Consider the following 115,343-nt stretch of genomic DNA (forward strand, 5'->3'; position numbering starts at 1 on the left):
ATCTGTAACGCCAGCAGAAGGTGACAGACTTGCATTATTGCTATCAACCGACCACGTGACTTTCATTCCGGACACCATGTTTCCATTTGCATCCTGAACCGTGATCTGTGCCATTTTGTTGACCAAGCTAATATCACTCGTTATGACTTTTACTACTGTTGCCGTACTTGCGTCAGCCACAAAGGATGAGGTCTGGCTCTTACCGGGGGTACTGCCTAAGGTCGCCGTAATCTGAGCCGTTTCTGCTTTCGTATCAGTGAAGGCCACGCTCGCATGCCCCTCCGCATCCGTGATACTTGGGGTAGTGTCAAAGACTACTGTTGTCTTATCCGCAGTCCAGTTCACTGTCGCATTCGCCACTGGGTTGTTGTTGACATCCAGTACCATGGCCGTTGCCACATTGGTTGCCGAACCGTTGGCTACGCTGCCGTCCGTATCAATAGTCACCACGGTGACCCTCGCCGTCGCGATATCCCCAATAAACACTGACGGTTCGGTCTGACTGCTACTACCCAGCTTCGCGGTAATCTGTGCCGTTTCTGCCACCGTGTCGGTGAAGGTCACGCTCACTTGTCCATTCGCATCCGTGGTATCTTGCGTGCCGAACCTTACCGTGCCTTTGTCTGCAGTCCAGGCCACCGCGGCTCCGGCGACCGGGTTATTGTTCGCGTCCAGCACCGTGGCTGTCGCCGTATTCGCCGCCGAACCGTTCGCCACGCTGCCATCCTGGTCGATGACCAGCGTACTGACCACTGCCGTTGCTGCATCCGCCACAAATTTCGACGGTTCAGTCTGACTGCTGCCGCCCAGCGTGGCGGTAATCTGTGCCGTTTCCGCTACCGTATCGGTGAAGTTCACACTCACATGACCATTTGCATCCGTGGTATCTTGCGTGCCGAAACTTACCGTGCCTTTGTCTGCACTCCAGGTGACCGCCGCTCCGGAGACCGGGTTATTGTTTGCATCCAGCACCGTGGCCGTTGCGACATTCGCGGTTGAACCATTCGCCGCGCTGCCGTCAGTATCGATGGTCAGCGTGCTAACGACTGCCGATGTGATGTCTCCGTTAAATCTCGACGGACTGGTCTGGCTGGAACCGCCCAGCGTGGCGGTAATCTGGGCCGTTTCCGCTACGGTGTCGGTGAAGGTCACGCTCACTTGTCCGTTCGCATCCGTGGTGCCTTGCGTGCCGAAATTTACCGTGCCTTTGTCTGCACTCCAGGTGACCGTCGCCCCGGCCACTGGATTATTGTGTGCATCCAGTACAGTCGCTGTAGCACTATTCGTCGCAACTCCGTTCGCCACACTGCCGTTCTTATCGATGGTCAACGAACTCACCGCCGCCGTTGCAGGATCTGCAACAAACTCTATTATTTCTGACAGATAATTACCGTTCACCCAGACCCCAATGTAAGTATTCCGGGACCTCGTATCAGTGATTCTGACTGTCATCTTTCCATCAATTCCGGTAGCCCCGGAGGTCGGACTGAAACGCATCGTTCCGTCGGAGTCAGGAGACCAGCTCACATTTATTCCTGAGACTGGGTTATTGTGCGCATCCAGCACTGTAACCGTTGCAACATTGGCGGTTACACCGTCCGCCACGCTGCCGTTCGGATCGATGACCAGCGAACTGGGCACCGCCGTTGCCGCATCCGCTATAAAGAGCGACGGTTCGGTCTGGCTGCTGCCGCCCAGCGTGGCGGTAATCTGTGCTGTTTCCGCGACGGTGTCGGTGAAGGTCACGCTCACATGCCCGTTCGCATCCGTGGTGCCTTGCGTGCCGAAATTTACCGTGCCTTTGTCTGTGCTCCAGACCACCGCTGCTCCGGCGACCGGGTTATTGTTCGCGTCCAGCACCGTGGCTGTCGCCGTGTTCGCCGTCGAACCGTTCGCCACACTATTGTTAGTATTGATGGTCAGCGTACTGACTACTGCCGTCGCAGCATCCCCCACAAAATGACTGTTCTGTGATTTAGCGCTACCATTATCCAAACCTGCGGTAACACTTATGGTTTCTGCCACTGTATCGGTGAAAGTGGCGCTCGCCACACCACTCTGATTAGTGCTGGTAAATTTCGAGGAGAATTCCACCGTATTACTACTCGCACTGAGAGCAACTCTTAATCCACCAACCGGATTACCGTTCGCATCCACTACCGTCACAGCAACACCATTTTTCGAAGCGCCATTAGCTGGACTATTATCGGGATCAATAACAATAGAGCCGATCCTGGCGGTACTTGCATCTGCAACAAATGTGCTGCCCTGCACCTTACTACTGCCGTTTTCCAGAGTAGCCGTGATCTCTACATGCTCCGCTACGGTGTCCGTATAGGTCAGGCTCGTCTTACCACTACTATCGGTCACTCCTGAAGAGACACTGAGTTTCGCCGTGCTCTTATCTACCGTCCACGTCACAATCGCCCCGGCAATTGGGTTATTGAGAGCATCGACGACCATTGCCGTTACACCATTAGTAGCAATGCCATCTGCAATACTACCGCTATGATCGGGTAGCAAAGTGAGTGTTGCCGTCGCCGCATCCCCCACAAATTTCGACAGTTCAGTCTGACTGCTGCCGCCCAGCGTAGCGGTGATTTGCGCCGTTTCCGCTACCGTGTCGGTGAAGGTCACACTCACATGCCCGTTCGCATCCGTGGTGCCCTGCGTGCCGAACCTTACTGTGCCTTTGTCTGCGCTCCAGACCACCTCTGCTCCGGCGACCGGGTTATTGTTCGCGTCCAGCACCGTGGCTGTCGCCGTATTCGCCGCCGAACCGTTCGCCACACTGCCGTCCTGGTTGATGACCAGCGTACTGACCACCGCCGTTGCCGCATCCGCCACAAATTTCGACGGTTCAGTCTGACTGCTGCTGCCCAGTGTGGCGGTAATCTGTGCCGTTTCCGCCACCGTGTCGGTGAAGGTCACACTCACATGACCATTTGCATCCGTGGTGTCCTGCGTGCCGAACCTTACTGTGCCTTTGTCTGCGCTCCAGACCACCGCAGCTCCGGCGACCGGGTTATTGTTCGCGTCCAGCACAGTGGCTGTCGCCGTGTTCGCCGCCGAACCGTTCGCCACGCTGCCGTCCTGGTTGATGACCAGCGTACTGACCACCGCTGTATCCGTATCGGCAACAAAGGTGGTGGTTTTTGTTTGCGTCGCACCACTGACACTTACCGTCACTGTTACGTTCACCGTTTCGGCTTTCGCATCCGTCAGCGTCATCACCGCCTGGCCCGAAGTATCCGTCGTGGATGTTGGCCCCGCCAGGGAGGCTGTTCCATCCACCGTCCAGTTCACTACAACATTCGCCTGCGGGGTATTTGCGGCATCTACGACAATAACCGTGGAGGTACTGACGGTACGCCCGTCGGCTTTTATCTGTTGCGCGACATCAAAACGGCTGATCTTCAAAGCGGTTAGATCAACAGAGAAATGACTGGGCTGCGACTGGCTGCTACCGTTCGCCAGTACCGCAGTGATGTTGGTACTTTCAGCCACAGTATCTGTAAATTGCACACTGACTTTGCCGTCTGCCCCGGTATTGCTCGAGCCGGAACTGAATTTCACCGTTCCTTTATCCGCCTGCCATGCCACAGCAATCCCCGGTACCGGATGCCCCTGCGCGTCCAGTACTGTCACCGTCGCCGTATTGGTTGTCTTACCATCTGCCGGGCTGCTGTCCTGGTCCACCGTCAGGCTACTGATAAACGCCGTCGCCACATCCGCTGTAAACGTTGTATTTACACTACGGGACACATTATTCGCCGTCGCGGTCACGACAGTCGTGCCCATAGAAAGATTCGTCAGCGTGGTCGACGCCAGCCCTTTGGCATCCGTTACTACCGAGGTATTTTCCAGCACCGCACCGTTCCCGGCACTGAATGCCACTGTGATGCCCGCTACCGCATTGCCCCGCGCATCGGTCACGCTGGCCTGTACCACGTTAGTCGCTTTCCCATCTGCCGCGGCATTGTCTTTCGTTATTTTTAGATCGCTGAGGGTGGCTGCCTCATCTGGCAAAAACGTCACGCTGACATCTGCCGCATTGCCGTTCTCCAGCGTCGCGGTGATTTTCGCTTCTCCGGCAACCACACTGGTGATCTCCGTGGTCGCCATTCCCTGTGCATCCGTCGTCGCACTTGCCGCCAACAGAGTTCCGGCACTGGTTGCAAATTTGACCGCCAACCCAGGTACCGGCTGGTTTGTCTGCGTATCAATTACCGTCAGACGTACCGTGTTTCGGGTATTACCGTCCGCCAGTGCGTTATCGTTTACCACCACAAATGACGAGATGTCGTTTCGCGCTTTGTGGACCATTACCACCGTTTCCGCGCTGTTTGATTTGTTATGGCGAGAGTCATACGCCACTGCGCTAATACGATAGGTATTCACACTGCCCTGCTCCGCTTTCCAGGCCGGCAGTGTGATAAGCAGTGATTCACGGGATTGTTGTGTAACGCTGCCTCCCGCATTGACAATACTGCTGTAGTCCCAGTCCACACTCTCTGTACCGTATTTTGCCCGCACGTCCGCGGTTAGCGACACGGTACTGTTCGCATCCGCAGATACTGTCGCTGGCAGCGACAAGGTAATAAGATCCTGTTTTTTATACTGCATAACGATGGTGTTATTACGTTCAACCATATCGTAACGACTGCCTGCCAGCGTCCGGGCCAACCCGACCATATCCGGATCGGTCTGATCGGCCATTGATACGCCCAGACGATAGTTGAAGTTCAAAAACACCCGTGAATCATTCGTATTGCTGCCGCTACGATGCTCCGCTCCTAACGTAACCAGCGGGATCGGCGTGTAGTTCAACCCAACCGTCACCGCCGAAGGTGAGTCCGCCAGATCCGTGTGGTCATCAAGAGCGACATTCTTGCCAAAATATTTCTCATACGTTGCGTTCATGCCAACATTTGGATATGAAGGCAACCAGCCGGCCAGACGCACGTCGTATCCGTTGGCTGGTCGCTCATCGTAATCTTCCATATCTTCAACGCCAGACTGGTGCCAGTCGGTAATGCGCTGGTAAAGGTTGGCGGACAGTTTGAGGTAATCCGTCCAGGCTTCAGTGCCAATACCGTAGCGACTGTTTTCTCCGGTGATGTCGTAGTCATAGAAACTGTTCACACCAAGCATCCAGTTACCCGTGAAGCCGCGCACTCCAAGGCCGATATTGGAGGTCGTGCGTTTATCATCCGTATCCCGGCGGATCCCACCCTGGGTAAAAATCAGGTAATCGGCGGTATCAAGCATCGGGAATAACAGATCGAGATCGCCACCGCCCGGAAAGGATAAATTTACCTGCGCATGCCCGTACTGATTCAGCCAGGTTTCCATACGCTGGTTGGCAATCCCGGCAGCAATTCCGGCGGCGGCACTACGTCCCTGAGCTGCAGGATCATCACTGCCCAAAACCTGCCACAGGCGCGTAGCTGCGGTCTTACCTGAATCAATCATCTGCAACTCAGGATCGGCGACAGAGGAGGTTTTCCCCGCTTCTGGTTCTGAAGCTAAGGCAGGCAATTCCGCAGATTTAGTCGGCTGTGAGGAGAAAAAACCGGATGATTCCTGAGACGTCTTTTTGACATTTAGCTCAACAGAAGAGGAAGACCATATTTTATCGTTCTCTTCCGGAGGGGAGTCGGGGACAGCAGAGAGAAGCGCTGAGTTACGCATGGTGGTCATGGACTGACTGAATTGCTGTTCTGACGGTGAAGCGGCCACAGCCACAGAAACCCATGAGAATGAAAGCAGGACAGGCATGACAATTTGCAGAAATATATTCAGTAACGCAATTGTCTGAATTAAACGTGCGCTAAAGCGCCTGTCCGGCCTGGCATGCATGTTATTAGATACTCGGTAGATTTAGCATTAATAATTCGCCCTATAATATTTTATTTTTAAGGCAAGAAAAATTACTGTGTTAGTCCAAAAATGGAATATTCTATTTATGCAATGGAAAACAGGTATCTATTATTATATTTACAGGGAATCGATAATAAAAATCATTTACTAAAATAAGGCCGCCATTATCTAAAACGGTTCATAGTTTATGCTGTTCACCTGCATTTTTATTAATTATTGCCTTCCTGATGCTCCTTAGGAGGTAATCGCTTCGTTTGTTCTGGCAAAACTTTGAGCGATATCCTCACCTTGCAAAGATGATCGAGTAAGCCAAATCTGGCAATGTAATAAGATGTAACATTGGTTTGCTATAACTATGGGCAATAAAATCCTATTCAGCAAGCATCTTTATAAAATTTTTCTGACTTTTTAATTCACACATAACTCATTGGAAAAAGACACTATTAGCCTGGACTTCACTCAGCGAGGGCGAAGTTTCAATAAAAAAGAAAGAAAGAAACGGTGCCGAGGTGATCACCTTATATTGGTAATTGACATTTTATGCATTTTAATCATCTTTACCGCGTTGAACAGCGCGAGAAAAACACGCCATGCCAGCCCTTCACTACTGTCAGTACATTTCTGGAGGAGTAAAAGAACAGTTCTGACTAAAAACCGCCCCTCCGGCTCTCTGGCAAACCAGCTCTCTTATCGATAAGGGAGCGATAAAAAAGTATTGCCCGAGTGGTTATTTTTCCATTCGAAACAAGAAAAAACCATCTTTTTTAAGTTGTTACCTCAGCAAAATCCAGCAGACAGTGTTCGTTTGGTGTGCCTACGGTGAGAACAATCAAATACATTAAGTACATTAACCACTTCCTGGCAAAAAACATCACTCATCTTTCGTGATTCGTTTAGTAATCCGAACACGACGTCCATTTTTGGTAAATGGCAACACTTCATTTACAATCAAGATATATAAAACAAACCAGGAGAAACAAATAAGGAGTATTTATTATAATAACATCACCACTTTTAATTTGCAGAATAATAATAACAAGAGTAACTAATTCGGTATATTTTTACCAACCCGGAGATGATGATCAATGTGACACCAGTAATATATCACTTCACAGAAACTTATTTCACGGCATTTATTAACGGTTAAAAATAAATACAAAAACCATACCAATCAATAGCTTATAATAACACTGCAAAAAATAAAGAAACCTCATTTAAATCACCAAAACTCCAATAATGGATTAAATAACAAAACAAATTGAACTCAAAATATAGAAATGATTATTCTATTTGCGAGATTTCGTGAGACTGCACAAGCACCATAAGAAGTATGTCGTATATCTGTGCACGCGGAATTTTAAATAACTACGGTGACTACATGATGTTTATCTGAAGAGATAGATAGGGGATTTTACTATCCGTCCTCTCTGCCCTCTGAATTATATCTCGAATATATAGTGTTGCCGAGAGCATTCTTTTTTGCATAACAGGAGTTTTAGATTGAAAAGTTGTGGCAAGTTCCATAAAACACGAATCGCCCTCGCGTGCTCTTTAGCTGTAGCATTTCAAGCTTCGGCAACAGACATTTCGAATGGCGTATGGGATACCTTCATTTACGATGGTACTTCAGGCGTAACTTATCAGGGATATGCGGACTGGAACGGCGCAGATGCCAATATTTACCCTGTCATCAATAACTCCGTCGTAAACGGTGTTATTTCGACAAATTACCTTGATGCAGATACAGCCAATCCAAATTCACTCTCCATCAGCAATACGACTGTACATGGAATGGTGACGTCTGCTTGCATGACGTCAGGTTGCACTGACGTCGAGCAGAACTATAACGATCCGCTGACATTGACCGTTAATAATTCAACTATTGATGACAGCTTTGAGCATTTTGATTATTACAACACCGATGGTACCTCTGCGGGTTCTTTACCAATCTATAATCTGGGTACAGCAATTACGCTTGATCAAGAAAGCAATATTGCCATTGAAAACAACTCTCACGTTGCTGGTATTACACTAGGCCAGGAAATTCAGGATTACGCCGACAGCGGTAGCACTGACAGCTTTGTAGACAATATTGTTGTCAATGATTCTTCCGTTACCTCTGGAGCCTGGACTGAGCTGGATACGTCAGGTTTCTACGGTCAGTCAGAAAAACCTTCTGATTACACCGGCGCACTGACAATGCAGGCTGATTTCGATGTGAATGGCGATGGTGTCATTAATAGCAATGATCAAACCATCAACATGAATGATGTTGCGATTGCGGCTATCGATAATCCGGATTCAACTGAATCCATGAAAACCAATGCAACATTCAACAATTCAACCTTAACGGGCGATGTGTTGTTCGTCAGTCGTTTCAATAACGGTTTTGCACCTGCAGGTGTTGATACCAATGCAGACGGCGTGATCGATTCTAACCTGGGTTATGCTGATGACAGCCTGAACCAGGACGAAATGAACCTGACGCTTGATAATGGAAGCAAGTGGGTCGGTGCGGCAATCTCTGACGTTGATGCAACAGCAACACTGTACGATATTGCAGCAAACAGCCTGATTCCTTCCTCAACTTATAACGCCGACACGGGATATGTTGATGGTGCAGCCGTCTTCCAGAGTGGGATCTTTAACGTAACGCTGGATCATGGTTCTGAGTGGGATACCCGTAAAGCTTCCGATGTAGATACCTTAACCGTATCTAATGGCTCGCAGGTGAACGTAGAAAGTTCTGCGCTGCTGGCCGATACCATCAACCTGAATAGCTCTTCATCCATGAACATCGGTGATGATGGTCAGGTAGATACTAATGCCATGAATATTGATGGTAATAGTACGGTGAATCTGACAGAGGAAACGGCAAATTTATATGCTAATACCATTACTGTCAGCAATGGCGCAGCACTAAATATTGGCACGGGTGAAGTCGACACGCATAACCTTGTCCTGACCTCAGGTGGTCAGCTTGATGTGGGTAGCCGCGAATATGTCCTGAACAGTGACATGAACACGGGTTATACCAATGGTAATACCGATAACGCATCTGACTATGGTGTAGTCGATGTGAATTCTGATGGTCATCTGGCAGTCAATGGCGATGTCGCAGGTAACTATAAAGTTAGCGTGAATAATGCCACCGGCAAAGGCTCTGTTGCTGATTATAAAGGTCATGAGCTGATTCGCGTTTATGATGATAACACCGATACGCAGGCTTCCTTTACCGCAGCAAACAAAGCCGATCTGGGCGCTTATCAGTATGAAGCTCAGCAGAGCGGTGATTCTGTTGTACTGAAACAGGATGGCTTAACCGATTATGCCAATATTGCGCTGAGCATCCCGTCTGCTAACACCAATATCTGGAATCTGGAACAAGATGCACTGGCAAATCGTTTGGATAATGGCCGTGTAAATCAAAACAGTCAGGATACTGGCGGTGCATGGGCTACTTACATCGGCGGTCACTTCCAGGGAGATACCGATACACTAAGCTATGATCAAGATACCAGCGGCATCATGGTTGGTTTTGATAAAGCGATTGAAGGTAATGGTGCGAACTGGATTGTCGGTGCCGCTGCCAGCTTCATGAAAGGTGATATCGATGATCAAACCGGCCATGTCGATCAGGATAGCCAGTCTGCTCGTGTTTATACCTCTACGCGCTTTAACAACAATGTCTTCGTTGATAGCACATTGAGCTACAGCCACTTTGATAATGACCTGTCTGCGAGCATGAGCAATGGTAATTCAGTAAGCGGCAACGGTATCTCTTCTGACGCCTGGGGTCTGAATCTGAAAGCTGGTTATGACTGGAAATACAATCAGAATGGCTACGTTACTCCATACGCAAGCATTTCTGGTCTGTTCCAGGATGGTGACGGATACCAGCTCAGCAACAATATGAATGTTGATAGCCAGTCTTATGACAGCATGCGTTATGAAGCAGGCGTCAATACCGGCTATACCTTTAGCTTCGGCGAACAGTCATTCGTTCCGTATGCAAAAATCGCATATGTGTATGATGATTCAGATAATAACAGCGCAGATGTTAATGGCGATGATATTGATAATGGTGTGGGTGGTTCAGCAGTACGCGCCGGGTTGGGTGGTCAATTCAACTTTACTAAAAACTTTAGTGCATATGCCGGCGGTGATTATCTTGGCGGAGCTGATGTCGATCAAGACTGGTCAGCAAATGCTGGTGTGAAATATACCTGGTAATAAGTTAATGCAAAGGCCTGCTATTGCAGGCCTTTAATTATTAGGGGGGCGCTATTCCAATTGCATTAGTAAGATATTAAAAATCTCTTCAAGTATATTTTTGCACATCCCAATAATGCACCAGAATGCCTCCCATCATTAACTTCCGCCAAAAAACCAAGATATTAAAATCAATTCCAGACCATTAAATATCATCATATCAATTAACATCATGGATATTTATTATGAACAAGCAGTGGATGTGCTATTTTGTTGCTCTTATTATTCTCAGTGGTTGTGTTGATGCAACGCATCCAACAAACGATGTGACTAAAAATAAAGCTTCAACGGATGACTCACTTTTCTCAGACAGCGAGTGTATTAATAACTTCAACGTACTACGAAAAGTTGATCCTGATAAGTTTATGCTTTATCAAAAGCAGTTCACTGAAATCAATAAAAGCTATGATTTTTATGATAAAAACTCAACCATTCTGGATAAAGACCATAAAGAATTGATCGCTATGGAGGCCAATTCAAAGCTGCATTTAATCTGCGCTCGAGTTAAAAATGCCGCCTATGCCGGTATCGAAAAAAAAATGTACGCAATCAGCCAATTGTGATTTGAGTATCGACTACCAGCAAGTTTACTGAGTATGTAATAAATGGCATTTACAGCTTCATTCTTCGCCGGATAACGCTTATACGTGTCCGGCCAACAAAGAACATGATGTCCAATCAACTTTCCAATACCACCCTTAATATTTCCAGTAGCCTGACATCTTTCATCGCAACCAACAGCATCTGTTATTTTTCGACACAATTATCGCCGTCAACTTACGCGACACACGTCACTGAATTTGTCGATGTGCCATTGCTATTCTTTCCCCCGAATCAGGAAACATCCTGAATACCTCGATATTCATTGCGTAATAATTGAGCGAAACGGGCACTTTATTTTGTCCAGAAGACTTCAACCTACCAATGGATATTAGGAGAAAACGTGGGCAGGGGCGTTTATCTCTCTGGCGAGCAATGTCTGAGCGTTCGGACGTTATCGCATTTCAGCAAACGGTGTGTTTCCGGTGTATTTATGGCGTACTTATGAGGGATATTTAATGTTTACGTTTAAAAAGTGCCTGATTGCACTTTCTATAAATTTGGCTGTTGTTTCATCAGGTTTTGCTTGTACGACCCTGCTGGTCGGCAATGAAGCGTCGGCGGACGGATCCATGTTGGTAGCCCGCAGTGCAGACAGCGATGCCCTGAAAGCACAGCATTTTGTCATTCATCCGGCAAAACAGAATCAGACCGGTGTGTACAGCACCAAAGCGCATAATGGCGCGAATGATTTTACCTGGCCGCTGCCAAAAAATTCCCTGCGTTACACCACCGTTCCAAACTGGAAAACGCAACTGCATGGCGCAACCGGTTTTAACGAACTGGGCGTCGGCGTGAGCGGTACAGAATCTATTTTTGCTTCGCCAAAAGCGCTGGCCGTCGACCCATATGTTGAAGACAAAGGCATCACCGAAGACGATATTCCGGATATCCTGCTGTCACAGAGCAAAACAGCCCGTGAAGCGGTGGCGTTGCTGGGACATATCGTTGAAACCGCCGGAGCTGGCGAAGGCTTTGGCGTTGCCGTGGTGGACGATAACGAAATCTGGTATCTGGAAACCGGTAGCGGCCACCAGTGGATGGCACAGCGTTTACCGAATAATCAATATTTTGCCACTGGTAATCAGGGACGCTTACAGGATTACGATCCTAAGAACCCTAATATGATGGCGTCAAAAAACCTGGTTGAGTTCGCGACCGAAAAAGGTCTTTACGATCAGGCAAAAGATGGCAAATTCAACTTTTCCAAAGTCTATACTCGTGACGATGAGCGTGACCGCACATATAACGATCCCCGCGTCTGGACTATTCAGAAAGAGTTCAATCCTTCCGTAAAACAGGATATGGCCGCAGGTCGTGAATTCCCGGTATTCATGACGCCAGAGAAGAAAATGACGCTGGACGATGTGAAATCTGTGTTGCGTAACCACTATGAAGGCACCAAACATGACCCTTACACCAACGGCCTGAACGGTAAAGAGCCGTGGCGTCCGGTCAGTGTCTTCCGTACCTACGAAGCGCACGTTATGCAGGTACGTCCGTGGTTGCCAAAAGAGATTGGTGAAACAACCTATATTGGTCTGGGTATGGCCGATCTTACCGCCTTTGTTCCCTACTATAGCGGCCTGAAAACGTATCCGGCCAACTATACGATGGGCACGAACAACGCTGACGATCAATCCATTTACTGGAAGTATCGCAAATTACAGACGCTGACCATGACGGACTATCCGAAGCTCGCCCCTATCGTCAAAAAAGCCTACAAAGCGTGGGAAGACAAAGTGGCGAAGGAGCAAAAAGAGGTTGAGGCAGAATATCTGAAGATGGCAAAAACCGATAAACCCGCCGCCGATAAGATGCTGAATGACTTCAACCTGCGCATCATGGCCGATGCCGAGAAGCTGACCGAAGACCTGACTAATCAGTTGTTCACCATCCGCACCAAAGACATTCAGTCTGATATTTTCTTTGCTAACGCCAGCAAAAAAGACTGAGTGACCGCAGAGTAGAAAGCCAGGTTAAAGACCTGATGATTCTGGTGCAGAGCAAGAACGTTAGCTCTGCGCCAGCATTTCACACCGCGCCTTCACGGCATCGTGCAATAACCGTACCGCCGTTGAAAGCTGTTTACGGTGTGGGCAAATCATATTTAACGGAACTTTTTCCCCCAGATACCCCGGCATCAGCAACTGCAAACGACCGTCACGCACATCTTCGCTCACATCCAGCCACGACTTATACGCAATCCCCTCACCGGCAATCGCCAGACGCCTTATCACTTCGGCATCATCGCTCATAATGGTGCTGTTGACCTGCACGCTACTGACTTCACCATTACGCGTAAACGTCCAGCGATCATGAAGCCGCCCGCGTAATACAAAGGTCATGGCGTTCAGCTGCGCTAAATCGCCAGGGTGTTGCGGCTCACCGTATTGCGCAATCCAGTCCGGAGAAGCCACCAGCACGCGGCGATTACCTGGCGCGACGGGCAACGCGATATAAGACGCGTCTTCGGTATTACCATACCGAAACGCGACATCGACGGGATCTTTAAATACATCGGTCACCTGGTCGGAGAAAAAGACCCGCAGGCGCAGCGCAGGATAGCGGCGACGAAACGACTGAAAGACCGGCAACAACAGATTCCGTCCGAGATCGGACGGCACCGCAATTTGCAGCATGCCTGAAATCTCATCTTCCGGCGTCTGGATTTTTTGCAATCCGGCGTGCATTACATCCAGCATCTGACGGGCATAGGGCAACCAGATCTCACCTTCCGGTGTGAGCCGCAGGCTACGTGTGGAGCGAGCGAACAGGCGAATCGTCAGCGTAGACTCCAGACGCTTGATGGCTGAACTGACCTGGGCGGGCTGGACGCCGACTTCGCGCGCCGCATCACTAAAACTGTTCAGCGCCGCGGCGCGGACAAACAACGTGAGATCTTCAAGCCGGAACATTTTCACTCCTCGAGTATAAGTCCTGTCGCCGTGAGGCTATTTTTCCCGTTCTGATGCCGGTTTACCATCGAATTATTCAACAGATATACCCTAAATAATTCGAGTTGCATGAAGGCGGCAAGGGAGTGAATCTCCTGGAACATAGCGAACTATGTGACTGGAGTGAGCGAGCGTAGCCAACGCACATGCAGCTTGAAGTATGACGGGTATAAATAGATTCCTGTAACCGGAGAGACTATGAAAGCTATCGCCATTACCCACGCCGCAACCAACGGCAGCAATATTGAATTTTTACAAGAAATTGACCTGCCGGTTCCGATCGCTACCGGACATGACCTTTTAGTTGAAGTGAAAGCTATTTCCGTCAACCCCGTCGATACCAAAGTACGCGAAGGTTTCAATGCCGACGTGCCGCGCGTGCTGGGCTGGGATGCGGTTGGCGTGGTGAAATCCGTGGGCGATGCGGTGACGCTGTTCGCGCCTGGCGACGAAGTCTGGTACGCCGGTGCGCTGGGTCGTGCTGGCAGTAACAGTGAATTTCAGCTGGTTGATGAACGCATTGTTGCGCTGAAGCCACAATCACTGGATAACGCTTCAGCGGCAGCCCTGCCGCTGACCGCCATCACTGCGTGGGAAATGCTGTTCGACCGCCTGGGCGTTGAGGAAAATGGCAATGAGAATGATGTTTTATTGATTGTCGGCGCTGCAGGCGGCGTTGGTTCTATCCTGACCCAACTAGCCAGTAAGCTGACCAAAATGACCGTTATCGGTACGGCATCGCGTCCGGAAAGCCAGAAATGGGTGCGTGAAGCGGGCGCTCATCATGTGATTGATCACAGTAAACCGCTGACAGAAGAGCTGGCACGAACAGGCATTAAACAGGTGACCCACGTCGCCAGCCTGAACAATACCGAGCAGCACTATCAGCAGATTATTGCCGCGCTGGCGCCACAGGGAAAACTGGCGCTAATTGACGATCCGCAATCCCTTGATGCGCGTCCGCTGAAAACTAAAAGCATTTCTCTGCACTGGGAATTTATGTTTACACGCTCGATGTTTGAAACACGCGACATCATTGCCCAGCATCAGCTACTGACCCGCGTGGCGCAACTGATCGACAGCAAGGTTATCCATACCACGCTGGGCGAACATTTTGGTGTCATCACCGCAGCTAATTTGCAAAAAGCCCATGCCCAAATTGAAACCGGTCGTTCAGTGGGCAAGATTGTTCTGGAGGGATTTTAAATGCCTGACTCTACAGTGATTTCAATCATAGCGGTGCTAAAAGCCAAACCTGGGAAAATCAACGCACTGAAACAAGCGCTGCAAGCCCTTTTGCTACCCACTCGCCGGGAGCCGGGCAATATTGAGTATGCGCTGTTTCAGTTACGCGATACGCCGGATGTATTTTACGTGCGTGAATCCTGGCGCGGCCAGGCAGGTCTGGACGAACATATCGCCTTACCGCATTTCCAGACGTTTATTCTGCAAATGAACGACCTGCTGGCCGAGCCGCTGCGTCTGGATTATCTGACACCGATAGACGCTTAACATTATCCCAGAGCTCCCTGCCTGGCGGGGGGAGCTAAAGACAGTGCATGAGGTATTCCTGCTGTCAGAGTCATCTCTGCTATGATGTCTGCACACAAATAAGACAATACATTATGCAGAGGGAAAGATGAGTTCCACCAGAAGAGGGATGATGAACGTCCTGATAGCCGCCGTATTATGGGGAAGTTCAGGCGTTTGCGCGCAGTACATCATGGAGCAAAGTCAGATGTCGTCGCAGTTTCTGACCATGACACGTCTGATTTTCGCCGGGCTCATTCTGCTGATGCTCTCTTTTGTGCACGGTGACAAAGTCTTCTCCGTTATCAAAAACCGCAAAGACGCCATCAGCCTGCTGATTTTTTCTGTGGTCGGGGCGCTCACCGTACAACTGACCTTTCTGCTTACCATTGAAAAATCCAATGCCGCCACCGCAACGGTACTGCAATTTTTGTCACCGACAATTATCGTGGCGTGGTTTTCGGTGGTACGCAAAGCGCGACCGGGAATATTAGTGCTGACGGCGATCTTCACCTCGCTAATCGGCACATTCCTGCTGGTCACCCACGGCAACCCGACGTCGTTATCCATCTCGCCTGCCGCGCTGTTCTGGGGGATCGCTTCGGCATTTGCTGCCGCGTTCTATACGACATATCCCTCTGTGCTTATCGCGCGTTACGGTACGCTACCGATTGTCGGCTGGAGCATGTTGATAGGCGGCCTGATCCTGCTCCCATTCTATGCCGGGCAGGGAACGAACTTTGTGGTCAATGGCAGTTTGATTCTGGCATTTTTCTATCTGGTGGTGATCGGTACATCACTGACGTTTAGCCTGTACCTGAAAGGTGCGCAGATGATTGGTGGGCCGAAAGCGAGCATTTTGAGCTGTGCAGAGCCACTGAGCAGTGCCTTACTGTCCCTGCTCCTGTTAGGCATTACGTTCACTTTACCGGACTGGCTCGGTACGCTGCTGATCCTCTCTTCAGTGGTGCTGATTTCAATGGATTCCCGCCGCCGCGCCAGAACGGCATAACGCCAACCGGCGCGGTGACGGGCGAATATTACCAGCCCGGTACCGCGCCGCCGTTAAAGATTGTCTCGGCTGCTTTCGCCACTTCCGGTGACTGATAAGATTGCAGGAACTCTTTTACGTTCTCTGCATCTTTGTTGTCTTCTCGCGCCACCAGAATATTCACGTACGGTGAGTTTTTGTCTTCAATAAATACGCTGTCATGTACCGGGGAAAGCCCGGTTTGCTGAATGTAGGTGGTACTGATAATTGCCACATCCACTTTCTGATCGTCCAGTACACGCGGCAATTGCGCGCCTTCCAGCTCCATAATATTCAGATGGTGTGGGTTATCAGTAATATCCAGCGCCGTCGGCAACAGACCAGTGCCCTCTTTCAAGGTAATCAGTTTTTCTTTTTGCAACAGCAATAGCGCACGTCCGAGATTAGTTGGATCGTTAGGAATCGCAATTGTCGCGCCGTCTTTCAGCTCGGCAACGGTTTTGATTTTTTTCGAATAACCCGCCATCGGGAAGACAAAGGTATTGCCCACCGCCACCAGCTTAAAGTTATGCGCTTTATTATCCTGCTCCAGGAAAGGACGATGCTGGAAGACATTGGCATCCAGTTCACCATGATTGGTTGCATCGTTGGGTAGTAACGAACCGCTGAACCCTACCAGCTCAACATCCAAACCGTACTTCTCTTTGGCCACTTTCTTCGCAACCTCCGCCACATCCTGCTCTGCGCCGTTAATCACGCCGACTTTGATATGTTTCGCATCACTGCTTTGCTGATCGCAACCTGCCAGTAATATTCCCGCCAGCAATAATGCCGCCCCGGCCCCGAAATGAGGTATGTTCAGTTTCACGTTTTTATCCTTTTGAAATAACCGCCTGATGAGTAATGAATTGACTATAGCGGGAAGGCTGCTGCGGTTTAAAAAACGAAAAAGTATCAGCAAGAAGAAAAAAGCATAACGAAGGAATATACAAAAAAATGCCCGGTGGCACGACGCTACCGGGCGACACGATTTCTCAACTCTCGGTGGATATTCAGCAAGCCATCCTTCCGGTCATCAAAATGATTTTGATAAATAATGGCGTGCTGCCCCTTTTTCCGGAAAGTCTTCGAGGGTCATTTGTAACTGGTAACCGTTCTTTTGATAAAACGGCAACGCCTGGAAACTCATGGTATCAACCAGCGCATGCAAACACCCTCTCTCGCGCGCAGTCTGTTCTGCCGCCTGCATCAGCTTTGTGCCATAACCGCCTTTACGCAGGGATTCATGCATCCATAAAAACTCAATACACAGCCACTCACCTTTGATTTTACCGATCAGCCCACCCAGTATCTCGTTACGCTCATCGCGCCAGTAGACCGCCATATCGCCAAAATTGGACGTTTTCAGGAACTGGAGATTGTAAGCACGCAGGCCAGTGAGCAGCGCATTCTGATCATCTTCTGTAACCGTATCCGTAATCTGTATCTGCATTCTATCCTCCTGAAAAACTACAACTTCTGGCTGATTAATTTTTCTACACTAACACAGGCTGATGAGTGAGCCGTATGCCGACTACACTTACTCTTGAAATTATGCGCGTCGACAACAAGGATTATTAACATGAAACGAGCCGTTTTTCCGATCATTGCCATTCTTTTCACGCTGCCGGGTCTGGCGCAGGCCGACTCGGCTTACGGTTCGCTACAGTCAGTTCACGAAAAAAACACTGTGCTGAAGGATTTACGTAAGATTTGTACCCCACAGGGGTCGCCATCGGATGAGGTGTGGGAAAAAACGATTATGGCTGATTCACGTAATCAGCAGCATATTCGCGAAGCCATTTTGGCAATACAAAGAAGTCATCAGGACAACTACTGGGAAGCACTTAGTAAGGTTGAATGTCCGGATATCTAGGCGCGAAGCAGAGTGCTTAACGCCTGATTGATACCGTTACCGCTGAGGAATAATTAAGTCTCCGCGCAGCACGTACGAACTCAGCACACTCTGCGTTTTTTCATTTAACCAGCTGACTATACGTGCGGCCATGGCATCCATTGAATATTCAATAGCCGGGATTGTCGGGATACCGGGCAGGTGCAGTGTACCGGCCAGGCTAAAGACCATAATGTCTTCCGGTACGGATTTATTAAATGCCTGCAACTGCGGGATCACACGCTGGGCCTGCTGTTCATCCGCCACCAGCAGCGCGTTAAAATTGAGCGTTGACGCGTTATTTAGCAATTCCTGCAAGGCCACTGATGATGACGTCGCTTCCATAAACACCAGATTGCGGTTAAAGGGCAGGAAATTTTTTTCCAATGCATGTTTGTAACCCAGGAGTACCTGGTCGGAGAAACCCATACCATCCGGGTGGATCAGCGCAATCTGGCGGCGATGCTGGCTAATCAGGTAGTTACATGCCGTTTCGGTAGCGAATGCGTGATCAAACTGGATGCTGTTGACGTCATCGCCAGACTCCAGGCAATCCACCAGAATGACATTATCCTGACTAATACTTAACGGGAAACGTGCGCCAATAATCAACACGTCATCGCACAAACCGCAGCTTAGCTCATCAAGGGCGCTCATCACTTCCGCTTTGGTATTGGCAAAGCGAAGGAGGAGGTGTTTTTGATGCTGGCTAAGATGCTTTTCCAGCGCGTAGAGATAGCCCGTTGTCTGATTGATGTTGTCCTGTGCGCATATCACGCCAATGCAGCCTGTAGACTGGCTCAGCAGCGACTGTGCAATCACATTCGGACGATAATTGAGTTCATCCACCGCCTTCAACACGGCGAGACGGCTGGCCTCTTTTACGCCACGCGATCCGCTCAACACGCGCGACACAGTAGCTTTAGATACGCCAGCCAAACGCGATACATCGTTGATAGTAGACATCATTCTCCCCTGACAGGACCCGCCTGGCCCTTTCCTTCCTGTATTTAACATTGGCTTAAATAATCGCCACTCGCAGTATATCTGTTTCCGTTTTTCATGGAAACCGATTTTCCATTTGCACTCAAAAAGAGTTCAAACCACCAAATTTCGTGAGCTGGATTCAAATAATCAGCCTTATACTCATCAGATCTTGATGGCCATCACAGTTCCGTTTGCTACGAATGGAAACCGGTTTCCGTATGATATCAAATTAAACTCGCAATATGTTTTTACATTTAAAGGATGGCTAACAATGTTCAGGATTATGCTGTGCTGCTCTGCAGGAATGTCCACCAGTTTACTGGTTCGCAAAATGGTTGAAGAGGCGGACATTCGTGGACTACCGGTGAAGATTGAGGCATACGGTGTTGCCGAATTTGACACACAGTTTCCAAATTACCAGGTGGTGCTACTTGGCCCCCAGGTAAAATATATGCTTAACACACTCTCAGAAAAGGCTGCCACCCAGGGTATACCCGTAAAAGCCATAGATATGATGGATTACGGTATGCAACGTGGTGACAAAGTGCTGGATTATGCTCTGTCGCTGATTGAAGCGGCACACTAGAAAGGTGTCAATATGAGTTCGTTATATCAGTCAATGGTTGCCGTCATTGAACAATCCATCACACCCCTCGCCGGAAAGCTGGGACAGCAAAAGTATGTGATTGCGATTCGTGACGGTTTTACGGCGGCGCTGCCGTTTATGATCATCGGCTCCTTCATGCTGGTGTTTATTTTTCCTCCGTTCTCTGCCGAAACCACCAACAGCTTTGCCCGTGGCTGGCTTGATTTCTCTGCCACCTATCGCGAACAGTTGATGCTGCCGTTTAACCTCAGCATGGGTGTTATGACGTTCTTCATCTCCGTCGGCATTGGCGCCAGTCTGGGCCGACAGTTTAACCTCGACCCGGTAATGTCCGGTCTGCTGGCCTTTATGGCGTTTTTACTGGTTGCAGCCCCCTATGCCGACGGGAAGATCTCTACGCAATATCTCTCCGGTCAGGGGATCTTTACCGCGCTGATCACTGCTATCTATTCCACCCGCATGTATGCGTGGCTGAAGCAGAATAACGTGACCATTCGCCTGCCTAAAGAGGTGCCGACCGGCGTCGCCCGCTCATTTGAAATCCTGATTCCGGTTCTGGTCGTGATTGCGACCCTGCATCCGCTAAACCTGTTTATCGAAGCACAAACCGGAATGATCATTCCGCAGGCAATAATGCACCTGCTGGAACCGCTGGTTTCCGCTTCTGATTCCCTGCCCGCAATCCTGCTTTCCGTCCTGCTGTGCCAGATTTTCTGGTTCGCCGGGATCCACGGTTCACTGATTGTCACTGGCATTATGAATCCATTCTGGATGGCCAACTTATCTGCCAACCAGGCGGCTCTTGCCGCTGGCGCTGCATTACCACATGTTTATCTACAAGGCTTCTGGGATCACTACCTGCTCATTGGCGGCGTGGGATCGACATTACCACTGGCATTCCTGCTGCTGCGCAGCCGCGTCGCACACCTGCGGACCATCGGCAAAATGGGAATTGTGCCTAGTTTCTTTAACATCAATGAGCCTATTCTGTTTGGCGCGCCGATCATCATGAACCCGATGCTATTCATTCCGTTCGTCTGCGTACCGCTGGTTAACGCCGTGCTGGCATATAGCGCCACAAAACTTGGCTGGCTGGCGCAGGTTGTTTCACTGACACCGTGGACCACACCAGCACCAATTGGTGCTTCCTGGGCCGCGAACTGGGCATTAAGCCCGGTGGTGATGTGCTTTATCTGTATGGCGATGTCAGCGCTGATGTACCTCCCTTTCCTGCGCGCATACGAACGCTCTTTGATGAAAACTGAAGAGCAAAAGGCCCAGGATGCCGTCTCCGTGGCGAACGCTGCCCGTAGCAACTCATAATCGATCAAGGAGTCAGAACAATGAGATACCGTTTTCCTGAAAACTTCTGGTGGGGCAGTGCCTGTTCAGCGCTGCAAACCGAAGGGGATAGCCTGAACGGTGGCAAAAGCCAGACCACATGGGACGTATGGTTCGACCGTCAGCCAGGCCGTTTCCATCAGGGGGTTGGCCCGGCGAACACCTCGACATTTTATCAGCACTGGAAGCAAGACATCGCGCTGCTGAAGCAACTGAAGCACAACAGCTTCCGAACTTCCCTGAGCTGGTCGCGCCTGATCCCTGACGGCACGGGTGAAGTAAATCCTGAAGCCGTCAATTTCTATAACAATGTGATCAATGAGCTGCTGGCACAGGGCATCACGCCATTTATCACCCTGTTCCACTTTGACATGCCAATGGTGATGCAGGAAAAAGGCGGCTGGGAAAACCGGGAAGTGGTCGAGGCATTTGGTCGCTACGCACAAACATGCTTCGACTTGTTCGGCAATCGGGTTAAGCACTGGTTCACCTTTAATGAGCCGATTGTCCCGGTCGAAGGCGGCTATCTGTATGACTTCCATTATCCAAACGTGGTGGATTTCAAACGTGCCGCGACCGTGGCGTACCACACTGTACTGGCACATTCGACGGCAGTTCGCGCGTATCGCGCCGGGAACTATGACGGTGAAATTGGCGTAGTGCTAAATTTAACGCCTTCCTATCCGCGCTCACAAAATCCGGCGGATGTGAAAGCCGCACACCATGCGGATCTGCTCTTCAACCGCAGTTTTCTCGACCCGGTACTGAAAGGTGAATATCCTGCGGACCTGGTGGAACTGCTGAAAGAGTACGATCAGCTGCCCACGTGTAAGCCTGGCGATAGCCAGCTGATATCCGATGGCAAAATCGACCTGTTGGGCATTAACTATTACCAGCCCCGACGGGTGAAATGTCGTGATAGCGCGGTCAATCCTGATGCACCGTTTATGCCTGAATGGTTGTTCGATTATTACGAAATGCCGGGACGCAAAATGAACCCTTACCGTGGCTGGGAAATTTATGAGCCAGGTATTTACGATATTATTACCAACCTGCGAGATAATTACGGTAACCCACGCTGTTTTATTTCTGAAAATGGAATGGGGGTAGAAAACGAACAGCGATTCATTCAGCAGGATCAAATCAACGATGACTACCGTATTGAATTCGTTTCTGCACATCTTAAATGGCTGCATAAGGGAATAAGCGAAGGCTGTAATTGTCTTGGCTACCACATGTGGACCTTTATTGATAACTGGTCATGGCTCAACGGATATAAAAACCGCTATGGCTTTGTTCAGTTAGATTTAGAAACGCAAAAACGTACGGTGAAAAAGAGTGGCGAGTGGTTTGCCGATACCGCCGAAAACAATGGTTTTAATTGAGAACAGAAGATCATGATTGCATTAGAAGAAGCAGTAATGGAAATCATCGTTAATGCCGGCCAGTCCCGAAGCCTGTGCTTCGAAGCACTCCACGCTGCACGCGCCGGGAACATTGATGAAGCGAAAAGCCTGCTTCGTGAGGCTGATGGCTACGCACGTCAAGCTCACCACATGCAAACAAAATTGATCGAACAGGACGCCGGGGAAGCCCGGCAGCCTATGACATTAATTATGGTGCATGCGCAGGACCACTTAATGACATCGCTATTAGCCCGCGAACTGTCAGAAGAAATTATTCAGCTGTATCAGCGCTAATATGAACTTACACTTTACGAACGGAGAGTTTATTACGATTAAATAAAATATTTCTGTACCCGTTAACAAAATAAACAGATCAACTTGTTTTGGTGATAGCAAATTAACCCAAGACGGGATGGTTATTATCTTAAAATAAATTAATACACACGCTTATTCGGAATGCCTATGGCAACCTGAAGGGTAAAGTGTAAATGAGATAACCATGAATTTAACTAAGAAACTTCCACTAGCCATGGCGGTCGTGGCCGCGCTTTGCCCAGTTTCTGTCCTCGCACAGGAATTTACTCAGGAACAAATCGACGCCATCGTCGCCAAAGCCGTAGATAAAGCACTTACGGAACGTCAGGCGAAAATGGACGCTGCTGTGGCGAAAAAAGCCGATGTGATTAATGAACCACAAAGTGCAGCACAATCCCCGGATATGGCGATTCCGTTCGGCGTGAAATTCAGCGGATATGCGCGCTACGGCGCACATTTCCAGAGCGGTGATCAGAAATACGTCGGCGTTGATGGTTCCTATAACGGTGCGTCGGCCATTGGCCGTCTGGGTAACGAAGGCAACGGCGGCGAATTCCAGCTCTCCAAAGCGTTCAAAAGCGACAACGGCGCCATCTGGGACATCAACGTGATGATCGACCACTGGGGCGACGAAGTTAACCTCAAAAAAGCCTACGCCGGCGTAACTAACGTGCTGGAATCCAATCCTAACGCTTATATCTGGGCGGGCCGCGACTTCCATCAGCGTCCACAACAAGGCATCAACGACTACTTCTGGATGAACCATGACGGTCAGGGAGCCGGGGTTAAAAACTTCGACATTGGCGGCGTGCAGTTTGATGTCGCCACTGTCGCCGCGGTTGAATCGTGCAGCCCGGAAGTGATGGAAGACGAAGCCAACCCATCACGCATTACCTGTACCGGCGGTTCTGGTACGGGCGATAAGGGTAACTACGCAGTAACGTCAAAAATCCACAATATGAAGATCGGTCCACTGGATCTGGAGATTTACGCCAACTATGGTTTTGACTCTAAAGCCGTCGAGAGCGATGACCGCCTGAAAGCCTGGCAGGGTGCATTTGTGCTGAGCCACACTAACGACAGTGGTGTGAACAAGGTTATCGCCCGTTATTCTGATAATTCAGATAACAGCGTCTATAACAAAACCGACGATCTGACAGCGATATACGCCAGTTTTGAGGGGAGCCATAAGTTCACCCAACAGGCGCAGGTCGAATACCTGCTGGCGTTCCATGATTACGACAACAGCACAGACACGAGCGACAACCGTAAGAACTACGGCGCGATTATACGTCCGATGTATTTCTGGAACGATGTTCACTCCACCTGGCTGGAAGCAGGCTATCAGCGGGTTGATTATGATAACGGCGGGGATAACAACGGCTGGAAGTTAACGCTGTCGCAGAACATGTCGATCGCTATGGGTCCAGAATTCCGCCCAATGCTGCGCTTCTATGTCACCGGCGGCAAAGTTGATAATGACCGCACTGCTCGCGTCAACGGTACGAAGGATGAAACGCTGGATGACTTTAACCTCGGCGCAATGTGGGAGGCGTGGTTCTGATTAGTGAAAGGTGTAATGCCTGATGGCACTGCGTTTATCCGGCCTGTATTGCGATTGTAGGCCGGATGACGCATTTACAACACCATACGGCAAATAGAACTGGCGATCACTGCATACCCTTTATGCGTACTTTCGCTGCCACCAGAAGCGCCGTCAGCAGCATCAGGCTGCCGGAGAGCATCAGGGGCGACAGCAGTCCGAGGTTATCGAGTGCATAGCCTCCAACCGCAGCCCCACAGGTATTGGCAAGCTGGATCACGGCGACCTGGACGGATCCGGCTTTTTCTGCCTGATCCGCAAGCGAGCGGGTGATCCACGTCGACCAGCCTACCGGTACCAGAGCGAACGCCAGTCCCCAGATAATCGCAATGCCTGCCGCCACAACTTTGTCACTCCCCCACAGGATCAATACCAGCGCACTGAGCGCCAGCACCAGCGGCGCACCTGCCAATGCCAGTTTGACCGAACGTTTCAGAATCACAGAAGAGAGCGACGTGCCAACAAAGCTGGCAATACCAAAACTCAGCAGTACCAGTGTCAGGCCATCAACATCAAATCCCGCCAGATTCATATACACCGGGCGAATATAGGTAAAGAAGGCGAACTGCCCGGCAAAAGACATAAAGATGGCGATCATGCCGGCCATCACACCAGGACGTTGCAACAGGCTGAACATATTTTGTTTTTGGTGCGATGGCTCGCCAGGTAACGAAGGCAGCGATTTAACAACCCAAATAATACACAGCACCCCCATTACCGCTGCCGCGTTAAAAACGTTGCGCCAGCCGATGATACCGCCAAGGAAGCTGCCCAACGGAGCGGCGATCACCAGCGCGATAGAAACTGCGCCAAAGATAACCGACAGTGCTTTCGGTACCGTGCGGGCGGGCACCAGACGCATGGTCAGCGAGGCCGACATCGCCCAGAAACCGCCGAGCGCCAGCCCAAGGCAGGCACGACCAATCAGCAGCAGCGTAAAAGAGTTAGCAAATGAAACCAGCAGGCAGGAGAGCGTCAGCAGCACGGAGAACAGGATGACGATATAGCGGCGGTCGGTCGCCTGAATAATTTGGGTAATAAACAGGCTGGCAAACATGGCGACAAATGCCGTCACGGTCACCGATTGTCCGGCCACACCTTCTGAAATCCCCAGGTCCTGCGCCATAGGCGTCAACAAACTGACGGGCAGAAACTCAACGGTTATCAGGCAGGCAACACAGAACGCCACGGCGAATACCGCCGACCAGTTTGGTCGGGCATTTACCTCAGCGCGGGATTTTTGTTCAATAACGTCACTCATTTTGTAACCTGCGTGGTATTTCTGTAGAAAAGTCACGCAGTGTAACATTAAAAATGTGACGGATTTAACGTTTAGGCAACTTTCCAGGATTTGCAATAGCGCTGCGCGGCAGATCGCATAATAAAAACGACGCATTGATACGCCAAACAGGATATGACCAACATTAACAACCATGAACCCGCTGGATTTCGCGAGTTAGCCAGGCATTATGCGCTTCTCAACGACGATAAGATTACTGCGCTTGTGAGGCAAAATTATCAGTCGAACCTGGCAGATAGGTTTCCGGCCAGATAATCGCACTGTGTTGAGTCGCTTGTTTCATGATGCACCTCGTCGTGTAAGTGTAACGAGGGCCCCTGTGCGGGAGATAGATATAAATATTATGACGATTAAAAATAATCGTCATAAACAAGCATGATATCAGTGCAGCCAGTGCACCCCATCTTCAGGTTGAAAAAAGGCGTTATAGCGCATCTGAAACGCATTTATTTCCTGCATATCTGGCTCCATTTCTCGCAGAAAACCCAGCGCCAGGCGCACCTGTGCATCGGTAACCGGCGCTGCCAGGCGGACTTTTTGCAACAATCGATGCCACTGCAGCAAGTTCTGTTCACTACCGTCAACAATGACGATTTGCCAGATCAACAGCACCTGGGCGGCATTTTGCAAATGCGATTCGTCAGGCCGATGAAGATACTGTAAAAACGCTTCTCCCTGCACTTTTCCCATCTGATCGATCATCGATTCTACCGGCACGACGTCAATGCTCAACCGTTCGCTCAGGCGACGAATCGCGCGTCGTGATCCAGACGTCAGCACCCGAAAACCCACTACAAAAACAACAACCAACGTGGCCAGCATTATCCAGATCATGAGTTCTCCTGCGTTATCCGCGCTCATGATATCTGGAAACAGACTGCGAATACTAATCCACCAGGATGATTTTCAACGCAAACAGCAATGCCACGGCGACCACACAAAGATTCAGCTCACGCCAGCGCCCGGTAAACACTTTCATGATGCAATACGACATGAAACCCAGCGCAATTCCTTCGGTAATAGAAAAACTAAAGGGCATCATCACCGTCGTGATAAAGGCAGGCACTGACTCGGTTAAATCGTCCCAGCTAACGCGCGCCAGGCTTGAGGTCATCAGCACACCCACAAAAATAAGCGCACCTGCTGTCGCATAGGCAGGCACCATACTGACCAGAGGTGAAAAAAACATCACCAGCAAGAATAGCGCACCAACCACCACGGCAGTCAGCCCCGAGCGTCCACCGACCGCCACACCGGCCGTACTTTCAATGTACGCCGTTACGGAAGATGTGCCGATAAATGCCCCTGCAACAGAGCTGACACTATCCACGTACAACGCCTTATTCATATTGGGAAATTTACCGTCACGATCGATTAATCCGGCTTTATCTGTTACGCCAATTAATGTTCCTGATGAGTCAAAGAGATTAATTAACATAAACGAGAAGATAATACCGGCCAGATTCAACGACAACGCACCGCGTAAATCAACCTCACCAATCACTGCACTGATGTTAGGTGGTGCAGAATATATACCGAGGAACTGAACATCACCAAAAAACAATCCACAACATGACGTCACAACAATAGAAATCAATACTGCCGCATGGAAATTACGCGATGACAGGACCGTAATAATAAAGAACCCAAGAATACCTAACAATACGCTATGTGAGCTTAAATCACCGATCGCTACCAGCGTATCTTTATTGGCAATAATAACGCCTGAATTTTTTAAACCCATCAACGCAATAAATAAACCGATACCGCTGGTAATGCCAATACGTAAGCTAGCGGGTATGTTTGAAATCATCCAGTAACGAATACGAAAAAGGGTAAGCAGAAATAATCCGACGGCACCCCAAAATATCGCCCCCATCCCCGTTTGCCAACTCACCCCCATCGCCCCCACGACGACAAAAGCAAAAAAGGCATTCAGCCCCATAGCAGGAGCCAGGGCTACCGGCAGATTGGCAATCAGTCCCATCGCAATACTGCCGATGCCCGCAATCAGGCAAGTGGTCACAAACACCACCTTCGGGTCCATTTGCGCAGCGCCCAGTATTTGCGGATTCACAAAAACGATATACACCATCGTTAAAAATGTCGTCATTCCCGCAATCATTTCTGTACGTACTGTGGTCTCGTGCTGTTGCAACTTAAATAATCTCGCAAGCCACCCTGAGCTCTCGTTTACATCATCACTGATTTCATTATTCATTTTTTTCATCCATTGATGAGAGTATAAATTCAGTCTCTTTTTAAAACAGATGGCATACTTAATTCAGTGATAGTTATCACATTGCAAACGCACGTTAATCGATAAACTTTAAATAATCACAGCTATTCTTAAATGATAAATAACAATCAAATTGATAAAATCAAAATGAGAAAAATATGAATAATACGATTAACGATAAATTTCATTACATTAGCCGTCAGCAAAGACAAAATTTGCTGGCTGTTTCTCGCGGTGACGCACCTGCCGATTATATTATTGATAATGTCAAAATTCTCGATCTGATCAACGGTGGAGAAATGCCAGGGCCAATCTTGATTAAAGAACGGCATATCGCCGGTATCGGTCCGGAATATTCTCATGCCAGTGCATTACGGCGTATTGATGCTCACGGCGCAACAGCAGTTCCCGGTTTTATCGACGCTCACCTGCATATTGAATCCAGCATGATGACACCTGTGGCCTTTGAAACCGCGACGCTTCCTCGCGGGCTCACTACCGTCATCTGCGACCCGCACGAAATCGTCAACGTGATGGGGGAAACTGGCCTTGCCTGGTTTATCCGCTGCGCCGAACAGGCAACACAAAATCAATATATTCAAATCAGTTCCTGCGTCCCGGCGCTGGCTGGCTGCGACATCAACGGTGCCAGCTTTACGCTTGAACAAATGCTCACCTGGCGGGATCATCCACACGTTGCCGGTCTGGCGGAGGTAATGGATTACCCTGGCGTCATTGCCGGGCAGGACGCACTTCTTGATAAAATGGATGCCTTTCGACATCTGACGCTGGACGGTCACAGCCCCGGCCTGCAAGGCAAAGCGTTGAACGCTTACATTGCCGCCGGAATTGAAAATTGCCATGAAAGCTACCTGCCAGAAGAAGGACGACGAAAGCTGCAGCTTGGAATGGCGTTGATGATTCGCGAAGGTTCTGCCGCCCGCAACCTCGACGCGCTGGCTCCGCTCATTAACGCGCTAAATAGCCCACAATGCATGCTGTGTACCGACGATCGTAACCCATGGGAGATCGCCCACGAAGGGCATATTGACGCACTGATTCGACGCCTCATTACACAGCACCACGTACCGCTTCACATCGCTTACCGCGTCGCCAGCTGGTCTGCTGCGCAACATTTTGGCCTGCGCCATCTCGGCCTGCTGGCTCCTGGAAAACAGGCGGATATTGTCCTGCTCAGCGATGCCCACAACGTCACGGTGCAACAGGTCTTTATTAAAGGTGAACCACTCAATGCCGATGCGCTGAAAGCTGACGAATCGTCCAGGCTGGCGCGTACAGCGCCTCCATACGGCAACACCGTGGCACGGCAACTGGTCCGTGCCACGGATTTTCGGTTTCATTTCACCCCAGGAAAATGCTATCGGGTGATTGAAGTCATCCCCAACGAATTAATCACCCCCGCCAGCAAATGCTGTTACACGGAAGACGGCTTTGATCGTGATGATATTTGTTTTATCGCTGTTCTTGAGCGCTATGGCTATCAGCACCCACCTGCCTGTGGTTTATTAGGCGGGTTTGGGCTGAAGGAGGGGGCGCTGGCAGCAACCGTCAGCCACGACAGCCATAACATCGTGGTCATCGGTCACAGCGCTGAAGAGATGACGGTGGCGGTTAATCAGGTGATCGCCGACGGCGGTGGCTTATGCGTGGTTCGTCATGGGGAAGTTCAATGCCATTTAGCGCTACCAGTCGCCGGACTGATGAGCACTGATACGGCAGAATCGCTGGCCGAACAAATCGATTCACTGAAAGCAGCAGGTCGGGCGTGCGGCACGCTCCCCGATGAGCCCTTTATTCAGATGGCATTTCTCTCTTTGCCGGTGATCCCCGCGCTAAAGCTCACCAGCCAGGGATTATTTGATGGCGAAGCATTTACGTTTACATCGCTGGAGATTGCTGACTCGCCGTAAGGAACAGCGAATCCGAAGCATAAAAAAAGCCCGCTATGAGAACTTTATTCATTGGGCGTTATCGGCGCAGACAGTTTGAACACGGACAGCGCGCAGAAACCGGAATGTACAGATAGTACCTGAGGATTTCGAGCACTGCCCTGGTTCAAAATGACAAGCAAGATAGCCCTGATGAATAAGATTCAGAGGCGGGCAAAAGTTACCAATACACACTTAAGCGGTTTTTAACTGCTGGATCTTTTTCTCACGGCGAATTTTACGTTCTTCAAATACGGCGACGATAGCCATCAGGCAGATACAGCCGATAGCGGCGGTATCCAGCGCGGCGAAAGTCCCCGCCCAGCCGGTCAGACCAAAGACTGGCGTACCATCGGCAATCATCCCCAGACCCAGCTTGGCAAAGCTGTCGCCAATCAGATAAGCGAAAGTACCTTTAATCCCATCGGCAGCACCGATCGCTTTTTTCGGTACGAAACCAACTGCCGCCACACCGATTAACAATTGTGGGCCAAACACCAGGAAGCCAAGGGCAAACAACGACGCCAGGTAAACGTACTGGTTGCTGGCGTGCTGGTAGACACCCAGCGTGGCAATGATTAATGCCAACGCGACACAGGCCACCAGCGCACGACGGCCGTTTGCCAGGTCAGAGAGCCAACCCCACAGCAGCGTACCGACCAGCGCCCCGACTTCAAACAGGGTAAAGCCCTGAATCGCGACTTCTTTGGAGAGTTTCAGCTCCTGGAAGGCGTAGACAGTGGACCACTGATCGATACCGATGCGCACCACGTACAGGAAGATGTTGGAGAAGCACAGCAGCCAGATCACTTTGTTTTTCAGCACGTACTCAACAAAGATCTGCCACTTGGTCATGTCATTTTCTTCAGTCTCTTTGTCCTCTTCGCTGATCTCTTCCCCAAACAACTCTTCGGCTTTACCCAGACCATAAGATTCCGGGGAGTCGCTGCCATAGCGCAAGCCAATAAAGCCCACAATCAGGGCGATAATCGACGGGAAGATAAACATGCCGATCACGTGACCATCGAACAGCACATTAGCACCAAACAACGCCACACCTGCCGCACCTGCACCACCGAGGTTGTGGGAGATATTCCACATCCCGAGATAAGAGCCACGTTTACGGCGCGGTGTCCATTTGGTGATCGTCGAATAGCTGCACGAGCCACCAGTACTCTGGAAGAAACCACTCAGCGCGTAGAAGGCAATCATCAGGAACAAGCTGGTTGAGCCTGCGCCCATGCTGGCGCTGAAGCCGAGCATACAGATAGCCGAGAGGATCAGCATAAACGGCAGGAACTGCTTGGTGTTTTTGCCATCCGCGTAATAGGAAACCAGCGTTTTACCTACACCGTAGGTGATGGAGAAGCCCAGGCCAATCATCCCCAGCTGCGTCATGCTCAGCCCGTAGGTGGAGATCATGTCGTTCTGCGCGATGTTAAAGTTTTTGCGGATCAGGTACATGGTCAGGTAGCCGATGAAAACCACCAGGTAGGACTGCATGAATGGTTTGAACCACATTTTACGCCGCACATCGAGCGGCAAATCCAGGGTCGGCTTGCGCACCTGGTTTAGAAAGGCCAGCATAGGACACTCCCGAGCTAATTTTTATACCTGCGAATGGCAGGCATTGTAAAAATCAGCCGGGAGGCACGCCTGAGACAGCGTCCAGGTGAAACCGGGAAAATTTCTTAGTTTTGCCCCACTCGGGGCAAAAAAGTGAGGTGCATCACGCTTCACTAACTTCGCGCGGAGCCTGAGCATTCAAAAACGGCAGCAACAGCAGAGCAGAAATCCCTGCGGCAATGGCGATCACCACGAAAAAACCGGTCCAGTGCCAGACCTCCATCACCTTCGCCAACGGCCAGCCGGAAAGCGACGCGCCCAGATAAGCGAACAGCCCAACAAACCCGGTTGCCGCGCCCGCAGCATCTTTATGCGAACACTCCGCCGCCGCCATACCGATCAGCATCTGCGGGCCGAAGACAAAGAATCCGGTAGTGAAGAAGCACGCCGCCTGCATCACGTAACTGGCAAACGGCATCAGCCACAATGAACCCACAGAGAGTAATATTCCGGCGGCAAAAATCAGGTTCATCGGGCCACGGTTCCCGTTAAACAGTTTGTCCGAGCCCCACCCCGCAACCAGTGCACCGATAAACCCGCCCAGCTCGAACATGGTCACTGCGGTATTAGCGGTGACCAGATCAACACCCAGCGTCTCGGACATATACAGATTGCCCCAGTCATTAATCGCAGCACGCACCACGTACACCAGCACATAACACAACGACAGCAGCCAGATATACGGATTCAGCAGCACATATTTGGTGAGGATCTCTTTTCGGCTAAGCCCCGCACCTTCCTGCTGTTGGTCTATTTCCAGCTCATCGTGCCGCCAGTCACCAATCGGCGGCAGACCAATCGCCTGTGGCCTGTCACGCAGTCGCCAGCAGAGGATCACGCCTACGACAATCGCCATCAGCCCGGCAATCATCATTCCCGCACGCCAACCATAGTGCAACGCGGTAGCCGCCATAACGATTGGGATCAGCGCCCCGCCGACGTTATGTGCGGTATTCCACAGCGCCCACCAGCCGCCGCGTTCGGTACGCGAATACCATGCGGTCAGTAATCGGGCGCATACGGGCGAACCCCATCCCTGAAAGAAGGCGTTCAGCGCCCACAGCACGGCAAACGCCCATAGCGAAGTAGAAAAACCAAACAGAATGTTCACTACTCCGGTGGCAATCAGCCCGATGCCCATAAAATAACGGGCATTAGAGCGGTCGCTGACGACACCGGAGACAAACTTTGACAACCCGTAGGTGATATAAAACAGCGTCGCCAGCAGGCCAATATCGCTGCGGGTCAGCACACCGCTGGCAAGGATTTCCGGCACGGCGGCGTTGAAGCTTTTGCGGGTGAAATAGAACAGCGCATAACCAAACCAGATGGTCAGCAGAATATGCCGCCGCCAGTAGCGGTAACGGGCATCGATCTCGTGTTTATCGGTAAGGCGCGGCGCGTTCGCCGGGGCTTTTAAAAACTGAAACATTGTCGCTCCTTACGCATAACGCTGAGGCAAAGACACGCTAACTCGCGTACCGTGCGTACAGGAAATAGCAAGCGAACCTCCGAGGGCAGTGATGCGCTCTCGCATCCCGGTCAGGCCAAATCCCTGCTGATTCACGCCCACCGGCAAGCCGCTGCCATCGTCCTCAATCACCAGCATTAATCGCTCGTCCTGAAGCCACCCCTGCAGCGTTACCGCGCTGGCGTTAGCGTGCTTCACTATGTTATTCAGACCTTCCTGACAGACGCGAAACAGCGTCACCCGCTGACTTTCGCTGAGCACGGCTTCATCTATCCGCCAGTCAAGATGACTGACGATACCGCGACTCTCCAGTTCCATTTCTCGCATCAAGGAGCGGATAGCCTGCTCCAGCGTCAAATCATCCAGTTGACGTGGACGTAAGCGCCCAAGCAGGCGGCGTACCGAATCATAGACACCCAGAGAGAGCTGCTCGATATGCGCCCCGCTCTGCTTAACGCCCGCATTTTCCGGGGCCAGTCGCTGTACGATGCCCGCCTGAGTGCGAATGGCGGTAATAGTCTGGCCGATGTCATCGTGTAGCTCACGCGCTACGTCGCGACGCACGCTCTCTTCGGTTTCCAGCAGGCGTTCTGCCAGGCGATGATTACGCGCCAGTTCGTTTTGCAACGACTGGTTTAATTCGCGCAAACGCTGAATGCCTGCACCGAGCAGCAGTCCGGTCAGACTTTGCGCCAACAGTGAGAGCAGCAAATCAACCGGATGATCGTGCCAGGTCTGGCTGGCAATGAGTGCGATAGCGTTCATCAGCGTCGCAATCAACGCCCCCTGCCAGCCGTAGTGCCAGGCGAGCGCTATAATCGGCAGCGCCAGGCAGAACGGCGTAAAGCGTGACAACTCATCCGGCAACCCCAACTGGAGCCACAGGCTGACGCTGAACAGCAGCAGATACCACACCAGGTGCCGCCCGCGCCAGTTCACCGGCTGGGAAATCACCGCCGGACCAAGCGGCAGCCAGGTGGTACTGGTGAGATAGTGCCAGAACACCAGGCAGACAGGAGCCAGCGTCAATCCACCGGTTAACGTCAGCAGCAGGGCGTTCCACGCCTCGCCACCTTGCCCCAGCCACGGAGCTGACTGCAGCAGCGCCGCCGCGGTCAGCGCCGCGCCCTGTAACAGCAGAGTGCGCCAGTCGCGCTGATGGCGATAGCGAGAGATCAGTGCCACAGGGAGCAGCGTCAACAGGCTACCGATCATCAAAAGGGGTAGATGTGCCAGCGCAACTTCCTGCGCCAGCCAGAACAGGAGCAGCCATTCCGCCCCCAACAACACAGGCCAGTAGCCACGCGGACATTGCAGCATCAGTCCCAGACGCAAGCCGAACGGAAATAACAGTACCGCCAACTCAGGACGCTCTACGAGATGCAGGCTGACACTCCACAAACAGAACCATGCGGCGGAGAAGATAAAGAAACAGGCGACAACAGTGATTAAGCGGGAGAAAAAGGTGTTCATTGCCAGCCGTCAAACATCCGTCTCGCCAGTTCAACATCGTTACTGACGCCCAGCTTTTCCATCAGGTTAGCGCGATGTACGTGTACCGTTTTTGGCGACAGGCCCAGTTCGGCGGCAATCTCTTTCACCGCCATGCCCTGCGCCAGTTTTTCCGCCACCTGTCGTTCACGTTTGGTCAGTGGATCCTGACGCCCGGCAGCCAGCTTAACCGCAATATCCGGCGTTAAATAACAACCGCCCGTTGCGACGGTATGTACCGCTGCAATCAACTCGTCGGGACTACAGCGTTTGGAGAGAAAACCTCGCGCACCAGCGTTCAGCGCCTGTTCCACCAGCGCCGGGCTGTCGTGAACGGAGAGCATGATGATCGCCATCCCTTTCGGCAACTGACTGAGTAACTCCAGCCCGGAAATATCCGGCATTGAGATATCACAGATGCACACCTGCACACCGCGTCCCGGCAACCCTGCCAGCGCCTCTCGCCCGGAGCCAAATTCGGCAACAACCTGCAAATCGGGTTCAAGCCCCAGCAACTGAGCAAAGCCGGAGCGGACGATAAGGTGATCGTCAATGAGGGCAACGGTGATCATGGTTTTGTCCTGGCGGGTATAAAAAACGCGCTTACCTTAACGATATACACTTCATCCTTCAAGCTGCGTCTTTTCACCCCAGGAGCTTACTGAAGAAAGCGCCTGGGGATTCTCAGTCTTACCGCCTTGATGCAACTTGAATAATTTTGTGTACCAGCGCGTTGCTATTCAAACCTTGAGCGCTCAGACGATACCAGTAGTGACCGTAAATGACCGGGTTTGCTGCGGTTGTACCTCAAGCAAAGTACCGTTTCGCCTGGCAGCCAGGAACCCTTCCGGCCGACAAGTCGCAGGCAGGGCGAATGCTGCCACCTGCTGATCGCCGTTATAAAGGATCCAGCGAGTCACGTAGTTGAGTTCGGAACTGGCAAAACAGGTAACAAACGTGGTGCCATCCGGGGCGATCATCCGGAATTCGGGTTTATCCGTGTATCTGTCCAGCTTGTCAGCAAAGAAGACGATTTCCGGATCGTAAAAGTCAGGTTCATTGAGCGTTGTCAGTGACGCTTCACCTTGTAAGATCCGTTGATTAAACGCCAGCCACTGTTCGGTGGGTTTCACATGTGCCGGAACAGATTCACGCAACTTCAGCGCTTCATCCGGGATATTCTGGCTAAAGGTAGCCTCCGGTACGTACGCATAATTCATGTGGCACATATACTGAAGTGGCATCGCGACAGATGCCAGGTTAGTGACGGCCATCTGAATGTCAAAAAGCGCACTTGCTTTACACATCACCACCGCAGGCTGCGCCTGATAATGATGACCGAATCCCATCACATACTCACAGCGTCCGGTCACACGCAGGCTATCGCCTTCCAGTTCCAGCCAGGCCTCGTCCATCGCGGCACAGGCCATTTCACCGTGCAACGGGTGAACATCTTCTGGTGACGGACAGCCATTCGCCAGTAACCCGGAATGGAAGGCAAAACAGCCATAAGTCGCGACCACTTCCGTTGCAGGTTTCGGCTGGCTGAACATGTTGTGCATGGTCAGATCGTGACCATCAAACTGAGCATCCCAGATCATCTGCCCCATCCAGGGCAGAATAACCAGGTATCCACGACTGTTCTGGACCTTCAGCCCTTCCATACCGCTGGCATAGCGAAATGCGGTGACAGTGAAATCGCTGTTCTGCATTAGGGTTCGCGGATGTTCGCTAAAGAGCTCCCGCCACAGCGTGATTCGTGTTGTCATGATCGTTCTCCTCAGGATGCAGTTGCTTCAGCCAGACTGCGCACTTTGCTTTCGCGCCAGAAGTAGATCCCCACGTAAACAAAGCACAGCATGGAGACAAGGAAAGAGAGTTGCAGCGAGTGGAACATATCCGCGACATAACCCTGGATCGCCGGTATCACGGCCGCGCCAACAATGGCCATCACAATCACCGCGCCAGCCATTTCAGTATGTTCGTTATCTACGGTATCCAGCGTGCCGGCATAGATAGTTGCCCAGCAGGGTCCAAACAGCACGCTCACCAGCACCGCAACGTAAACGGCACTAAAGCTCGGTGCCAGGGAGACATAGGCAAGGAACAATGCGCCGATGATAGAGTAAAGAATCAGCACCTTTTCCGGGTTAAAGCGGGTCATCAGAATATTGGCGATAAACTTGCCGATGAAGAAGCAGGCAAAACTGTAGACCATAAAGTTAGAGGCATCACGTTCGTTGATATCGCCCAACTCCAGCGCCAGACGAATAGTGAATGACCACACGGCTACCTGCATCCCCACATACAGGAACTGCGCCACAATGCCACGCCGGAAGCGGGCATTGCTCGCCAGATAGCGCAGCGTGTCCATCGCCGACGGGCGTTTATGGTTCGCGGTTTGCGCCACTTTGCAGGTCGGGAAACGGGTAAGTAGAAACAGCACCATCACGACCACAAGAACCATAATCATATACTTATACGGCTCAAGGGTGTTTTCCAGCATCAGCACTTTGAAGTTATGGATCTGCTCGGCATTCATCCCCGCCATCTGTTTTTCCAGACTATCGCCTTCGGAAAAGACCAGGTATTTACCCAACAAAATGCCGGATGCCGCACCAATCGGGTAAAAGGTCTGGCTGATATTCAGTCGCAACGTGGCATAGGCTTTTGGCCCAATCATCGAACTGTAGGTATTCGCTGCGGTTTCCAGGAAACTCAAACCGATCGCAATCGCGAAGATTGCCGCAAGGAACATGGTGTAGGTCGCCATGTGCGATGCCGGGAAAAAGAGCGTACAGCCAACAATGTATAGCGTCAGGCCAATTAATATCGCCACTTTATAGCTGGTCTTTTTAATCACCAGAGACGCTGGAATCGCAATTAAAAAATAGCCGCCATAAAAGGCGCTCTGAACTAATGCCGATGCAAAGTTACTGAGTGAAAATACGCTTTTAAATTGCGTAATCAGAATATCATTTAATGCGGCTGCGCATCCCCATAACGGGAATAAACAGGATAACAAAATAAACTGGAACAGAGGGGTCTTATTCAGATACCCATCGGGCATCTGAATGATGTTTTTATCGTTCATAGTGCTACCTTTTACAATGCAGAAGTATTATTCGTTTAGGGTAAGAAACTCATTAAATTGTTCGATACTCGGATAAGAAGATTGCGTACCTTTTCCGGTGACGCTAAACGCAGCAAAAAGGGCGGCTTTCTTCATGGCGGCTTCGACATCACCACTCTGGACATAATAATGGGCAAAACAACCAATAAAGGCGTCGCCTGCGCCGCTGGTATCGACGGCATTGACGCGAAACGCCGGGACATGTACTTCCTGGTCACGCGTCATCCATAGCGCGCCTTTTTCACCCATTGTCACAATAATATTGTTAAGTCCTTTATCCACCAGGGAACGGGCAGCTGCGCGAATATGGTCATAAGTATCAACCGGCATCCCCGTTAATATTTCAAGTTCGGTTTCATTCGGCACAAAGAAATCACATTTACAAGCGTAGGACATATCTAATTCACGTAATGCTGGTGCGGGATTTAATAACACTTCAATGCCATGCTTTTTACCAAATTCAATCGCGTGATAAACTGTTTCCAGTTGGACTTCCAGTTGCAGGACAATAAGCTGGCATTTTTTTAAATCTTCCGCTGCACGATCGATATCCTCCGGAGAGAGAAATTTGTTCGCCCCTTTAATAATAAGAATGCTGTTACTTGAGTTGGCATTCACAAAGATCGGTGCGACGCCGCTGCTGGTACACGGAACTTTTTCTACATAGGTGGTGTTAATACCCCAGGATTCGAGGTTACGAATGGTGTTATCGGCAAAAATATCATCACCGACTTTCGTCAGCATCAGCACTTTAGAATTGAGTTTCGCGGCCGCAACGGCCTGATTCGCCCCTTTGCCACCACAGCCGATTTTAAACGCCGGTGCTTCCAGGGTTTCCCCTTCTTTCGGCATCTGGTTGGTGTAGGTGATGAGATCCACCATGTTAGAGCCAATAACAGCGATATCCATTTTACTACCTCTCAGAAACAATCACACAACAATGATATTAAAATAACATTATCATGTTACTTTCGTATCATTTGTGATTACGATCGCGATTGGAGGATCATTTTTCTGTTTATTTATTAAACACGAGATTAGCGGTTGATTAATCACCCCCTTCTCACAACAATTACAATCTACTGAAATTAAACTGTTTATAATCAAAAAAACGCGAATAAACGCGCTTTTAATTCCCGCCCGTCGGACGTATAGTAATGCAGCAATGTGATGTTCCTTACGACACAAAAATGTTACTAACGGAACATGCACAATATGAATCGCGGAGAAGGTGAATGGAAACCAAGCAAAAAGAACGTATTCGACGCCTGATGGAACTGTTGAAGAAGACCGACCGCATCCATCTGAAAGACGCCGCGCGGATGCTGGAGGTTTCCGTGATGACCATTCGCCGGGATCTCAGCCAGGATGACGAACCGTTACCCCTGACGCTGCTCGGCGGCTATATTGTGATGGTGAACAAACCCGCCACCATCGTTAACGCTCCGCTCCCCGCGCAAAAACCTTATCATCGCGACGATCTACCGGTTGCCATTCTGGCCGCAGGACTGGTGAGTGAAAACGATCTGGTCTTTTTTGATAATGGTGTGGAAATGCCGTTGGTGGTCAGCATGATCCCTGACGATATAACCTTTACCGGGATTTGCTACTCGCACCGGGTGTTTGTGGCGCTGAATGAAAAGCCTAATGCCACAGCGATCCTCTGCGGGGGGACCTATCGGGCGAAAAGTGACGCCTTCTACGACACCAGTAATCCTTCGCCGCTGGACTCACTGAATCCTCGAAAAGTCTTTATCTCCGCCAGCGGTGTACACGAGCACTTCGGCGTCAGTTGGTTTAACCCGGACGACCTCGCCACCAAACGCAAAGCAATGGAGCGCGGGCTCCGTAAAATTTTGCTGACCCGTCACGCCCTTTTTGATGAGGTCGCACCTGCCAGCATTGGTCCGCTTTCCACCTTTGATGTGCTGATCAGCGACCGTCCGTTACCGGCAGATTACGCCACCCACTGCCGGAACGGTTCCGTCAAAGTGATCACCCCCGATTCAGACGGCGACTAAGCTACTCAAAAAAGACGGTAATTTTATTAAACATTGAGGGATCGGACTGGTTACGTGCAACTTTCACAACATCTTCCAGCTTATCTATCTGGCTTATCATCTGTTCCAGACGCTGGTCGTCGTTGACCAATAGCCAGATACGACTCTGATCGCTGCCCTGAATCGGTAGACAGAGAATACCTTCCACGTTAAATGCCCGACGGGCGAACAGGCCGCAAACGTGGGTCATTACGCCGGGGTGGTTACGTACGGTGAGTTCCAGAATTACGTTGTCATGAGTCTGCTGTTGCATGGCTTATTCCCCCACCATTTCTGTGTTTGCCGCACCCGGCGGCACCATCGGGTACACTTTTTCTTCGGCGTCAATGCGCACGTGGATCAGTGCAGGTCCTGGACGATTGATAATCTCCTGCAGCGCCGCCTGTGGGTCTGCTTCGTTGTTCAAATCGCAGGTGTCGAGACCAAAACCGGCGGCAATCTGCATAAAGTTAATCATTCCAGGATAGGTAGCGGCAAAAACCCCCTGTTTGTAGAACAGGCTTTGTTGCTGATACACCAGCCCCAGCGCTTCGTTGTTCATCAGGATAATTTTAATATCCAGCTGATTTTCACTGGCGGTGGCCATTTCCTGAATATTCATCATCAGGCTGCCATCACCAGAGAAACACAGCACTTTTTTATCCGGATTCGCCAGTGCAGCACCAATTGCCGCTGGCAGTCCAAAGCCCATAGTCCCCAGGCCACCGGATGTCAGCCACTGACGCGGACGATTCAGTGGGTAAGCCTGCGCCGCCCACATCTGATGCTGACCCACATCGGTGGTGATTATCGCGCTGTCGTCCACACAGGCAGCAACGGCGTTAATCAGCCCGTAATGGGTGAGTGGGTCGCTTTCCTGCGGAATAGAGCAAGGGAATTCGCGCTGTAAATCGGCCACCATTTGATGCCACTCTTCACGCGGCCGCGCCTCAATCAGAGGGATCAGCTGCGCCAGCACCTCATCGACATCAGCCTGAATCGCCACGTGCGGTTGTTTAATTTTACCCAATTCGGCACGGTCGATATCCACATGAATAATTTTGGCATTCGGACAGAACTGTTCGGTTTTGCCAATCGCCCGGTCATCAAAACGTGCACCAAGAACAATCAACAAATCCGCTTCTTGCAGAATAAAGTTGGTACTGCGCGCACCGTGCATCCCCAGCATACCTAACGACAACGGATGCGCTTTTGGCAGCATGCCGAGCGCCATTAAGGTCATGGTGGTTGGCAACGTCGCTTTTTCTGCCAGCTCGCGCACCCGCGCAGGCGCATTGATGACGCCGCCCCCGAGGTATAACACAGGCCGCTTCGCCGCATTAATCATTGCTGCGGCATCACGGATGCTGTCCGCGTTAAAAGTAGGCGTGGACATTTTTTCGGCCGGTTCAGGCATCTCGTCCAGCTCAATCGTTGCTGTTTGTATGTCCTTAGGAATGTCTATCCACACCGGCCCCGGTCGTCCTGACTGCGCAATGCGGAATGCATCGCTCATAACCTGCGGTAGTTCATTGATATGTCGGACCAGATAGTTGTGTTTAGTGATGGGGATAGAGATGCCGTAGGTGTCGACTTCCTGAAAGGCGTCGGTACCGATCATTGAGGCCGGAACCTGCCCGGTGATACACACCAGCGGGATGGAATCCAGACGCGCATCGGCAATAGCGGTCACCAGGTTGGTTGCGCCTGGCCCACTACAGGCCATACACACAGCGGGTTTACCATCGGTTCTCGCCATTCCCTGGGCGATAAACCCCGCACCCTGCTCGTGGCGCGCCAGGATATGACGGATTTGCGTGCTTTGGCTTAAGGCGTCGTAGACGGGGAGAATCGAACCGCCAGGAATACCGGTGACCACCTTGATACCCTGGCGCTCCAGAAAATGAACGATAAATTCTGCGCCCGTAAAACGCGTACGTTTGGATGTTATGCCCGAACTTGCCATGCTCCAGTCCTTTTTATTCTGGGCCGACTTTACGCGTCGTATTTCAAGTTGCTGGTGCGTTGGCTGCTCGCGTTCCCCTCAGTCACGTACCGATGTACGCTCCTGGAGATTCGCTCACTTGCCGCCTTCCTGCAACCCGAATTACTTAGCGTATCCGGGGAGGTCTCTTAAACGAAAAACCCCGCCCGGTTTGCGCCGGCGGGGTTTTGGAATCGTGTGTTGTTCCGGACCCTACGGCGCATTGCCGACGACCACCACCACACGCACGACGACCGCTGCGCGAGATGGCGCAGTTTTTAGTAGGGTCGCAGTCAGCATGGAAGGGTTCATTAGGGACCTTGTCTGTTTGTTGGTTAACAGGATTCATACAAACACAGCTTTTTCGGCGTGACAATGGAAAATTTTTCATCTGCACAAAAATGCGTCAAAGATCACACTTCACTATATGTGACGCAAAAAACAAAAAACCCCGCCGGAGCGAGGTTTTTTCAGCGTTGTGCGGTTGGTGGCCGCAAAGCACACTGTGTTATGTCAACGGTAAAAGTATACGCGTTCCGCGAAGAACACGCAATTTCGGCACGAATTTTGATGTTTTTGAGTATGGCTTAACGATGGCAGAACGTCCACATAATACTGTTAATTTATACAGTATTTATCTATAATGTCACCGTACGCAATGTGTTATGCGGGGGCCGCATCGTAAACCGGCGCAACAAAGTCCTGGCTGAAACGGGTGGTGCCGTCAGCGCCTGAACCCCGTGTGAGCACACTGTGTTATGTCAACAAAGGTGCTGGTAACAGGCAGCGGCAAGGTACGCCAGCACCGTGCTCCTTGTACCAAAAGGAGAGCGTATGAGCCTCGTGGATATCGCTATTCTTATCCTCAAACTCATTGTTGCAGCACTGCAACTACTTGATGCCGTTCTGAAATACATTAAGTGATTCAGATTCAAGTCGCACCTAAGAGGAGCGGGAAACCGCTCCTCTTTCACTTCTCCCTGGTGCTTGCACCGCGCCAATATGTTACGTTTTTATGACATTCTCAGGGAAGAATACCGCCATGACCCTTTCTGTTTTCTGCATTTTGCTGTTTGCCGCGCTGCTTCATGCCAGCTGGAATGCCATTGTAAAAGCAGGAAACGACAAACTTTACTCAGCCATCAGCGTCAGTGGCTCGGCGGCTGTTATGGCGCTGGTATGTTTACCTTTTGCACCACATCCCTCTGTCGCCAGCCTGCCATATTTAGCGATCTCAACCGCGTTACAGGTGGTGTATACCGTACTGGTTGCTAAAACTTATCAGGTCTCGGACATGAGCCAGACCTATCCCTTAATGCGCGGCACAGCCCCACTACTGGTCGCTATCATTAGCGTCCTGTTTCTCGGCGATAGCCTGTCGATGCTTGCGTGGGTAGGTATTGCTACGATCTGTCTGGCAATCCTCGGGATGGCATTTAACGGTCGCAGCAGTTCGCAGCGTGGAATTATCCTGGCATTAATCAATGCCTGCTTTATTGCCGGATATACACTGGTGGATGGCACCGGTGTGAGATTATCAGATACCGCGCTGGGCTATACGCTTTGGACGTTCTTTCTGAACGGCTCATGCCTGCTGAGCTGGGCGATGATTGCCCGACGCCGGGAAGCATCGCGCTATCTGGTACAACAGTGGAAAAAAGGGATTCTGGGCGGTATTGGCACCATGGGCTCTTACGGACTGGCGCTGTGGGCGATGACGCAGGCCCCGCTGGCGGTCGTCGCCGCGCTGCGCGAAACGTCTATTCTGTTTGGCGCCCTGCTCGCCTGGCTACTGCTTAAGGAAAAAGTCGCCGGAATACGTCTTATCGCCGCGGGGGGAATTGCTTTGGGGGCAATTTTATTGCGTTTATCCTGATTGCCGGATGGCGGCTACGCCTTACCTATCCTGTCATCGCCATCACCATTCATTCCGGCAACATTTATTGCCGCTTTTTGTTTACATTTCCTGCCGTTCACCTCCCGATCATTGCAGTTCTGAATATGGTCTTCTTTTTTTAATGTGGTAGATTCCACGCGCATTTACGGGAATTAGCAGCACCTTATTCTTATTTTTTCTATTTTTGAAAAGTAATCAGCGAAATGAAAAGGCATAGAAGCGTCAATTTGTTGTTGATGTTGGTACTACTGGTGGCGGTCGGACAAATGGCGCAAACCATTTATATCCCCGCTATTGCCGATATGGCGCGTGAACTGAACGTTCGTGAAGGGGCAGTGCAAAGCGTAATGGCCGCTTACCTGCTGACCTACGGCGTGTCACAACTGTTTTACGGCCCTCTTTCTGACCGCGTAGGGCGTCGCCCGGTTATCCTCACCGGGATGTCCATTTTTATGCTGGCAACGCTGGTAGCCATTACAACCCACAGCCTGACGATACTGATTATCGCCAGCGCTATACAGGGAATGGGAACAGGGGTCGGCGGTGTAATGGCGCGAACTTTACCGCGAGATCTGTATGAAGGCACTCAGTTGCGTCATGCCAACAGCTTATTAAATATGGGGATCCTCGTCAGCCCACTGTTGGCACCGCTTATTGGCGGCATGTTGGATACCCTGTGGAACTGGCGCGCCTGCTATATTTTCCTGTTGATTCTGTGCGCGGGCGTTACCTTTAGCATGGCACGCTGGATGCCTGAAACGCGACCTGCGGGTGCACCTCGCCCACGGCTTATCGCCAGCTACAAAACCTTGTTTGGCAACGGTGCATTCACTTGTTACGTGCTGATGCTGATTGGCGGTCTGGCGGGCGTTGCGGTCTTCGAAGCCTGCTCCGGGGTATTAATGGGCGCTGTTTTAGGCTTAAGCAGCATGGCGGTCAGTATTCTGTTTATTCTGCCTATTCCTGCGGCGTTTTTCGGCGCGTGGTTCGCCGGTCGCCCAAACAAGCGCTTCTCGACGCTGATGTGGCAGTCCGTTACCTGCTGTCTGGTAGCCGGGCTGATGATGTGGATCCCTGGCCTGTTTGACGTGATGAACGTCTGGACACTGCTGGTTCCCGCCGCATTGTTTTTCTTTGGTGCCGGAATGCTGTTCCCGCTGGCAACCAGCGGCGCAATGGAGCCTTTCCCGTTTCTGGCAGGTACAGCCGGAGCGCTGGTCGGCGGTTTACAAAACATTGGTTCCGGCGTGCTGGCATGGCTCTCCGCGATGCTGCCGCAAACCGGACAGGCCAGTCTTGGCCTGCTGATGACCCTTATGGGGCTACTGATTTTTGTGTGCTGGTTGCCGCTGGCATCACGTGTGTCTCATCAGGGGCAGGCGGTTTAAGCGAATGATGGCCCGGTTTATCGCCGGGCTTTTCACACTCCGGCATGATCATCATCTTCATTAACGGTTCCAGCGCCGGACGCCAGGCTCCTTCCTCGCCATCATAAAACTGTGTATTGGTATTGATGGCATAGGGAATTTTCGCTTTCTTCAATTCACATGCCATAAATCTGGCAAACGCGTACTGCGCAGCGGAAGGCGCGTTTTTGATCGTTTCACCGGGTGCCCAGCCACCGACCCAACTGACATGACCCGTTTTCTGCTGCCAGTGAATAGCACTGTTAATTCGGGCACGAATGGCAGCCTTTTCCGCCGTTGTACCCGATGTCCACGGGTATTTCCCGTTATTTTTTAGCGGCCCCCACGGAAAAATATGCCATTCAGCCAGAACGTAACTCTGACTTTGCGGCGGTAGCTTCAGGTTTGGTAAATCTTCCGGCGCGGCGCGCAGGCGTGGTGCGACAAAAATCATACGCTGCGGGTCGATGGCATGAATCATGCGAATCGTTTTGTCATACACCCGATTGAGGGATGCCTGATTATGATTTAATTTATCGGCAGGTTCATAGATCAGGTCAAAACCCAATAGCGGTGAGCTTTGACCAAAGTAATGCGCCACGGCCACCCACCAGTTAACGACCTCTTTTTCATTTCCGGTAGAAGGGTCTTTTTTGTACTCATCCGCCTGATAAGCAATTATCGGGATCACGCCATATTGCTCACAGGCTTCCACCAGCTTACGCAGATGGATAAGCCTGGCCTCTGTTGGCTCGCCCGCAACGCGAATCCGCACATGAGTTAGCCCCTGCGCCCGAAAATCCCGCACCACCAGCGGATCGAACTCACGGATCCCCCTTTCAGTGCGCGCCCAGTCGACGTCCATTCCTACTCCAAGCTGTTGCGCGTAGTGTTCAGCCGTTAACGGCGGTTCAGCCGCATACACAGCGGCACTGGACAGCAACATGAGAGAAATGAGCGGCTTTAACACGGTTGTCCTCAGGCATTAACCGGGAGTGATATCACGTATTTAGCACAATCTCTGGTATCAGGTGTAGAGCGAAAACGTAATAATTATCATCATACCTGTTCTTGCAGCCAGCCGATAAACGCCTCGATTTTTGGCCACTGTCTGCCTGGCAGCGTGGTGATGTAATAATGCTGATGACATTTCAGCGCCATATCACCAAAAGGGGCGATCAGCTCACCGCTGTCGAGACGTTTTTGCACCAGCCTCTTTCTCCCCATTGCCACACCAATGTGGTTCATTGCCGCAATCACCGCTAAATCAGAACGATCAAAGCCAATACCAGACGATGTCGGCAAATTCACTGAAAAATGCTGCGCCCAACTGTGCCACTCATCGGTACCCGAGTCGTTGCTCCACGCCTGCCTGTCGTGCAGCAGCGTGCAATGTGGCAGGTTCACCAAAGACCCTGCCAGCTCATAGCGGCGAGCATAGTCCGGGCTGCATACCGGTACTATCGCTTCATCCATTAGAAAATGGTGAGTGAGTTGCGCGGAAGGTGCATCGTCAAAATAGATGGCCAGATCGATCCCGGCTCGTTGCAAATTGACGTTGTCATTCCCGGTCAATATCGTCAGTGAAATCGATGGATAGCGGCGGGTAAAGTCACCGAGAGCCGGAACCAGCCAACACTGGGCAATGGAGGGGCGTGAATAAACGGTGAGCGTCCCTGACAGCTCCTGATTCTTGATATCGAGAATTTCCTGATTGAGTGTATCCAGCGATGATTTCAGCGCCCAGAACACTCGCTTACCTTCATGAGTGAGTTCCACTTTGCGATGTGAACGAACAAACAACTGGATACCCAACTCCTCTTCGAGCTGATTAATACGATGGCTGACGGCACTCGGGCTTAACGACAGTTCGTCTGCCGCCAGCGCAAAAGACTGATGTCTGGCCGCCACCTCAAAGGTATAGAGTTTTGATAGCTGCCAGCCATTGAGCAGACGATTTCTGACATCACGCAGGGGATCCATATTTACCTCCGTCATCCTGAATTTTTAGCCGGAGTGTAAAAAAACGCGCTGAAAAAATCAGCACAAAGATGATTCAAAGTGAAGCATGTCGCATAAACCAGCCATAATAAGACCTAAATCACCCTTTTGATTCAATTTGGCTCATGTGAAAGGCCAATTTTATCGTTTGTCAGCCCATGCCGTTTTTTTGTCCAATGTAACCTATGTTAATCACAGGGCAAGGTGAGATATGCACTCTCAAATCTGGGTTGTGAGCACGCTGCTGATAAGCATCGTGTTGATCGTTTTGACCATCGTGAAGTTTAAATTCCATCCGTTTCTGGCGCTGCTGTTAGCCAGTTTCTTCGTGGGTACGATGATGGGCATGGGGCCGCTGGATATGGTCAATGCCATTGAGAGTGGCATCGGTGGCACACTGGGATTCCTCGCCGCGGTTATCGGTCTGGGAACCATTCTTGGTAAAATGATGGAGGTTTCTGGCGCAGCGGAACGCATCGGCCTGACGCTTCAACGCTGCCGCTGGCTTTCTGCTGACGTCATTATGGTGCTGGTTGGGCTGATTTGCGGTATTACGCTGTTTGTTGAAGTCGGCGTGGTGCTTCTGATTCCCCTGGCATTTTCAATTGCCAAAAAAACGAATACCTCATTACTGAAGCTGGCTATTCCGCTGTGTACTGCACTGATGGCGGTGCATTGTGTAGTACCGCCACACCCGGCAGCCTTGTTTGTGGCGAATAAACTGGGCGCGGATCTAGGTACTGTTATCGTTTATGGTTTACTTGTTGGACTGATGGCATCCCTGATTGGTGGGCCGCTGTACCTCAAATTCCTCGGTAACCGCCTGCCGTTTAAACCAGTACCAGCCGAGTTTTCCGACCTCAAGGTACGAGACGAAAACACGCTGCCATCACTGAGTGCAACGCTGTTTACCGTACTGCTGCCAATTGGTCTGATGCTGGTGAAAACAGTCGCTGAACTGAACATGGCGAAAGGCAGTACGGTATATACGCTGCTGGAGTTTATCGGTAATCCGATCACAGCAATGTTTATCGCCGTCTTCGTGGCCTATTACATTCTCGGCCTGCGCCAGCATATCGGCATGAGCACACTCCTGACCCATACTGAGAACGGGTTTGGCTCAATTGCTAACATTCTGCTGATTATCGGTGCCGGTGGCGCATTCAACGCTATCCTCAAAAGCAGCGGCCTGGCGGATACCCTGGCACTGATCCTCTCCAACATGCATATGCACCCGATTCTGCTGGCCTGGCTGGTGGCATTGATCCTGCATGCCGCAGTGGGTTCAGCTACGGTAGCGATGATGGGCGCAACGGCGATTGTTGCTCCGATGCTACCGCTCTACCCCAACGTCAGCCCGGAGATCATCACTATTGCCATCGGTTCTGGCGCAATTGGCTGCACAATCGTCACAGATTCTCTCTTCTGGCTGGTGAAGCAGTACTGCGGCGCTACCCTGAATGAGACGTTTAAATACTATACGACCGCGACATTTATCGCGTCGGTGATTGCACTAGCGTGCACATTCCTGCTTTCCTTTATCATCTAAGCGCAAAGAGACGTACTATGGAAAACATGCAAAAACTCATCGCCCAGTATCCTTTAGTGGAGGATCTGGTCGCACTCAAAGAAACGACCTGGTTTAACCCGGGCACCACCTCTCTTGCGGAAGGTTTACCCTACGTGGGTCTGACGGAGCACGATGTGCAGGATGCTCACGCCCGTCTGGCTCGTTTTGCACCGTATTTGGCGAAAGCATTCCCGGAAACCGCTGCAACCGGCGGCATCATCGAGTCTGAGCTAGCCGCTATTCCTGCGATGCAAAAACGTCTGGAAAAAGAGTACGGCCAGAGTATTTGCGGCGAAATACTGCTGAAAAAAGACAGCCACCTGCCAATTTCCGGCTCGATTAAAGCCCGTGGCGGTATTTATGAAGTGCTGACTCACGCCGAAAAACTGGCGCTGGAAGCTGGTCTGCTAACCACCGACGATGATTACAGCATCCTGCTATCTCCTGAGTTCAAACAGTTTTTCAGCCAGTACAGCATCGCGGTAGGCTCAACCGGTAACCTGGGAATGTCGATCGGCATTATGAGCGCCTGCATTGGCTTTAAGGTAACTGTACATATGTCTGCTGACGCCCGTGCATGGAAAAAAGCCAAACTGCGCAGCCACGGAGTAACGGTAGTTGAGTACGAAGAAGATTACGGCGTGGCTGTTGAACAGGGTCGCAAGGCGGCAGAATCCGATCCCAACTGCTTCTTTATCGATGACGAAAACTCCCGCACATTGTTCCTGGGCTATGCGGTTGCCGGACAACGTCTGAAGGCACAGTTTGCACAGCAAGGTCGCGTGGTGGATGCCGAACATCCGTTATTTGTCTATCTACCGTGCGGTGTGGGCGGCGGACCTGGCGGCGTGGCGTTTGGCCTGAAATTAGCGTTCGGCGATAACGTGCACTGCTTCTTTGCTGAGCCAACCCATTCACCGTGCATGCTGCTGGGAGTTTACACCGGGTTGCACGATACGATTTCCGTTCAGGAGATTGGTATCGACAACCTGACCGCGGCAGATGGTCTGGCAGTCGGTCGCGCTTCGGGTTTTGTAGGCCGCGCAATGGAGCGTCTGCTTGATGGCCTGTACACTCTTGATGACCAGACTATGTACGATATGCTGGGCTGGCTGGCACAGGAGGAAGGTATTCGCCTGGAGCCTTCAGCTCTGGCGGGCATGGCCGGTCCTCAGCGCGTATGCAATTCTGCTGACTATCAGCAGATGCACGGACTCAGCGCAGAGCAGCTCAATAACGCCACCCATCTGGTCTGGGCCACCGGCGGCGGTATGGTGCCGGATGAAGAAATGGCGCAGTACCTCGCTAAAGGACGTTAAACGCCGTTGACCTTAACGCAGCATCGCCATCAGTTCCATCGGTGAGCGATGCTGTTTAAGCAAGTCGCGCATAACGCGCATATGCGGGGCGGTGTGGTCAAAGAACGCTTGATAACCTGCGCACAGTCCCCCCTTCCCATCATCACAATATGCCGGGCAATCGCCACGATAGAATTGCAGCAAGGAACATGACTGACAGCGCGTACTCAGCAGTGAAATCGTCTGTCGATCGGCTTGTCCCGTCCGACCACACCACCGATTCAGCGTGTTATCGAACAGTGGAATGGATATTCGAGTAATATCCTCACGAACCCAGATATCAAATACCGTATTTAAAAACCGTCCCCAGTCTTCTGAAGAAACAGATTCAGCTGTCAGGTTGCCTTTTTCATCACGTTCAACCAGGGGAATAAACTGCACAGAACGAACGCCGTCTTTCTGTAAGTTTCGATATAAATCAACAGGGTACTGACATTTCTGGTGATCCACCACCACCATCTTAATCCCCCCCTCACTAACATCCATGTCCTCACACCCCGTCATGCAAAATCCCCGATAAATACGATAAGTTGGCGAACGTGTGTTACAGCAAACAGTATTGCGAGAGATAACACCGCGAGAGAGATCATAAATTTGTCACGCACCGCACGAGATTCAGAAAAATCGTTATGTGCAACGTCCATCAGATTACGACTGCGGGTATAGCGCCAGAGAATTATCGCCACGATCGCCAGTACACCGAGAGAAACCCAGAAGAGAAATCCCACCTGATGCCAGTTATGCTTCAACGCCAGCGCCATTAATGCGCCGTAGCCAAGAAGAGTTCGAAGCCAGGCAAGCGATGTACGCTCCGGTTGCAGCCCGGGATCGGCAATACGCCGCGATTTACGGCTATCCGGCATACAATACCAGCCCCATCACAATCACCGCGACAAACATCAAAATCAGGCTGATTATCAAAAGGCTATGGGTGTACGGCAAGTCCTCTTTCAGACGCATTGCCTTTTCATTACGCAGCCAGCGCAAGTAACCATAAATCGCCAGACCGCCCGCAAACAAGCACAGCAGCAGAGCCAACAGTTCTCGAATGACCGGCGTGGCGAAATCCGGTGCCAGTTGGTCCAGGCCGACACCCGCGGCCAGAAACCCCAGCGCGGTACGGATCCACGCCAGAAAAGTACGCTCATTTGCCAGCGAGAAACGGTAATCCGGCGCTTCTCCGAGGAGGGAAATCTTCATCACAACTCCTTCAATGTTGTTATCTGGTCGTTATACCGGAACAGTAAAGGAGTATGAACCCGATTCTCAAACGTTAGGCTGCGTAATGTGATTCAGACAAAGGAAAGGCCTACAAAATAGATCTTGTAGGCCTGATAAGAGCAATATCTTCAGTGAGTTAAAAGACTTATCCCATTCCCCAGAAAATCACTGCCAGCAGCTGTGGAGTAATAATACGCAGGAACATCACCAGTGGATAAACCGTGGCATAAGAGAGCGCTGCCGCACCGCTGGTAGCATGGAGGTTGTTAGCAAACGCCAGCGCAGGTGGATCGGTCATGGAACCAGCCAGCATTCCGCACAGCGTCAGGTAGTTCATTTTGGCAAAGATACGCGCCAGTATCCCGACGGTAATCAGAGGAATAGCGGTGATAAAGATGCCATAGCCAACCCAACTCAGACCATCTCCCTGCATCAGCGTATCGACAAAATCACCACCTGACTTCAGGCCAACTACCGCCAGAAAGAGCACAATACCTAACTCACGCAGCGCCAGGTTGGCGCTCGGCGGCATAAACCAGTACAGCTTGCCGATGCTGCCAATACGTCCAAGTATCAGCGCCATAATCAGCGGACCACCGGCCAGACCTAGCTTTAACGCCACCGGGAAGCCTGGGATAAACAACGGAATGGACCCCAACAAAACCCCAAGCCCGATGCCGATAAACACTGGCAACATCTGCACCTGTTGCAGTTTTTGCTGCGCGTTGCCCACGACATTGGCAACGGCATCGATGGACGAGGGGCGTCCAACCAGATTGAGAATATCCCCAAACTGCAAACTGGCATCACTGCTGGCGACCAACTCAACGCCCGCACGGTTCAGTCGAGAGATCACCACGTCGTAGCGCTCTTTAAAGTGCAGGTCACGGATCCGTTTACCAAGTACCTGCTCGTTAGTCACCACCACGCGCTCAACGCGCAAATCCGTTCCCCGCGTCGACAGAGAGGTATCCACTTCCTGCCCAATCACGACCTGCGCGTTGTGCAGGTCGGCAGGCTGCCCAACCAGATGTAACAAGTCGCCCAATTGGATAATCGTCCCCGGCGACGGCACCATCAACGTCTCTTCACGTTTCAGGCGAGAGCAGATGATTTTATCGCTATTCAGAATAGGCACATCCTGAATCGCCATATTGTTGAGGTTCGGGTTCTCAACACGAATGTTCATCGTCTGAATCAGCGCATGTCCGTTAGTAAGCGTTGATTCATGCTGCTTAGCCTCTGCCTCAACATTGACGCGAAAAATAAGACGCATCAGCCACATAGTGAGCAAGATACCGCAAATACCGAAAGGATAAGCCATGGCATAGCTCATCCCCATCTGATCTACGATATCAACAGGTGTACCCAAATCGCGCAGAATTTGCTGCCCCGCGCCCAGCGCCGGGGTATTGGTGACCGCACCGGAGAATATTCCCAGCACGACAGGAAGAGGAATGGCAAAAATCTTATGCAGAAGAGCGGTGACCAGCCCCCCCATAATGACGATCAGGACGGCGAAAAGATTCAGGCGTAAGCCCGAAACCCGCAGAGAAGCAAAGAAGCCCGGCCCCACCTGAATTCCGATGGTATACACAAACAGTATCAGGCCAAACTCCTGAATAAAATGCAGCATGTCACCGCTCAGAGTCATCCCTGCCTGATCGACAAAATGCCCGACAATGATACCGCCGAACAGCACGCCCCCGATGCCAAAACCAACGCCGCGTATTTTGATGTTGCCGATCCATAACCCGACAACCGCCACCAATGCCAGAACGCTGACCGTCAATGCTATATCACTCATTATCCTGTTCCCTGTGAATAACATCATTAAGTAAATGGATTCTGGCAGAGTACAGGCGCAAAGTATGGGTGGTAAAGCACAAAAAAAGCCCCGTCATTTCTGGCGGGGCAAAGGCAAGGAGCTAATTAGCTATTTAATGCGGGACGTTCGCTAATGGCAATCCGCTGCGGCGGAATAGTTTCTGGCTCATTGCGAATTAAATCGATGTGCAGCAAACCATTAGTGAAGCTTGCGCCGGAGACTTCCATATTTTCTGCCAGAGTAAAACTCAGGCTAAAGGACTGAGTTACCAGCCCCTGGTGCAGCCATTTGGTCTCTTTATCCGGCTGCTGCGGCGTGCCTTTCACGGTCAGGCGAGTGCCTTCCAGTTGAATATCCAGATCTTCCTGGCGGAAACCAGCTAACGCAAGGGTAATGCGGTAGTGATTATCATCGCTCTTTTCGATGTTATAGGGTGGGAAGCTCTGGCTTTCACCGCTGTTTTGCAAAGCATTGGCCAGTTTGTCAAAACCAATCCATTGACGCAGCAGTGGGGATAAGTCGTAATTACGCATAGTCATTTCTCCTTCTAAGAAGCGAGTAAGTACCTGCGAATCCAAGGATTCGCATATGCTCCCTGACGGCGAGCATGGGATAGCAGGCCGCCTGACGCGGCCCAATAGAATTAGTTGATTTCGATACGGCGCGGTTTGTTCGCTTCCGGGATCACGCGCTCAAGCTCGATATACAGCAGACCGTTCACCAGGTTTGCACCACGAACATGAATGTTCTCAGCCAACTGGAACTTGCGTTCAAAGTTGCGCTCGGCAATACCCTGATACAGGTAAGTACGTTCTTTTTGCTCGTCCGCATGAGCGCCTTTTACCACCAGCAAATTATCCTGGGCGGTAATCTCCAGCTCGCTTTCAGCAAAGCCCGCAACGGCAATCGCAATGCGATAATGGTTTTCGTCTACCAGCTCAACGTTATACGGAGGGTAGCCACCATTGCTCTGGCTCTGATTGCTTTCCAGAAGGTTAAACAGACGATCAAAACCAATTGCAGAACGGTACAGTGGGGATAAGTCAAAGTTACGCATAATCAATAGCTCCTGAAATCAGCGAGAATGTTAGACCTTCCATCATGGACAGGTCAGGTAGCCAGGACACCCATCAGGCGAGCCCTTCATGTGTCTACATCCTAAAAATGGGTCTTAATACAAACTTTTCAAGCGTATTCATCTGACTTTTTTTGCAGTTTGTTGTCTATTGCATACACTGGGTGGACAGTCGTTGTCGTTAGAGTGCGATAGCCGCCGTAGTGCGACATGATGGTGACGTTATTTTTCGCAATGGATCGCGATAACTCATCAGGCAAATACCGATGATTAACAGATGAATAAATGATGATAAAAAAAATGTTGTTAACAGTGATAATGTACAGCGCGATGGTCTTAGTGAGTGGCTGCTCCAGCGTAATGTCGCATACCGGGGGCAAAGAGGGGACCTATCCTGGTACTCGCGCCAGCGCTACGATGATAAGCGAAAGCGATACAAACTGGGGAACAAAGTCGCTGGCCATTCTGGATATGCCATTTACCGCTGTCCTGGATACGATACTACTCCCGTGGGATCTTTTCCGTTCAGATAACTCAGTCAGATCCCGCGTAGAAAGGAGTGAGGAGAGAACGCAAGTCACCAACTCCGTTATCCCCCCGGCGAGTATGCCCGCCCCTTAAGTTACCGCCCGGTTTCCGCCACCCATAGCTGACGGAAACCCTCGACATCCTCCATCCACGCGACCTGTTGACCATCAGGTGAGAACACGATCGCATCTGCGGAAGGTGGATTACCGTGACGCTCGGTTAAATAATCAATTTTTCCGGTCTGCGCATCACAGCAGACAATTCGGTTTTCCAGCACAAATCCCAGCCATTTTCCCGACGGATGCCAGTTGAACGCTGACTGAATATCCGTAGTACATCGCGTAAGCTGACGAGGTACACCGCCCTGTGGTGAGATCAGCCACAGCTGCACAACACCGCTATCATCACGCATCAGAAACGCAATTTCAGACGCCTTTGGATTACTGCGCACCCAATGGCGGGGCTGATTCACCAGCCCAGGAAAGGCGCGGTTATGTGTAAACGTCAGGCGACGCTGAGCCACACCAGATGGCGGTGCTGGCATTGTCGATTCAGTCCCTTCCAGAGGCGCATAACCTGGCTGTTTCCAGCCGCCTTCATTCCTCGGTGTATCAACGATGAACAGCTCCGGAACTTTCTCGCCATTTACAGACAACGTGTCACCAATAAACGCCAGCGTATGATTTCCCACCCAACCTTCTTCGTAGGCGCGGTTTATCTCATCGCTGCCCGGCCGTGGCGCAAACGTAGTCTGGCTCACCAGTACGCACCAGTAGCTACCGCTGTACTCACGCGGGTGCTGTGCGGACACATTCACCGGCCCATAAGGTGCAGCCACCCCAACGTTACGTAAATCCAGCGCCGGATCGCGTTCATGCAATACATGGTCGTTGTAGGTGAAGCTGACAAACTCTCCGTTCGGGCTGAAGACATGGACATGACTACCGCCGCGCAACGCTCCTGGCGTGTACGGCGAGGTAATATCCATAGCATCCAGATTAACCACCCCACGCGGTCCAGCAATCACGCCACGGCGATGATGGAAATCGTAACGCCAGTGTTCATCTGGATTCTCAGGCCCATGAATAAAAACATATTTTTCCGATTTTGGATGAACGGTCACTACGCCGACATGCGCCCCCTGCGTAGCGTGATAAACCACCTCAAGCTCGCCGGTATGAATATTAACGCGTTCAATCGTCTCGCCGGTAAACGATGCGCCGGAAGGACGAACATCAAAAACCAGCCACTGGCTGTCCGGGGTCCAGGTGTTGATATTGGTAAGCTGATGATTACGCGGCGTAAAGGTGATTTGCTTCATGAAGAGCCCTGATACAAGACGATTTAAGCAATCATACTTCACAAGGACTTCACTTTCAGGCTTTAGCGTATCGCCATCTTAATTATTGCGGACAGAAAGATGGAACATTTTGACGTAGCGATTATCGGCTTAGGCCCGGCAGGTGCAGCGCTGGCGCGACAGTTGAGCGGAAAAATGCGTGTGATTGCACTGGATAAAAAACGCCAGTGTGGAAATGAAGGATTTACCAAACCCTGCGGTGGTTTGCTTGCTCCTGATGCCCAGAGATCGTTTATCCGCGACGGAATTACGCTACCCGTTGATGTCATCGCCAACCCGCAGATTTTTAGTGTTAAAACGATCGATACAGCGGCATCACTAACGCGCAATTACCAGCGTAGCTACATCAACATTAACCGACATGCTTTTGATTTATGGCTGAAATCTCTTATTCCTGATGATGTGAGAATTTACCACGACAGCCTGTGTCGAAAAATCTGGCACGAGGACGGTAAATGGCATGTGATATTCCGCGCAGACGGTTGGGAACAGCAGATTACAGCCCGTTATCTGGTCGGTGCCGACGGAGCGAATTCACTGGTGCGCCGTCATCTCTACCCACAACATCAAATCCGTAAATATGTCGCCATTCAGCAGTGGTTTGCTGAACAACATCCCGTACCGTTTTACTCGTGTATTTTTGATAACGATGCTACGGACTGTTACTCCTGGAGTATCAGCAAAGACGGATTTTTTATCTTCGGTGGCGCATACCCAATGAAGGATGGTCAGGCACGCTTTGAAGCGCTGAAAACAAAGATGGAGACGTTCCATTTTCAGTTCGGTAAACCGGTAAAAAGCGAGAAATGCACGGTGCTGTTCCCATCACGCTGGTCGGACTTTGTCTGCGGTGAAAAAAACGCATTTCTGATTGGTGAAGCTGCCGGATTTATCAGCGCCAGCTCGCTGGAGGGAATTAGCTATGCGCTGGACAGCGCGGAGATCCTGAAATGCGTACTCCTGCAGGGAGCGCCAGATATCAATAACGCTTACCGCAAAGCCACCCGCAAACTGCGTATCAAGCTGTATGGCAAGATCCTTAAGAGTCGGGCATTAACATCAGCACAAGCACGTAAATGGATAATGCAAAGCGGCGTTGCACATATCCCGTCAGGTCAGGAAGAGCAGCCCACCGTGACACCCGGCGGGCTGATTGAAGAGCATTAACCTACGCGTTTCACATCACCAACCAGCAGGATGTATGACATCGCGCCAATCAGGGCAACAGCGGAGATATAGACCAGCGCGGGCTGTAAATAAAAGTGGCTGACTTATTTCAGCGCAAACTTCTCAATGGCATACGCCACGCCGTCTTCAAGGTTGGATTTCGTCACGAAGTTGGCAATCTCTTTCACAGACGGAATGGCGTTGTCCATTGCAACACCCATACCTGCGTACTCGAGCATCGCGATGTCATTTTCCTGATCGCCTATCGCCATGACCTCTTCGGCTTTGATTCCCAGCGCATCCGCCAGTGATTTTACACCGGTGCCTTTATTGACACGTTTATCCAGAATTTCGAGGAAGTACGGCGCACTTTTCAGCACGGTATACTTTTCTTTCACTTCAGCCGGAATACGCGCTATCGCTTTATCGAGGATCTCTGGCTCGTCAATCATCATCACTTTCAGGAACTGGGTTGCCGGATCCATCTTCTCTGCTTCGCAGAACACCAGCGGAATGGTCGCGACAAAAGATTCATGCACCGTATAGTAACTAATATCGCGGTTAGCCGTATAAAGCGTGTTGCGATCGAGTGCGTGGAAGTGTGAACCCACTTCACGAGACAGCTGTTCCAGGTAACGATAATCATCATAGCTCAGCGCAGTTTGTGCAACGGTACTGCCATCCCCCGCTTTCTGCACCAGCGCACCGTTGTAGGTAATGCAGTAGTCACCGGGTTGTTCCATGTGAAGTTCTTTCAGGTAGCTATGGACGCCGGCATACGGGCGACCCGTGGTCAGCACCACGTTTATACCACGCGCGCGCGCCGCGGCAATCGCCGTTTTGACCGCAGGTGAAATGGTGTGATCGGGCAGCAGAAGTGTGCCATCCATATCGATAGCAATAAGTTTGATAGCCATGAGTTCCCCGGATTAAATGAGTCCATCCTCATGCTAACGCGATTCCGCTCAAAAAACAGCAACGAAAAAGGGATAGGAAGAGGAACCAGGATTCCCCTTTTGTGGGCAAAAAAATACCCGGTTGCACAACACAACCGGGTAGATTCATCCAGGATAACGATTAGATATCGATGTTTGCCGCTTTCAGGGCGTTCTCTTCGATAAACGCACGACGCGGTTCAACGGCGTCACCCATCAACGTAGTGAACAACTGGTCAGCAGCAATCGCGTCTTTCACCGTCACGCGCAGCATGCGGCGGCTTTCCGGATCCATGGTGGTTTCCCACAGCTGTTCCGGGTTCATTTCACCCAGACCTTTATAACGCTGAATAGACAAACCACGACGGGACTCTTTCACCAGCCAGTCCAGTGCCTGCTCGAAGCTGGCAACAGGCTGACGACGCTCACCACGTTCGATAAACGCATCGTCTTCGATCAGGCCGCGCAGTTTCTCACCCAACGTGCAAAGACGACGGTATTCACCACCAGTCACAAACTCATGCTCCAGCGGGTAATCGGTATCAACACCGTGAGTACGTACGCGGATCACCGGTTCGAACAGGTTCAGTTCAGCGTCCTTACGCACGATGCTATTCCAGGTGCTACCGTGCATTTCATTTTCATTCAGCACGTTAACCAGCTGAGAAACCCAGGCCGTTACTTTAGCTTCATCAGCCAGATCGGCTTCAGCCAGCGTCGGTTGGTACACCAGTTCCTTCAGCAGTGAGCGAGGATAGCGACGCTCCATGCGACCAATCATTTTCTGCGTAGCATTGTACTCAGAGACCAGTTTTTCCAGTGCTTCACCTGCCAGCGCCGGAGCGTGGGCATTTGTATGCAACGTAGCACCATCAAGGGCGATAGAGATCTGGTATTGATCCATCGCTTCATCATCTTTGATGTACTGTTCCTGCTTCCCTTTCTTCACTTTGTACAGCGGCGGCTGGGCAATGTAGACGTGGCCACGCTCTACGATTTCCGGCATCTGACGATAGAAGAAGGTCAACAGCAGCGTACGGATGTGCGAGCCGTCGACGTCCGCATCGGTCATGATGATAATGCTGTGGTAGCGCAGTTTATCCGGGTTGTACTCGTCGCGACCGATGCCGCAACCGAGCGCAGTAATCAGCGTCGCCACTTCCTGAGAAGAGAGCATCTTGTCGAAGCGTGCCTTCTCAACGTTGAGGATTTTACCTTTCAGCGGCAGAATCGCCTGGTTCTTACGGTTACGCCCCTGCTTCGCAGAGCCGCCCGCGGAGTCCCCTTCCACCAGGTACAGTTCAGAGTGGGCCGGGTCACGCTCCTGACAGTCTGCCAGTTTGCCCGGCAGACCCGCTAAGTCCAGCGCGCCTTTACGGCGAGTCATTTCACGAGCACGACGTGCAGCTTCGCGCGCGCGCGCAGCGTCGATGATTTTGCCAACGACGATTTTCGCGTCCGACGGATTTTCCAGCAGGTATTCGCTCAGCAGTTCGTTCATCTGCTGTTCTACCGCTGATTTAACCTCGGAGGAGACCAGCTTGTCTTTGGTCTGCGAAGAGAATTTCGGATCCGGCACTTTTACGGAAACAACGGCAATCAAACCTTCACGGGCATCGTCACCAGTGGCACTGACTTTCGCTTTTTTGCTGTAGCCTTCTTTGTCCATGTAGGCGTTCAGAGTACGGGTCATCGCCGCACGGAAGCCTGCAAGGTGAGTACCGCCATCACGCTGCGGAATGTTGTTGGTGAAGCAGTAGATGTTTTCCTGGAAACCATCATTCCACTGCAGCGCAACTTCAACGCCGATACCGTCTTTTTCAGTAGAGAAGTAGAAGATATTCGGGTGGATCGGCGTTTTATTTTTGTTGAGGTATTCAACAAACGCCTTAATGCCGCCTTCGTAGTGGAAATGGTCTTCTTTGCCGTCGCGCTTATCACGCAGGCGGATGGATACGCCGGAGTTCAGGAATGACAGCTCGCGCAGGCGTTTCGCCAGAATATCGTATTCAAATTCAACGACATTGGTGAAAGTTTCATGGCTTGGCCAGAAACGTACCTGGGTACCCGTAGCTTCGGTCTCACCGGTTACCGCCAGCGGCGCTTGCGGCACGCCGTGCACGTAAGTTTGCTGATGCACTTTGCCTTCACGACGAATCACCAGCTCCAGTTTCTGCGACAGGGCGTTAACCACGGAAACACCTACGCCGTGCAGACCGCCGGACACTTTATAAGAGTTATCATCGAATTTACCGCCTGCGTGCAGAACGGTCATGATAACTTCTGCCGCCGAAACGCCCTCTTCAGGGTGAATCCCGGTTGGGATACCACGGCCATCATCGGTAACGGACACGGAGTTGTCAGCGTGAATCGTCACGACGATATCTTTACAGTGACCCGCGAGCGCTTCGTCGATAGCGTTATCTACCACCTCGAATACCATGTGGTGCAGACCGGTGCCGTCATCCGTGTCGCCGATATACATACCCGGGCGCTTACGCACCGCATCCAGTCCTTTCAGGACTTTGATACTGGAGGAGTCATAAGAATTCGACATCAACGTTTCTCGCTCATTTTATCTTGGGTTAATCCGTTATTTTACCCTTTTCCACGGTGAACATCTTCGAATTTTTGTCCGACATGTCCAGAACGTGTTCAGCGCTAATTGCGCTGACAAAGACCTGAGATTGCGTGGCTTTTAAGCGACTGGCAAGCAGTCCGCGACGCGCATCATCCAGTTCAGAGGCAAAATCATCTATCAGGTACAGGCAGCGCCGTCCGCTTTCACGGGTCAGGAACTCCCCTTGCGCCAGACGCAAGGCGCACATCAGCAGCTTTAACTGTCCACGAGACAACGTATCTTCCACCGGCGCACCGTCAGCGCGTATACGGAAATCCGCTTTATGCGGACCGTGCGCGGTGTAAGTCAACATGCGGTCACGTTCAAAACTGCGTTCCAGCACCTCTGCGTAATCAGTCTCTTTCTCCCAGCCACGCTGGAAAGAGAAAGAGAGAGAGAACTCGGGAAGAAACTGCTGGCAGGTATCCGCCATATCCTGCGCGATACCGGCGCTGTACTCCGCGCGCCAGGTACTGATTTGTTCCGCCAGCGGGATCAGTTCTTTATCCCACGGACGTAGTTGCTCATAACGACTCACCTGGCGCAGCGCCGCATTGCGCTGCTTGAGCAGACGCTTCAGGTTGCTCCAGGCGGTGAAAAATCCGGCTTCATTGTGAAAGCACCCCCAGTCAAGGAATGCTCTCCTGTATTTGGGGCCGCCGTTGAGTAAAGTAAACCCCTCAGGCGTAATCAGCTGCATTGGCATCAGGTGTGCCAGTTCTGCAACCTTATGACCGTCGGTGCCGTCAATGCGCACTTTGCTGTCACCCAACTTATCTTTTGTCAGGCCAATCGACGTTTCACGCTCCGTACCCTGCAAACGCCCGTGTAATACAAACGACTCCTGCTCGTGACGAATGACACGACCAATCTGCAAACTGCGAAACGCCCGACCGTGGCCCAGCGTATAGATAGCTTCCAGCACGCTGGTTTTGCCGCTGCCGTTAGCTCCTACCAGGAAGTTAAAGCCAGGAGATAAAGCAAGATCCGCGCTTTCAATATTGCGGAAATCTTTAATGAGAAGGCGCGTTAGTGACATATCAGGGTTTCTTCAGGCCAGGGCGTCATCGGCGCAGCCAGCTTCAACGCGGCCTGCGCACAGCCCCTGGAGCGTACACGAAGTACGTGACAGGGGCGAGCACAGCCCAGGTTGAAAATGGCAAGTAAGATAGCCCGCTATTTTCCACTACAGTCTCATTGGCATAACAACATAGGCAGCCGACTGTGATGCGGCATCTTCAATCTGCACGCTGGAAACAGAATCAGTCAGCATAATACGGACGTTTTCGCACTTCAGTGCGTTCAGTACATCCAGCACGTAGCTAACATTGAAGCCGATTTCCATTTCAGTTCCTGGGTAGGTTACGTCGAGGATCTCTTCTGCTTCTTCCTGTTCCGGGTTGTTCGCCGTGATTTTGAGCTGATTCTCACTGACGTACAGACGCACGCCGCGGAACTTCTCATTAGAGAGGATCGCCGCACGGGCAAATGCCTGCTTGAGAATATCGCAGCCTGCTTCCAGGTGTTTGTCCGGGTTCTTCGGTAGCACGCGGCGATAATCCGGGAAACGACCGTCAACCAGCTTGGAAGTGAAAATAAAGTCACCGACGTGTGCTCGGATGTTGTTGCTGCCAATTTGCACTCGCAGCGGGTTGTCGCCGCCGTCAAGCATACGCATCAGCTCAATAACACCTTTACGCGGCACAATCACCGAATGGTTGGGCAGAGATTGTCCAACCGGCATAGAGCAGACTGCCAGACGGTGACCATCGGTCGCCACGGTACGCAACTCTTCACCTTCGGTTTCAAACAGCATGCCGTTTAAGTAATAGCGCACGTCCTGATGAGCCATTGAAAACTGCGTGGCCTCAATCAGGCGCTTCATTGTGGCCTGCGGTAGGGTGAATTCAACTTCGCTCTGCCAGTCATCCAGATTCGGAAAGTCGGCGGCAGGTAGCGTGGAAAGTGAGAAACGGCTGCGGCCAGAACGCACCAGCATGCGGTCGCCTTCCAGTTGAACGGCGATTTCAGCCCCTTCCGGCAGCCCACGACAAATGTCGAAAAATTTACGTGCCGGAACGGTAGTCGCACCTGGTTCATGAGGCTGAATCAGCGCAACGCGTGCCACCATTTCCATTTCAAGATCGGTACCGGTCAGAGAAAGCGTACCATCCGCAACCTGTAGCAACAGATTTCCGAGAATCGGCAGTGTAGGACGACCACCCAGCGGGCCGCTGACCTGCTGAAGCGGTTTTAATAAATGTTCACGTTCAACGGTAAATTTCATAGCGTCACGAAGATAATGTTCTGATTAAATTGGAGAAATCTTCTTTAATATCATGGCTTTCTTCACGCAACTGCTCAATCTTGCGGCAGGCATGAAGCACGGTAGTATGGTCACGCCCACCAAACGCGTCGCCAATTTCCGGCAGACTGTGGTTGGTGAGCTCTTTTGCCAGCGCCATCGCCATCTGACGCGGGCGAGCTACCGAGCGAGATCGACGCTTAGAAAGCAGATCCGCAATTTTGATTTTGTAGTACTCCGCCACCGTCTTTTGGATATTGTCGATGGTGACCAGTTTTTCCTGCAATGCCAGCAGATCGCGCAGCGCTTCACGCACAAAGTCGATAGTGATCGCCCGGCCGGTAAAGTTGGCGTTGGCAATCACTCGGTTCAGTGCGCCTTCCAGTTCACGCACGTTAGAGCGTAGACGCTTAGCAATAAAGAACGCCACCTCGCCCGGCAGACGAATGTCGTTTTCGTCCGCTTTCTTCATCAGGATCGCCACTCGCGTTTCCAGCTCTGGCGGTTCGATCGCGACAGTCAGTCCCCAGCCGAAGCGGGATTTCAGACGATCTTCAACACCGTTGATCTCTTTCGGATAGCGATCCGATGTCAGGATGATCTGCTGATTACCTTCCAGTAGGGCATTGAAGGTGTGGAAAAACTCTTCCTGAGATCGTTCTTTGTTGGCAAAGAATTGAATATCGTCAATCAGCAACGCATCAACAGAACGGTAGTAGCGTTTAAACTCTTCGATCGCATTGTTTTGCAGGGCCTTAACCATGTCCTGGACAAAACGCTCGGAGTGCATATACACCACTTTCGCATTCGGCTTGCGTGCCATGATCCCGTTACCGACGGCATGCAACAGGTGGGTTTTACCCAGGCCCGTACCGCCATACAGGAATAAAGGATTGTAGGCACCGCCAGGATTGTCCGCCACCTGACGTGCCGCCGCGCGCGCCAGTTGGTTAGATTTACCTTCAACGAAGTTATCAAACGTGTGTTTGACGTTAACGTTAGAGCGATAGGTGTGTTCTGCCGGAGCGGGGACGTTATCCCAGCCCGGGCGCGCCGCCGGTGCGGCACGTTGCGGCTGTACTTGTTGCGCGACATACGCAGGCGCCACAACGTTATTAACCGGCGTCTTCAGCGTTTGCGTGACGGGTTTTGTACCGACTTCAAAACGCAGCTGCGGGGCATCCGCACCACAGAAGCTATTCAGTAATCCATTGATGTTGTTAAGGTATTTATCCCTTACCCAATCGAGCACAAAACGGTTTGGCGCATACAAAGCCAGCGTGTTATCGCTCAGTTCCGCCTGCAACGGGCGTATCCACATACTGAATTCTGTGGCTGGTAACTCATCCTGCAATCGGGCAAGACACTGCTGCCAAAGCGAAAGTGACACGGCGGACTCCACTCGAACAAAAGTCGATAAATGACAAAGGCTGAAACATTCATGATTGTTGGCGCACGTCGAAAAGACCCTGCAAGAGGGTGACGCACGAACCGCTGTCTGCGGTTATATGCCCGATCAGGATCCAATGAAACGATCAGGACCGCGGATCATAGCCTAAACTGCGCGAGAGATCTTCTGTTTCTCACAGATTCTTCCCGATTTATCCACAGGATGATCCAGAATCGGCTAAGTGTAAACGATCCTGGAGAAGTGCTGCAGGTTTTCGCGCGCATATTGAAAAAATTAATGAGCAAAGCGGCTTTTTTGCTTAAACGATCTAATAAAGATCCCGGGCGATCCTTGCGCTTTATCCGCCAGCCCGTATAATTCTTACCCCCAGCGAGTAACGGTCGCCTCACGGCGTCAACGCTGCCTGTTTTTTACGCGAAACCATGCGGAAAAAAGCGGGAAATAAGGAAAGAGAATTGACTCCGGAGTGTACAATTATTACAATCCGGCCTCTTTAATCACCCACACTGTGGCGTAAGTCGTTCGATATTCGTTCGGGTATACGCAAAAGTCAGTGAATTTATTCAAGTTTAGGTAGAAATCGCCATGAAACGCACTTTTCAACCGTCTGTACTGAAGCGCAACCGTTCTCACGGCTTCCGTGCTCGTATGGCTAATAAAAATGGTCGTCAGGTTCTGGCACGTCGTCGTGCTAAAGGCCGTTCTCGTCTGACCGTTTCTAAGTAATAAAAGCTAGCCCCTGAGTGGTTAAGCTCGCATTTCCCAGGGAGTTACGTTTGTTAACTCCCACTCATTTCACATTCGTCTTCCAGCAGCCACAACGGGCTGGCACGCCGCAAATCACCATCCTCGGCCGCCTGAATTCGCTGGGGCATCCCCGTATCGGTCTTACAGTCGCCAAGAAAAACGTTCGACGCGCACATGAACGCAATCGGATTAAACGTCTGACGCGTGAAAGTTTTCGTCTTCGTCAGCACGAACTTCCAGCGATGGATTTCGTGGTGGTGGCTAAAAAAGGGGTTGCTGACCTCGATAACCGTGCTCTCTCGGAAGCGTTGGAAAAATTATGGCGTCGCCATTGTCGCCTGGCTCGCGGGTCCTGATAGCCCTCATTCGGGTCTATCAACGCCTTATCAGTCCGCTGCTTGGGCCGCATTGCCGTTTCACTCCAACCTGTTCGAGCTACGGAATTGAGGCATTGCGCAGGTTTGGAGTGATAAAAGGCAGTTGGTTGACGGTGAAACGCGTATTAAAATGCCACCCTTTACACCCTGGTGGTGACGATCCCGTCCCGCCCGGACCATTTGATACCAGAGAACACTAACGATGGATTCGCAACGCAATCTTTTAGTCATCGCTTTGCTGTTCGTGTCTTTCATGATCTGGCAAGCCTGGGAGCAGGATAAAAATCCTCAACCTCAAGCTCAACAGACCACGCAGACAACGACCACCGCAGCGGGTAGCGCCGCCGACCAGGGCGTACCGGCCAGTGGCCAGGGGAAACTGATTACGGTTAAGACTGACGTGCTTGATCTGACCATCAACACCCGTGGTGGTGATGTGGAACAGGCCTCGCTGCCAGCTTACCCGAAAGAACTCGGTTCTACCGAGCCGTTCCAGTTACTGGAAACCACGCCACAGTTCATCTATCAGGCGCAAAGTGGCCTGACAGGTCGCGATGGCCCGGATAACCCGGCTAACGGCCCGCGTCCGCTGTACAACGTCGAAAAAGACGCCTTTGTACTGGCTGACGGTCAGAACGAACTGCAGATCCCGATGACCTATACTGACGCAGCGGGCAACACATTCACTAAAACGTTTGTCCTCAAGCGTGGTGAATATGCTGTCAACGTTAACTACAGCGTGCAGAACGCCAGCGAGAAACCGCTGGAAGTCTCCACCTTTGGTCAGCTGAAGCAATCCATCAATCTGCCATCTCATCGTGACACTGGTAGCAGCAACTTTGCGCTGCACACCTTCCGTGGCGCAGCGTACTCCACGCCTGATGAGAAGTATGAAAAATACAAGTTCGACACCATTGCTGAAAACGAAAACCTGAACGTCAATGCTAAAGACGGCTGGGTAGCAATGCTGCAACAGTATTTTGCAACGGCATGGGTTCCGCGTAACGACGGCACCAATAACTTCTACACCGCTAATCTGGGTAACGGCATTGCCGCTATCGGCTATAAATCTCAGCCGGTACTGGTACAGCCTGGCCAGACTGGTGCGATGACCAGCACCCTGTGGGTTGGTCCGGAAATTCAGGATAAAATGGCGGCAGTTGCTCCGCACCTGGATCTGACCGTGGATTACGGCTGGCTGTGGTTCATCTCCCAACCTCTGTTCAAACTGCTGAAGTTCATCCACAGCTTCCTGGGTAACTGGGGCTTCTCCATCATCGTTATCACCTTTATCGTTCGTGGCATCATGTACCCGCTGACCAAAGCGCAGTACACCTCCATGGCGAAGATGCGTATGCTGCAGCCGAAGATTCAGGCAATGCGTGAGCGTCTGGGCGATGACAAACAGCGTCAGAGCCAGGAAATGATGGCACTGTACAAAGCTGAGAAGGTTAACCCACTGGGTGGCTGTTTCCCTCTGATCATCCAGATGCCAATCTTCCTGGCGTTGTACTACATGCTGATGGGATCCATTGAACTGCGTCATGCGCCGTTCGCTCTGTGGATCCATGACCTGTCTGCACAGGACCCGTACTACATCCTGCCGATCCTGATGGGCGTGACGATGTTCTTCATTCAGAAGATGTCTCCGACCACAGTGACCGACCCGATGCAGCAGAAGATCATGACCTTTATGCCGGTCATCTTCACCGTGTTCTTCCTGTGGTTCCCGTCAGGTCTGGTGCTGTACTATATCGTCAGCAACCTGGTAACCATTATTCAGCAGCAGTTGATTTACCGTGGTCTGGAGAAGCGTGGCCTGCATAGCCGCGAGAAGAAAAACTCCTGATTCGGTGAGTTAACGCTAAAATAAGGGCGGTCAGATGACCGCCTTTTTTATTTGTATTCAGCGAGACATATCATGAGCCATAACGACACCATCGTCGCTCAGGCAACCCCACCGGGACGTGGTGGTGTGGGTATTCTGCGTATCTCCGGCCTTAAAGCGCGCGAAGTCGCCGAAACCGTACTGGGCAAACTGCCAAAACCGCGTTATGCAGACTATCTGCCATTTAAAGACGCAGATGGCAGTGCGCTGGATCAGGGGATTGCCCTGTGGTTTCCCGGACCGAACTCCTTTACTGGTGAAGATGTTTTAGAGCTTCAGGGTCACGGCGGACCGGTCATTCTCGATCTGCTGTTAAAACGCATTCTGACGATTCCAGGCCTGCGCATTGCCAGACCCGGCGAGTTCTCTGAGCGTGCATTTCTTAACGATAAGCTCGATTTAGCTCAGGCAGAGGCCATTGCCGACCTGATTGATGCCAGCTCGGAACAAGCTGCACGCTCGGCGCTAAACTCGTTGCAAGGTGCATTTTCTTCCCGCGTGAACCACCTTGTGGAAGCACTCACTCACCTGCGCATCTATGTGGAAGCAGCGATTGATTTCCCGGACGAGGAAATAGACTTTCTTTCCGACGGCAAAATTGAAGCGCAGCTCAATAGCGTCATCAGTGATCTTGATGCTGTTCGTGCCGAAGCGCGTCAGGGCAGCCTGTTGCGTGAAGGGATGAAAGTAGTCATTGCCGGACGTCCTAACGCAGGCAAATCAAGCCTGTTGAACGCACTGGCGGGTCGTGAAGCAGCGATCGTGACCGATATTGCCGGAACCACCCGCGACGTACTGCGCGAGCACATTCATATCGACGGTATGCCGCTGCATATCATCGATACCGCCGGTCTGCGCGATGCAAACGATGAAGTTGAGCGTATTGGTATCGAACGCGCCTGGCAGGAAATAGAACAAGCCGACCGCGTGCTGTTTATGGTTGATGGCACCACCACGAACGCAGTAGATCCAGCAGAAATATGGCCTGACTTTATTGCACGTCTGCCTGCGAAGCTACCGATTACGGTCGTGCGTAACAAAGCGGATATCACTGGCGAAACACTGGGTCTTAGCGAAGTAAATGGCCACTCACTGGTTCGCCTCTCTGCGCGTACCGGCGAAGGCGTGGACGTACTGCGCAACCATCTCAAGCAGAGCATGGGTTTTGAAACAAATATGGAAGGCGGCTTCCTGGCGCGTCGTCGTCATCTGCAAGCCCTGGCTGAAGCGGCAGAGCATCTCCAGCAAGGGAAAGCTCAGTTGCTGGGTGCGTGGGCTGGAGAGTTGCTGGCGGAAGAACTGCGACTGGCGCAACAAAACCTCAGTGAGATAACCGGAGAGTTTACTTCCGACGATCTGCTGGGCAGGATTTTCTCCAGTTTCTGTATTGGCAAGTAAGTTTTAGTCCATCCTCGTCCGTGAACGTTCACTAACCCGCATTAACTGTCTGTTAATGCGGGTTTTTACTTTCCATACTCGTCCATAGTCGTGCGGGTTCATCCGCGATTTTTGTGCCCATCGTTGTGCCCATAGCAAAAAAACCGCCGTGCCATTGTTCATTTTTTGCGCTAAAAATCACACCTCATGGGCACAAAAAACGGTATAAAAAAACATCAAAACCGATATCCCATGGGCACACTAAAAATAAAAACGAGAATAAATAACTATAAAACAATGAATTACTGATGACGTTCATGGGCACAGCAAAGAGGTGAAAAATGGCGCTTTCAGATACCAAACTACGCACACTTGCTCCCAGAAACCGCCCCTGGCAACTTGCCGATCATGACGGGTTGGTGATTTAAGTTCTTCCCACCGGACGAAAAATCTGGCGTTTCCGCTACCGCTTTGACAACAAATCGCAAAAGATCACGCTGGGCGAATACCCTGCTTTCTCACTTGCAGAAGCGCGGCTTTGGCGTGAAAAGTGCCGCTCAATGGTGGCCCATGGCATCAATCCCGCGCAGAAAAAGCAGGAAGAAAAGCTTAAACAGAAAGACCCAACGACAGTCAAAACATTCGCCAAACGCTGGCTGACTGATATCGTTGAAAAAAGTAACCGCGATCCGCGCAACATCACTCGCGTTATCGAGAAGGACATCATTCCCATCATCGGGAAGCTGGAACTCGAAGAACTCACAACAGCCCATATTCAGGTCGTGCTCGACCGCATCAAGCAACGAGGTTCGGATCACGTCGCGCTGCTGACGCGAAACGTGCTTAAACGCATGCTGGCCTATGCGATTTCCAGGGGAATCATCTTCAACAACCCGGCAGCCGCTATCGAGGCTCGTTATATCGCACAAGCAACAAGCCGAGACGTGGCGCTAACAGCAGAAGAGATCGGCATCCTGCTACGGGGGATCTACACCTCTAACATGAATCGACGCCACAAGCTGGCCCTGCACCTGCTGATCATCTGCATGGTGCGTAAATCGGAGATGATTGAAGCGACATGGAGTGAAGTTAACTTCAACGCGCTGGAATGGCGTATCCCCGGCGAAAGAATGAAGATGGATAACCCGCATATTGTTCCGCTGTCAAAGCAGGCGCTGGCGATGTTCGAAGAGCTAAAATTTCTGGCCGGAGATTCCCCTTACGTCTTCCCCAGCCGAAACGACCACCGACGCCCGATCTCCAAAACAACGCTGAACTGCGCGGTGCGTACGTTGGATCTGAACGTCAGGGATTTTGTTATTCATGACTTCCGGCGTACTGCCAGCACATTGCTACATGAGCAAGGCTACAACTCCGACTGGGTGGAGAAATGCCTGGCGCATAAGATCGGCGGCGTTCGCGGTGTCTACAACCGTGCGGAGTACCTGAATCAGCGCCGGGAGATGCTTCAGTCTTGGGCGGATTTTGTTGATGCGCAGATTGAGGAGGGGCGGAAGGTGGTTATCGGGAAGTTTGGGAAGGCTTATGAGGTCAAATAAGAAAAATGGGGCATTATTACAAATTGATTTAAATAGTTAAGTACCCTACATTTGCTACTTCAACAAGCTGCATAAAGCCACAAAAACTGGAATAAACTATATAATTCAATTAATTACAATAAGTTAGTTACAAATAAAAAGGAACAATAATGTGACAAAAGTTAGCTAATAAGTTATCATCATAATTGTTATATAACTCACTGAAAGTAACTAATAATATGAGAGATAGTTACCATTAAGTATAAACATTGTGAGGATAGATGTGCTAAATCCTACGCAACTCTCAGCGCTATCAAGGATGTTTTCTTCGTCAGTGATTTCCGAGATAGCAAAAAAAGGTCAGTCACCTCTTTTTTCAAGGTTACTGTCTGAGGCATCTGTTTTCGAATTTGATGACGCAGATAATGTAACTATTGGTGATGCCTTTGATACAGCATTTTCTTTGCTCAGACGCTCAGGTTTGAGAAACGAGTATGTCTATCGTTCTGCGTTAATTCGAAATGTATTATTAGGCCGTCATTCTTTGCGTACCGCCAGTATGCTTACTGAATTTAGAATTGGCTCTAGCAAAGCAGACATGGTTATTCTTAACGGTTGTGGAACTGTATACGAAATAAAATCAGATAGAGATTCGCTTGCCAGACTTGAGAGCCAAATTGAGAATTATAGAAAAGCATTCAGTAAGATCTACGTCATTGCAGGAACTGCACATATCCAAGATATCTTAGAAAAAACATCAGAAGACGTAGGGGTGATGAGTTTGGTTCGATGGAATAGAATTAGTATTGTACGAGAAGCAAAAGAGAATACTGATTATATTTGCACTGCAACTATTTTTGATTCACTAAGACTTAGCGAAGCTATTGATATCCTAAATGAGTTAAATATTGACATTCCCGATCTACCCAACACATTGATACGTAATGCAATAAGAGGTATTTTTACCAAACTAAATCCAATTGATGTACAGAGCTGCATGATAAAAACTTTAAAAAGGACGCGTAATCTTGCTCCATTAAGTACTTTAATTGCAAACTTACCAAGTGCATTGCAAAGTATAGCCCTAATGGTTCAGTTACGTAGTAAGGATCGAGATCGCTTAGTTGAGACGTTGAATAAACCTCTTAATGAAGCATTTAAATGGGTTTAAAAACTTATGTACTATCCATATTTTAGAGGTAAGCAGTTTGAGTTAATAGCAATTCGTGAGACAGCAGAGACGATGGCTCAGGCTGGTTTCATTCCAATTATTGAACCAGTTAAAGAAACCCTGAATGGATTAGAAAAAACACTAAAAGCTATCTGTGAAGCTAAAGGTAAAGCTATTGTAATAGTAAATCCTTCATATGGTGACCATTCAACAAATGGGCATAATATCTCGCAATTATTGAAAGATAGTTTTCATGGACATGAAAACATTTTTGCAGGGATACTATTAAATGAAGGGATGGATGAAGAAGATATCATAGAGTTGCTTGATGAACATGCCGAACATCAACCTTGTTTCATCCACTCTGGATTTTCTGAGCCCCGCTCTTTATCAGAAAAAACAAATGGTCGAGTATCCAAACATATCTTCTTAGAACTTTACTGCGGTAAACTCTATAGGAAACATTTTAACGGCTGCGAAAGAATATTAATTCGCGATGGTTTTAAAAAGAGAAAAAATGCTGATTATCCTCCTATTGAAGAGTTTTCAGACCTTCATATAACCTTCGGGGAAGAAGGAATGGATGGATTTGGCGATTTTTTAATCGTTGGGGATGACTATACTGAAGGTGGTGGTCCGGCATATGCGGTAGCAATACATCTCACGTTCTTAGAATCTAAAAAAGAAAATGTTATGTATATTTATCACTTTGTTTCAACAACAAGAGATACACCAACAGACCCTGCGGGGAAATTCGGTCAGGCACTTGAAAAACTCATTACAACAATAAATGAGAATAATTCTCCTGTATTGGAGACCTCAGCTATTTTAGAATTTCGAGCGTTGCATGCAAAAGGCCATTTCCCTGGATTGGGAACCGTCAAAAAACTCTCAATGAGGCACCATGTTGAAACATTAGCTAATTATTTTAGGGGCTAGAAATGATTAGAATGTGTTGTGCTGAATGTTTCAATGATATCGGATTGCGAAATAATATAATCCCTACATTGATGCCGCAAAAAGGAAACTGTTCTTTTTGTAATAGTCAAGATGTTGATATTATTGATCCTAAACTCTTGTTGGATTATTTTGAACTGCTGATAAATATCTATGAAATAAATCCTGAAGGGAAAAATCTTGTTGAATGGCTAAAAGAAGATTGGTGTTTATTTTCCCATTCAACAATGGACAATGCTCATGCTAAAGATTTATTGGGAGAAATTCTCGATGACGGAGATATAGTACGAAAGAACTTCTCTCCCTCCGAAAATTATAAAAGCACTGGCCTTGCGCAATGGGATACATTACGAGATGAGATCCTTCACAAAAACAGATACTTCCTCGATGAGAAAATTGATACTCAAAGACTACAAGAATTACTTAACCATTTAAAAGCATTTAATATCCCACGAATATGGTTCAGAGCAAGGATAAACCAAACAGATACTCCATATAAAATTGAAGATATGGGAGCACCTCCAAGTCGGTATGCTAGTCATGGACGAGCGAACCCCACAGGCATTCCATATTTATATTTAGGATCTATGCCAGATACTGCGATCTCTGAGATTAGACCACACACAGGTGAAATAGCAACAGTAGCTGAGTTTGAAATACCAGAAGAACTAATTATTGTTGATTTAAGAGAGCCGAGAAAACATGTTTCTCCTTTTGTCCTATCCGATGCACAAGAAATAGGAAAAATGCGGGCAGACATACCTTTTCTAGAAAAGTTAGGAGAGGAGTTAACTCGTCCTGTGTTACCTCGAAGTGCTGCCATTGATTATATCCCCAGTCAATATTTATGCGAATTCATTAAAAAAATTGGTTTTCATGGCGTAATTTACAGGAGTTCTGTAAGCGAGGGAATAAACTTAGCCTTATTCGATCCAACATTAGCAACCCCTATTTCAACATCACAATATGACGTTTCTCGCGTAAGTGTTGAAGTACAAGCAAAGCAGTTATAATGGATTTTCAAAAAATGATGCCAGTAATATTAATTTAAATTTATTATTGGCATTATAATTTTTGCTGCCATTGTAACGATTAACTTTGTTGTAATTTAGAATTTTCAATTCCCAGAAACAGTTTCCCACAGCTTTCCCCCTCCCCCAGATCTACCCTATCCCCAACTCATAGCAGTACCCCTAAAAGCTTCCTGTTCTAAGACGAACTGCGACCTGTAAGAAGCGCCTTTGGTGGTCAGCCCCCCGGTCAACCAGGGAACGAAGCGTGGTCTGAAACTGACCTCCTGTCTCGATACAGGTGACCACACCCTTTATCGCTACCCTGTTGCAAGCGTAGCGACAGACAGAACGCTGTAGAGAAGTCGGACGGCATTGCCAAAGGCTTTGCGTCCGTACTTCCTGCTGAATTTGCAAAACGCGGCGTCACTTTTAAGAGCGTAAGCGAGTGAAAGTGACGCCAGCGCGCAGATCAGCTTCAACCCAGCTACTGCCTGCAAATTCACTACAACAAACAGGCTGACACTCAAACAGATGTCAGAAATTCACTTACCAGGAGGAGAAACCAGCACTACCGAACCGATACCGGAGGACAGGTTATTTTACCTGTGGGGATATACCTGCCTGAGCAGGCGGCTGCATTCGTGCATCACCGTACCCCGTCATACCTCATCCGCGCATTCTCCGGCGCACCGGTATCGTTCAGCACAGCACGCTGTGTCCAACCGCGCGTCGGAGAATTGAGTGGAGAATAGCTATGTCGAAACTTACAAAACGCATGGAAAAACTCGCCCTGCTGGCTGGCGGCAGTTTTAAAACAGTCCATGATCGCCTCCGTATCGCCGGGCGTTTAAGCCAGCATCTGCATAAGCTGAATATCCAGATTCAGGATCTCCAGCATCTGAAATCGTCACATATCGAAAGCTACGTGATGGCACGACGGGAAGCAGGAATTACGCCACGCACGCTACAAAACGAGATGGCCGCCCTACGCACCATCCTTGCTCAGTCTGGACGTCAAAAATTTGCCCAATCAGAGCGCATCAGCAATAAAGCGCTCGGACTAGGTAACGCCAGCCGGGCAGGAACGCATCTGCCATTAACCTCAGAACGCTGGTTGTCGGCGCTGTCTACTTTTCATGAAAAGGATGAAGGGCTGGCTCTGACGCTGGAGCTTGCCAGAGCAATGGGTTTGCGTTCACAGGAAGCGGTGCAGTGTTGTCAGTCTCTGAAGACATGGGCCGCTGCGTTAGAGCGTGGAGAAAATCGATTGCAGGTGGTTTTTGGCACCAAAGGATCACGTTCCCGTCAGACGGTGGTGCTCGAACCTGAAAGGCTACGCAGCATCCTGAACCAGGCTATCCCCCTGATGACACAACGCGGGGGACGTTTGCTCAATAAGCCCGATCTGCGCGCCGCAATGAATTACTGGCGTGCCAGCGCAGTTCGCGCAGGGCTGACTGGCCCCTATGCACCACACAGTCTGCGCTATTCATGGGCGCAGGAGGCGATGGCGCACTACCAGGGACTGGGGCTGAGTATAAAGGAAGCCAGGGCGATGGTTGCGATGGATCTTGGTCATGGCGATGGTCGAGGGCGCTACATCCAGCAGGTGTATGGGAGGCAATCATGAGCTATTACGTTTCTGCCGTCTCCGATCGGGCACGCAATAACTGGCCGAAAATATTTGAACAACTTGGCATTTTCATTCCACCAAATCATCGGCATGGCCCGTGTCCCTGTTGTGGGGGTAAGGATCGCTTCAGGATGGATGATCTGGAGGGGCGCGGCACATGGTTTTGTAATCAGTGCGGCGCAGGTGACGGACTGGATCTGGTTTCCCGCTTCTTCGGTTGCGCACTGGTTGCGGCCGCCGGAATGGTGCAGGACATGGATCCTGTACCGCTGGTTCCGCCAGCCAGGGAAAAATCACAGGCTTTGAATATGGAATCACGTATTAAGACACTGCTTCGCCATTGTGAATCCGGAGAAGCGCCGTATCTGACAACGCGAGGCTGGCGACGAGCCCAGTGGCTTCTGACTGAACGTAGTAGCCGGACAATCTGCGGCGTGCATTTCGGGGCGGGTACGCTGGTATTGCCAATTCGAAATACAGGCGCGCAGCTAACAGGTGCGCAATTCATTCATCCTGGAGGGAAAAAGTACCTGCTGCCCGGTAGCCATCTGAAGGATTGTTTTTGCCCGGTACATCAGGCGAGCCGCAACGGTAGACCGGAACCCTGGGCACCGGACAACAAACCACCAGAAGGCATCATCATTACCGAAGGATATGCAACCGCGCTTGCGGTCTCATGCCTTCATCATTTTCCGGTCGTTGCTGCCCTGTCGGCACACAACCTGAAAAATGTGGCCATCGCTTTCCGGGCGCAGTGGCCTGAATGCCACCTTATCCTGGCTGGCGATAATGATTGCAGTCAGGAGAAAAATACCGGGTTGCTGAATGCAACCGCCGCAGCAGAAATAGTGAAGGGCTGTGTGGTTCTCCCTGCAGACACCACATTGAGCGACTGGGATGAATTTTACCGTCACTACGGTGAATCCATTTCCCGGATTGTGTTCAACCAGCAGCTTCCTGCAAATCTCAGGTCGTAGTCATGACAGCATCAGACCGTACTCTTACCACCTCCCTTCCGCTGCGCCGGGGCTCGGAAGGGTTTAACACCAGTCAGGATTATCTGGTGAAAGGACTTATTCCCGCCGGGGCGCTGTGCAGTATTTACGGCCCCGGCGGCTCTTTTAAATCCTTTCTGGCGGTATCGCTGGCGTGCCATATTGCCAGCGGTACGTCATGGGGCGGAAGACGAGTCAATCAAGGGGCCGTGCTGTTTATCGCCGGAGAGGGAGGAACCGGTGTATCGCGGCGGATCCGCGCCTGGGAGCTCAGCGTTAATGATGAGATGGCGCTCGATAACCTGTTTCGCGTCGACTGCCCGATCTTTCCAGCCGCTCCGGGAAGCATCGAGCAGGTTATCCTGGCGGCAAAGGACATTCAGAACATGACCGGAATGCCGGTACGGCTGATCATCCTCGATACGCTGGCCCGCTGTTTTGGTAACTCAGATGAAAACACCGCGCGGGATATGGGCGCATTCATCCAGGGTTGCGACGCCATTCGGTATCATACGCGCGCAGCGATGATGATCGTTCATCACTCGGGTAAGGATCAGGAACGAGGCGCTCGCGGTTCAAGTGCTTTTCAGGCCGCGCTGGATGCCGAGTTTAACGTCAGGCGCGAGGGACGTCGCAACGCTATCACCCTGAGTTGTACAAAGATGAAAGATGCTGAGATGCCGGAGGTCACCGCCTACGATCTTGAGGAAGTTGTTATCTATACCGATAGCGATGGCGAACCAGTAACCTCACTGGTGCTGAATGACGAGCCCCGGCAACCTGACGATGACTTACTGAGTAGCGGCATTCCATCCGGCGTTCCTCATATCACCCGCAACCATACGGCGTTATGGCGCTGTATTAACCAACGCATCAGCCAGAATAAGCCTTGTACCCGCGCGCTCTTGCGCGACGATCTACGGGCTAAGGGAATTAACGTCGAGAAGAAATTTTCGCGCTGGCTGGAGAAGCTGCTGCGCGAGCAACTGATTGTGCTCGATGGAGAACAGATCCGGCTCCCGGATACGGGGGAATGATGGTAGAACTCGGAATATGTGGGGGGATACACTGCCAAGTACTCGACTCCCCCCACATTATTCACCTTTAACAGCGAAAGATGGGGGATGCCCTGTCAACCCGCGCCATTGCTGTGACCATGGAATTCACCTCAGAGAATATGGGGGAGCCAGCCAGGAAAAAGCTGGTGGGGGAATCAACCACAACATCTGTCCCTGATGCTGTGGTCGCTGTAAGAATTACTGAGGTAATTTCTCGTCTCTAAGCCGTCTGATCTCATCCTCTTCAAAAGCATCCCTTAATAGTTGTAGCTGGTCGGCAAGGATGAGAAGCAACGCATAATTCGGGCCGATATCGTCAGGATGCTCGAGCATCACATGCACCAGGACTCGCGAGCGATCGACCAGTTCTCTGGCTGAGGGTTGTTCTACGGTGATTTTCATAGATACCTCCGGCGGAGGCTGGTGCAACGGAAGATACAAGGACAGGACACATATGCAGCGCTCCGCTTCGTGATAAGCAGGTTAACGCCACCACCGGAGACGCCAGGCTCACTGGTGGTGACCCAGACAGGGTTGGCGTACCGGTTATCACGACCCGGCGCTTCTTTCGAAGCCCCTGCCTGAGCCACCATTGAAGGGGCGAGCGCAGGCCGCGCCAGTAGCACTGCAAACATCGCTACCGACACTCGTGATAATTCGGAACGCCAATTCCGGTTGCGGTTTTACCGCAACACTTGCACTATAAAGAAATATCAATAGAAAAACTATAGATATTAACTGTTGATTCTCTATATAATCGTCTCAGAAAAATCACTGATAATAAATTATACGCATACGATTCCGGAGACCATAATGGAAGAATTAAAAGAAAATGACATCACTGATGCTGAATTAGATAGTTTTGCATTTAAATTTTTCAAACTATTTGCTCAATATGAATATTTTTTGAAAAAAGAAAATTTTTTCCAAACCATTAGAAATAAAATTATCGTTGATTGGGATAGTTATGCAAATAAAGTTGTAGGGAAAAACTTCATGGATTTACTAGGCGAAAGTAGTGCATCTGCTGATTATATTTTAAAAAATCCACCTAAAGCACAAGTGGTTGTAAATGGAGTTATAGTATGGAAAGATGTCAATAATAATGAAATTAATGTCCAAGCCTTATTTGGCCATATAGGGCGTGTTAGAAACAATCTATTTCATGGGGGAAAATTTAATGGAACTTGGTTTGACCCTGCAAGGAGTGCATTATTACTTAGGCATAGTTTAATTGTTCTTGAATGCCTAAGGGATAAAGGAATGATACGAATAGAAAAATAATATAAAAATCAGCTATAAAAAGCATCTCAACAGCCATACACCATGCCTGTTGAGATATAGAATCAAATATTTTTTGACCATTTAGACAAAGCCATCTCAAAAGGCCTTTTCACCGTAACTCGCTGGAGAAAGTACTTCTTCTCATCTTTTGCAAGTCCTGAAACAGCATATATCATTGCTCTTTGCTGCCATGGGTCCATCGAGGGATAATGCTCTTTCAATTCCCTCACCCAATCATATGCTCTATTGGTCTTAGCTGCCAATATTATCTCTCTCCTAATGAACGGGTCAGATTTCTGATAAAGTTCACGTAATTTTGAGAAGTGGTTTATATAACTATTCTTACTAAAAACACTAAGAATTAGCAATCTGAAATATTCATTTGATTGCACCTCTGGTAGTTTATACAGCTTCAGAAGTTTCGTACCAATCTTCTTCCATTCATTTGGCGCTATTGTTTGTATTGAACCTAAGTAAAAACATATATTAGCAAAACATGGTTCTAGTTTCTCTAAATTTTCTAAAGACACATTTATTGCTCCAGGATGCCCAATCTGGGCAATCCGGCGATAAAACCAGCGTAACCTTATATAATCAACAGGCGTAGAATTAATATATTCATTAACTATTTCCTCTATAGCAATATTTGATATTAAAGACCAATCATCTGTAGAAATTTCTGCATATGAAATAGTTTTATATGGATTACCACCAGAGTATTTCTTGATTATACTCAGTAAACTTGCTTCATGATTATTTATAGGGCGATCTTCAATCATCTCTCTACAGATAGAGAAAAATTCAACAGGTTTTAATATTTTTGTCTTGTGCCGCTGTAATGTTAATCTTTGCTGCCGATCTAAAATAGTTGCCAAATTTGATAAGGCGAATTTTGCTTTCTTCTCTGACTTACAGAAAATCAATATATCATCTGCATATCGAATGAATTTATAACCTGCACTATTCAGGCTATTATCAACTGGTATTAATGTGGCCTCAGCTATAAGATGAATTGGATGTGGGCCTACAGGAACACCTCGTGAAACTCCAGCTGTGGTCGATTCCAATAGCGATATTAACCACTTAATGGCTTGATTTGGCCACCCAGCAGAGATTAACTGGTTTTCAACGGTGTGATGATAGATTTGATTGTAGAAATCAGCTATATCGCAATATAAAATATGCGTTGAACTTCTTGCTAGAATTTCAGCCTTTGTCCAAAAATCATTCCATCCTTTTTTATTGCTATACAACCCATCATTAATATTAGGGCTAAACCTATAACTAAACACTACGTCATCTGACAATCTTAACTTTTCAATCTCATTTCCATATTCATAAACTAATGCAGAAAGGATTATTGAATCTTGTGGATCTAATTGAGTTGCCTGTCTATATGACACTTCATCTTTTGGCACAATGAATCGCCTACAACTTCCAGGCAAAAAATCATTAAGGTTATGGTTAGCAATCATTGACGTAAAGTCGTCTTTGTTATTCACAATAGACTCTATTTCTATGCTTTTAGGGAAAAGATCACCATCAGAGTGATGGTTGACAAAATCAATAGCCCATTCAAGAGATATTTTATTTACTGTCATTTATTTTTCACTATTATCAAGTAGCCTCCAGAGATAACTTAATGATACTCATGCTTAATTTGAGATCCAGATATGTCGTTTTTTTTTGATTATTCTGTGAGTAACCTCTCTAAAGTTTAAAAGTATCAACGACATTTCCCCCAGCATCACTAATGTCATATTCACATGAAGTGCTTAAAAACTACCCGAAGTAGTTTCCAACGTGGTGTCGTCTCTTGCTGTTTTATGCGCACCGCATAAAACAAAGCAGTATCCTGCTTTTGTGTCCTTGAATGTGCCCATAGCCATGTTTTCAAGGCAATGTATCGCTGATAGATTAACGAGTTAGCACGACTTTCCAGCTTCTGTATCGAGCGCAATAGTGCCGGATAGCGGCTCACGCCTTATCCGGCCTGGTGGTCTTTGTATGCCAGCCGCTATACAGTGCTTTCCTATCAGGAAATCACTGTTGTCCAAATGGCAACTCGCACTACTGAGTCTCTCCCCGTATTCTTAGCGCCACATTCCTCATGAGGTCGCTATGACACGCTTTCTAATCTGCAGCTTTGCCCTTGTTTTACTCTATCCGGCCGGAATTGATATGTATCTGGTGGGATTACCGCGAATTGCCGCCGATCTGAATGCCAGCGAGGCGCAACTGCACATCGCATTCTCCGTTTATCTTGCCGGGATGGCGACAGCAATGTTATTCGCGGGTAAGGTAGCGGACCAGTCAGGGCGAAAACCAGTGGCTATAGTCGGTGCCCTGATATTCATTTTCGCCTCTGCCCTGTGCTCCTTTGCCGAAAGTGGCACGCCATTCCTGGTAGGGCGTTTCATTCAGGGCGTTGGTGCGGGCTGCTGCTATGTAGTGGCGTTTGCGATACTGCGCGATACGCTGGACGATCGCCGTCGGGCGAAGGTGCTGTCATTGTTGAACGGTATCACCTGTATCGTGCCAGTTCTGGCTCCGGTGATGGGGCACCTGATCATGCTCAAATACCCCTGGCAGAGCCTGTTCTATACGATGATGGGCATGGGCGTAGTCGTTTGTCTGCTCTCAGTGTTTATCCTGCGGGAATCGCGCCCGGCAACGCATTCAACATCTGCGGAAACCAACCAAATCGCAGAGTCGCTAGTGAACCGCTTTTTCCTCAGCCGACTGGCTATTACCACCCTCAGCGTATCTGTGATCCTGACCTTCGTGAATACTTCTCCGGTGCTACTGATGGAAGTAATGGGCTTCGACCGTGGTGAATACGCCACCACGATGGCAATGACTGCGGGTATCAGTATGGCAGTATCGTTCTCCACACCGTTCGCCCTGAGCCTGTTTAAACCTCGAACTCTGATGCTAACCTCGCAAGGGCTCTTTCTCGCTGCAGGCATCGTGTTAACGCTCGCCAATACGCATGCGCTCACTCTGTTTGGGCTGACTTTAATCTGTGCGGGATTCTCGGTGGGCTTCGGTGTCGCCATGAGCCAGGCGCTGGGGCCATTCTCGCTGCGTGCAGGCGTGGCCAGCTCGACATTAGGCATTGCCCAGGTTTGTGGTTCATCAGTGTGGATTTGGCTGGCCGCTATCCTCGGCCTCGATGCGCTGAATATGCTGATCGGGATTCTGATTGGTTGTAGCATAGTAAGTATCATGCTGATTATCACTGTTGCTCCAGACCGGTCCGCGCCAACTCATGAAGAAATCCCTCAGCAGTCTCGATCTTAATTTACTGCTCTGTCTGCAGCTCCTGATGCAGGAGCGCAGCGTTACCAAAACCGCTAAGCGGATGAGCGTCACGCCCTCGGCGGTCAGTAAATCGTTGTCGAAACTGAGAGCCTGGTTTGACGATCCGTTGTTTGTAAACACCCCACTGGGGCTGACGCCAACGCCGCTGATGGTCAGCATGGAGCAAAACCTGGCGGAGTGGATGCAGATGAGTAACCAACTGCTTGATAAGCCAAACCACGAATCGCCGCGCGGATTGAAGTTTGATCTGGTGGCCGAAACACCGCTGGTGATGATCATGTTCAACACGCTCTCACAGCAGATCTATCAGCGTTATCCACAGGCCACGATCAAAGTGCGCAACTGGGACTACGATTCGCTGGACGCGATTATTCGTGGCGAGGTAGATATCGGTTTTACCGGCCGCGAAAGCCATCCGCGATCGCGCGAACTACTCAGCCTGCTTCCTTTGTCGATCGATTATGAGGTGTTGTTTTCCGATCTCCCGTGCGTCTGGTTGCGCGAGGATCATCCGGCATTGCGGGAAGAGTGGAATCTGGAAACTTTTCTGCGCTATCCCCATATCAGCATTAGCTGGGAGCAGAGCGATACCTGGGCGCTGGACGATGTGCTCCAGGAGATGGGACGCGAACGAAATATCGCATTGTGTCTGCCTGGTTTTGAGCAGTCACTGTTTATGGCCGCGCAACCGGATCACGCGTTGATAGCTACGGCCCCAGTCTACTGTAAGCGCTATAACCAACTTCACCAGCTGCCGCTTGTGGCGCGTCCGATGCCTTTTGATGCTGCGCAGCTTGAGAAGATGCGCGTACCGTTCACCCTCCTTTGGCATAAACGCAACAGCCACAACCCTAAGATCGTCTGGTTAAAAGAGACGATCAAGGCTCTTTATCGCGATATGACCTAACGATCCGCCCCCGATGTTGTTGCAAAATTAACCACGCTGGCTACAGAAATGTAAATGTCGCGTAATGTATTTCGTTTCCGTCTACTTTTTGGGCAGCAAAGCCTGCCTATAAGCCGTGTAAATGTTACTCTGGTAATAATCACGGACCATTAATCACGGAGCGAAAAATGGCGACACATTTTGCCAGAGGGATTCTTACGGAGGGACACCTGGTTTCAGTTCGTCTCCCTTCTCCATGCCACATCGAAGCAAGCAATTTACCGACTCACCGCCGGACACGCTTTCTGGCCTCCAGAAGCCTACTCGCCGAACTGATGTTTATGCTTTACGGCACAAGCACACTGCCCGACATTGTTATTGAAGCCAAAGGTAAGCCCGTCTTTCGCGATAAAAATCTGCCTGGCTTTTCAATTTCTTATGCCGGAAATATGGTTGGTGTCGCACTGACAACTGAAGGTGCATGTGGTCTGGATATGGAGCTTCAGCGGACGAACAGAGGGTTTAATAATCCACATTCAACCGAAACCTACCATTTCTCCAGTAACGAAAACCTGTGGATCAACAACCAAAGCGATCCGAATGAAGCACGCGCACAACTTATTACTCTGCGCCAGAGCGTACTCAAACTCACCGGTGATGTGTGCAATGACGACCCGCGTGAGCTCCAGCTATTACCCGGTGCCGGGCGTCTGAAATGTGCCCATGCTGCGCAGATCGAAGCCATCTGCGATGCGGAAGATGTATTGGTATGGTCAGTCGCGGTCACGCCGGCTATTGAAAAACTCAAGGTTTGGGAGTTTGATGGTAAACAGGATTGGAAATGTTTGCCTGATATCCAGACTCGCGCTAATGAGCCGACGGGTCGCCTGATCCGGTTTTCACAATTATCCGCAGCAAAGAGCTATACGCTTAACTGATTTAACCTTCATGATGAAACAGGAGTAACCATGTCTGAAACATTGAATGTTGTTACGTTACTGGGGAGCCTGCGCAAAGGTTCATTTAATGGAATGGTTGCCCGTACGCTGCCAAAAATTGCTCCTGCGGGGATGGAAATCAACGCATTACCCTCTATCGGTGATTTTCCTCTGTATGACGCCGATCTGCAGCAAGAAGAGGGTTTTCCAGCAAGCGTAGAAGCACTGGCAGAACAAATCAGGAAAGCCGATGGCGTGGTTATTGTTACGCCGGAATATAACTATTCTGTTCCGGGCGGACTGAAAAATGCCATCGACTGGCTGTCTCGCCTGCCCGATCAACCTCTGGCGGGGAAACCGGTTCTGATTCAGACCAGTTCAATGGGCGGAATCGGCGGTGCACGCTGTCAGTACCATCTGCGCCAGATTCTGGTATTTCTCGACGCCATGGTTATGAACAAGCCGGAATTTATGGGTGGCGTCATTCAGAACAAAGTTGATCCACAAACCGGAGAAGTGGTTGATCAAAGTACGTTGGATCATCTCACCGGCCAGCTGACTGCTTTTAGCGAATATATTCAGAGAGTTAAAGCATAAAAGAGTTCGCATAATATTCGCAGATGATTGTAGATAATCCAGAAAGAGCCTAATCTTTCTGGATTATCTTATTTCCTGTTATTTATGACTCTGCTCCAGAATTATCCCCTCCTCTGTTTTCTCTCCTGGCAATTTATGGCATAGTTATACCAACTGTTACGGTTGTAATAATATTATTTATAAATATATCTACTCTTTTTTTCCCGACATCTTGTCACTCGTGAACAATGGATATGCCATGGACAGGACTTTGTCACATTTGCGGACAGCAGTATGTAGCAGTACACAGCTGGAGAAATCCATGTATGCCTGCCTGCAGGCGATACCAGATTCTATAGAATGTGATGGTATTTTTTTTAACTACTATCGTAGTGACATCCGCTGTATTCAGTTTTTAGCACTGGCGACACATAAAACGGCACGACTGAAACGGGATGTCATCCCTATTCCTGAAAACATTGCCCGACAATTCGATTATTCGGATAATTTCTCCACTCAACTTATTGATAATCTGAGTCAGTGCCCGCTGACTCAATATGTTGTAAATACCTGCTTTCGTAATATCAAATCCCTTATACTGATGCGCATGCATCTGGACGGCGTGCGTTTGGGTGCAATGGGGGTGTTTAGTTACCATACAAATGCCTTTACACCGCAGCATACGGCGTTGTTTGAATCAGTACGAGGAGAGCTCTCCTTGCTTGCCTTCATTGCCCTGTCACGGCATAACCTCTTACTGAAAAATATCCCCCCTCTTATACCAGGACTTCCTGCATCAGAAGAAGATGAGCAATTCGTTGTCAGCCCGTCCAATATCCCACTGTACCAGCTTTATAATTCGTTAGATGAACTGGCAAATAGTAAACAACCCATTCTGATGTTGGGTGAAGAGGGCGTCGGAAAAAAAACCTTTGTAGCTGCTTTACGACAGCGCAATTCTAACGGCATTCATTATTATGGAATACTTGATGCCTCCGCCCGGCAATTGATAATCATAAAAAATGGAAAAGTGGACAAAACGGTGGTTATCGATTTTGCTCTGCCACCGAACATTGCTTTATTTCTGGAATTGCATCAGGGGTCTTTGCAGATAAATGAAATAAGGTTATTACCCGAGCGCTGGCAAAATTTTCTGCTGGGGTTGCATTCAAACTACCGAGAATATTGCCAGATACAGGTTATAGCCATTCAGACCCTACCATTTTCAGCTACTCAAATACCCAGTAACAGTGAAAATCACAGCATTCATCAGCATAATATAACAAGCCAACGGTACGCTAACATTCTCTGTCAGGTTATTACGCTACCTCCGCTCCGTTATCGACATAACGATATTCCGCTTCTATTGATACACTATCTGAGATACCTGTCGAAACAGCATAAACAGACCTCCTTACCTGTTTTAGGCGAAGACTCCCTCCGCCTGCTTTGGGAGTACAACTGGCCAGGCAATATTACTGAATTAATTGGTTTGTTAGAAAACGCCTTTTTTCGCGGCACTCTCAATGAGCTCAACATCATGCTGCCTGGCGAGATGAATACCAATGCCATTGCGCCACTTGATGAAGCGATGCGTCAACATATTCAACTGGCGCTGCGCCAGACGCGGGGGAAAATTTCAGGGAAAGGTGGGGCTGCGGAACTGCTTGGTGTGAATAGCAATACCCTGTACAGCAAAATAAAGAAACTCGGTATTGCAGTGAAAGAAAAATAGTAGCACTCCCCTTTCCTTATGAGGGAAAGGGGAGCAATGCCTTTATTTACGCGTCCTGGTACGATGAAAACCGTCAATCATTCCTTTAATCAGCGCACCTGGCGTATCACCAGTACTGCACAAATACAGATGCATGATGATAAATGCCACCATCGTGACAGCAAGACCATAGTGGAGATATGCAACGACTTGCTTACCCGGCAATGTGAAGAGGGTTTCCGGGGTATAACCGGGGTACATCATCAATAACCCGGTGATAATCAGTAGCGGTAACAACAGAAACATCACGACGATATAACCCAGTTGTTGCAGGATATTAAATTTAGCCGCAGACGAAGCATGTTCCGGGTGAGGTTCTCCGCGAAAAATACCATACAAATAATAACGAGTCTGACATACCAGGCGCCCAATAATTCCCTGCCAACGAACCCGATAGTGATGTCCGTTACCGCAGCAGGCCAGCAGAATAAAGCCCAACCAGATAACACACAAAAGCACGCCAGTAATATTATGTACATCGACCCAAAGAGAGAATCGAGAACTTACCCAGTGCAATGCGCAACCACTGATAATAAGTACGGCAAAACAAAGTGCATTTAGCCAGTGCCAGCAGCGAACGGGCAACGTATAGAGATAACGTTTTTCTATCTTTCCGCCTGTTGCCTGATGAGATATCACAAGTCGCCCCAAACCATGGCAAATAAGCAGAATAACGAATCCACACAGAACGTATGCAAACAAACGATCGACTCGCCCACTCCCGTTATTGCCGATCATATAGGTATCGGTAAACAGGGCACCATCAACCTGACGAACAACAGGGGCTGAGACCGCGACCGCCGCCAGTTTATTTCTGAGCGCAAGGTCGTCAAATAATCCTTTCCCCAACTTACTGCCAGCAATGGTGTTTTCATCAGGGGCAAACGTTTTGTGGCGAGCACTAAGCAGCGATCCGTCACCATGACACTGCTCACATCCAATCGTTTGTGAGGCCGGTAATATCCGGTGCAACGTTGTATCCGTGGCATCAGCATGACAATCAATACACCGCAGGCTACTGAGGTGTTGTGTGGCATAAGGTAGCGCTGAATGCGCCATATCCTGAGATTTAGAAGCCTTTCCCCCGGATAACTGCGAAAATACACCTGCCCGCGAATGGCAATTGGTGCACATCAGATTACCATCTGCGATTTGTTTTTTATCTGGATGATTAATCTCCCCGGCCGTCATCGTGTGCGCATTATGGCAGGAGGTACAGGAAAACAGCCCTTTCGCAATCTTTTGATTATGTACGCTTTGCTGCATGGCATGCACGGTATCGCGCATCACAACGCCGTGGCAGCTCTCACAAACCTTATCGCCAATGGGTTTTAGCACATGCGGGGTGGCTGAAAACCCCTCACTTTCCGGCTGACTCTGATGGCAAGCGATACATGGCACATTGCCATGTACGCTGTCGTGATATTTATCCATTGAGACGAATAAATTAGCCTGCACTTTATCGGTTGATATTCCCTGAATGTCACTGTCAGCATGGCATTCCTGACAGGGTTGATTGAGCTGCGCTGTCAGGATCGGAGCGGAATACCCCGACAGCGATATCAATCCTGATACCAGACAAAACAAACCTCTCTTTAAGAGCCCACACATAATATCCCTCATGGCTTCATATCCGGATATTTAAAGAGGTGGCAGTTGTTGCAGTAGATAACCGAAGGTTTGTGCTCGTTATGGCAGGCAGTGCAGGGAACATCTTTGCCGTAATGCATCGAATCATGCGGATTAGGCTCGGCATTCTTTTTATGTGGATCTGGCTGCGTTAATCCCGCAATCTGATCCCGCGTTCCATGACAACTCAGGCATGCTTTATCATTTGGAGCGGCGACTGGCGTGCTGGCGCCATGACACAATTGGCATGATGTATCGCGCCCGGTGGCTTCCAGAGAATGATGATAAGGCTTAACAGCCATCGTATTCAGTTGCTGGTGAAAGGCGGCTTCGTTATCTGCTGCAACACCAAGTTGAGAAAAACTGCCAGTCAACAGCAGTAACAAGGCCATGCAAAATTTCGCCATGTTAAATTCCCCCAACATCAAATGAATCATCCGCCGCGGTTGCAGAGGCGGCGCTGAGACCGGCTATACGACCAAAGACCAGACAGTCTGCAACGGCGCAACTACCGAGGCGGCTACCACCATGTGACCCCGCGGTTGCTTCTCCGGCAGCATATAACCCAGCGATCGGTTGACTATCCGCCGCATTGAGTACCTCCGCGCGCATGCTGATTTGTACCCCACCCATGACATAGTGCACTTTGGGCCACACGCGCACCGCGACAAACGGCCCCTTCTCCAGCGGCACAGCACGACTGACATCTTTCTTCATCCGATCACCGCCTTTACGTGCAACAGCGGCATTGTAGGCATCTACCTCATCCTGCAGCGTGGCGTAAGGGATACCAAAATGAGCCGCAAGTTGTTCCAGCGAGTCAAACTGCCAGGCTACGCCATAGTGCAATGCATGCCCCAGACTCTGGGCCAGTTTTGCACCTTCCAGCGTCGTGAAGCAGATGGGATAAAGTGGATTACCTTTTTCATCTACCTGCGCCAGAATGCCCTCTTCACGCTCTTTGCGATCGGCAAGTTCGTTTGTGAAACGGTGACCTGTACGCGGGTTGACCATGATCCCGTTGGGAAAACCGGAGATAGTATTGAACTGCGACACATAGCCGAAGCCTCGTTCGTCCGGCGATGACCAGGGACCTAGCTGGATTAGATCTAGCTGTACGGGTGTTGCGCCAATACGCAGCATGTGTACCAGGCATTCCGCCGTGGCACCAGGATGGTTGGTGGAGTCTACTCGCTCATCCAGCATGGGGTTTTGCAGTTTGCGGAAACGCAAATCATTAGAAAAACCACCAGAACACATCACTACGCCATAACGTGCGCCGTAATGACGAATCTGCCCGGTTTGTTCGTCAGGGAATCGATAGCCATCGCGAACCGTCAGACCAATCACACGCCCTTGCGCGTTTTGCAGGAAAGATTCCAGCTTGCATTGAGAACGGAAAACCACGCCCATTTTCGCGGCGGATTCTTTCAATGGACGGGTGATCCCCGCACCGGAACTCTCCACGGTTTGCAGCGTACGAGGGACTGAATGGCCGCCAAAGTGTTGTACAAACGGTTTGTACTTTACGCCGTGTTTAAGCGTGAATTCATACGCCGCGTTCGTATTCTCAACCAGAATTTTCAGCTGCTCTTTATCATTCAGGCCGCGTCCGGCCTTAAGCATGTCCTTGTACATCAGCTCAGGTGAATCGACGATCCCCTCTTTTCGCTGCGGGGGAGAATCGGCAACGGCGACCGCACCGCCGTTAATCGCCGAGTTACCGCCAAAAACAGGCATTTTATCAATAACCAGAACACTGCGACCGGCCTGCACCGCTTCAAGTGCGGCGGCCAAACCGGCAAAACCACTCCCGACCACGATCACATCGTAAATTTTATGGTAGCGAACACCCTGAACCTGGGAGCAGCTCTCCTGCGCCCATGCCGTTCCCGTTAGCGTCGCCAGTGCGCCGCCTGTCGCCAGGATTGTGCTTTGGGTTAGAAAAGCTCGCCGCGACACATCGCTGTTTTTTTTCATTGCCGTCATTTGCTCCCTGTCTTCATGCTGACCAGTGAGCTGGCAGGGAATGACGCCACCATCGCAGAAGAGTCCGCAATGTTGTCACTGAAAATCCGATCCTGGGTAACAAACGGAACCTTTTCACGATAAGTAGCAAAGAGTTTTCCTGTCAGTTCGCCCAGCTTCAGATCTGGGTTTTTCTGCTTGCGTAAATCGATAGCCTGACTGGCGTGCAACAGCTCCAGACCATAGATATTGCATATATCATCGGCAATTTGACTCAGTCGTTTGGAGGCTCGCAGGTTATTGGTATAAGTATCCTCAATGGTTCCAGCCATCGGTTGACCATCGAGAGAGACCGGGTTAACCAAATCGCGAATATCCGCCAGCAACGCTACCTGAGGTTTCTGGATAGCACCGAAAGCGTGTCCTTTCTGATTGGTATCAGACGCGAGAAAGCGGCTTAGACCGGTGAAATGGTCATCAGACAGGTGTAACGTGCGTTGAACGCTGTTATGCGCCAGATGCCCCATTGCTAAAGACAAGTTCTGAATCGCCAGCGCCAGCGGGAGGGGTTCAAAATTAGAGGTAGGGAAAATCGCGCCGCTTATGGTTTCACCGTTAGCATCTTTCGCACTAACAAAGTACTGCTCAACCTGACTGTTCTCCGCCAACGAGTGGTCTGCATCCACAATCACCGCAGGATTATCGTCGGAGCTGTTTAGTTGAATTTCCAGCATCTGCCAGGCTTCGTTCCATTCACGACGCGCTTCATTCAGCACAAATACCGTCGTACGGAAAGAAAGGGGATCCTGCAAAGGGCGCCCGTCCTGATGCTGCCAGAGATAAGATCCGCTTAGCGCATTACGAATGCTTCCCCCGGTATCCTGCACACCGGGGAAAGGTCGCACACTTAAGCTTTGGTACAAGAATGGTGCAACGTTGCCATCCAGCGCTTCCAGAGACAAACCAAACACCGCTGGCGTAATGTTGATAATCTGCCTGGACTCCAGCAACGCTTTGGCTGAATACGCGGCGGAAATTGCATTTGAAGAGAGGATAGAGAGCGCGTCCTTACCGAGCGGTTCGAGTTTCGCGATGCCGGCTTGTTGTAGCGCTTTTGCGGAAGCCATCTCGGTGCCGTTCACACGCACACGCCATTCACCAATCATTACATCGCCAATATGGGACGCGAGGGTAATATCAGCTTCACCAACAGAACCGCGCGACGGTATCACAGGGGTGATATGTTTGTTGAGTAGCTGCTGGTACATCCTGGCAACCTGCGGTTGAGCGCCAGTATTCCCCGTCAGCATCGTGTTAAGACGGATCACCATCGCCAGACGCACCAGTTCGTCAGGCATATCAGGACCAACACCTGCAGCATGTGCATGCAGTGCATTGATATTAAATTCACGCGACGCCTGGATAACTTCCGGAGTTAATTTCCCGTGCGCATCAAACAGTGATTTGTCTTTGTTCAAACCAACACCAACGGTTAGCCCATAAACCGGGACACCTTTTCCCGCAGCGATCATCAATAGTTTGTTGGCTTTATCGACGCGATTCATGGCGGTTGACGCAATATCGACTTGTTTTTGTCCCTGTGCGATAGCCCAGGCTTCATCCAGCGTTAACGAGTGCCCATCCAGCGTTACGCTGGATGCCGACGCGAATAATGGAAAAAGCAGAGAAACACAAAGTATCCCAGTGGTCGTCTTTTTCATTTCTGAATTCCTTTTTATAGAGATAAGAAACAGTAACGAAAAAAACGCATGCGAAACTTGAAATGCACCCTGCATTTATCAAGGCTATTTTTGATATTTCAAAAATAATGAAATTTAAACATTTCAATTTATTAACAGAGTGTTTAACTAATTGAAACCGCAACCGAGGCCAGCACCACTGCGTCATAGGATGAACCGTGACGATTTCCAGGAAACGGTTGTGCAATTTTGCTATTTACCTTGTTATGACCAAACAGATATTTAGCCTTGGTTATTATTCATAATTATTTTTAATCAATTACAGTCTGTTTTTATTCAGAAAAAGATAATTAGCAGGGGGAGGAATAATGCAGGATAACCAGAGGAGCCGCTTCAGCTTCATAATGTGAAGCTGAAGCGGCTGGTAAATCAATGTGCGTCAATAAACACAATCTTTAGTACAAACAGCAGCGCGACAACAATGACGCACGGGCTGAGGTCACGGAAGCGCCCGGTACCGATTTTCATTACGCAGTAGGAAATAAAGCCCAGCGCAATACCTTCGGTAATGGAGAAGCTAAACGGCATCATTACCGCAGTAATAAACGCCGGAACGGCTTCTGTCAGGTCATCCCACTTCACACGTGACAGGCTGGACGTCATCAGTACACCAACGTAAATCAGCGCACCGGCTGCCGCATATCCCGGAACCATTCCCGCCAACGGCGAAAGGAAGATAACCAGCAGGAACAGCAAACCAACAACAACCGCTGTCAGGCCAGTACGCCCGCCGACCGAAACCCCGGAAGAGGATTCAATATACGCGGTTACAGAAGATGTACCGATAAACGCACCGGTAACAGACGAAACGCTATCCACAAACAGCGCCTGCTTCATGCGCGGGAACTTGCCCTTTGCGTCCGCCAGGCCGGCTTTATCCGTGACGCCAATCAGCGTACCAGAGGAGTCAAACAGGTTGACCAGCATGAAAGAGAAAATAACGCCCGCCAGACCAATGTTAAATGAACCGGCCAGATCAACATGCCCGATGACGGACATAACGCTCGGCGGCGCAGATACAATACCGTTGTAGTGGACATCGCCCAGCAACCAGCCCAACAGAGTGGTAACAATGATCGAGACCAGTACCGCCGCATGAATGTTGCGTGATGCCAGAATCGCGATAATAAAGAAGCCCAGAACGCCCAGCAGCACGCTGTGGGAAGTCAGGTTGCCGATAGAAACCAGCGTATCTTTATTCGCCACGATAACGCCGGCATTTTTCAGCCCCATCATGCCGATAAACAGGCCGATACCGCTGGTGATCCCCACGCGCAGGCTGACCGGAATATTGGCGATCATCCAGTAACGCACCCGGAAAATTGTCAGCAGCAGCAGACCAACCGCGCCCCAGAAGATAGCGCCCATACCAATCTGCCATGACAACCCCATCGCACCGACGACTACAAAGGCAAAAAATGCGTTCAGCCCCATCGCAGGTGCAAGCGCTACCGGCAGGTTGGCAAACAGTCCCATCAGGATGCTACCAAATGCAGCAATCAGACAGGTGGTGACAAAGACTGCACTGGTATCCATACCCGCAACGCCAAGAATTTGCGGGTTAACAAAAACGATATACACCATCGTCAGGAAAGTAGTGAAACCGGCGATCACTTCGGTCCGCGCCGTCGTGCCATGTTCGCGCAGCTTGAACACGCGTTCCAGCATCCCCTGGCCAGAAGCCTGGGTTGTGTGTTGTTGACTCATTATCAATTTCCGAACAAGGAGGGAAAATTCGTCGCTATCCTATACCAAAATGCGACAATAGGGTTGGGTTATGAGCAACTTTTTTCATTGAATTTGCTTATACGGCAACGATTGCGTCACCCCATTATGCATTACGTAAACGTTAAACTTGTTAAAATGGAAATGACATGTCCCAGATAGAAGCCGTATTTTTTGACTGTGACGGTACCCTTGTCGACAGTGAAGTAATTTGTTCTCGCGCGTATGTCAGCATGTTCCAGGCGTTCGGCATTACGCTCGATCTTGAAGAGATTTTTAAGCGCTTCAAGGGGGTAAAGCTCTACGAGATCATCGACATTATCAACGAAGAACACGGTGTCGAACTGGCGAAAGCCGATTTAGAACCCGTTTACCGCGCTGAGGTCGCACGCCTGTTCGATACCGAACTGGAGGTGATTGCAGGGGCTAATTCATTGCTGGACAGCATGGCTGTGCCCATATGCGTGGTGTCTAACGGTCCGGTCAGCAAAATGCAGCATTCTCTGGGTAAGCTGGGTATGTTGCATCATTTCCCTGATTTATTGTTCAGTGGCTATGATATTCAGCGCTGGAAGCCCGATCCGGCCCTGATGTTTCATGCGGCAAAAGCAATGAACGTCAACGCAGAAAACTGCATTCTGGTGGATGATTCCAGTGCAGGTGCACAGTCGGGAATCGATGCGGGAATGGAGGTTTTCTACTTCTGTGCCGATCCGCACAACAAGCCGATCGATCATCCAAAAGTAACGACCTTTACCGATCTGGCGCAGTTACCTGAGTTGTGGAAGGCTCGTGGGTGGAATTTGACGCGCTAATGATGTCGAAATGGTCATTATATTGTAGGCCGGATAAGCATTAGCGCCATCCGGCGAACTGCCCGGAGGCGCAAGCTTACCGGGCCTGCGGATCACACAACTATTACTCTTTCGGATCTTTACCCGCCAGCAGCTTATCCAGCTCATCGCCGCCCACGTGACGGAAATCCTGCCCCTTCACGAAGTAGAAGATGTATTCGCAAATATTCTGGCAACGGTCACCGATACGCTCGATAGAGCGCGCACAGAACAGCGCAGTAAGTACGCTTGGAATAGTGCGCGGGTCTTCCATCATGTAAGTCATCAGTTGACGCACGATACCTTCATATTCCTGGTCAACTTTCTTGTCTTCACGGTAGATACGTACCGCTTCGTCCAGATCCATACGCGCAAAGGCATCCAGCACATCATGCAGCATTTGCACGGTGTGGCGACCCAGTGATTCCAGGCTTACCAGCAGCGGCTGATGCTGCTGAGAGAATTTTTCCAGCGCGGTGCGGCAAATTTTGTCGGCCACATCACCAATACGTTCCAGTTCAGCGATGGTTTTGATAATCGCCATAACCAGTCGCAGGTCGCTCGCTGTCGGCTGACGCTTGGCGATGATACGCACACAAGCTTCATCAATCGCCACCTCCATCATGTTGACGTTCTTGTCGCCTTCAATGACGCGCTTCGCCAGCTCGCTGTCTTGATTATGCATGGCGGTAATCGCATCAGAAAGCTGCTGCTCTACCATGCCGCCCATGGTCATCACCTGGGTGCGAATACTCTCCAGTTCTGCATTGAACTGGCCGGAAATATGTTTATTAAGATTTAAATTGTCCATCATTTCTCCAGATGCCCAAAAGATTTCGAGCGAGAACAAGGCGGCAACTGCGCGAGTCCCCGGGAGCGTAGCCTACTACGTGACTGGGGTGAGCAAAGGCAGCCAACGCGGTTATCGCTTGAAAGCTGAAGGGCATATCAACCATAGCGGCCGGTAATGTAGTCTTCAGTTTGTTTCTTCGCGGGCTTGGTGAACAGATCGTCCGTATTGCTGAACTCAATCAATTCGCCCAGGTACATAAACGCCGTGTGGTCTGAACAACGTGCAGCCTGCTGCATGTTGTGGGTGACGATAACAACGGTGTAATCCTCTTTAAGCTCGGTGATCAGCTCTTCGATACGCCCGGTGGAGATCGGGTCGAGCGCTGAGCATGGCTCATCCAGCAGCAGTACTTCCGGGCGAATGGCGATACCACGCGCAATACATAAACGCTGCTGCTGACCACCGGAGAGAGAGTACCCGCTCTGGTGCAGTTTATCTTTGGTTTCGTTCCATAATGCGGCCTTGGTCAACGCCCACTGCACACGCTCATCCATATCCGCACGGGAGAGCTTTTCAAACAGGCGTACACCAAATGCGATGTTGTCATAAATGGACATCGGGAACGGCGTCGGTTTCTGGAACACCATCCCCACTTTGGCACGAAGCAGTGCGATATCCTGGGTATTGGTAAGTATATTGTCGCCATCCAGCAGGATTTCACCTTCTGCACGCTGCTCCGGGTACAATTCAAACATTTTGTTAAAAGTACGCAGCAACGTTGATTTACCGCAACCTGACGGGCCGATAAACGCAGTTACCTGGTTTTTAGCAATATCCAGGTTGATGTTCTTCAGGGCATGGAATTTGCCGTAGTAGAAGTTCAGGTCACGTACTGAAATTTTACCCGGAGTCGTGTTAACCATACTCATCTCAATCTCTTCCTCATTCAGCGCCGCCGTCGTTGGCCGCGCCGTAAATAATTAACCGTGTTTCTTCTTCGCGAAAATCACGCGCGCCAGAATATTCAGCAACAGTACGCACAGGGTAATAATCAACACCCCGGCCCAGGCCAGTTGCTGCCATTCAGCAAATGGGCTCATCGCAAACTTAAATATCGTTACCGGCAGGTTGGCAATGGGTTGCATCATGTCGGTGCTCCAGAACTGATTGGAGAGCGACGTAAACAACAGCGGGGCGGTTTCACCCGCAATACGCGCAATCGCCAGCAGAACGCCTGTAATAATGCCGGAGACAGACGCTTTCAGGGTGATAGCAGAAATCATCTTCCACTTCGGCGTACCCAGCGCATATGCCGCTTCACGCAGGCTGTCCGGCACCAGTTTGAGCATGTTCTCGGTGGTGCGGATAACGATAGGCACCTGCAGCAGTGCCAGCGCGATAACACCCGCCCAGCCGGAGAAGTGCTCCATCTTCGCCACCACAATGGTGTAAACAAACAGACCAACAACAATTGATGGTGCAGAAAGCAGAATATCGTTGATAAAACGGATCACCTCAGCCAGCCAGGACTTACGCCCGTACTCGGCCAGATAGATGCCCGCCATAATACCGAGCGGTGTACCAAACACGGTCGCCCACAGAATCAACAGTCCGCTACCGGCCAGAGCGTTCGCCAGACCACCACCAGCGGTATTTGGCGGAGGCGTCATTTCGGTGAACAGTGCCAGCGACATGCCATCAATACCACGGGTAACTGTGGACATCAGGATCCAGATAAGCCAGAACAGACCGAATGCCATCGTCGCCATAGAGAGCGTCAGCGCGATGCGGTTTTTCATACGGCGACGCGCCTGCATCTTACGGCGAGATTCCGCCAGCGCGGCTGTGTTTTGCATTTCAAGCGTAGCCATTAGCGTGCCCCCTCGTTTTTCGCAAGGCGCATGATCATGAACTTAGATGCCGCCAGCACGATGAAGGTGATCACAAACAGGATCAGCCCCAGTTCCATCAGCGCAGCAACATGCAAGCCAGATTCCGCTTCGGCAAACTCATTCGCCAGCGCAGAGGTAATGCTGTTGCCCGGCATGTACAGCGACGCACTGTCGAGCTGGTAGGTGTTACCGATAATAAAGGTTACCGCCATGGTTTCACCCAACGCGCGCCCAAGGCCCAGCATCACGCCACCAATCACACCATTTTTGGTGAACGGCAGGACGATACGCCAGATAACTTCCCAGGTAGTGCAACCGATACCATAGGCTGACTCTTTCATCAGCACCGGCGTTTGTTCGAACACATCGCGCATAACGGCTGCAATGTACGGGATGATCATGATGGCAAGGATCACGCCAGCGGCCAGAATACCAATGCCAAATGCCGGACCGGAGAACAGGGCACCAACAAACGGGATATTGGAAAGAATGTTACCGACTGGCTCCTGGAAGTAGGTTGCGAACAGCGGAGCAAAGATAAACAAGCCCCACATGCCGTAAACGATACTCGGGATCGCCGCCAGCAGTTCGATAGCGATACCCAGCGGGCGACGCAGCCAGCCTGGCGCTAATTCCGTCAGAAACAACGCAATGCCGAAGCTCACCGGAACGGCAATCAGCAGTGCAATAAGAGAGGTGACCAACGTACCGTAAATTGGTACCAGCGCACCGTAAATATCGTTTGGCGCATCCCATTCTTTGGTCCACAGGAACGAGAAACCAAATTTCTGGATGCTTGGCCAGGAGGAGATGACCAGAGAGACAATAATGCCACCCAACATCAATAGCACAATCAGCGCAGCCAGTTTTACCAGCGCACTGAATATCATGTCACCCTTTTTACCCGGAGGGTTAAAAGCAGGCTTGGTTGCAGCCATAAATTACTCTTTCCATTAAACACGTTTTACGAAGTTGCCCAAACCGGATGGCGCTACGCTTATCCGGTCTATACATTGGGCCTACAGTCTGAACCGTAGGGCGGATAAGCGTAGCGCCATCCGCCAATTCGTCAATTCGTCAAAGATATTCTGTTAATACAGCGCTTTACCACTGCTGTCTTTCACGTTGGTCTTCCATGCAGCACGAATCTGCTCAACCACGCTGTCCGGCAGGCTGGCGTAATCCAGGTCATTGGCCTGCTTGCCGCCATTTTTGTATGCCCAGTCAAAGAATTTCAGCACCTCAGCGCCTTGCTCAGGTTTCTTCTGCTCTTTATGAACCAGAATGAAGGTTGTAGACGTGATTGGCCACGCCTCGTCACCTTTCTGGTTAGTCAGATCCTGGGCAAAAGTTTTGCTCCAGTCAGCGCCTTTAGCCGCATTAGCGAAACTTTCTTCGGTCGGACTTACCGGTTTGCCGTCAGCAGTAACCAGTTTGGTATAGGCCAGGTTGTTCTGCTTAGCATAAGCATATTCAACGTAGCCGATAGAGCCTGGCAGACGCTGTACGAACGCGGCGATACCGTCGTTGCCTTTACCACCCAGACCGGTTGGCCAGTTAACGGTAGAGCCTGAACCAATTTTAGATTTCCACTCTTCATTCACTTTTGCCAGATAGCTGGTGAATACGAAGGAAGTACCGGAACCATCAGCACGACGAACAACGGCGATATTCTGAGAAGGTAGTTTCAGACCCGGGTTCAGTTTGGTGATGGCTTCATCATCCCACTTCTTAATTTTGCCGAGATAGATGTCACCCAGCGTTTTACCGTCAAGCACCAGCTCACCGGATTTCAGGCCTGGGATATTCACCGCCAGCACCACACCGCCGATCACTGTTGGGAACTGGAAAAGACCTTCCTGTGCCAGTTTCTCATCAGACAATGGTGCATCAGATGCACCGAAATCAACGGTATTTGCAGTAATTTGTTTTACACCACCGGAGGAGCCGATACCCTGGTAGTTTACTTTGCTACCGGTCTCTTTCTGATAGGTATCAGCCCATTTGGCATACACCGGCGCAGGAAAAGTTGCACCTGCACCTGTCAGGCTTGCTGCTGCGAATACAGAGAAAGCACTCATCGATAAGGTCGCGGCGACAACAGTTGCGACAGTGGTACGCATAACTTTCATAATGTCTCCTGCACGATTTTCGTAAATCATTGTTAAGTGGCTACGATGAGCAAAATAGGATAAACAGGTGACAGTTAAATGTACGAAATATGACATTTTTATGACAACGAAATAAATCAGACAAAACAAATAAAAAAAACCAATAAAAATAATCAGTTGAAATGAAACGTGACGGTAATATTTCGCAAAAAATTTCTTTTTATGACACTGAAAACAGTAGCTGAAGATGACGGTTTGTCACATAAAAAAAGCGGGATAGTTGATTAAAAACAGAACAACGAATAAAAAATGCCCCGCCAAAAGCGGGGCATTTTCACTATAACCGACTTACTCTACAGTAACCGATTTAGCCAGGTTACGCGGCTGATCCACATCGGTGCCTTTAATCAGCGCCACGTGATAAGCCAGCAACTGCAGCGGAACAGTGTAGAAGATCGGTGCAATGACCTCTTCCACATGCGGCATCTCAATGATGTGCATGTTTTCGCTGCTAGTGAACCCAGCATCCTGATCGGCGAAGACGTATAACTGGCCGCCGCGGGCACGAACTTCTTCAATGTTGGATTTCAGTTTTTCCAACAGTTCGTTGTTCGGTGCAACCACGATAACCGGCATATCGGCATCAATCAGCGCCAGCGGGCCGTGTTTCAGTTCGCCAGCGGCATAAGCTTCAGCGTGAATATAAGAGATCTCTTTTAACTTCAGCGCGCCTTCCAGCGCAATCGGATACTGATCGCCACGGCCAAGGAACAGCGCATGATGTTTGTCAGAGAAATCTTCCGCCAGAGCTGCGATACGTTTGTCCTGAGACAGCATCTGTTCAATGCGGCTCGGCAATGCCTGCAGACCGTGAACGATCTCCTGTTCGATTGACGCATCCAGGCCTTTCAGACGAGACAGTTTCGCCACCAGCATCAACAGAACTGTCAACTGAGTGGTAAATGCTTTCGTCGAAGCCACGCCTATTTCAGTCCCGGCATTGGTCATTATCGCCAGGTCTGATTCACGCACCAGAGAAGATCCCGGTACGTTACAGATAGCCAGCGATCCCAGATAGCCCAGATCTTTAGACAAGCGCAGACCCGCCAGGGTATCCGCCGTTTCACCAGACTGGGAAAGAGTGATCATCAGGCTGTTACGACGCACAGCTGATTTGCGATAGCGGAACTCGGAAGCGATTTCCACATCACAGGAAATACCTGCCAGCGACTCGAACCAGTAGCGGGATACCATACCTGAGTTGTACGAGGTACCACAGGCGATAATCTGGATATGCTCCACCTGAGACAGCAGCTCATTGGCATTCGGACCCAGCTCGCTTAAATCCACTTCACCATGGCTGATACGCCCGGTAAGGGTGTTTTTAATCGCGTTCGGCTGTTCGTAAATCTCTTTCTGCATGTAGTGGCGGTAAATACCTTTTTCGCCAGCATCATATTGCAGACTGGATTCGATATCCTGACGTTTCACTTCTTCGCCAGACTTATCGAAAATAGAGACCGAACGGCGGGTCACTTCCGCAATATCGCCTTCTTCAAGGAAGATAAAGCGACGGGTAACCGGCAGCAACGCCAGCTGATCGGAAGCGATAAAATTCTCACCCATCCCCAAGCCAATAACCAGCGGGCTACCAGAACGTGCCGCCAGCAGGACTTCCGGGTTACGGGTATCCATGATCACCGTGCCGTATGCACCGCGCAGTTGCGGGATAGTCCGCAGTACAGCTTCACGTAGGGTTCCGCCCTGTTCCAGCTCCCAATGCACCAGGTGAGCAATCACTTCGGTGTCGGTTTCAGAAACAAAGGTGTAACCACGCGCTTTCAGCATTTCGCGTAGTGGTTCATGGTTTTCGATGATGCCGTTATGCACCACCACAATATGTTCAGAAACATGCGGATGCGCGTTCGCTTCTGAAGGTTCACCATGGGTCGCCCAACGGGTATGAGCAATACCAGTGCCGCCATGCAACGGATGCTCTTCCGCAGCAGCGGTAAGCATCTGTACTTTACCCAGACGACGCAGACGGGTCATGTTGCCTTCAGCATCGACAACTGCCAGACCGGCAGAGTCATAGCCACGATATTCCAGACGACGTAAACCTTCGAGAAGGATTTCAGCTACATCACGCTGCGCGATAGCGCCAACAATTCCACACATATTTTATGATTCCGAATTTAGGCATTATGCCTGTCGTTGTCGGTCAACCTGTTTACCCTTCGTCTTTCACGCCGTTGCTGCGTTGGCTGCACTTGTTCACTCCGGTCACTTACCTCAGTAAGCTCCCGAAGATTCCCAGGTTTGCCGCCTTGCTAAGGCGCGAAATACTTTGGGCAATGCCCGTATTCCGGGCTCCCCGAGCCTTGTAGAGAGTGGGGGTATTTTTATAGTTACTGCTATTGGGAGGGAGATATATATTTACCTCCTCATCCCTCTGTCTGCCTGATGATGGCTACGCCTTATCAGGCCTACAAAACTAAAATTATTTTTTCTTCACCGGACGTTTCCAGTCCTGCTTATGGACCTGCGGCACGCGGCTTAAAACCAGTTCATTATCGGCGATATTTCGAGTAACGGTAGTTCCGGCTGCGATAGTCGCGCCCTTACCCACGGTAACAGGAGCCACCAGCTGAGTGTCTGAACCAACAAAAACATCGTCGCCAATAATGGTTTTAAACTTATTGGCACCATCGTAGTTACAGGTGATCGTACCCGCACCGATATTCACATTATCGCCAATTTCCGCATCGCCCAGATAAGTCAAATGACCGGCTTTAGAGCCTTTACCCAGACGCGCTTTTTTCATTTCGACGAAGTTCCCTACGTGCGCGCCTTCCTGCAGTTCGGCTCCCGGGCGCAGACGTGCGAAAGGTCCGATAGTGCAAGCAGCGTCCAAGCGTGCATCTTCAACCACACTGTACGGACTAAGCTCACAGTCATCACCAATCACGCTGTTTTTGATGATGCACCCTGCGCCTATCTTCACGCGGTTCCCGAGCGTTACGTTACCTTCAATGATAACGTTAGTATCAATTTCAACATCGCGCCCGTGAATAAGCGTACCGCGCAGATCAAAACGAGCCGGATCGCGCAGCATAACCCCCGCCAACAGCAGTTTTTCAGCCTGTTCAGACTGGTACACGCGCTCCAGACGGGATAGTTGTAAGCGGTTATTCACGCCTTCCACTTCACTGAGTCTGTCCGGATGAACGGCAGTGATCTCACGACCTTCCTGCCAGGCAAGCGCTATGATATCGGTGATGTAGTATTCACCCTGCGCATTGTTGTTAGTCAATTTTGACAGCCAGCGCTTCATGTCCGCGCCGTTGGCAATCAGAATACCGGTGTTGATTTCCTGGATCTGACGCTGCTCGTCGGTAGCATCTTTATGCTCTACGATACCGGTGACTTTACCGTCATCACGCGTAATGCGCCCATAACCGGTTGGGTCGTCCAGTTTTACCGTTAATAAGCCGATACCACCCTGCGGTTTTGCATCACGCAAGCGTTGTAACGTAGTAGTGGAGATTAGCGGGACATCGCCATAGAGCATTAAAATGTCTTCGTCATCACCAAAGAATGGCGCTGCCTGCTGCATCGCATGGCCGGTTCCCAACTGCTCTGCCTGCAAAACCCAGTTAAGGTTGCCTTCTTTCAGTGTCTGCTTAAGCAAATCACCACCGTGTCCATAGACCAGGTGTACATGAGTTGCCCCTAATTCATTAGCAGCATCAATGACATGCTGGACCATCGCCTTTCCCGCGAGAGTGTGCAGCACTTTAGGGAGATCGGAATACATGCGTGTACCTTTGCCAGCGGCAAGGATCACGACGCTCATAGCACTATTCAACATACACGTCCTGACTTAAATTTGAGAACGAATTTATACCGTTTCACATTGAAATTACTACATTTTTTTCATCGTGAAATGGGCCGAAGATAAAACGTTCAATAGGAGAAAATACCTACCTGTTAATCAACTATTTTCATCTATATCGGCGTCTTTTGTCTCCCCGAAACCAGGAGTCTGTACCTATTAAAGCCTTAGGTTAATGTTTTTGCTATTTTTTTGCCTAATGAATAAAGAATTTAGTACATAGCACGCGATTTTATCGCTCAAATTCAGCCGGCAGCAGCAAAATACCTGCGAGTCATGATTTCAGACTATGCAGACAAAAATAGATAAGACAACTTGCTGTATTTAAGGGGAAAAGTACGAGAACAGGGAGTGAGACGACTGACGGCGCTTGCTTACAAACCACATTAAGCACAGCGCCACATTGCAGGAAGGGTATTACAGATTGAACATGCCGAAAGAAACGTTCATGTTGCTGAAAAGGGCGATGATTTTGTTGATCAATTTCATGTTGGTATCCTGTTTTTATCTGAGTTAATTATGTGACACTCATCACAAAAACAAGTCTACGCTTCATTTTTTAATCGATCAATATTTACGTGATACAGATCACATAAATATTAAAATAGCTTTTCAGCTTATATAGCTTAAACCACAGGCATAAAAAAACCAGCCTGAAATCAGACTGGTTTTTGTGTTTTCAAGCCGGTGTTACATCGCTTTTTTGGTCAACTCGATAACGCGCAATTTCGCGATCGCTTTGGCCAGTTCCGCAGATGCCTGAGCGTAATCCACGTCACCGTGAGAGCTCTTAATGTGCTCTTCAGCCTTACGTTTCGCTTCCAGGGCTCTCGCTTCATCGAGATCCTGCCCGCGAATCGCGGTATCAGCCAGTACGGTCACGTTGCCAGGCTGCACTTCAAGAATGCCGCCGGACAGGTAGATAAACTCTTCATGACCGAACTGTTTAACGATGCGGATCATACCAGGCTTAATGGCGGTGAGCAGCGGGGCATGCCCTGGGAAAATACCCAGTTCACCTTCACTACCCGTTACCTGGATTTTTTCGACCAGACCAGAGAACATTTGTTGCTCTGCGCTGACGACGTCCAGGTGGTAAGTCATTGCCATATCACCCTCCGATTAAGGCGTTAAAGTTTTTTGGCTTTTTCCACGGCTTCGTCGATAGAACCAACCATGTAGAACGCCTGCTCTGGCAGGTGATCGTATTCGCCTTCCATGATGCCTTTAAAGCCACGGATGGTGTCTTTCAGGGAAACATATTTACCTGGGGAACCGGTAAATACTTCCGCGACGAAGAACGGCTGGGACAGGAAGCGCTGGATCTTACGCGCACGTGCTACCACCAGTTTATCTTCTTCAGACAATTCATCCATACCCAGGATGGCGATGATGTCTTTCAGTTCCTGATAACGCTGCAGCAGGGACTGTACGCCACGCGCAGTGTCGTAGTGTTCCTGACCAACAACCAGCGGATCCAACTGACGGCTGGTGGAATCCAGCGGGTCAACTGCCGGGTAGATACCCAGAGATGCGATCTGACGGCTCAGTACCACGGTTGCATCCAGGTGAGCAAAGGTGGTTGCTGGGGATGGGTCAGTCAAGTCATCCGCAGGTACGTATACCGCCTGAACGGAGGTGATAGAACCGGTTTTAGTAGAGGTGATACGTTCCTGAAGAACACCCATCTCTTCCGCCAGGGTCGGCTGGTAGCCTACCGCTGAAGGCATACGACCCAGCAGAGCAGATACTTCCGTACCGGCCAGGGTGTAACGATAGATGTTATCAACGAACAACAGAACGTCACGACCTTCGTCACGGAACTTCTCAGCCATAGTCAGACCGGTCAGAGCAACGCGCAGACGGTTTCCCGGCGGCTCGTTCATCTGGCCATAAACCAGGGATACTTTATCCAGAACGTTAGAGTCGGTCATTTCGTGGTAGAAGTCGTTACCCTCACGAGTACGCTCACCAACACCTGCAAACACGGAGTAACCGGAGTGTTCGATCGCGATGTTACGGATCAGCTCCATCATGTTTACGGTTTTACCTACACCCGCACCACCGAACAGACCAACTTTACCGCCCTTCGCGAACGGACACATCAGGTCGATAACTTTGATACCGGTTTCCAGCAGTTCCTGAGAGCTGGACAGCTCTTCATAGGACGGTGCTGCGCGGTGGATAGCCCAACGCTCTTCTTCACCGATATCGCCTTTCATGTCGATCGGGTGACCCAGAACGTTCATGATACGACCCAGGGTTGCTTTACCTACCGGGACTTCGATCGGGTGTTCGAGGTCTTTAACTTCCAGACCACGACGCAGACCGTCGGAAGAACCCATGGCGATGGTACGCACGATACCGCCACCGAGCTGCTGCTGAACTTCCAGCACCAGGCTCTCATTACCATTCATAACCTCAAGAGCATCGTACACGCGCGGTACGGCATCCTGAGGGAATTCGACGTCAACCACGGCGCCGATTACCTGGACAATTTTTCCAGTAGCCATCTTGAATCCTCTACGAATTAACCTGGTTATACCGCGGATGCACCACCGACGATTTCGGTGAGTTCCTGAGTAATGCTGGCCTGACGAGCTTTGTTGTATACCAACTGCAGCTCTTTAATCAGGCTGCCGCCATTGTCGGTCGCGGCTTTCATCGCCACCATACGTGCGGCCTGCTCGCTGGCCAGGTTTTCTACCACACCCTGATAAACCTGAGATTCAACGTAACGACGCAGCAGAGTATCCAGCAGCGGTTTCGGGTCTGGTTCATACAGGTAATCCCAAGCTTTTTGTTTTAACTCTTCATCTTCTGATGCCGGTAACGGCAACAGTTGGGTAAGAGTTGGCACCTGAGACATGGTGTTAATAAATTTGTTGCTGACAACGTACAGTCTGTCCAGACGGCCTTCATCGTAGGCCTGCAGCATCACTTTAACCGGACCGATCAGTTCGGACAGGGAAGGGTTATCCCCCATACCGGTTACCTGAGCAACCACGTTACCGCCAACGGAGTTAAAGAAAGACACGCCCTTAGAGCCGATCATTGCGATGTCGCACTGAACGCCTTTATCGGACCATGTTTTCATATCTGCCAGCAGTTTTTTGAACAGGTTAATGTTCAAGCCGCCACACAGACCACGATCGGTCGACACCACCAGGTAGCCCACGCGTTTAACGTCGCGTTCTTCCAGGTAAGGGTGCTTATATTCCAGATTACCATTCGCAAGGTGACCAATCACTTTGCGCATGGTCTCTGCATAAGGACGGCTGGCCGCCATGCGATCCTGCGATTTACGCATTTTGGAAGCGGCGACCATCTCCATCGCTTTAGTGATCTTCTGCGTGTTCTGGACGCTTGCGATCTTACTACGTATCTCTTTTGCGCCGGCCATGAGCTTCTCCTCAATGCCTTGCGGTCCGTCCTAGGACAGACCGCCAGACGTTACCAGGACTGGGTTGCTTTGAAGGAATCGAGGATAGCTTTCAGCTTGCCTTCGATTTCATCGTTATAGCCACCGGACTGGTTAATCTCTTGCATCAGCGGAGCGTGGTCACGGTCGACGTAAGCCAGCAGAGCAGCTTCGAAACTACCGATTTTCGCCAGTTCCACATCTTCGAGGTAACCGCGTTCAGCCGCAAACAGCACCACACCCTGCTGTGCTACAGACATTGGGGCATACTGTTTCTGCTTCAGCAGTTCAGTTACTTTCTGACCGTGGCTCAGCTGCTTACGCGTAGCTTCATCCAGGTCGGAAGCGAACTGAGAAAACGCTGCCAGTTCACGATACTGTGCCAGTGCGGTACGAATACCACCGGACAGTTTCTTAATGATCTTGGTCTGCGCTGCGCCACCTACACGAGATACGGAGATACCTGGGTTAACTGCCGGACGAATACCGGAGTTAAACAGGTTGGTTTCCAGGAAGATCTGACCATCGGTAATGGAAATTACGTTGGTCGGAACGAACGCAGAAACGTCACCCGCCTGGGTTTCGATAATCGGCAGAGCGGTCAGGGAGCCGGTTTTACCTTTAACTTCACCATTGGTGAACTTCTCAACGTATTCCGCGTTAACGCGGGATGCGCGTTCCAGCAGACGGGAGTGGAGGTAAAATACGTCGCCCGGGAATGCTTCACGTCCTGGCGGACGACGGAGCAGCAGGGAAACCTGACGGTAAGCAACGGCCTGTTTGGACAGGTCATCATAAACGATCAGTGCATCTTCGCCGCGGTCACGGAAGTATTCGCCCATTGCGCAACCGGCATATGGCGCCAGGTATTGCAGTGCAGCGGATTCAGACGCGGTTGCCACAACAACGATGGTGTTGGACAGTGCGCCGTGTTCTTCCAGTTTACGAACCACGTTAGAAATAGTGGACGCTTTCTGGCCAATAGCCACGTACACACATTTGATGCCGGAATCGCGCTGGTTGATGATCGCATCGATTGCCATCGCGGTTTTACCGGTCTGACGGTCACCGATGATCAATTCACGCTGACCACGACCGATTGGGATCATAGCATCAACGGATTTATAACCGGTCTGTACCGGCTGATCGACGGACTGACGTTCGATTACGCCCGGAGCGATAACTTCGATTGGCGAGAAGCCATCGTTATCAACCGGACCTTTACCGTCGATTGGGGAACCCAGAGTGTTCACCACACGACCCAGCAGGCCACGGCCAACCGGAACTTCCAGAATACGACCCGTACACTTAACCTTCATGCCTTCGGCGAGGTCAGCGTATGGACCCATCACAACTGCACCTACGGAGTCGCGCTCCAGGTTCAGTGCGATTGCGTAACGGTTACCCGGCAGGGAAATCATCTCACCCTGCATACAGTCGGCAAGGCCGTGGATGCGGATAACACCGTCACTTACAGAAACAATAGTACCTTCGTTGTGAGCTTCGCTCACAACACTGAACTGAGCAATGCGCTGCTTGATCAGTTCGCTGATTTCGGTGGAATTCAGTTGCATGCTCCAGTCCCCTTAAGACTGCAAGACGTCTGCAAGGCGTTCAAGACGGCCGCGTACGCTGCCATCAATGACCATATCACCCGCACGGATGATTACGCCTGCCATTACAGACTTATCGATTTTGCAATTCAGCTTAACTTTGCGTGACAGACGTTTTTCCATCGCTGCACTAATCTTCGTAAGCTGTTCATCACTCAGTGCATTGGCAGAAGTAACTTCTACCTCAGAGATCGCCTCACTGGCTGCACGCAGGTGAATAAACTGCTCAAGAACATCCGGGAGCGCATTCAGACGGTTATTTTCAGCCATCACCTTAATCAGGTTTTGGCCGTTTTCGTCCAGCTGCTCACCGCAGACTGCGATAAACGACTCAGCGAGCGTTTCCGGCGCCAGCGCGCCAGAGAGAAGCTCTGCCATTTGTTCGTTTTTCGTCACCTCAGCGGCAAACATCAGCATATCTTGCCAACGGTCAACGCTTTGGTGCTCAACGGCAAAGTCAAAAGCTGCTTTGGCGTAGGGGCGAGCTACCGTAATAAATTCAGACATCAGCCCCTCCCTCCTTACAGTTCAGCGACAAGTTTGTCCACGATGTCGCTGTTAGCAGCTTCATCCACGGAACGTTCGATGATCTTCTCGGCGCCAGCAACAGCCAGGATAGCAACTTGCTTACGCAGCTCTTCGCGAGCACGTTTACGCTCGGCTTCAATTTCCGCCTGCGCTTGTGCCACGATTTTAGTACGTTCCTGCTCTGCTTCAGTTTTGGCTTCGTCCAGGATCTGAGCGCGACGTTTGTTCGCCTGCTCGATGATTACCTGAGCTTCCGCTTTAGCCTTTTTCAGCTGGTCGGTCGCGCTGGCCTTTGCAAGGTCAAGATCCTTATGTGCTCGTTCCGCAGAAGCAAGACCGTCAGCAATTTCTTTTTGACGTTTTTCGATGGCAGCCATTAACGGCGGCCATACGTACTTCATGCAGAACAGAACGAACAGGACAAACGCGATGGCCTGGCCGAGGATTGTTGCGTTAAGATTCACAGCACAATGCCTCTATCTAGTTAACGTTCTGATATTGCTTTTAATTCAAGCAACGCTTACTACGCGACAGCGAACATCACGTACAGACCCAGACCTACAGCGATCATCGGGATAGCATCCACCAGACCCATAACGATAAAGAACTGAGTACGCAGCAGAGGAATCAGATCAGGTTGACGCGCTGCGCCTTCCAGGAATTTACCCCCGAGGATGCCGATACCGATCGCAGCACCGATTGCCGCCAGACCCATCATCACAGCGGCAGCCATGTACAGCAGATCCATATTCAGGTTTTCCATGACAGTCTCCAGTTTGTTTCAGTTAAAACGTAGTAGTGTTGGTAAATTAATGCTCTTCAGACGCCATCGACAGATAGACAATCGTCAGAACCATGAAGATGAAGGCTTGCAGCGTGATAATCAGTATGTGGAAAATGGCCCATGGCACATTCAGGATCCACTGTGACCACCACGGCAACAGACCAGCAATCAGAATGAAAATCAGCTCACCAGCGTACATGTTGCCGAACAGTCGCAGACCAAGAGAAACTGGTTTGGACAGCAGGCTTACCCCTTCAAGGATTAAGTTGACAGGAATGAACGCCCAGTGATTGAACGGCTGCAGCGTCAACTCTTTCGTGAAGCCACCGATGCCTTTCATTTTGATGCTGTAGAACAGAATGAGGATAAATACGCCCAGCGCCATAGACAGGGTGATGTTCACGTCAGCAGACGGAACCACACGCAGAGCTGGCAGACCAAAGATATGCTCACCGATGTACGGCAGCAGGTCGATAGGCAGTAAGTCCATCATGTTCATCAGGAATACCCAGACGAAAATCGTCAGGGCCAGCGGAGCAATCAGCTTGCTTTTGCCATGGTACATGTCTTTCACGCTACCATTTACAAAGCCGATTACCAGCTCAATCGCGGTCTGAAATTTACCTGGTACGCCGCTGGTCGCCTTTTTGGCAACGCTACGGAACATAAGCAGGAACAACAGACCCAGAACCACCGAGAAAAACATGGAGTCAATATTGAGCGTCCAGAAGGTGGCTGGGGGGTTGTACGGATCCACCAGCGAGAATGTACGCAGGTCCAACTGAAGGTTGTTCAGATGGTGTCCTATGTAATCCTGCGGCGTCATATTTTCTGAAGCCATGATGCCTTTACCCTTTGTTGTTAATTACAGCCGGCGCCAGTATCTGAACCACCAGCACCAAAACCCACGTAACGATCAGCGGTAAGAATACCGCCTTCAAAACCGCCAACGCCACCACCAGCAAAACCAGCATCGCTAACACCTTGAAGGCTTCGCCGAAGGCGAACGACCAGGCAACTCGGCCCTTTGCTGGTGTATGCGCCTGGTGACGCCAGGCAAATATCATAAACAACATATTCGGCAGTAACACTGCCAAACCCCCGCATAATGCGGAGATGCCCCAGAAAGGGTCTTTGAGGCTAAACAGCAATCCACTTGCTATTACCGCCAGAAGCTGTGTGAGCAAAAGCTTACGAGCAACGTTTCGACTCAAGAGCGACATAGACATCACGTTTTTACTCCTGCTCCCTTCGAGGTATGCCGCGTGTCGTATAAAACGTTCTTTATGGCTTAGAGTCAAGCATCAAAAAGCGGTCAAATTATACGGTGCGCCTTCGTGATTTCAAACAATAAGTAGCTAAAAAGTGAATAAATGTTTAAATATTTTTCTCTGGGCCTCATTTATTACTTTTCAGCAAACTGTGAACGATCATGCAAAACTGCAAATACCGCGTAAACACTGGCGATAAAGCGTGCACCAGATCACATATCGAACATATTCACCTTCGCATAATTTATTTACGTGGCAAATGATGCCTTTTCATCTTTTTGATATTTAAGCGTAAAAATCGTCACTGTTTTAGAAATAGCGCCTAACAACAAAAAAACCACTCATTGACATTTATAATAAAAAATTAACACAAAACGGTAATTCTTACGTTCTATTTTTAGCAGACTGATATTTTCACAGTTGACTTGTTTCGCATTTAACAAAAAACGGTACGTTATAGTTATGATGCAAAACAGTAAGGCACAGGTGAAATGTAACAACATTTAACCCCACTACACCCTCCAATTTTTAACACCTGAAGCACCGCTTTTTTTCTATTTTTTTTGACAAATATTAAATTTTGTTTGGCTTAATAACCACCAGATGGCGTTCACCGTCCAACTGTGGAACCCGTAATTTTTCAACAGACTCGACGCTAAATTCAGCAGGTAAAGAGGCTATCTCATCTTCAGGCAACTGTCCCTTTAACGCGTAAAAACGCCCGTTTTGACCGGGTAAATGATGACACCAACTCACCATGTCGTTAAGCGACGCAAAAGCACGACTTATCACCCCATCAAATGGAGGTTCAGAAGGAAACTCTTCAACCCGGCTCTGTACAGGGGTGATGTTAGTAAGCGCAAGCTCATGTTGCACCTGGCGCAGGAAGCGAACACGTTTCCCCAGGCTATCCAGCAGCGTAAAATGGGCGTCAGGACGAACTATGGAGAGCGGAATGCCCGGCAGACCAGGGCCAGTACCAACGTCAATAAAGCGCTCCCCCTGCAAATGAGGTGCGACTACGATGCTGTCCAGAATATGGCGCACCAGCATTTCATTGGGATCCCGCACCGATGTCAGATTGTACGCTTTGTTCCATTTGTGCAGCATATCGACATACGCAATCAACTGATTTTTCTGGTGATCGGTAAGCGAAATACCAGCATCAGCCAGCAGACGAGAGAGTTTGTTGAGCACGGCAGTTACCTGTCTATAAAATTTGCCCGGTGGTGTTTTGCTTACCAGGCTAACGAATCGGTAGGGCGGGTAAACAAAACGCACCCGCCAAAATTGGCTTTACGCGCTGCGGCGCAGCATACCTTGTTTTTTCAGCCATACCAGCAGAATGGAGATGGCCGCAGGTGTCACACCAGAAATACGTGATGCCTGACCAATCGACACAGGTTTGTGATCATTAAGCTTGGCAATAACTTCATTCGATAAACCGGAAACCTGGCGATAGTCCAGAGTCGCAGGCAACAAAGTGTTTTCATTACGTTGCTGCCGGTCTATTTCATCCTGCTGACGGGCAATATACCCTTCGTATTTAACCTGAATCTCAACCTGTTCTGCGGCCTGTGCATCGTCAAGACCCGGGGCGAACGCAGACAAAGATGTCAGCTGTGCGTAGGTCATATCCGGGCGACGCAGAAGATCTTCACCACTGGCTTCACGTGACAGAGGAGTCGCAAGGTGAGCGTTCACTTCAGCGGCAGACTCAGCTAACGGGTTCACCCAGGTCGATTTAAGACGTTGACGTTCTTGTTCGATGCGCTCCAGTTTTTCATTGAAACGCGCCCAGCGTTCGTCATCCACCAGACCCAGCTCGCGGCCCATTTCTGTCAGACGGAGATCGGCGTTATCTTCACGCAACATCAAACGATATTCCGCACGTGAGGTAAACATACGGTACGGTTCTTTGGTACCCAGTGTACAAAGATCATCGACTAATACGCCAAGGTATGCCTGAGAACGTGCAGGAGCCCAGCCTTCTTTGTCAGCTGACAGACGGGCAGCGTTCAGGCCAGCAAGCAGACCCTGCGCCGCGGCTTCTTCATAACCTGTCGTGCCGTTGATTTGTCCGGCAAAGAACAATCCCTGGATAAATTTGCTTTCCAGAGTGGGTTTCAGATCGCGTGGGTCGAAGAAGTCATACTCAATAGCATAGCCGGGGCGAACGATTCTCGCGTTTTCCATCCCCTGCATAGAGCGAACAATCTGCATCTGTACATCGAATGGCAGGCTGGTGGAGATGCCGTTCGGGTAAATTTCGTTGGAAGTCAGTCCTTCTGGTTCGAGGAAGATCTGATGTTGGTTACGATCAGCAAAACGCATTACTTTGTCTTCGATCGATGGGCAGTAACGTGGACCAATGCCTTCGATCACACCAGCATACATTGGACTACGATCGAGGTTATTTCGGATCACGTCATGGGTTTTTTCGTTGGTATGCGTGATGTAGCAAGGTACCTGATTGGGATGCTGCGAGGCTCTACCCATAAACGAGAAAACCGGCATTGGGTTATCGCCGTGCTGCTGCGCCAGTACGCTGAAATCGATAGTACGGGCATCAATGCGCGGTGGTGTTCCGGTTTTGAGGCGGCTCACACGCAGCGGGAGTTCACGCAAGCGACGTGACAATGGAATAGACGGCGGATCGCCAGCACGGCCACCGCTGTAGTTGTCCAGACCGATATGTATTTTACCATCGAGGAAGGTACCGACGGTCAGAACCACCGCTTTGGCACGGAACTTCAAACCCATTTGAGTCACAGCACCAACAACACGATCGTTTTCAACAATCAGATCTTCAACCGCCTGCTGGAAGATCATCAGGTTTGGCTGATTCTCCAGCGCAGTGCGTACAGCCTGCCGATAGAGCACACGATCCGCCTGAGCACGGGTCGCTCGGACGGCAGGTCCTTTGCTCGCGTTTAGTATCCTAAACTGAATACCGGCATGGTCGATCGCTTTGGCCATCAGCCCACCAAGCGCATCCACTTCTTTTACCAGGTGTCCCTTCCCAATGCCGCCAATGGCCGGGTTGCAGCTCATCTGCCCCAGCGTGTCGATATTGTGTGTCAAAAGCAGAGTCTGCTGACCCATCCGCGCCGCTGCCATTGCGGCCTCGGTGCCTGCATGACCCCCGCCAATGATGATGACGTCAAAAGGATCCTGATAAAACATGGTAATTGCCTCGCATAACGCGGTGTGAAAATGGATTGAAGCCCGGGCCGTGGATTCTACTCAACTTTAGTCGATGGAGAAAGACCTGGGATCCTGGGTATTAAAAAGAAGATCTTTTTATTTAGAGATCTGTTTTATTGTGATCTCTTATTAGGATCGCGACTTTCTGTGGATAAGGGCGATCCTTTGAATAAGATCAACAGGTTGTTGAGGATCATTAGCTGTGAATGATCGGTGATCCTGGTCCGTATAAGCTGGGATCAGAATGAAGGGTTATACACAACTCAAAAACTGAACAACGGTTGTTCTTTGGATAACTACTGGTTAATCCAAGCTTACTACCAGAGTTATCCACACTCGATCGCACGATCTTTACACATTTTTGAGTAAATTAATCCAGGATCCCAGCCAAACTTCCGCTGGATCCTCCGGAATATCGTGTTCAAGGACATTGATCCTGAGTGTTTCGCCGATCTGTTTTGCACCAGACGATGTCAGTTCAGCCTGTAATTTGTCGATCGCGCCACAGAAGGTGTCATATTCGCGGCTGCCAATACCAATTGCACCGAAACGAACCTGAGAAAGGTCTGTTTTCTGAGACTGAAGATCTTTATAGAAAGGAAGCAGGTTATCCGGGATGTCTCCAGCTCCGTGTGTTGAGCTGATCACCAACCAAATACCAGAGGTAGGGAGCTCCTCTACTTGCGGTCCGTGCAGTGTTTCGGTTGAAAAACCTGCATCTTCCAGCTTTTCAGCCAGATGTTCCGCAACGTATTCGGCACCACCAAGGGTACTACCGCTGATAAGAGTAATGTCCGCCATATGAGCCCATCCTGATAAAGAGGGGCTATTGTACGCTGTGAGTGAGCTGGGATCTACCTGTGGAAAAGCAGGGAATTAAAAAAAACGATCATGGGCGGATTGTACGCATAATCGGGTTCTGCAGGACGATCAAGGTTTCAGTGGACTGAATTTCGTCAATTGTTTGGATCTTGTTGATAAGTACCTGCTGTAAGGCGTCAATGGAGCGGCACATTACCTTAATAAAGATACTGTAGTGGCCGGTGGTGTAATACGCCTCCGTCACTTCATCGAGACTTTCCAGTCTGGCCAGCGCTGACGGGTAGTCTTTCGCACTTTTCAGGATGATGCCGATAAAGCAGCCGACGTCATAACCCAACTGCTTGGGACTGACATCAATACGCGCGCCGGTAATTATCCCGGCTTGCTTCATCTTCTCTACGCGCACATGGATCGTTCCGGGGCTGACGCCAAATTGTTTGGCCAGTTCTGCGTATGCGGTGCGGGCGTTTTCCATCAGGGCGTCAAGAATGCCGCGGTCCAGATTGTCGATCTGATAATTTTCCATAGGTTTTTCTTATGTAGATTAATGATTCCATCTATTTTAGCGGTTATTTTTAACGAATCAAAATCGAACATGGCTTTTTGTTTGTTGATTATTGAATATTGCCCTCATTCTGTTGCTTAATCATAGGCAACAGGACACAGGAGTAAAAATAATGAAAACCGCTTACATTGCCAAACAACGTCAAATTAGCTTCGTGAAATCTCATTTTTCTCGTCAGCTGGAGGAGCGTTTAGGTCTGATCGAAGTACAGGCCCCGATCCTCAGTCGTGTAGGAGATGGCACGCAGGATAACTTGTCGGGCTGTGAAAAAGCGGTGCAGGTAAAAGTAAAAGCATTGCCTGACGCCCAGTTCGAAGTGGTTCATTCACTGGCGAAGTGGAAACGTCAAACACTGGGACAACACGACTTCAGCGCGGGCGAAGGGCTGTACACGCACATGAAAGCCCTGCGCCCCGATGAAGATCGCCTCTCTCCGCTCCACTCTGTTTACGTCGATCAGTGGGACTGGGAGCGCGTAATGGGCGACGGTGAGCGTCAATTCTCCACCCTGAAAAGCACGGTAGAGGCTATTTGGGCGGGAATTAAGGCAACTGAAGCTGCGGTGAGCAAAGAATTTGGTCTGGCACCGTTCCTGCCAGAGCAGATCCACTTTGTTCACAGCCAGGAGCTGTTATCCCGTTATCCGGGGCT

General features: G+C 50.2%; 102 protein-coding genes, 3 pseudogenes and 1 other annotated feature (2 of these 106 cut by a window edge). Of the genes and pseudogenes, 44 read left to right on the forward strand and 61 right to left on the reverse strand.

The window, feature by feature from the left end; genetic code table 11:
• Positions 1-5,862 carry the 5' portion of an Ig-like domain-containing protein gene (locus OGX98_RS03045; protein ID WP_286594808.1) on the reverse strand. Its footprint begins 471 nt before the window's first position, so only the first 5,862 of its 6,333 coding nucleotides appear in the window; the start codon lies at positions 5,860-5,862; its stop codon lies beyond the left edge, outside the window.
• A gap of 1,521 nt (positions 5,863-7,383) precedes the next feature.
• Between OGX98_RS03045 and OGX98_RS03050 the strand changes: the two genes are divergently transcribed.
• The 3 genes from OGX98_RS03050 (at position 7,384) to OGX98_RS03060 (ending at position 12,710) form a co-directional block, all read left to right on the forward strand.
• Positions 7,384-10,116, forward strand: coding sequence for an autotransporter YaiT-related protein (locus OGX98_RS03050; RefSeq protein ID WP_048223145.1), 2,733 nt, complete (start codon positions 7,384-7,386; stop codon positions 10,114-10,116).
• A 224-nt stretch (positions 10,117-10,340) separates the two neighbouring features.
• Positions 10,341-10,718, forward strand: coding sequence for a YuaE family lipoprotein (locus OGX98_RS03055; RefSeq protein WP_052369297.1), 378 nt, complete (start codon positions 10,341-10,343; stop codon positions 10,716-10,718).
• Positions 10,719-11,213: 495 nt separating this feature from the next.
• The gene (locus OGX98_RS03060) at positions 11,214-12,710 is read left to right on the forward strand and encodes a C69 family dipeptidase (RefSeq protein WP_286594809.1); all 1,497 of its coding nucleotides are present in this window, start codon (positions 11,214-11,216) and stop codon (positions 12,708-12,710) included.
• A gap of 60 nt (positions 12,711-12,770) precedes the next feature.
• On the opposite strand, the gene OGX98_RS03065 is transcribed toward OGX98_RS03060, so the two are convergent.
• The gene (locus OGX98_RS03065; protein WP_045448868.1) at positions 12,771-13,673 is read right to left on the reverse strand and encodes a LysR family transcriptional regulator; all 903 of its coding nucleotides are present in this window, start codon (positions 13,671-13,673) and stop codon (positions 12,771-12,773) included.
• Between the two features lie 237 nt (positions 13,674-13,910).
• On the opposite strand from OGX98_RS03065, the gene OGX98_RS03070 reads away from it, so the two are divergent.
• The 3 genes from OGX98_RS03070 to OGX98_RS03080 all read left to right on the forward strand — a co-directional run bounded on the left by OGX98_RS03070 (position 13,911) and on the right by OGX98_RS03080 (position 16,254).
• Positions 13,911-14,918 (forward strand): zinc-binding alcohol dehydrogenase family protein, encoded by a 1,008-nt coding sequence (locus tag OGX98_RS03070; RefSeq protein ID WP_048223147.1) that lies wholly within the window; start codon positions 13,911-13,913, stop codon positions 14,916-14,918.
• On the forward strand, positions 14,919-15,224 hold the full coding sequence (locus tag OGX98_RS03075) for a putative quinol monooxygenase (RefSeq protein ID WP_045448872.1): 306 nt from the start codon (positions 14,919-14,921) through the stop codon (positions 15,222-15,224).
• 127 nt (positions 15,225-15,351) lie between these two features.
• Complete coding sequence (locus OGX98_RS03080; protein ID WP_045448874.1) at positions 15,352-16,254, forward strand: carboxylate/amino acid/amine transporter; 903 nt, start codon at positions 15,352-15,354, stop codon at positions 16,252-16,254.
• A 28-nt stretch (positions 16,255-16,282) separates the two neighbouring features.
• Here OGX98_RS03080 and nlpA read toward each other — a convergent pair whose 3' ends face one another.
• On the reverse strand, positions 16,283-17,101 hold the full coding sequence (nlpA, locus tag OGX98_RS03085; protein ID WP_286594810.1) for a lipoprotein NlpA: 819 nt from the start codon (positions 17,099-17,101) through the stop codon (positions 16,283-16,285).
• Positions 17,102-17,308: 207 nt separating this feature from the next.
• Positions 17,309-17,725 carry a GNAT family N-acetyltransferase gene (locus OGX98_RS03090; protein WP_286594811.1) on the reverse strand — a complete coding sequence of 139 codons (417 nt, stop codon included), beginning with the start codon at positions 17,723-17,725 and terminating at the stop codon, positions 17,309-17,311.
• A gap of 129 nt (positions 17,726-17,854) precedes the next feature.
• Between OGX98_RS03090 and OGX98_RS03095 the strand changes: the two genes are divergently transcribed.
• Positions 17,855-18,148 (forward strand): YicS family protein, encoded by a 294-nt coding sequence (locus tag OGX98_RS03095; RefSeq protein WP_045448878.1) that lies wholly within the window; start codon positions 17,855-17,857, stop codon positions 18,146-18,148.
• Between the two features lie 36 nt (positions 18,149-18,184).
• On the opposite strand, the gene OGX98_RS03100 is transcribed toward OGX98_RS03095, so the two are convergent.
• Entirely contained in the window at positions 18,185-19,132 is a 948-nt protein-coding gene (locus OGX98_RS03100) for a LacI family DNA-binding transcriptional regulator (protein WP_045448881.1), read from the reverse strand.
• A gap of 292 nt (positions 19,133-19,424) precedes the next feature.
• On the opposite strand from OGX98_RS03100, the gene OGX98_RS03105 reads away from it, so the two are divergent.
• The 5 genes from OGX98_RS03105 to OGX98_RS03125 all read left to right on the forward strand — a co-directional run bounded on the left by OGX98_RS03105 (position 19,425) and on the right by OGX98_RS03125 (position 24,386).
• The gene (locus tag OGX98_RS03105) at positions 19,425-19,739 is read left to right on the forward strand and encodes a PTS sugar transporter subunit IIB (protein WP_045448882.1); all 315 of its coding nucleotides are present in this window, start codon (positions 19,425-19,427) and stop codon (positions 19,737-19,739) included.
• A gap of 12 nt (positions 19,740-19,751) precedes the next feature.
• The gene (locus tag OGX98_RS03110; protein ID WP_045448884.1) at positions 19,752-21,083 is read left to right on the forward strand and encodes a PTS sugar transporter subunit IIC; all 1,332 of its coding nucleotides are present in this window, start codon (positions 19,752-19,754) and stop codon (positions 21,081-21,083) included.
• A gap of 20 nt (positions 21,084-21,103) precedes the next feature.
• Positions 21,104-22,486, forward strand: coding sequence for a 6-phospho-beta-glucosidase GmuD (gene gmuD / locus OGX98_RS03115; RefSeq protein WP_286594812.1), 1,383 nt, complete (start codon positions 21,104-21,106; stop codon positions 22,484-22,486).
• Between the two features lie 12 nt (positions 22,487-22,498).
• A complete protein-coding gene (locus tag OGX98_RS03120) occupies positions 22,499-22,801 on the forward strand; it encodes a PTS lactose/cellobiose transporter subunit IIA (protein ID WP_286594813.1) in 303 nt (100 codons plus the stop codon).
• Positions 22,802-23,006: 205 nt separating this feature from the next.
• Positions 23,007-24,386 carry a carbohydrate porin gene (locus tag OGX98_RS03125; RefSeq protein ID WP_286594814.1) on the forward strand — a complete coding sequence of 460 codons (1,380 nt, stop codon included), beginning with the start codon at positions 23,007-23,009 and terminating at the stop codon, positions 24,384-24,386.
• Between the two features lie 106 nt (positions 24,387-24,492).
• Here OGX98_RS03125 and nepI read toward each other — a convergent pair whose 3' ends face one another.
• Positions 24,493-25,686 carry a purine ribonucleoside efflux pump NepI gene (gene nepI / locus OGX98_RS03130; protein WP_048223494.1) on the reverse strand — a complete coding sequence of 398 codons (1,194 nt, stop codon included), beginning with the start codon at positions 25,684-25,686 and terminating at the stop codon, positions 24,493-24,495.
• 138 nt (positions 25,687-25,824) lie between these two features.
• On the opposite strand from nepI, the pseudogene OGX98_RS03135 reads away from it, so the two are divergent.
• A pseudogene (locus tag OGX98_RS03135) lies at positions 25,825-25,980 on the forward strand (type II toxin-antitoxin system RelE/ParE family toxin); the annotation flags it as partial.
• 126 nt (positions 25,981-26,106) lie between these two features.
• Here OGX98_RS03135 and OGX98_RS03140 read toward each other — a convergent pair.
• Complete coding sequence (locus OGX98_RS03140) at positions 26,107-26,559, reverse strand: DUF1198 family protein (RefSeq protein ID WP_045448890.1); 453 nt, start codon at positions 26,557-26,559, stop codon at positions 26,107-26,109.
• Positions 26,560-26,611: 52 nt separating this feature from the next.
• Complete coding sequence (locus OGX98_RS03145) at positions 26,612-27,946, reverse strand: NCS2 family permease (protein ID WP_045448892.1); 1,335 nt, start codon at positions 27,944-27,946, stop codon at positions 26,612-26,614.
• 176 nt (positions 27,947-28,122) lie between these two features.
• Here OGX98_RS03145 and adeD point away from each other — a divergent pair, with 176 nt between their 5' ends.
• Positions 28,123-29,895 carry an adenine deaminase gene (gene adeD / locus OGX98_RS03150; protein WP_045448894.1) on the forward strand — a complete coding sequence of 591 codons (1,773 nt, stop codon included), beginning with the start codon at positions 28,123-28,125 and terminating at the stop codon, positions 29,893-29,895.
• Positions 29,896-30,108: 213 nt separating this feature from the next.
• Here the strand turns inward: adeD and uhpT are convergent, their stop codons facing one another.
• The 7 genes from uhpT to rbsK all read right to left on the reverse strand — a co-directional run bounded on the left by uhpT (position 30,109) and on the right by rbsK (position 38,543).
• Complete coding sequence (uhpT, locus tag OGX98_RS03155) at positions 30,109-31,500, reverse strand: hexose-6-phosphate:phosphate antiporter UhpT (RefSeq protein ID WP_045448895.1); 1,392 nt, start codon at positions 31,498-31,500, stop codon at positions 30,109-30,111.
• Between the two features lie 142 nt (positions 31,501-31,642).
• Positions 31,643-32,971: an MFS transporter gene (locus OGX98_RS03160; RefSeq protein ID WP_048223172.1), complete on the reverse strand. Its 1,329-nt coding sequence runs from the start codon at positions 32,969-32,971 to the stop codon at positions 31,643-31,645.
• A gap of 9 nt (positions 32,972-32,980) precedes the next feature.
• Positions 32,981-34,483, reverse strand: coding sequence for a signal transduction histidine-protein kinase/phosphatase UhpB (gene uhpB, locus OGX98_RS03165; RefSeq protein WP_286492938.1), 1,503 nt, complete (start codon positions 34,481-34,483; stop codon positions 32,981-32,983).
• A complete protein-coding gene (uhpA, locus tag OGX98_RS03170; protein ID WP_045448904.1) occupies positions 34,480-35,073 on the reverse strand; it encodes a response regulator transcription factor UhpA in 594 nt (197 codons plus the stop codon). Before uhpA ends, uhpB begins: the two co-directional genes overlap by 4 nt.
• Before the next feature lie 183 nt (positions 35,074-35,256).
• Positions 35,257-36,270, reverse strand: coding sequence for an aldose 1-epimerase family protein (locus OGX98_RS03175; protein WP_286594815.1), 1,014 nt, complete (start codon positions 36,268-36,270; stop codon positions 35,257-35,259).
• An 11-nt stretch (positions 36,271-36,281) separates the two neighbouring features.
• Positions 36,282-37,595 (reverse strand): L-fucose:H+ symporter permease, encoded by a 1,314-nt coding sequence (gene fucP / locus OGX98_RS03180; RefSeq protein ID WP_045448907.1) that lies wholly within the window; start codon positions 37,593-37,595, stop codon positions 36,282-36,284.
• A 27-nt stretch (positions 37,596-37,622) separates the two neighbouring features.
• The gene (gene rbsK, locus OGX98_RS03185; protein WP_045448909.1) at positions 37,623-38,543 is read right to left on the reverse strand and encodes a ribokinase; all 921 of its coding nucleotides are present in this window, start codon (positions 38,541-38,543) and stop codon (positions 37,623-37,625) included.
• Between the two features lie 326 nt (positions 38,544-38,869).
• Between rbsK and OGX98_RS03190 the strand changes: the two genes are divergently transcribed.
• Positions 38,870-39,655 carry a DeoR family transcriptional regulator gene (locus OGX98_RS03190; RefSeq protein ID WP_200042392.1) on the forward strand — a complete coding sequence of 262 codons (786 nt, stop codon included), beginning with the start codon at positions 38,870-38,872 and terminating at the stop codon, positions 39,653-39,655.
• 1 nt (position 39,656) lies between these two features.
• Here OGX98_RS03190 and ilvN read toward each other — a convergent pair whose 3' ends face one another.
• From ilvN to ivbL, 3 genes are all read right to left on the reverse strand, one after another.
• On the reverse strand, positions 39,657-39,947 hold the full coding sequence (ilvN, locus tag OGX98_RS03195) for an acetolactate synthase small subunit (RefSeq protein WP_045448917.1): 291 nt from the start codon (positions 39,945-39,947) through the stop codon (positions 39,657-39,659).
• A 3-nt stretch (positions 39,948-39,950) separates the two neighbouring features.
• Positions 39,951-41,639: an acetolactate synthase large subunit gene (gene ilvB / locus OGX98_RS03200; RefSeq protein WP_286594816.1), complete on the reverse strand. Its 1,689-nt coding sequence runs from the start codon at positions 41,637-41,639 to the stop codon at positions 39,951-39,953.
• A gap of 231 nt (positions 41,640-41,870) precedes the next feature.
• Positions 41,871-41,969 (reverse strand): ilvB operon leader peptide IvbL, encoded by a 99-nt coding sequence (ivbL, locus tag OGX98_RS03205; protein ID WP_003827118.1) that lies wholly within the window; start codon positions 41,967-41,969, stop codon positions 41,871-41,873.
• A gap of 522 nt (positions 41,970-42,491) precedes the next feature.
• Here ivbL and tisB point away from each other — a divergent pair.
• From tisB to emrD, 3 genes are all read left to right on the forward strand, one after another.
• Entirely contained in the window at positions 42,492-42,581 is a 90-nt protein-coding gene (gene tisB / locus OGX98_RS03210) for a type I toxin-antitoxin system toxin TisB (RefSeq protein WP_003840643.1), read from the forward strand.
• A gap of 118 nt (positions 42,582-42,699) precedes the next feature.
• Positions 42,700-43,533: an EamA family transporter gene (locus OGX98_RS03215; protein WP_048223184.1), complete on the forward strand. Its 834-nt coding sequence runs from the start codon at positions 42,700-42,702 to the stop codon at positions 43,531-43,533.
• Positions 43,534-43,757: 224 nt separating this feature from the next.
• A complete protein-coding gene (emrD, locus tag OGX98_RS03220) occupies positions 43,758-44,942 on the forward strand; it encodes a multidrug efflux MFS transporter EmrD (RefSeq protein ID WP_045448926.1) in 1,185 nt (394 codons plus the stop codon).
• On the opposite strand, the gene OGX98_RS03225 is transcribed toward emrD, so the two are convergent.
• Together OGX98_RS03225 and dsdC are read right to left on the reverse strand one after the other, a co-directional pair.
• Entirely contained in the window at positions 44,869-45,930 is a 1,062-nt protein-coding gene (locus OGX98_RS03225) for a cellulase family glycosylhydrolase (RefSeq protein ID WP_225761328.1), read from the reverse strand. The two genes, emrD and OGX98_RS03225, sit on opposite strands and share 74 nt — an antisense overlap.
• Before the next feature lie 89 nt (positions 45,931-46,019).
• A complete protein-coding gene (gene dsdC, locus OGX98_RS03230; protein WP_045448930.1) occupies positions 46,020-46,943 on the reverse strand; it encodes a DNA-binding transcriptional regulator DsdC in 924 nt (307 codons plus the stop codon).
• Between the two features lie 229 nt (positions 46,944-47,172).
• On the opposite strand from dsdC, the gene dsdX reads away from it, so the two are divergent.
• Entirely contained in the window at positions 47,173-48,510 is a 1,338-nt protein-coding gene (gene dsdX, locus OGX98_RS03235) for a D-serine transporter DsdX (protein ID WP_286492937.1), read from the forward strand.
• 17 nt (positions 48,511-48,527) lie between these two features.
• Positions 48,528-49,850 carry a D-serine ammonia-lyase gene (gene dsdA, locus OGX98_RS03240; protein ID WP_200011133.1) on the forward strand — a complete coding sequence of 441 codons (1,323 nt, stop codon included), beginning with the start codon at positions 48,528-48,530 and terminating at the stop codon, positions 49,848-49,850.
• Positions 49,851-49,862: 12 nt separating this feature from the next.
• Here the strand turns inward: dsdA and OGX98_RS03245 are convergent, their stop codons facing one another.
• From OGX98_RS03245 to ibpA, 6 genes are all read right to left on the reverse strand, one after another.
• Positions 49,863-50,393, reverse strand: coding sequence for a radical SAM protein (locus OGX98_RS03245; RefSeq protein ID WP_045448936.1), 531 nt, complete (start codon positions 50,391-50,393; stop codon positions 49,863-49,865).
• A complete protein-coding gene (locus OGX98_RS03250) occupies positions 50,390-50,752 on the reverse strand; it encodes a DUF202 domain-containing protein (protein WP_045448937.1) in 363 nt (120 codons plus the stop codon). The genes OGX98_RS03245 and OGX98_RS03250 overlap by 4 nt, the downstream gene beginning before the upstream one ends.
• Complete coding sequence (locus OGX98_RS03255; protein ID WP_045448938.1) at positions 50,742-51,089, reverse strand: YidH family protein; 348 nt, start codon at positions 51,087-51,089, stop codon at positions 50,742-50,744. Before OGX98_RS03255 ends, OGX98_RS03250 begins: the two co-directional genes overlap by 11 nt.
• Before the next feature lie 166 nt (positions 51,090-51,255).
• Positions 51,256-52,917, reverse strand: a complete 1,662-nt coding sequence (locus OGX98_RS03260; RefSeq protein ID WP_045448941.1) for a putative transporter — start codon at positions 52,915-52,917, stop codon at positions 51,256-51,258.
• A 125-nt stretch (positions 52,918-53,042) separates the two neighbouring features.
• Positions 53,043-53,471: a small heat shock chaperone IbpB gene (ibpB, locus tag OGX98_RS03265; RefSeq protein WP_045448943.1), complete on the reverse strand. Its 429-nt coding sequence runs from the start codon at positions 53,469-53,471 to the stop codon at positions 53,043-53,045.
• 110 nt (positions 53,472-53,581) lie between these two features.
• Entirely contained in the window at positions 53,582-53,995 is a 414-nt protein-coding gene (ibpA, locus tag OGX98_RS03270) for a small heat shock chaperone IbpA (RefSeq protein WP_045448945.1), read from the reverse strand.
• Positions 53,989-54,061 (reverse strand) — a sequence feature (ROSE (Repression Of Heat Shock gene Expression) occurs in the 5'-region of heat shock genes and acts as an RNA thermometer to modulate expression.). It overlaps the preceding gene by 7 nt.
• 240 nt (positions 54,062-54,301) lie before the next feature.
• Between ibpA and OGX98_RS03275 the strand changes: the two genes are divergently transcribed.
• Positions 54,302-54,634, forward strand: a complete 333-nt coding sequence (locus OGX98_RS03275; RefSeq protein ID WP_190284582.1) for a YceK/YidQ family lipoprotein — start codon at positions 54,302-54,304, stop codon at positions 54,632-54,634.
• Between the two features lies 1 nt (position 54,635).
• Here OGX98_RS03275 and OGX98_RS03280 read toward each other — a convergent pair whose 3' ends face one another.
• Positions 54,636-55,862, reverse strand: coding sequence for a YidR family protein (locus tag OGX98_RS03280; RefSeq protein WP_286594817.1), 1,227 nt, complete (start codon positions 55,860-55,862; stop codon positions 54,636-54,638).
• A gap of 99 nt (positions 55,863-55,961) precedes the next feature.
• On the opposite strand from OGX98_RS03280, the gene cbrA reads away from it, so the two are divergent.
• Positions 55,962-57,068 (forward strand): colicin M resistance lipid reductase CbrA, encoded by a 1,107-nt coding sequence (gene cbrA, locus OGX98_RS03285; protein WP_045448951.1) that lies wholly within the window; start codon positions 55,962-55,964, stop codon positions 57,066-57,068.
• Here the strand turns inward: cbrA and OGX98_RS03290 are convergent.
• From OGX98_RS03290 to dnaA, 6 genes and pseudogenes are all read right to left on the reverse strand, one after another.
• Positions 57,065-57,151: pseudogene (locus OGX98_RS03290) on the reverse strand (hypothetical protein); the annotation flags it as partial. The gene cbrA and the pseudogene OGX98_RS03290 sit on opposite strands and share 4 nt — an antisense overlap.
• A 21-nt stretch (positions 57,152-57,172) precedes the next feature.
• Positions 57,173-57,985, reverse strand: a complete 813-nt coding sequence (yidA, locus tag OGX98_RS03295; protein WP_045448953.1) for a sugar-phosphatase — start codon at positions 57,983-57,985, stop codon at positions 57,173-57,175.
• A gap of 160 nt (positions 57,986-58,145) precedes the next feature.
• On the reverse strand, positions 58,146-60,560 hold the full coding sequence (gene gyrB / locus OGX98_RS03300) for a DNA topoisomerase (ATP-hydrolyzing) subunit B (protein ID WP_045448955.1): 2,415 nt from the start codon (positions 60,558-60,560) through the stop codon (positions 58,146-58,148).
• Between the two features lie 28 nt (positions 60,561-60,588).
• Positions 60,589-61,662, reverse strand: coding sequence for a DNA replication/repair protein RecF (gene recF / locus OGX98_RS03305; protein WP_045448956.1), 1,074 nt, complete (start codon positions 61,660-61,662; stop codon positions 60,589-60,591).
• 147 nt (positions 61,663-61,809) lie between these two features.
• Positions 61,810-62,910, reverse strand: a complete 1,101-nt coding sequence (dnaN, locus tag OGX98_RS03310) for a DNA polymerase III subunit beta (RefSeq protein ID WP_045448958.1) — start codon at positions 62,908-62,910, stop codon at positions 61,810-61,812.
• A gap of 4 nt (positions 62,911-62,914) precedes the next feature.
• Positions 62,915-64,318 carry a chromosomal replication initiator protein DnaA gene (gene dnaA / locus OGX98_RS03315; protein WP_045448960.1) on the reverse strand — a complete coding sequence of 468 codons (1,404 nt, stop codon included), beginning with the start codon at positions 64,316-64,318 and terminating at the stop codon, positions 62,915-62,917.
• A 297-nt stretch (positions 64,319-64,615) separates the two neighbouring features.
• Between dnaA and OGX98_RS24030 the strand changes: the two genes are divergently transcribed.
• The 14 genes and pseudogenes from OGX98_RS24030 to OGX98_RS03380 all read left to right on the forward strand — a co-directional run bounded on the left by OGX98_RS24030 (position 64,616) and on the right by OGX98_RS03380 (position 77,072).
• Positions 64,616-64,696, forward strand: a complete 81-nt coding sequence (locus OGX98_RS24030; protein ID WP_442854990.1) for a hypothetical protein — start codon at positions 64,616-64,618, stop codon at positions 64,694-64,696.
• A gap of 228 nt (positions 64,697-64,924) precedes the next feature.
• The gene (rpmH, locus tag OGX98_RS03320) at positions 64,925-65,065 is read left to right on the forward strand and encodes a 50S ribosomal protein L34 (protein WP_003023858.1); all 141 of its coding nucleotides are present in this window, start codon (positions 64,925-64,927) and stop codon (positions 65,063-65,065) included.
• A 17-nt stretch (positions 65,066-65,082) separates the two neighbouring features.
• A complete protein-coding gene (gene rnpA, locus OGX98_RS03325) occupies positions 65,083-65,442 on the forward strand; it encodes a ribonuclease P protein component (protein ID WP_045448963.1) in 360 nt (119 codons plus the stop codon).
• Positions 65,406-65,663: a membrane protein insertion efficiency factor YidD gene (gene yidD / locus OGX98_RS03330; protein WP_003023846.1), complete on the forward strand. Its 258-nt coding sequence runs from the start codon at positions 65,406-65,408 to the stop codon at positions 65,661-65,663. The genes rnpA and yidD overlap by 37 nt, the downstream gene beginning before the upstream one ends.
• Before the next feature lie 2 nt (positions 65,664-65,665).
• Positions 65,666-67,312, forward strand: coding sequence for a membrane protein insertase YidC (gene yidC, locus OGX98_RS03335; RefSeq protein WP_045448966.1), 1,647 nt, complete (start codon positions 65,666-65,668; stop codon positions 67,310-67,312).
• A 72-nt stretch (positions 67,313-67,384) separates the two neighbouring features.
• Positions 67,385-68,749, forward strand: a complete 1,365-nt coding sequence (gene mnmE, locus OGX98_RS03340) for a tRNA uridine-5-carboxymethylaminomethyl(34) synthesis GTPase MnmE (protein ID WP_045448968.1) — start codon at positions 67,385-67,387, stop codon at positions 68,747-68,749.
• Positions 68,750-69,069: 320 nt separating this feature from the next.
• A pseudogene (locus tag OGX98_RS03345) lies at positions 69,070-70,287 on the forward strand (tyrosine-type recombinase/integrase).
• Between the two features lie 262 nt (positions 70,288-70,549).
• Positions 70,550-71,437 carry a sce7726 family protein gene (locus OGX98_RS03350; protein ID WP_286594818.1) on the forward strand — a complete coding sequence of 296 codons (888 nt, stop codon included), beginning with the start codon at positions 70,550-70,552 and terminating at the stop codon, positions 71,435-71,437.
• Between the two features lie 6 nt (positions 71,438-71,443).
• A complete protein-coding gene (locus OGX98_RS03355) occupies positions 71,444-72,376 on the forward strand; it encodes a sce7725 family protein (protein WP_047050320.1) in 933 nt (310 codons plus the stop codon).
• A 2-nt stretch (positions 72,377-72,378) separates the two neighbouring features.
• Positions 72,379-73,407, forward strand: a complete 1,029-nt coding sequence (locus OGX98_RS03360; RefSeq protein ID WP_286594819.1) for an RES family NAD+ phosphorylase — start codon at positions 72,379-72,381, stop codon at positions 73,405-73,407.
• Positions 73,408-73,635: 228 nt separating this feature from the next.
• Positions 73,636-73,764 (forward strand): hypothetical protein, encoded by a 129-nt coding sequence (locus tag OGX98_RS03365; RefSeq protein WP_286594820.1) that lies wholly within the window; start codon positions 73,636-73,638, stop codon positions 73,762-73,764.
• A gap of 397 nt (positions 73,765-74,161) precedes the next feature.
• The gene (locus OGX98_RS03370) at positions 74,162-75,037 is read left to right on the forward strand and encodes an integrase domain-containing protein (protein ID WP_286594822.1); all 876 of its coding nucleotides are present in this window, start codon (positions 74,162-74,164) and stop codon (positions 75,035-75,037) included.
• Positions 75,034-76,017, forward strand: coding sequence for a primase-helicase zinc-binding domain-containing protein (locus OGX98_RS03375; protein WP_286594823.1), 984 nt, complete (start codon positions 75,034-75,036; stop codon positions 76,015-76,017). The genes OGX98_RS03370 and OGX98_RS03375 overlap by 4 nt, the downstream gene beginning before the upstream one ends.
• A 2-nt stretch (positions 76,018-76,019) precedes the next feature.
• Positions 76,020-77,072: a helicase RepA family protein gene (locus OGX98_RS03380; RefSeq protein WP_286594824.1), complete on the forward strand. Its 1,053-nt coding sequence runs from the start codon at positions 76,020-76,022 to the stop codon at positions 77,070-77,072.
• Between the two features lie 219 nt (positions 77,073-77,291).
• On the opposite strand, the gene OGX98_RS03385 is transcribed toward OGX98_RS03380, so the two are convergent.
• The gene (locus OGX98_RS03385; RefSeq protein WP_015959185.1) at positions 77,292-77,495 is read right to left on the reverse strand and encodes a hypothetical protein; all 204 of its coding nucleotides are present in this window, start codon (positions 77,493-77,495) and stop codon (positions 77,292-77,294) included.
• Positions 77,492-77,728, reverse strand: a complete 237-nt coding sequence (locus OGX98_RS24035; RefSeq protein WP_071609141.1) for an ash family protein — start codon at positions 77,726-77,728, stop codon at positions 77,492-77,494. Before OGX98_RS24035 ends, OGX98_RS03385 begins: the two co-directional genes overlap by 4 nt.
• Before the next feature lie 178 nt (positions 77,729-77,906).
• On the opposite strand from OGX98_RS24035, the gene OGX98_RS03395 reads away from it, so the two are divergent.
• Positions 77,907-78,377 carry a hypothetical protein gene (locus OGX98_RS03395; RefSeq protein WP_249263703.1) on the forward strand — a complete coding sequence of 157 codons (471 nt, stop codon included), beginning with the start codon at positions 77,907-77,909 and terminating at the stop codon, positions 78,375-78,377.
• Positions 78,378-78,439: 62 nt separating this feature from the next.
• Here the strand turns inward: OGX98_RS03395 and OGX98_RS03400 are convergent, their stop codons facing one another.
• Entirely contained in the window at positions 78,440-79,978 is a 1,539-nt protein-coding gene (locus tag OGX98_RS03400; RefSeq protein WP_286594827.1) for an RNA-directed DNA polymerase, read from the reverse strand.
• Positions 79,979-80,498: 520 nt separating this feature from the next.
• On the opposite strand from OGX98_RS03400, the gene OGX98_RS03405 reads away from it, so the two are divergent.
• The 5 genes from OGX98_RS03405 (at position 80,499) to OGX98_RS03425 (ending at position 85,836) form a co-directional block, all read left to right on the forward strand.
• Positions 80,499-81,680, forward strand: a complete 1,182-nt coding sequence (locus tag OGX98_RS03405) for an MFS transporter (protein WP_045448974.1) — start codon at positions 80,499-80,501, stop codon at positions 81,678-81,680.
• Entirely contained in the window at positions 81,649-82,608 is a 960-nt protein-coding gene (gene yidZ / locus OGX98_RS03410; RefSeq protein ID WP_045448976.1) for an HTH-type transcriptional regulator YidZ, read from the forward strand. Before OGX98_RS03405 ends, yidZ begins: the two co-directional genes overlap by 32 nt.
• Positions 82,609-82,775: 167 nt before the next feature.
• Positions 82,776-83,525 carry a 4'-phosphopantetheinyl transferase family protein gene (locus OGX98_RS03415; protein WP_045448977.1) on the forward strand — a complete coding sequence of 250 codons (750 nt, stop codon included), beginning with the start codon at positions 82,776-82,778 and terminating at the stop codon, positions 83,523-83,525.
• 30 nt (positions 83,526-83,555) lie between these two features.
• Positions 83,556-84,122, forward strand: coding sequence for an NADPH-dependent FMN reductase (locus OGX98_RS03420; protein WP_045448979.1), 567 nt, complete (start codon positions 83,556-83,558; stop codon positions 84,120-84,122).
• Between the two features lie 301 nt (positions 84,123-84,423).
• On the forward strand, positions 84,424-85,836 hold the full coding sequence (locus OGX98_RS03425; RefSeq protein ID WP_286594828.1) for an AAA-type ATPase lid domain-containing protein: 1,413 nt from the start codon (positions 84,424-84,426) through the stop codon (positions 85,834-85,836).
• Positions 85,837-85,878: 42 nt separating this feature from the next.
• Here OGX98_RS03425 and phsC read toward each other — a convergent pair whose 3' ends face one another.
• The 5 genes from phsC to adeP all read right to left on the reverse strand — a co-directional run bounded on the left by phsC (position 85,879) and on the right by adeP (position 92,939).
• The gene (phsC, locus tag OGX98_RS03430) at positions 85,879-87,486 is read right to left on the reverse strand and encodes a thiosulfate reductase cytochrome B subunit (RefSeq protein WP_286594829.1); all 1,608 of its coding nucleotides are present in this window, start codon (positions 87,484-87,486) and stop codon (positions 85,879-85,881) included.
• 8 nt (positions 87,487-87,494) lie between these two features.
• On the reverse strand, positions 87,495-87,911 hold the full coding sequence (locus tag OGX98_RS03435) for a cytochrome c3 family protein (protein ID WP_052369300.1): 417 nt from the start codon (positions 87,909-87,911) through the stop codon (positions 87,495-87,497).
• 1 nt (position 87,912) lies between these two features.
• Positions 87,913-89,493 carry a flavocytochrome c gene (locus OGX98_RS03440; protein WP_286594830.1) on the reverse strand — a complete coding sequence of 527 codons (1,581 nt, stop codon included), beginning with the start codon at positions 89,491-89,493 and terminating at the stop codon, positions 87,913-87,915.
• Entirely contained in the window at positions 89,490-91,193 is a 1,704-nt protein-coding gene (locus OGX98_RS03445; RefSeq protein ID WP_225761318.1) for an HAL/PAL/TAL family ammonia-lyase, read from the reverse strand. The genes OGX98_RS03440 and OGX98_RS03445 overlap by 4 nt, the downstream gene beginning before the upstream one ends.
• 408 nt (positions 91,194-91,601) lie before the next feature.
• The gene (gene adeP, locus OGX98_RS03450; protein ID WP_045448984.1) at positions 91,602-92,939 is read right to left on the reverse strand and encodes an adenine permease AdeP; all 1,338 of its coding nucleotides are present in this window, start codon (positions 92,937-92,939) and stop codon (positions 91,602-91,604) included.
• Between the two features lie 167 nt (positions 92,940-93,106).
• Here adeP and yieH point away from each other — a divergent pair, with 167 nt between their 5' ends.
• On the forward strand, positions 93,107-93,772 hold the full coding sequence (gene yieH, locus OGX98_RS03455) for a 6-phosphogluconate phosphatase (protein ID WP_045448986.1): 666 nt from the start codon (positions 93,107-93,109) through the stop codon (positions 93,770-93,772).
• Between the two features lie 103 nt (positions 93,773-93,875).
• Here yieH and phoU read toward each other — a convergent pair whose 3' ends face one another.
• The 20 genes from phoU to asnC form a co-directional block, all read right to left on the reverse strand.
• Positions 93,876-94,601, reverse strand: a complete 726-nt coding sequence (gene phoU, locus OGX98_RS03460) for a phosphate signaling complex protein PhoU (protein WP_003023824.1) — start codon at positions 94,599-94,601, stop codon at positions 93,876-93,878.
• Between the two features lie 137 nt (positions 94,602-94,738).
• A complete protein-coding gene (gene pstB, locus OGX98_RS03465) occupies positions 94,739-95,512 on the reverse strand; it encodes a phosphate ABC transporter ATP-binding protein PstB (RefSeq protein WP_045448988.1) in 774 nt (257 codons plus the stop codon).
• Positions 95,513-95,563: 51 nt separating this feature from the next.
• Positions 95,564-96,454 (reverse strand): phosphate ABC transporter permease PstA, encoded by an 891-nt coding sequence (pstA, locus tag OGX98_RS03470; RefSeq protein ID WP_045448990.1) that lies wholly within the window; start codon positions 96,452-96,454, stop codon positions 95,564-95,566.
• Positions 96,454-97,413, reverse strand: a complete 960-nt coding sequence (gene pstC / locus OGX98_RS03475) for a phosphate ABC transporter permease PstC (protein WP_045448992.1) — start codon at positions 97,411-97,413, stop codon at positions 96,454-96,456. The genes pstA and pstC overlap by 1 nt, the downstream gene beginning before the upstream one ends.
• A gap of 153 nt (positions 97,414-97,566) precedes the next feature.
• Entirely contained in the window at positions 97,567-98,607 is a 1,041-nt protein-coding gene (gene pstS, locus OGX98_RS03480; protein WP_045449847.1) for a phosphate ABC transporter substrate-binding protein PstS, read from the reverse strand.
• A gap of 327 nt (positions 98,608-98,934) precedes the next feature.
• Positions 98,935-100,764, reverse strand: coding sequence for a glutamine--fructose-6-phosphate transaminase (isomerizing) (glmS, locus tag OGX98_RS03485; RefSeq protein WP_200011113.1), 1,830 nt, complete (start codon positions 100,762-100,764; stop codon positions 98,935-98,937).
• A gap of 322 nt (positions 100,765-101,086) precedes the next feature.
• Complete coding sequence (glmU, locus tag OGX98_RS03490) at positions 101,087-102,457, reverse strand: bifunctional UDP-N-acetylglucosamine diphosphorylase/glucosamine-1-phosphate N-acetyltransferase GlmU (RefSeq protein ID WP_284097214.1); 1,371 nt, start codon at positions 102,455-102,457, stop codon at positions 101,087-101,089.
• A 714-nt stretch (positions 102,458-103,171) separates the two neighbouring features.
• Positions 103,172-103,591, reverse strand: coding sequence for a F0F1 ATP synthase subunit epsilon (locus OGX98_RS03495; RefSeq protein WP_005121460.1), 420 nt, complete (start codon positions 103,589-103,591; stop codon positions 103,172-103,174).
• A gap of 20 nt (positions 103,592-103,611) precedes the next feature.
• Positions 103,612-104,994, reverse strand: a complete 1,383-nt coding sequence (gene atpD / locus OGX98_RS03500; protein WP_045448998.1) for a F0F1 ATP synthase subunit beta — start codon at positions 104,992-104,994, stop codon at positions 103,612-103,614.
• 26 nt (positions 104,995-105,020) lie between these two features.
• Positions 105,021-105,884: a F0F1 ATP synthase subunit gamma gene (gene atpG, locus OGX98_RS03505; RefSeq protein WP_005121458.1), complete on the reverse strand. Its 864-nt coding sequence runs from the start codon at positions 105,882-105,884 to the stop codon at positions 105,021-105,023.
• 50 nt (positions 105,885-105,934) lie between these two features.
• Positions 105,935-107,476, reverse strand: a complete 1,542-nt coding sequence (gene atpA, locus OGX98_RS03510; protein WP_003827026.1) for a F0F1 ATP synthase subunit alpha — start codon at positions 107,474-107,476, stop codon at positions 105,935-105,937.
• Between the two features lie 12 nt (positions 107,477-107,488).
• On the reverse strand, positions 107,489-108,022 hold the full coding sequence (gene atpH, locus OGX98_RS03515; protein ID WP_045449001.1) for a F0F1 ATP synthase subunit delta: 534 nt from the start codon (positions 108,020-108,022) through the stop codon (positions 107,489-107,491).
• A gap of 14 nt (positions 108,023-108,036) precedes the next feature.
• Positions 108,037-108,507 carry a F0F1 ATP synthase subunit B gene (gene atpF / locus OGX98_RS03520; RefSeq protein ID WP_003023796.1) on the reverse strand — a complete coding sequence of 157 codons (471 nt, stop codon included), beginning with the start codon at positions 108,505-108,507 and terminating at the stop codon, positions 108,037-108,039.
• 59 nt (positions 108,508-108,566) lie between these two features.
• The gene (gene atpE / locus OGX98_RS03525; RefSeq protein WP_000429386.1) at positions 108,567-108,806 is read right to left on the reverse strand and encodes a F0F1 ATP synthase subunit C; all 240 of its coding nucleotides are present in this window, start codon (positions 108,804-108,806) and stop codon (positions 108,567-108,569) included.
• Positions 108,807-108,852: 46 nt separating this feature from the next.
• Positions 108,853-109,668: a F0F1 ATP synthase subunit A gene (gene atpB / locus OGX98_RS03530; RefSeq protein WP_286594831.1), complete on the reverse strand. Its 816-nt coding sequence runs from the start codon at positions 109,666-109,668 to the stop codon at positions 108,853-108,855.
• Positions 109,669-109,675: 7 nt separating this feature from the next.
• The gene (gene atpI / locus OGX98_RS03535; RefSeq protein ID WP_045449005.1) at positions 109,676-110,056 is read right to left on the reverse strand and encodes a F0F1 ATP synthase subunit I; all 381 of its coding nucleotides are present in this window, start codon (positions 110,054-110,056) and stop codon (positions 109,676-109,678) included.
• A gap of 615 nt (positions 110,057-110,671) precedes the next feature.
• Positions 110,672-111,295 (reverse strand): 16S rRNA (guanine(527)-N(7))-methyltransferase RsmG, encoded by a 624-nt coding sequence (rsmG, locus tag OGX98_RS03540; RefSeq protein WP_045449007.1) that lies wholly within the window; start codon positions 111,293-111,295, stop codon positions 110,672-110,674.
• 99 nt (positions 111,296-111,394) lie between these two features.
• Positions 111,395-113,284: a tRNA uridine-5-carboxymethylaminomethyl(34) synthesis enzyme MnmG gene (gene mnmG, locus OGX98_RS03545; protein WP_286594832.1), complete on the reverse strand. Its 1,890-nt coding sequence runs from the start codon at positions 113,282-113,284 to the stop codon at positions 111,395-111,397.
• Positions 113,285-113,656: 372 nt separating this feature from the next.
• Positions 113,657-114,106 (reverse strand): FMN-binding protein MioC, encoded by a 450-nt coding sequence (mioC, locus tag OGX98_RS03550; RefSeq protein ID WP_045449011.1) that lies wholly within the window; start codon positions 114,104-114,106, stop codon positions 113,657-113,659.
• Positions 114,107-114,194: 88 nt separating this feature from the next.
• A complete protein-coding gene (gene asnC / locus OGX98_RS03555; protein ID WP_045449013.1) occupies positions 114,195-114,653 on the reverse strand; it encodes a transcriptional regulator AsnC in 459 nt (152 codons plus the stop codon).
• Positions 114,654-114,804: 151 nt separating this feature from the next.
• Here asnC and asnA point away from each other — a divergent pair, with 151 nt between their 5' ends.
• A protein-coding gene (asnA, locus tag OGX98_RS03560) for an aspartate--ammonia ligase (RefSeq protein WP_045449015.1) crosses the window boundary here: on the forward strand, positions 114,805-115,343 show its 5' portion. The gene runs 454 nt beyond the window's last position; only the first 539 of its 993 coding nucleotides appear in the window; it begins with the start codon at positions 114,805-114,807; its stop codon lies beyond the right edge, outside the window.

The sequence above is a fragment of the Citrobacter sp. Cm046 genome, from assembly GCF_030333065.1.
In the GTDB taxonomy this organism is placed as follows: domain Bacteria; phylum Pseudomonadota; class Gammaproteobacteria; order Enterobacterales; family Enterobacteriaceae; genus Citrobacter; species Citrobacter murliniae.

Bases quoted from the DNA above. Each gene is read 5' to 3' on its own strand.
- atpH (WP_045449001.1), bottom strand. From the start codon at position 108,022: ATGTCTGAATTTATTACGGTAGCTCGCCCCTACGCCAAAGCAGCTTTT.
- OGX98_RS03125 (WP_286594814.1), top strand. From the start codon at position 23,007: ATGAATTTAACTAAGAAACTTCCACTAGCCATGGCGGTCGTGGCCGCG.
- OGX98_RS03160 (WP_048223172.1), bottom strand. From the start codon at position 32,971: ATGTTTCAGTTTTTAAAAGCCCCGGCGAACGCGCCGCGCCTTACCGAT.
- pstB (WP_045448988.1), bottom strand. From the start codon at position 95,512: ATGAGTATGGTTAACACGACTCCGGGTAAAATTTCAGTACGTGACCTG.
- OGX98_RS03380 (WP_286594824.1), top strand. From the start codon at position 76,020: ATGACAGCATCAGACCGTACTCTTACCACCTCCCTTCCGCTGCGCCGG.
- OGX98_RS03140 (WP_045448890.1), bottom strand. From the start codon at position 26,559: ATGATCTGGATAATGCTGGCCACGTTGGTTGTTGTTTTTGTAGTGGGT.
- yidA (WP_045448953.1), bottom strand. From the start codon at position 57,985: ATGGCTATCAAACTTATTGCTATCGATATGGATGGCACACTTCTGCTG.
- OGX98_RS03280 (WP_286594817.1), bottom strand. From the start codon at position 55,862: ATGAAGCAAATCACCTTTACGCCGCGTAATCATCAGCTTACCAATATC.
- yidZ (WP_045448976.1), top strand. From the start codon at position 81,649: ATGAAGAAATCCCTCAGCAGTCTCGATCTTAATTTACTGCTCTGTCTG.
- OGX98_RS03400 (WP_286594827.1), bottom strand. From the start codon at position 79,978: ATGACAGTAAATAAAATATCTCTTGAATGGGCTATTGATTTTGTCAAC.
- OGX98_RS03070 (WP_048223147.1), top strand. From the start codon at position 13,911: ATGAAAGCTATCGCCATTACCCACGCCGCAACCAACGGCAGCAATATT.
- OGX98_RS03100 (WP_045448881.1), bottom strand. From the start codon at position 19,132: ATGTCTACTATCAACGATGTATCGCGTTTGGCTGGCGTATCTAAAGCT.
- OGX98_RS24035 (WP_071609141.1), bottom strand. From the start codon at position 77,728: ATGTTTGCAGTGCTACTGGCGCGGCCTGCGCTCGCCCCTTCAATGGTG.
- OGX98_RS03435 (WP_052369300.1), bottom strand. From the start codon at position 87,911: ATGGCGAAATTTTGCATGGCCTTGTTACTGCTGTTGACTGGCAGTTTT.
- gyrB (WP_045448955.1), bottom strand. From the start codon at position 60,560: ATGTCGAATTCTTATGACTCCTCCAGTATCAAAGTCCTGAAAGGACTG.
- ibpB (WP_045448943.1), bottom strand. From the start codon at position 53,471: ATGCGTAATTACGACTTATCCCCACTGCTGCGTCAATGGATTGGTTTT.
- yidD (WP_003023846.1), top strand. From the start codon at position 65,406: ATGGCGTCGCCATTGTCGCCTGGCTCGCGGGTCCTGATAGCCCTCATT.
- OGX98_RS03120 (WP_286594813.1), top strand. From the start codon at position 22,499: ATGATTGCATTAGAAGAAGCAGTAATGGAAATCATCGTTAATGCCGGC.
- recF (WP_045448956.1), bottom strand. From the start codon at position 61,662: ATGTCACTAACGCGCCTTCTCATTAAAGATTTCCGCAATATTGAAAGC.
- OGX98_RS03090 (WP_286594811.1), bottom strand. From the start codon at position 17,725: ATGCAGATACAGATTACGGATACGGTTACAGAAGATGATCAGAATGCG.
- tisB (WP_003840643.1), top strand. From the start codon at position 42,492: ATGAGCCTCGTGGATATCGCTATTCTTATCCTCAAACTCATTGTTGCA.
- OGX98_RS03440 (WP_286594830.1), bottom strand. From the start codon at position 89,493: ATGACGGCAATGAAAAAAAACAGCGATGTGTCGCGGCGAGCTTTTCTA.
- OGX98_RS03375 (WP_286594823.1), top strand. From the start codon at position 75,034: ATGAGCTATTACGTTTCTGCCGTCTCCGATCGGGCACGCAATAACTGG.
- atpA (WP_003827026.1), bottom strand. From the start codon at position 107,476: ATGCAACTGAATTCCACCGAAATCAGCGAACTGATCAAGCAGCGCATT.
- adeP (WP_045448984.1), bottom strand. From the start codon at position 92,939: ATGAGTCAACAACACACAACCCAGGCTTCTGGCCAGGGGATGCTGGAA.
- OGX98_RS03105 (WP_045448882.1), top strand. From the start codon at position 19,425: ATGTTCAGGATTATGCTGTGCTGCTCTGCAGGAATGTCCACCAGTTTA.
- mioC (WP_045449011.1), bottom strand. From the start codon at position 114,106: ATGGCGGACATTACTCTTATCAGCGGTAGTACCCTTGGTGGTGCCGAA.
- atpB (WP_286594831.1), bottom strand. From the start codon at position 109,668: ATGGCTTCAGAAAATATGACGCCGCAGGATTACATAGGACACCATCTG.
- cbrA (WP_045448951.1), top strand. From the start codon at position 55,962: ATGGAACATTTTGACGTAGCGATTATCGGCTTAGGCCCGGCAGGTGCA.
- rpmH (WP_003023858.1), top strand. From the start codon at position 64,925: ATGAAACGCACTTTTCAACCGTCTGTACTGAAGCGCAACCGTTCTCAC.
- dsdX (WP_286492937.1), top strand. From the start codon at position 47,173: ATGCACTCTCAAATCTGGGTTGTGAGCACGCTGCTGATAAGCATCGTG.
- pstC (WP_045448992.1), bottom strand. From the start codon at position 97,413: ATGGCTGCAACCAAGCCTGCTTTTAACCCTCCGGGTAAAAAGGGTGAC.
- atpD (WP_045448998.1), bottom strand. From the start codon at position 104,994: ATGGCTACTGGAAAAATTGTCCAGGTAATCGGCGCCGTGGTTGACGTC.
- OGX98_RS03190 (WP_200042392.1), top strand. From the start codon at position 38,870: ATGGAAACCAAGCAAAAAGAACGTATTCGACGCCTGATGGAACTGTTG.
- ilvB (WP_286594816.1), bottom strand. From the start codon at position 41,639: ATGGCAAGTTCGGGCATAACATCCAAACGTACGCGTTTTACGGGCGCA.
- OGX98_RS03060 (WP_286594809.1), top strand. From the start codon at position 11,214: ATGTTTACGTTTAAAAAGTGCCTGATTGCACTTTCTATAAATTTGGCT.
- yieH (WP_045448986.1), top strand. From the start codon at position 93,107: ATGTCCCAGATAGAAGCCGTATTTTTTGACTGTGACGGTACCCTTGTC.
- glmU (WP_284097214.1), bottom strand. From the start codon at position 102,457: ATGTTGAATAGTGCTATGAGCGTCGTGATCCTTGCCGCTGGCAAAGGT.
- ivbL (WP_003827118.1), bottom strand. From the start codon at position 41,969: ATGAACCCTTCCATGCTGACTGCGACCCTACTAAAAACTGCGCCATCT.
- ilvN (WP_045448917.1), bottom strand. From the start codon at position 39,947: ATGCAACAGCAGACTCATGACAACGTAATTCTGGAACTCACCGTACGT.
- dsdA (WP_200011133.1), top strand. From the start codon at position 48,528: ATGGAAAACATGCAAAAACTCATCGCCCAGTATCCTTTAGTGGAGGAT.
- ibpA (WP_045448945.1), bottom strand. From the start codon at position 53,995: ATGCGTAACTTTGACTTATCCCCACTGTACCGTTCTGCAATTGGTTTT.
- dnaN (WP_045448958.1), bottom strand. From the start codon at position 62,910: ATGAAATTTACCGTTGAACGTGAACATTTATTAAAACCGCTTCAGCAG.
- yidC (WP_045448966.1), top strand. From the start codon at position 65,666: ATGGATTCGCAACGCAATCTTTTAGTCATCGCTTTGCTGTTCGTGTCT.
- atpG (WP_005121458.1), bottom strand. From the start codon at position 105,884: ATGGCCGGCGCAAAAGAGATACGTAGTAAGATCGCAAGCGTCCAGAAC.
- OGX98_RS03055 (WP_052369297.1), top strand. From the start codon at position 10,341: ATGAACAAGCAGTGGATGTGCTATTTTGTTGCTCTTATTATTCTCAGT.
- OGX98_RS03385 (WP_015959185.1), bottom strand. From the start codon at position 77,495: ATGAAAATCACCGTAGAACAACCCTCAGCCAGAGAACTGGTCGATCGC.
- OGX98_RS03255 (WP_045448938.1), bottom strand. From the start codon at position 51,089: ATGAAGATTTCCCTCCTCGGAGAAGCGCCGGATTACCGTTTCTCGCTG.
- mnmE (WP_045448968.1), top strand. From the start codon at position 67,385: ATGAGCCATAACGACACCATCGTCGCTCAGGCAACCCCACCGGGACGT.
- OGX98_RS03075 (WP_045448872.1), top strand. From the start codon at position 14,919: ATGCCTGACTCTACAGTGATTTCAATCATAGCGGTGCTAAAAGCCAAA.
- OGX98_RS03495 (WP_005121460.1), bottom strand. From the start codon at position 103,591: ATGGCAATGACTTACCACCTGGACGTCGTCAGCGCAGAGCAACAAATG.
- OGX98_RS03405 (WP_045448974.1), top strand. From the start codon at position 80,499: ATGACACGCTTTCTAATCTGCAGCTTTGCCCTTGTTTTACTCTATCCG.
- pstS (WP_045449847.1), bottom strand. From the start codon at position 98,607: ATGAAAGTTATGCGTACCACTGTCGCAACTGTTGTCGCCGCGACCTTA.
- OGX98_RS03395 (WP_249263703.1), top strand. From the start codon at position 77,907: ATGGAAGAATTAAAAGAAAATGACATCACTGATGCTGAATTAGATAGT.
- pstA (WP_045448990.1), bottom strand. From the start codon at position 96,454: ATGGCTACGCTTGAAATGCAAAACACAGCCGCGCTGGCGGAATCTCGC.
- OGX98_RS03095 (WP_045448878.1), top strand. From the start codon at position 17,855: ATGAAACGAGCCGTTTTTCCGATCATTGCCATTCTTTTCACGCTGCCG.
- uhpT (WP_045448895.1), bottom strand. From the start codon at position 31,500: ATGCTGGCCTTTCTAAACCAGGTGCGCAAGCCGACCCTGGATTTGCCG.
- fucP (WP_045448907.1), bottom strand. From the start codon at position 37,595: ATGAACGATAAAAACATCATTCAGATGCCCGATGGGTATCTGAATAAG.
- OGX98_RS03245 (WP_045448936.1), bottom strand. From the start codon at position 50,393: ATGACGGGGTGTGAGGACATGGATGTTAGTGAGGGGGGGATTAAGATG.
- gmuD (WP_286594812.1), top strand. From the start codon at position 21,104: ATGAGATACCGTTTTCCTGAAAACTTCTGGTGGGGCAGTGCCTGTTCA.
- OGX98_RS03175 (WP_286594815.1), bottom strand. From the start codon at position 36,270: ATGACAACACGAATCACGCTGTGGCGGGAGCTCTTTAGCGAACATCCG.
- OGX98_RS03080 (WP_045448874.1), top strand. From the start codon at position 15,352: ATGAGTTCCACCAGAAGAGGGATGATGAACGTCCTGATAGCCGCCGTA.
- OGX98_RS03370 (WP_286594822.1), top strand. From the start codon at position 74,162: ATGTCGAAACTTACAAAACGCATGGAAAAACTCGCCCTGCTGGCTGGC.
- asnC (WP_045449013.1), bottom strand. From the start codon at position 114,653: ATGGAAAATTATCAGATCGACAATCTGGACCGCGGCATTCTTGACGCC.
- atpE (WP_000429386.1), bottom strand. From the start codon at position 108,806: ATGGAAAACCTGAATATGGATCTGCTGTACATGGCTGCCGCTGTGATG.
- dsdC (WP_045448930.1), bottom strand. From the start codon at position 46,943: ATGGATCCCCTGCGTGATGTCAGAAATCGTCTGCTCAATGGCTGGCAG.
- adeD (WP_045448894.1), top strand. From the start codon at position 28,123: ATGAATAATACGATTAACGATAAATTTCATTACATTAGCCGTCAGCAA.
- rbsK (WP_045448909.1), bottom strand. From the start codon at position 38,543: ATGGATATCGCTGTTATTGGCTCTAACATGGTGGATCTCATCACCTAC.
- mnmG (WP_286594832.1), bottom strand. From the start codon at position 113,284: ATGTTTTATCAGGATCCTTTTGACGTCATCATCATTGGCGGGGGTCAT.
- uhpA (WP_045448904.1), bottom strand. From the start codon at position 35,073: ATGATCACCGTTGCCCTCATTGACGATCACCTTATCGTCCGCTCCGGC.
- emrD (WP_045448926.1), top strand. From the start codon at position 43,758: ATGAAAAGGCATAGAAGCGTCAATTTGTTGTTGATGTTGGTACTACTG.
- atpI (WP_045449005.1), bottom strand. From the start codon at position 110,056: ATGTCTATGTCGCTCTTGAGTCGAAACGTTGCTCGTAAGCTTTTGCTC.
- OGX98_RS03355 (WP_047050320.1), top strand. From the start codon at position 71,444: ATGTACTATCCATATTTTAGAGGTAAGCAGTTTGAGTTAATAGCAATT.
- OGX98_RS03445 (WP_225761318.1), bottom strand. From the start codon at position 91,193: ATGAAAAAGACGACCACTGGGATACTTTGTGTTTCTCTGCTTTTTCCA.
- OGX98_RS03250 (WP_045448937.1), bottom strand. From the start codon at position 50,752: ATGCCGGATAGCCGTAAATCGCGGCGTATTGCCGATCCCGGGCTGCAA.
- OGX98_RS03425 (WP_286594828.1), top strand. From the start codon at position 84,424: ATGTATGCCTGCCTGCAGGCGATACCAGATTCTATAGAATGTGATGGT.
- phsC (WP_286594829.1), bottom strand. From the start codon at position 87,486: ATGTGTGGGCTCTTAAAGAGAGGTTTGTTTTGTCTGGTATCAGGATTG.
- OGX98_RS03420 (WP_045448979.1), top strand. From the start codon at position 83,556: ATGTCTGAAACATTGAATGTTGTTACGTTACTGGGGAGCCTGCGCAAA.
- phoU (WP_003023824.1), bottom strand. From the start codon at position 94,601: ATGGACAATTTAAATCTTAATAAACATATTTCCGGCCAGTTCAATGCA.
- OGX98_RS03065 (WP_045448868.1), bottom strand. From the start codon at position 13,673: ATGTTCCGGCTTGAAGATCTCACGTTGTTTGTCCGCGCCGCGGCGCTG.
- uhpB (WP_286492938.1), bottom strand. From the start codon at position 34,483: ATGAACACCTTTTTCTCCCGCTTAATCACTGTTGTCGCCTGTTTCTTT.
- OGX98_RS03275 (WP_190284582.1), top strand. From the start codon at position 54,302: ATGATAAAAAAAATGTTGTTAACAGTGATAATGTACAGCGCGATGGTC.
- OGX98_RS03260 (WP_045448941.1), bottom strand. From the start codon at position 52,917: ATGAGTGATATAGCATTGACGGTCAGCGTTCTGGCATTGGTGGCGGTT.
- OGX98_RS03110 (WP_045448884.1), top strand. From the start codon at position 19,752: ATGAGTTCGTTATATCAGTCAATGGTTGCCGTCATTGAACAATCCATC.
- OGX98_RS03215 (WP_048223184.1), top strand. From the start codon at position 42,700: ATGACCCTTTCTGTTTTCTGCATTTTGCTGTTTGCCGCGCTGCTTCAT.
- nepI (WP_048223494.1), bottom strand. From the start codon at position 25,686: ATGAGTGACGTTATTGAACAAAAATCCCGCGCTGAGGTAAATGCCCGA.
- glmS (WP_200011113.1), bottom strand. From the start codon at position 100,764: ATGTGTGGAATTGTTGGCGCTATCGCGCAGCGTGATGTAGCTGAAATC.
- OGX98_RS03415 (WP_045448977.1), top strand. From the start codon at position 82,776: ATGGCGACACATTTTGCCAGAGGGATTCTTACGGAGGGACACCTGGTT.
- OGX98_RS03360 (WP_286594819.1), top strand. From the start codon at position 72,379: ATGATTAGAATGTGTTGTGCTGAATGTTTCAATGATATCGGATTGCGA.
- OGX98_RS24030 (WP_442854990.1), top strand. From the start codon at position 64,616: ATGAGCAAAGCGGCTTTTTTGCTTAAACGATCTAATAAAGATCCCGGG.
- OGX98_RS03145 (WP_045448892.1), bottom strand. From the start codon at position 27,946: ATGAATAATGAAATCAGTGATGATGTAAACGAGAGCTCAGGGTGGCTT.